This window comes from Spirosoma aureum, assembly GCF_011604685.1.
Taxonomy (GTDB): Bacteria; Bacteroidota; Bacteroidia; order Cytophagales; family Spirosomataceae; genus Spirosoma; species Spirosoma aureum.
The window spans coordinates 4,564,164-4,679,506 of record NZ_CP050063.1 but is presented as its reverse complement, the minus strand read 5'-3'; the positions used below and the strand labels follow the sequence as shown (position 1 = coordinate 4,679,506).

At 46.8% G+C, this 115,343-nt stretch carries 96 protein-coding genes and 1 tRNA gene (2 of these 97 cut by a window edge); 49 read left to right on the top strand and 48 right to left on the bottom strand.

Annotated elements, in window-relative coordinates; all coding sequences use genetic code 11:
- The 3 genes from G8759_RS18435 to G8759_RS18425 form a co-directional block, all read right to left on the bottom strand.
- Positions 1 to 981, bottom strand: partial view of an outer membrane beta-barrel family protein gene (locus G8759_RS18435; RefSeq protein WP_167210544.1) — the 5' end (the start) only. It extends 1,425 nt beyond the left edge of the window; 981 of the gene's 2,406 nt are visible here — the first part of the coding sequence; it begins with the start codon at positions 979 to 981; the stop codon falls past the left edge of the window.
- A gap of 301 nt (positions 982 to 1,282) precedes the next feature.
- Positions 1,283 to 2,629 (bottom strand): trigger factor, encoded by a 1,347-nt coding sequence (gene tig, locus G8759_RS18430; protein WP_167210541.1) that lies wholly within the window; start codon positions 2,627 to 2,629, stop codon positions 1,283 to 1,285.
- Between the two features lie 114 nt (positions 2,630 to 2,743).
- A tRNA-Leu gene (locus G8759_RS18425) sits at positions 2,744 to 2,825 on the bottom strand.
- 250 nt (positions 2,826 to 3,075) lie between these two features.
- Here G8759_RS18425 and G8759_RS18420 point away from each other — a divergent pair.
- From G8759_RS18420 to G8759_RS36315, 12 genes are all read left to right on the top strand, one after another.
- On the top strand, positions 3,076 to 5,328 hold the full coding sequence (locus tag G8759_RS18420) for a RelA/SpoT family protein (RefSeq protein ID WP_167219084.1): 2,253 nt from the start codon (positions 3,076 to 3,078) through the stop codon (positions 5,326 to 5,328).
- A gap of 107 nt (positions 5,329 to 5,435) precedes the next feature.
- Complete coding sequence (locus G8759_RS18415) at positions 5,436 to 5,945, top strand: Fur family transcriptional regulator (RefSeq protein ID WP_167210537.1); 510 nt, start codon at positions 5,436 to 5,438, stop codon at positions 5,943 to 5,945.
- Positions 5,946 to 6,033: 88 nt separating this feature from the next.
- Positions 6,034 to 6,510, top strand: coding sequence for a DUF3291 domain-containing protein (locus G8759_RS18410; RefSeq protein WP_167210534.1), 477 nt, complete (start codon positions 6,034 to 6,036; stop codon positions 6,508 to 6,510).
- 27 nt (positions 6,511 to 6,537) lie between these two features.
- On the top strand, positions 6,538 to 7,827 hold the full coding sequence (locus G8759_RS18405) for an adenylosuccinate synthase (protein WP_167210531.1): 1,290 nt from the start codon (positions 6,538 to 6,540) through the stop codon (positions 7,825 to 7,827).
- A gap of 101 nt (positions 7,828 to 7,928) precedes the next feature.
- Positions 7,929 to 9,170, top strand: coding sequence for a sulfite oxidase (locus tag G8759_RS18400; RefSeq protein WP_167210528.1), 1,242 nt, complete (start codon positions 7,929 to 7,931; stop codon positions 9,168 to 9,170).
- A 13-nt stretch (positions 9,171 to 9,183) separates the two neighbouring features.
- The gene (locus G8759_RS18395) at positions 9,184 to 9,612 is read left to right on the top strand and encodes a hypothetical protein (protein ID WP_167210525.1); all 429 of its coding nucleotides are present in this window, start codon (positions 9,184 to 9,186) and stop codon (positions 9,610 to 9,612) included.
- A gap of 10 nt (positions 9,613 to 9,622) precedes the next feature.
- Complete coding sequence (locus G8759_RS18390; protein ID WP_167210522.1) at positions 9,623 to 10,387, top strand: hypothetical protein; 765 nt, start codon at positions 9,623 to 9,625, stop codon at positions 10,385 to 10,387.
- A 307-nt stretch (positions 10,388 to 10,694) separates the two neighbouring features.
- Positions 10,695 to 11,768: a hypothetical protein gene (locus G8759_RS18385; RefSeq protein WP_167210519.1), complete on the top strand. Its 1,074-nt coding sequence runs from the start codon at positions 10,695 to 10,697 to the stop codon at positions 11,766 to 11,768.
- A 99-nt stretch (positions 11,769 to 11,867) separates the two neighbouring features.
- Positions 11,868 to 13,253: a hypothetical protein gene (locus tag G8759_RS18380; protein WP_167210516.1), complete on the top strand. Its 1,386-nt coding sequence runs from the start codon at positions 11,868 to 11,870 to the stop codon at positions 13,251 to 13,253.
- Between the two features lie 270 nt (positions 13,254 to 13,523).
- Positions 13,524 to 13,682 (top strand): ArsR/SmtB family transcription factor, encoded by a 159-nt coding sequence (locus tag G8759_RS36430; RefSeq protein ID WP_167219082.1) that lies wholly within the window; start codon positions 13,524 to 13,526, stop codon positions 13,680 to 13,682.
- Positions 13,683 to 13,724: 42 nt separating this feature from the next.
- Complete coding sequence (locus G8759_RS18370) at positions 13,725 to 14,642, top strand: PhzF family phenazine biosynthesis protein (RefSeq protein WP_167210513.1); 918 nt, start codon at positions 13,725 to 13,727, stop codon at positions 14,640 to 14,642.
- Positions 14,643 to 15,360: 718 nt separating this feature from the next.
- Positions 15,361 to 18,162 (top strand): PQQ-dependent sugar dehydrogenase, encoded by a 2,802-nt coding sequence (locus G8759_RS36315; RefSeq protein ID WP_167210510.1) that lies wholly within the window; start codon positions 15,361 to 15,363, stop codon positions 18,160 to 18,162.
- 35 nt (positions 18,163 to 18,197) lie between these two features.
- Here the strand turns inward: G8759_RS36315 and chrA are convergent, their stop codons facing one another.
- The 6 genes from chrA to G8759_RS18335 form a co-directional block, all read right to left on the bottom strand.
- Complete coding sequence (chrA, locus tag G8759_RS18360; protein ID WP_167210506.1) at positions 18,198 to 19,400, bottom strand: chromate efflux transporter; 1,203 nt, start codon at positions 19,398 to 19,400, stop codon at positions 18,198 to 18,200.
- A 152-nt stretch (positions 19,401 to 19,552) separates the two neighbouring features.
- Entirely contained in the window at positions 19,553 to 20,512 is a 960-nt protein-coding gene (locus G8759_RS18355; RefSeq protein WP_167210503.1) for an isopenicillin N synthase family dioxygenase, read from the bottom strand.
- Positions 20,513 to 20,813: 301 nt separating this feature from the next.
- On the bottom strand, positions 20,814 to 21,524 hold the full coding sequence (locus G8759_RS18350) for a superoxide dismutase (protein ID WP_232073861.1): 711 nt from the start codon (positions 21,522 to 21,524) through the stop codon (positions 20,814 to 20,816).
- A 124-nt stretch (positions 21,525 to 21,648) separates the two neighbouring features.
- Positions 21,649 to 22,059 (bottom strand): WapI family immunity protein, encoded by a 411-nt coding sequence (locus tag G8759_RS18345; RefSeq protein WP_167210500.1) that lies wholly within the window; start codon positions 22,057 to 22,059, stop codon positions 21,649 to 21,651.
- Positions 22,060 to 22,194: 135 nt separating this feature from the next.
- Complete coding sequence (gene recR / locus G8759_RS18340) at positions 22,195 to 22,806, bottom strand: recombination mediator RecR (RefSeq protein ID WP_167210498.1); 612 nt, start codon at positions 22,804 to 22,806, stop codon at positions 22,195 to 22,197.
- Between the two features lie 83 nt (positions 22,807 to 22,889).
- Complete coding sequence (locus G8759_RS18335; protein WP_162384159.1) at positions 22,890 to 23,168, bottom strand: ATP-dependent Clp protease adaptor ClpS; 279 nt, start codon at positions 23,166 to 23,168, stop codon at positions 22,890 to 22,892.
- Between the two features lie 113 nt (positions 23,169 to 23,281).
- Between G8759_RS18335 and G8759_RS18330 the strand changes: the two genes are divergently transcribed.
- From G8759_RS18330 to G8759_RS18315, 4 genes are all read left to right on the top strand, one after another.
- On the top strand, positions 23,282 to 24,745 hold the full coding sequence (locus tag G8759_RS18330; protein WP_167210495.1) for a sodium:solute symporter: 1,464 nt from the start codon (positions 23,282 to 23,284) through the stop codon (positions 24,743 to 24,745).
- Positions 24,746 to 24,770: 25 nt separating this feature from the next.
- On the top strand, positions 24,771 to 26,666 hold the full coding sequence (locus tag G8759_RS18325) for a TlpA family protein disulfide reductase (RefSeq protein WP_167210492.1): 1,896 nt from the start codon (positions 24,771 to 24,773) through the stop codon (positions 26,664 to 26,666).
- Between the two features lie 58 nt (positions 26,667 to 26,724).
- The gene (locus G8759_RS18320) at positions 26,725 to 27,084 is read left to right on the top strand and encodes a cupin domain-containing protein (RefSeq protein WP_167210489.1); all 360 of its coding nucleotides are present in this window, start codon (positions 26,725 to 26,727) and stop codon (positions 27,082 to 27,084) included.
- A gap of 185 nt (positions 27,085 to 27,269) precedes the next feature.
- Positions 27,270 to 27,770 (top strand): GNAT family N-acetyltransferase, encoded by a 501-nt coding sequence (locus G8759_RS18315; protein WP_167210486.1) that lies wholly within the window; start codon positions 27,270 to 27,272, stop codon positions 27,768 to 27,770.
- A 35-nt stretch (positions 27,771 to 27,805) separates the two neighbouring features.
- Here the strand turns inward: G8759_RS18315 and G8759_RS18310 are convergent, their stop codons facing one another.
- Complete coding sequence (locus G8759_RS18310; RefSeq protein WP_232073860.1) at positions 27,806 to 28,714, bottom strand: SDR family oxidoreductase; 909 nt, start codon at positions 28,712 to 28,714, stop codon at positions 27,806 to 27,808.
- Between the two features lie 134 nt (positions 28,715 to 28,848).
- Positions 28,849 to 29,688, bottom strand: a complete 840-nt coding sequence (locus tag G8759_RS18305) for a crotonase/enoyl-CoA hydratase family protein (RefSeq protein ID WP_167210483.1) — start codon at positions 29,686 to 29,688, stop codon at positions 28,849 to 28,851.
- Positions 29,689 to 29,898: 210 nt separating this feature from the next.
- On the opposite strand from G8759_RS18305, the gene G8759_RS18300 reads away from it, so the two are divergent.
- Complete coding sequence (locus G8759_RS18300) at positions 29,899 to 30,234, top strand: PadR family transcriptional regulator (RefSeq protein ID WP_167210480.1); 336 nt, start codon at positions 29,899 to 29,901, stop codon at positions 30,232 to 30,234.
- Positions 30,231 to 32,879 (top strand): ABC transporter permease, encoded by a 2,649-nt coding sequence (locus tag G8759_RS18295; protein ID WP_232073859.1) that lies wholly within the window; start codon positions 30,231 to 30,233, stop codon positions 32,877 to 32,879. The genes G8759_RS18300 and G8759_RS18295 overlap by 4 nt, the downstream gene beginning before the upstream one ends.
- 15 nt (positions 32,880 to 32,894) lie before the next feature.
- On the opposite strand, the gene G8759_RS18290 is transcribed toward G8759_RS18295, so the two are convergent.
- Both G8759_RS18290 and G8759_RS18285 read right to left on the bottom strand, forming a co-directional pair.
- Entirely contained in the window at positions 32,895 to 34,403 is a 1,509-nt protein-coding gene (locus G8759_RS18290) for a DUF1501 domain-containing protein (protein WP_167210477.1), read from the bottom strand.
- 41 nt (positions 34,404 to 34,444) lie between these two features.
- Positions 34,445 to 36,088, bottom strand: coding sequence for a DUF1800 domain-containing protein (locus tag G8759_RS18285; RefSeq protein WP_167210474.1), 1,644 nt, complete (start codon positions 36,086 to 36,088; stop codon positions 34,445 to 34,447).
- A 341-nt stretch (positions 36,089 to 36,429) separates the two neighbouring features.
- Here G8759_RS18285 and G8759_RS18280 point away from each other — a divergent pair, with 341 nt between their 5' ends.
- Entirely contained in the window at positions 36,430 to 37,557 is a 1,128-nt protein-coding gene (locus G8759_RS18280) for a trans-sulfuration enzyme family protein (RefSeq protein ID WP_167219074.1), read from the top strand.
- A gap of 245 nt (positions 37,558 to 37,802) precedes the next feature.
- Here G8759_RS18280 and G8759_RS18275 read toward each other — a convergent pair whose 3' ends face one another.
- The 4 genes from G8759_RS18275 to G8759_RS18260 all read right to left on the bottom strand — a co-directional run bounded on the left by G8759_RS18275 (position 37,803) and on the right by G8759_RS18260 (position 44,110).
- Complete coding sequence (locus G8759_RS18275) at positions 37,803 to 38,729, bottom strand: retropepsin-like aspartic protease (RefSeq protein WP_167210471.1); 927 nt, start codon at positions 38,727 to 38,729, stop codon at positions 37,803 to 37,805.
- Positions 38,730 to 38,917: 188 nt separating this feature from the next.
- Entirely contained in the window at positions 38,918 to 40,372 is a 1,455-nt protein-coding gene (gene gnd / locus G8759_RS18270; RefSeq protein ID WP_167210468.1) for a decarboxylating NADP(+)-dependent phosphogluconate dehydrogenase, read from the bottom strand.
- A gap of 422 nt (positions 40,373 to 40,794) precedes the next feature.
- Complete coding sequence (locus tag G8759_RS18265) at positions 40,795 to 41,700, bottom strand: alpha/beta hydrolase (RefSeq protein WP_167210465.1); 906 nt, start codon at positions 41,698 to 41,700, stop codon at positions 40,795 to 40,797.
- A gap of 220 nt (positions 41,701 to 41,920) precedes the next feature.
- The gene (locus G8759_RS18260) at positions 41,921 to 44,110 is read right to left on the bottom strand and encodes a sensor histidine kinase (protein WP_167210462.1); all 2,190 of its coding nucleotides are present in this window, start codon (positions 44,108 to 44,110) and stop codon (positions 41,921 to 41,923) included.
- Between the two features lie 437 nt (positions 44,111 to 44,547).
- Between G8759_RS18260 and G8759_RS18255 the strand changes: the two genes are divergently transcribed.
- On the top strand, positions 44,548 to 45,141 hold the full coding sequence (locus tag G8759_RS18255) for an NAD(P)H-dependent oxidoreductase (protein WP_167210459.1): 594 nt from the start codon (positions 44,548 to 44,550) through the stop codon (positions 45,139 to 45,141).
- Between the two features lie 77 nt (positions 45,142 to 45,218).
- Here G8759_RS18255 and G8759_RS18250 read toward each other — a convergent pair whose 3' ends face one another.
- Positions 45,219 to 46,397, bottom strand: a complete 1,179-nt coding sequence (locus G8759_RS18250; protein WP_167210456.1) for a cysteine desulfurase family protein — start codon at positions 46,395 to 46,397, stop codon at positions 45,219 to 45,221.
- Between the two features lie 114 nt (positions 46,398 to 46,511).
- Between G8759_RS18250 and G8759_RS18245 the strand changes: the two genes are divergently transcribed.
- Positions 46,512 to 47,387, top strand: coding sequence for a mechanosensitive ion channel family protein (locus G8759_RS18245; protein WP_167210453.1), 876 nt, complete (start codon positions 46,512 to 46,514; stop codon positions 47,385 to 47,387).
- 9 nt (positions 47,388 to 47,396) lie between these two features.
- Here G8759_RS18245 and G8759_RS18240 read toward each other — a convergent pair whose 3' ends face one another.
- From G8759_RS18240 to G8759_RS18225, 4 genes are all read right to left on the bottom strand, one after another.
- Complete coding sequence (locus tag G8759_RS18240; protein ID WP_167210450.1) at positions 47,397 to 48,656, bottom strand: BamA/TamA family outer membrane protein; 1,260 nt, start codon at positions 48,654 to 48,656, stop codon at positions 47,397 to 47,399.
- Between the two features lie 155 nt (positions 48,657 to 48,811).
- Positions 48,812 to 49,540: a TlpA family protein disulfide reductase gene (locus G8759_RS18235; RefSeq protein ID WP_167210447.1), complete on the bottom strand. Its 729-nt coding sequence runs from the start codon at positions 49,538 to 49,540 to the stop codon at positions 48,812 to 48,814.
- Between the two features lie 148 nt (positions 49,541 to 49,688).
- Complete coding sequence (locus G8759_RS18230) at positions 49,689 to 51,089, bottom strand: tetratricopeptide repeat protein (RefSeq protein ID WP_167210444.1); 1,401 nt, start codon at positions 51,087 to 51,089, stop codon at positions 49,689 to 49,691.
- Positions 51,090 to 51,248: 159 nt separating this feature from the next.
- Complete coding sequence (locus G8759_RS18225; protein ID WP_167210441.1) at positions 51,249 to 52,274, bottom strand: NAD-dependent epimerase/dehydratase family protein; 1,026 nt, start codon at positions 52,272 to 52,274, stop codon at positions 51,249 to 51,251.
- A gap of 472 nt (positions 52,275 to 52,746) precedes the next feature.
- On the opposite strand from G8759_RS18225, the gene metG reads away from it, so the two are divergent.
- The gene (metG, locus tag G8759_RS18220; protein WP_167210437.1) at positions 52,747 to 54,798 is read left to right on the top strand and encodes a methionine--tRNA ligase; all 2,052 of its coding nucleotides are present in this window, start codon (positions 52,747 to 52,749) and stop codon (positions 54,796 to 54,798) included.
- Positions 54,799 to 54,855: 57 nt separating this feature from the next.
- Here metG and G8759_RS18215 read toward each other — a convergent pair whose 3' ends face one another.
- Positions 54,856 to 56,115, bottom strand: coding sequence for a DUF2264 domain-containing protein (locus tag G8759_RS18215; protein WP_167210434.1), 1,260 nt, complete (start codon positions 56,113 to 56,115; stop codon positions 54,856 to 54,858).
- Between the two features lie 215 nt (positions 56,116 to 56,330).
- Here G8759_RS18215 and G8759_RS18210 point away from each other — a divergent pair, with 215 nt between their 5' ends.
- Both G8759_RS18210 and G8759_RS18205 read left to right on the top strand, forming a co-directional pair.
- A complete protein-coding gene (locus G8759_RS18210) occupies positions 56,331 to 58,106 on the top strand; it encodes an ABC transporter ATP-binding protein (RefSeq protein ID WP_167210431.1) in 1,776 nt (591 codons plus the stop codon).
- Positions 58,107 to 58,133: 27 nt separating this feature from the next.
- Positions 58,134 to 58,688, top strand: coding sequence for a hypothetical protein (locus G8759_RS18205; protein WP_167210428.1), 555 nt, complete (start codon positions 58,134 to 58,136; stop codon positions 58,686 to 58,688).
- A 79-nt stretch (positions 58,689 to 58,767) separates the two neighbouring features.
- Here the strand turns inward: G8759_RS18205 and G8759_RS18200 are convergent, their stop codons facing one another.
- Positions 58,768 to 59,097: a hypothetical protein gene (locus G8759_RS18200; protein WP_167210425.1), complete on the bottom strand. Its 330-nt coding sequence runs from the start codon at positions 59,095 to 59,097 to the stop codon at positions 58,768 to 58,770.
- Between the two features lie 64 nt (positions 59,098 to 59,161).
- Positions 59,162 to 60,451: a hemolysin family protein gene (locus G8759_RS18195; RefSeq protein ID WP_167210423.1), complete on the bottom strand. Its 1,290-nt coding sequence runs from the start codon at positions 60,449 to 60,451 to the stop codon at positions 59,162 to 59,164.
- A 118-nt stretch (positions 60,452 to 60,569) separates the two neighbouring features.
- Here G8759_RS18195 and G8759_RS18190 point away from each other — a divergent pair, with 118 nt between their 5' ends.
- Both G8759_RS18190 and G8759_RS18185 read left to right on the top strand, forming a co-directional pair.
- Positions 60,570 to 61,283 (top strand): NUDIX hydrolase, encoded by a 714-nt coding sequence (locus tag G8759_RS18190; RefSeq protein WP_167210421.1) that lies wholly within the window; start codon positions 60,570 to 60,572, stop codon positions 61,281 to 61,283.
- A gap of 222 nt (positions 61,284 to 61,505) precedes the next feature.
- Positions 61,506 to 62,831, top strand: coding sequence for a PQQ-dependent sugar dehydrogenase (locus G8759_RS18185; protein WP_167210419.1), 1,326 nt, complete (start codon positions 61,506 to 61,508; stop codon positions 62,829 to 62,831).
- A 112-nt stretch (positions 62,832 to 62,943) separates the two neighbouring features.
- Here the strand turns inward: G8759_RS18185 and G8759_RS18180 are convergent, their stop codons facing one another.
- The 3 genes from G8759_RS18180 to G8759_RS18170 all read right to left on the bottom strand — a co-directional run bounded on the left by G8759_RS18180 (position 62,944) and on the right by G8759_RS18170 (position 65,576).
- Positions 62,944 to 63,393 carry a YybH family protein gene (locus G8759_RS18180; RefSeq protein ID WP_167210417.1) on the bottom strand — a complete coding sequence of 150 codons (450 nt, stop codon included), beginning with the start codon at positions 63,391 to 63,393 and terminating at the stop codon, positions 62,944 to 62,946.
- A 116-nt stretch (positions 63,394 to 63,509) separates the two neighbouring features.
- Positions 63,510 to 64,208, bottom strand: a complete 699-nt coding sequence (locus G8759_RS18175; protein ID WP_167210415.1) for a YMGG-like glycine zipper-containing protein — start codon at positions 64,206 to 64,208, stop codon at positions 63,510 to 63,512.
- A gap of 225 nt (positions 64,209 to 64,433) precedes the next feature.
- On the bottom strand, positions 64,434 to 65,576 hold the full coding sequence (locus G8759_RS18170; RefSeq protein ID WP_167210413.1) for a DEAD/DEAH box helicase: 1,143 nt from the start codon (positions 65,574 to 65,576) through the stop codon (positions 64,434 to 64,436).
- A 419-nt stretch (positions 65,577 to 65,995) separates the two neighbouring features.
- On the opposite strand from G8759_RS18170, the gene G8759_RS18165 reads away from it, so the two are divergent.
- Positions 65,996 to 66,712, top strand: a complete 717-nt coding sequence (locus G8759_RS18165) for a hypothetical protein (protein ID WP_167210411.1) — start codon at positions 65,996 to 65,998, stop codon at positions 66,710 to 66,712.
- A 22-nt stretch (positions 66,713 to 66,734) separates the two neighbouring features.
- On the opposite strand, the gene G8759_RS18160 is transcribed toward G8759_RS18165, so the two are convergent.
- Positions 66,735 to 68,069, bottom strand: a complete 1,335-nt coding sequence (locus tag G8759_RS18160) for a DEAD/DEAH box helicase (RefSeq protein ID WP_167210409.1) — start codon at positions 68,067 to 68,069, stop codon at positions 66,735 to 66,737.
- Between the two features lie 76 nt (positions 68,070 to 68,145).
- Here G8759_RS18160 and G8759_RS18155 point away from each other — a divergent pair, with 76 nt between their 5' ends.
- From G8759_RS18155 to G8759_RS18145, 3 genes are all read left to right on the top strand, one after another.
- Positions 68,146 to 69,483, top strand: a complete 1,338-nt coding sequence (locus tag G8759_RS18155) for a DEAD/DEAH box helicase (RefSeq protein WP_167210407.1) — start codon at positions 68,146 to 68,148, stop codon at positions 69,481 to 69,483.
- An 88-nt stretch (positions 69,484 to 69,571) separates the two neighbouring features.
- Complete coding sequence (locus tag G8759_RS18150; RefSeq protein WP_167210404.1) at positions 69,572 to 70,684, top strand: family 20 glycosylhydrolase; 1,113 nt, start codon at positions 69,572 to 69,574, stop codon at positions 70,682 to 70,684.
- Between the two features lie 10 nt (positions 70,685 to 70,694).
- Positions 70,695 to 71,921, top strand: coding sequence for a DUF5009 domain-containing protein (locus G8759_RS18145; RefSeq protein WP_167210402.1), 1,227 nt, complete (start codon positions 70,695 to 70,697; stop codon positions 71,919 to 71,921).
- Between the two features lie 119 nt (positions 71,922 to 72,040).
- On the opposite strand, the gene G8759_RS18140 is transcribed toward G8759_RS18145, so the two are convergent.
- From G8759_RS18140 to G8759_RS18125, 4 genes are all read right to left on the bottom strand, one after another.
- Positions 72,041 to 72,385 carry a YciI family protein gene (locus G8759_RS18140; protein ID WP_167210400.1) on the bottom strand — a complete coding sequence of 115 codons (345 nt, stop codon included), beginning with the start codon at positions 72,383 to 72,385 and terminating at the stop codon, positions 72,041 to 72,043.
- 27 nt (positions 72,386 to 72,412) lie between these two features.
- A complete protein-coding gene (locus tag G8759_RS18135; protein WP_167210398.1) occupies positions 72,413 to 73,135 on the bottom strand; it encodes an SDR family oxidoreductase in 723 nt (240 codons plus the stop codon).
- A gap of 10 nt (positions 73,136 to 73,145) precedes the next feature.
- On the bottom strand, positions 73,146 to 73,565 hold the full coding sequence (locus G8759_RS18130; RefSeq protein WP_167210396.1) for an ester cyclase: 420 nt from the start codon (positions 73,563 to 73,565) through the stop codon (positions 73,146 to 73,148).
- A gap of 71 nt (positions 73,566 to 73,636) precedes the next feature.
- Complete coding sequence (locus tag G8759_RS18125; protein ID WP_232073858.1) at positions 73,637 to 74,533, bottom strand: AraC family transcriptional regulator; 897 nt, start codon at positions 74,531 to 74,533, stop codon at positions 73,637 to 73,639.
- A gap of 123 nt (positions 74,534 to 74,656) precedes the next feature.
- On the opposite strand from G8759_RS18125, the gene G8759_RS18120 reads away from it, so the two are divergent.
- From G8759_RS18120 to G8759_RS18105, 4 genes are all read left to right on the top strand, one after another.
- Complete coding sequence (locus tag G8759_RS18120; protein ID WP_167210394.1) at positions 74,657 to 75,148, top strand: lipocalin/fatty acid-binding family protein; 492 nt, start codon at positions 74,657 to 74,659, stop codon at positions 75,146 to 75,148.
- Positions 75,149 to 75,245: 97 nt separating this feature from the next.
- The gene (locus G8759_RS18115) at positions 75,246 to 76,358 is read left to right on the top strand and encodes a pyridoxal phosphate-dependent aminotransferase (protein ID WP_167210392.1); all 1,113 of its coding nucleotides are present in this window, start codon (positions 75,246 to 75,248) and stop codon (positions 76,356 to 76,358) included.
- Between the two features lie 137 nt (positions 76,359 to 76,495).
- Complete coding sequence (locus G8759_RS18110; protein WP_167210390.1) at positions 76,496 to 77,677, top strand: cystathionine gamma-synthase family protein; 1,182 nt, start codon at positions 76,496 to 76,498, stop codon at positions 77,675 to 77,677.
- A 62-nt stretch (positions 77,678 to 77,739) separates the two neighbouring features.
- Positions 77,740 to 79,038: an amidohydrolase gene (locus G8759_RS18105; protein WP_167210388.1), complete on the top strand. Its 1,299-nt coding sequence runs from the start codon at positions 77,740 to 77,742 to the stop codon at positions 79,036 to 79,038.
- Positions 79,039 to 79,074: 36 nt separating this feature from the next.
- Here G8759_RS18105 and G8759_RS18100 read toward each other — a convergent pair whose 3' ends face one another.
- Positions 79,075 to 80,502: an MFS transporter gene (locus G8759_RS18100; RefSeq protein ID WP_167210386.1), complete on the bottom strand. Its 1,428-nt coding sequence runs from the start codon at positions 80,500 to 80,502 to the stop codon at positions 79,075 to 79,077.
- Between the two features lie 73 nt (positions 80,503 to 80,575).
- Positions 80,576 to 81,133, bottom strand: coding sequence for a TetR/AcrR family transcriptional regulator (locus G8759_RS18095; protein ID WP_167210384.1), 558 nt, complete (start codon positions 81,131 to 81,133; stop codon positions 80,576 to 80,578).
- 214 nt (positions 81,134 to 81,347) lie between these two features.
- On the opposite strand from G8759_RS18095, the gene G8759_RS18090 reads away from it, so the two are divergent.
- The 6 genes from G8759_RS18090 (at position 81,348) to G8759_RS18065 (ending at position 88,242) form a co-directional block, all read left to right on the top strand.
- Positions 81,348 to 81,866: an RNA polymerase sigma factor gene (locus G8759_RS18090; RefSeq protein WP_167219070.1), complete on the top strand. Its 519-nt coding sequence runs from the start codon at positions 81,348 to 81,350 to the stop codon at positions 81,864 to 81,866.
- Entirely contained in the window at positions 81,850 to 82,644 is a 795-nt protein-coding gene (locus G8759_RS18085; RefSeq protein WP_167210382.1) for a HEAT repeat domain-containing protein, read from the top strand. The genes G8759_RS18090 and G8759_RS18085 overlap by 17 nt, the downstream gene beginning before the upstream one ends.
- 149 nt (positions 82,645 to 82,793) lie before the next feature.
- Positions 82,794 to 83,573, top strand: coding sequence for a DUF4097 family beta strand repeat-containing protein (locus G8759_RS18080; protein ID WP_167210380.1), 780 nt, complete (start codon positions 82,794 to 82,796; stop codon positions 83,571 to 83,573).
- Between the two features lie 24 nt (positions 83,574 to 83,597).
- Positions 83,598 to 84,296 (top strand): DUF4097 domain-containing protein, encoded by a 699-nt coding sequence (locus tag G8759_RS18075; RefSeq protein WP_167210378.1) that lies wholly within the window; start codon positions 83,598 to 83,600, stop codon positions 84,294 to 84,296.
- Positions 84,297 to 84,622: 326 nt separating this feature from the next.
- Complete coding sequence (locus G8759_RS18070) at positions 84,623 to 87,523, top strand: T9SS type B sorting domain-containing protein (RefSeq protein WP_167210376.1); 2,901 nt, start codon at positions 84,623 to 84,625, stop codon at positions 87,521 to 87,523.
- 80 nt (positions 87,524 to 87,603) lie between these two features.
- On the top strand, positions 87,604 to 88,242 hold the full coding sequence (locus tag G8759_RS18065) for a YciE/YciF ferroxidase family protein (protein ID WP_167210373.1): 639 nt from the start codon (positions 87,604 to 87,606) through the stop codon (positions 88,240 to 88,242).
- A gap of 165 nt (positions 88,243 to 88,407) precedes the next feature.
- On the opposite strand, the gene G8759_RS18060 is transcribed toward G8759_RS18065, so the two are convergent.
- Complete coding sequence (locus tag G8759_RS18060; protein ID WP_167210371.1) at positions 88,408 to 89,562, bottom strand: epoxide hydrolase family protein; 1,155 nt, start codon at positions 89,560 to 89,562, stop codon at positions 88,408 to 88,410.
- 229 nt (positions 89,563 to 89,791) lie between these two features.
- On the opposite strand from G8759_RS18060, the gene G8759_RS18055 reads away from it, so the two are divergent.
- The gene (locus G8759_RS18055; RefSeq protein ID WP_167210369.1) at positions 89,792 to 91,669 is read left to right on the top strand and encodes a M1 family metallopeptidase; all 1,878 of its coding nucleotides are present in this window, start codon (positions 89,792 to 89,794) and stop codon (positions 91,667 to 91,669) included.
- 86 nt (positions 91,670 to 91,755) lie between these two features.
- Here the strand turns inward: G8759_RS18055 and G8759_RS18050 are convergent, their stop codons facing one another.
- From G8759_RS18050 to G8759_RS18035, 4 genes are all read right to left on the bottom strand, one after another.
- Positions 91,756 to 92,907 carry a serine hydrolase domain-containing protein gene (locus G8759_RS18050; protein WP_167210367.1) on the bottom strand — a complete coding sequence of 384 codons (1,152 nt, stop codon included), beginning with the start codon at positions 92,905 to 92,907 and terminating at the stop codon, positions 91,756 to 91,758.
- A gap of 47 nt (positions 92,908 to 92,954) precedes the next feature.
- On the bottom strand, positions 92,955 to 93,545 hold the full coding sequence (locus G8759_RS18045) for a hypothetical protein (protein ID WP_167210365.1): 591 nt from the start codon (positions 93,543 to 93,545) through the stop codon (positions 92,955 to 92,957).
- 146 nt (positions 93,546 to 93,691) lie between these two features.
- Entirely contained in the window at positions 93,692 to 94,558 is an 867-nt protein-coding gene (locus G8759_RS18040; RefSeq protein ID WP_167210364.1) for a LytR/AlgR family response regulator transcription factor, read from the bottom strand.
- Positions 94,559 to 94,614: 56 nt separating this feature from the next.
- Complete coding sequence (locus tag G8759_RS18035; RefSeq protein ID WP_167210362.1) at positions 94,615 to 95,391, bottom strand: arylamine N-acetyltransferase family protein; 777 nt, start codon at positions 95,389 to 95,391, stop codon at positions 94,615 to 94,617.
- A gap of 216 nt (positions 95,392 to 95,607) precedes the next feature.
- Between G8759_RS18035 and G8759_RS18030 the strand changes: the two genes are divergently transcribed.
- Both G8759_RS18030 and G8759_RS18025 read left to right on the top strand, forming a co-directional pair.
- Positions 95,608 to 96,840: a multidrug effflux MFS transporter gene (locus tag G8759_RS18030; protein ID WP_167210360.1), complete on the top strand. Its 1,233-nt coding sequence runs from the start codon at positions 95,608 to 95,610 to the stop codon at positions 96,838 to 96,840.
- A gap of 62 nt (positions 96,841 to 96,902) precedes the next feature.
- Positions 96,903 to 100,286 (top strand): DEAD/DEAH box helicase, encoded by a 3,384-nt coding sequence (locus tag G8759_RS18025; protein WP_167210358.1) that lies wholly within the window; start codon positions 96,903 to 96,905, stop codon positions 100,284 to 100,286.
- Between the two features lie 183 nt (positions 100,287 to 100,469).
- Here the strand turns inward: G8759_RS18025 and G8759_RS18020 are convergent, their stop codons facing one another.
- The 5 genes from G8759_RS18020 to G8759_RS18000 form a co-directional block, all read right to left on the bottom strand.
- On the bottom strand, positions 100,470 to 101,084 hold the full coding sequence (locus G8759_RS18020) for a DUF3137 domain-containing protein (RefSeq protein ID WP_167210356.1): 615 nt from the start codon (positions 101,082 to 101,084) through the stop codon (positions 100,470 to 100,472).
- Between the two features lie 208 nt (positions 101,085 to 101,292).
- Positions 101,293 to 102,609 (bottom strand): MFS transporter, encoded by a 1,317-nt coding sequence (locus tag G8759_RS18015; protein WP_167210354.1) that lies wholly within the window; start codon positions 102,607 to 102,609, stop codon positions 101,293 to 101,295.
- A 299-nt stretch (positions 102,610 to 102,908) separates the two neighbouring features.
- The gene (locus G8759_RS18010) at positions 102,909 to 103,343 is read right to left on the bottom strand and encodes a VOC family protein (protein ID WP_167210352.1); all 435 of its coding nucleotides are present in this window, start codon (positions 103,341 to 103,343) and stop codon (positions 102,909 to 102,911) included.
- 171 nt (positions 103,344 to 103,514) lie between these two features.
- The gene (locus tag G8759_RS18005) at positions 103,515 to 104,159 is read right to left on the bottom strand and encodes an FISUMP domain-containing protein (RefSeq protein ID WP_167210350.1); all 645 of its coding nucleotides are present in this window, start codon (positions 104,157 to 104,159) and stop codon (positions 103,515 to 103,517) included.
- A gap of 181 nt (positions 104,160 to 104,340) precedes the next feature.
- Positions 104,341 to 105,513 (bottom strand): beta-xylosidase family glycoside hydrolase, encoded by a 1,173-nt coding sequence (locus tag G8759_RS18000; protein ID WP_167210348.1) that lies wholly within the window; start codon positions 105,511 to 105,513, stop codon positions 104,341 to 104,343.
- A gap of 192 nt (positions 105,514 to 105,705) precedes the next feature.
- Between G8759_RS18000 and G8759_RS17995 the strand changes: the two genes are divergently transcribed.
- Positions 105,706 to 106,422: a DUF5020 family protein gene (locus tag G8759_RS17995; protein WP_167210346.1), complete on the top strand. Its 717-nt coding sequence runs from the start codon at positions 105,706 to 105,708 to the stop codon at positions 106,420 to 106,422.
- A 44-nt stretch (positions 106,423 to 106,466) separates the two neighbouring features.
- On the opposite strand, the gene G8759_RS17990 is transcribed toward G8759_RS17995, so the two are convergent.
- From G8759_RS17990 to pdxR, 3 genes are all read right to left on the bottom strand, one after another.
- Positions 106,467 to 106,844 carry a hypothetical protein gene (locus G8759_RS17990; protein ID WP_167210344.1) on the bottom strand — a complete coding sequence of 126 codons (378 nt, stop codon included), beginning with the start codon at positions 106,842 to 106,844 and terminating at the stop codon, positions 106,467 to 106,469.
- A 4-nt stretch (positions 106,845 to 106,848) separates the two neighbouring features.
- Complete coding sequence (locus G8759_RS17985) at positions 106,849 to 107,298, bottom strand: DUF3592 domain-containing protein (RefSeq protein WP_167210342.1); 450 nt, start codon at positions 107,296 to 107,298, stop codon at positions 106,849 to 106,851.
- A gap of 154 nt (positions 107,299 to 107,452) precedes the next feature.
- Complete coding sequence (pdxR, locus tag G8759_RS17980; RefSeq protein WP_167210340.1) at positions 107,453 to 108,919, bottom strand: MocR-like pyridoxine biosynthesis transcription factor PdxR; 1,467 nt, start codon at positions 108,917 to 108,919, stop codon at positions 107,453 to 107,455.
- Between the two features lie 136 nt (positions 108,920 to 109,055).
- On the opposite strand from pdxR, the gene G8759_RS17975 reads away from it, so the two are divergent.
- The 5 genes from G8759_RS17975 to G8759_RS17955 form a co-directional block, all read left to right on the top strand.
- Entirely contained in the window at positions 109,056 to 109,499 is a 444-nt protein-coding gene (locus G8759_RS17975; RefSeq protein WP_167210338.1) for a carboxymuconolactone decarboxylase family protein, read from the top strand.
- Between the two features lie 54 nt (positions 109,500 to 109,553).
- The gene (locus G8759_RS17970) at positions 109,554 to 109,982 is read left to right on the top strand and encodes a cupin domain-containing protein (RefSeq protein WP_167210336.1); all 429 of its coding nucleotides are present in this window, start codon (positions 109,554 to 109,556) and stop codon (positions 109,980 to 109,982) included.
- A gap of 90 nt (positions 109,983 to 110,072) precedes the next feature.
- Complete coding sequence (locus G8759_RS17965; RefSeq protein WP_167210334.1) at positions 110,073 to 110,960, top strand: DMT family transporter; 888 nt, start codon at positions 110,073 to 110,075, stop codon at positions 110,958 to 110,960.
- A 252-nt stretch (positions 110,961 to 111,212) separates the two neighbouring features.
- Positions 111,213 to 113,777, top strand: coding sequence for a glycoside hydrolase family 9 protein (locus G8759_RS17960; RefSeq protein WP_167210332.1), 2,565 nt, complete (start codon positions 111,213 to 111,215; stop codon positions 113,775 to 113,777).
- Positions 113,778 to 114,134: 357 nt separating this feature from the next.
- Positions 114,135 to 115,343 carry the 5' end (the start) of a sensor histidine kinase gene (locus G8759_RS17955; RefSeq protein WP_167210330.1) on the top strand. Its footprint extends 1,779 nt past the window's final position, so the window shows 1,209 of its 2,988 coding nt (coding positions 1–1,209); it begins with the start codon at positions 114,135 to 114,137; its stop codon lies beyond the right edge, outside the window.

Genomic DNA, 115,343 nt, shown 5'->3' with positions numbered 1-115,343 from the left:
ATACGAAGCAGTCAGGACATTTTTAGAATCGAAAAAATAGTCGAGGCCAGCACGGGCGCTATTGTTTAATCCTTTCAGGCGATTGGTCGAATTCTGCTGGGTGATGAAGGTCGTGTCATTGCGATATAATTCCTGATACAAGGAACTGCGGCCGGGCGTATTCCGGTACGAAGCGGTATAATTAACAAAGAAATTGAGATTCTTCCGGCGGTAGTTTACGTTGGCGGCTACCCCAAAATTACTCGGGTATCCTGTTATCAGATCGAACGAACCGTTGATTCCTTCTTTATGCTCTTTTTTTAAAACAATGTTTATGATACCTCCCATACCCTCAGCCTCGTAGCGGGCGGAGGGATTTGTGATCACTTCAACGCGTTCAATGCTACTGCCCTGTAACTGTTGTAAGCCGCTGCCACCTTTTAGACTTACCAGACCCGATGGCTTTCCATCAATCAGAATACGAACGCTGTTACTCCCTCTAAGACTAACATTGCCCTCGGCATCAACCGCAACAGATGGCACGTTGCTCAAAATATCAACTGCTGTTCCTCCGGCATTCGCCAGATCTTTACCAACGTTGAAAATACGTTTATCCAGCGACAATTCCATCTGGCTTCGTTCACCTTTTACAATTACCTCGTCCAATCGTTTGGTTGTGGCTTTGAGAATCAATTTTCCTAAATCGATCGTTTTATCGACTACCTGAATGGCTGGAATCCGCCGGTCCTGATAGGAAACGACCGTAACTTTCAGCCAGAAAGAGCCGGGTTTACTTCGTAGTTCAAATTTCCCGGCTTCATCGGATATTGAGCCTGTTACCATAACCGAATCCGATTTCTGGTGGAGGGTGACGGTTCCAAATGGAATGGGTTTGCTTTGCTCGTCAATCAGAACACCTTTTATCGTTACCTGATGATCCGTTTTATTTTGTGCTAACGTCAACAGCGGTAATAGAAATAGAATCAGTAAACTTGTTTTCATACGCATGAAAAGCGACTTCCTTAATCGTTTAAACAAATGGGTAAATGCTTATAGCTTGAAGTAAAACCCAGAACAGTTGGTATTACAAATAGCTGTATTCTGAAAAATATACTGTTTACTACGGCTGATTTCTTGAAACTCTATCATTCGTAGATCGACAAAGGCATTTGCCCTGGCTTTAAAAAACGGTTAACCTTCCCCTTATAAGTCGGCAATTCGTTCAGGTTTGTGATTTGTTCGTCCTTAAATACAGAAGGCCCAGTCATTGACCGGGCCTTCTGTATTTGCCTTTTAAAATCTATTAACGATTTTCAACCAATACCTTAAACTCATCAACCGTCACATCCTGCGACACGATGGTTAGTTGCGTTTTTGCATAGTCAATGACTTTATCGTCATAAACCCGATTGAAGGTGCTCGTATAATTCTGACCGTTGTTCTTTTCATCCAGCAGGTAATTCCGGGCAATACGGTCGATGGTTTGATTCATCTCCTCGTTCTCGCCACCAGCAAAGCCGAACTGCTCGCGAACCATCTGACGCGTAACGTCAAGCACTTCATCGAACTCAACTTTAATGTCAGCTTTATCGGCGATTTTGTTCTTGATGAGTTGCAGTTTTACCGACTTTGTAAAGTCGTCATATTGCTCATCAATCTGCTCAGGGGTAAACTTACCTTCGTTCACTTCCAGCAGCCAGTTTTTCAGAAACTCGTCGGGCAACAGTATCGGCGTATTGTCAAGCAGGTTCTTTTCGATATCCAACCGCAGCAATTGAGTCGATTCGCGACTGTAGTTACCCCGAATAATCTCAGCAACTTTTACGCGGAACTGCTCTTCATTTTCAACCGCTCCAGCGCCCAGCACTTTATCAAAAAACTCCTGATTTAATTCGGCTGGCTCATGGCGCGTAATGTCGTCAACCTCAAAGGTGAATTCACCGGTCAGTTCACCAACTTCTTCTTTGCTTGCTCCAGTAGCTGTGGCACGAGTTTTCTCGTCTGGGAAGGCGTTCTCTAATACGAACGTCACTACGTCACCTTTTTTCTTACCGACAAACTGACCTTTGGCCTCTTCAGCCATTTGGTTCATCGGGAAGGCTGTTTTGGCGGTAAACTCACCATTTACCTGCTTCAGTTCGCCGTAGATGGTATCACCGTCGCCAACCTCTTCCCCATGTGCGTGGGTATGAAAACGTTGTTGCAGATCAGCGATGGTCGAATTTATTTCTGACTCACCAGCCTGTATTTCGTACTGAGTAACGCTGGGTAGGTCGCTGAAATCGATATCAAACTCCGAAGCCAGACCCAGTGTATAGCTGAATGCGAAATCAGATTGGTTATCCCAGTCGATTGCATCCGCTTCGTCGCGATTTGGAACCGGATCGCCAACAACCTGTAGTTTGTTTTCGCGAATATACTGGCTAACTGTTTTGCTCAGCATCGAGTTAATTTCATCCACAAGAATGCTTTTGCCATACATCTTCTGGACGAGCGAAGCTGGCACGTGACCCGGACGGAACCCTTTCAATTGAACCTTACGACCGTAGTCTTTCAGTTTCTTATCTACTTCTGGTTTATAATCGGCCGGAGTCAGGACGATTTTCAGCGAAGCATTTGTGTCGCTGGCTTTTTCTAGGGTAATATCCACGTTTATATCGGTTTTAAATAATTAAAGAGCGAAAGAGCGAATGAGTGAAAGAGCGCCTGTCCGTAAACATATCACTCTTTCACTCTTTATCTCTTTCACTCTTTTAGCTATTTGTACGGGCGGAGGGACTCGAACCCCCATGCCTTGCGGCACCAGATCCTAAGTCTGGCACGTCTACCAATTTCGCCACGCCCGCGGCTCTGACGGTTGAAATTTTTTAGAGCTAGCTGTTCGTTACAGTCTCCGTTAACGATCAGTTTATTCGACTCGAAAACCCGTCAACTCGTGTTTTGGAGGTGCAAAAGTACGAAAGAATTTGAATTCACCAAGCAAATTCGAGAAGGTTTTATTTTTAGTAAGTCTGTCATCATTTTTAGATTATTATTTTGTTATCTTGGTAGTACGAGTACAACCTATAGGCAATTACCTGCAAAGACGCCACCATGATGAATGCCACTGCCGAACCTGCCATTGATTTAGAGTTGGAGCGTCAGGAAATCCTGAAACGCTACCGACGCTTGCTGCGGGCGGCTAAGCCAATGTTGAAGGGCGATGACGCCAAACTGATTAAAAAAGCGTTTAACACGTCTGCCGAAGCGCACAAGAACATGCGTAGGCGGTCGGGTGAACCGTATATCTACCACCCGCTCGCGGTTGCCCAGATTGCGGTTGAAGAAATTGGGTTGGGAACAACCAGTATCGTGGCGGCACTGCTCCACGACGTTGTGGAAGATACCGATACGACCATTGCTGATATCGAACGGGCGTTTGGTCTCAAAGTAGCCCGCATCATTGATGGCCTGACCAAAATCTCAGGAATCTTTGAATACGGCACCTCGCAACAGGCCGAGAATTTCCGTAAGATGTTGCTGACCCTGTCAGATGACGTTCGGGTAATTCTGGTCAAACTGGCAGACCGGCTCCATAATATGCGGACGCTGGATTCGATGCCCCGCGATAAGCAGTTAAAAATTGCCTCCGAAACGATCTATATCTATGCTCCCCTGGCGCATCGGCTGGGTTTGTACGCGATCAAATCCGAACTGGAGGACCTGTATCTGAAACACGTTGAACCGGAAGCCTACAAGGACATCGCTAAAAAACTGCGCGAAACCAGGGTTGCCCGCGATCGGTTTATTGGTCGATTTATCGAACCCATTGAAAAAGATCTGGCAGAAACGAAGATCAAATACGTGATAAAAGGTCGGCCAAAGTCCATTTATTCGATCTGGACCAAGCTGAACAAGTCACAGAAACCGTTTGAGGAAATCTACGATCTATTCGCCGTTCGGATTATTCTGAATGTACCACCCGAAGAAGAAAAAGCCGCCTGTTGGCGTGCCTATTCAATCGTTACCGACCATTATAAGCCGAACCCCGATCGCCTTAAAGACTGGATCAGTACCCCGCGCACGAATGGCTACGAATCGCTTCATACAACCGTTATGAGCCGGTCGGGTCAATGGGTCGAAGTGCAGATCCGGACCGAACGGATGAACGAAATTGCGGAGAAAGGCTACGCAGCTCACTGGAAATACAAAGGAAACGACACACAGACTGGTGCAGGGATTGAAGCCTGGATCAGTCAGGTGCGCGACATGATTGAGTCGGCAGGGAGTGGCGATAAAAAAGCCGCAATCGAATTTGTCGATGATTTCCGAAGCAATCTCTACAGTGAAGAAGTTTTTGTATTCACGCCGAAAGGCGACCTGAAAGTATTGCAGCGGGGGGCTACTGCGCTTGACTTTGCGTTCGACATTCACACCCAGATCGGGGCTCGCTGTATGGCGGCCAAAGTCAATAACACGCTTGTTCCGCTTAGTCACGTTCTGCAAAATGGTGATCAGGTAGAAGTTATCACCTCCAATCGCCAGAAACCCAGCGAAGACTGGCTGCGTTTCGTGGTAACTTCCAAGGCCAAGACCAAGATCAAGGATTTAATCAAGGAAGATAACAAACGGTTCGTTACTGATGGCCGTGATCTTGTTCAGAAGAAACTGCGTGTGTTGCGGATGGACATGACGAATGAGACCATCAATCAACTCCGGGCTTACTTCGGCTCTAAAACTACCGATGATTTTTTCTATCGGGTGGGCAAAGGCCATATTGATGTACAGGAACTAAAGAAATTCAAATCCGACAAGGAAGCGAAGGAAAACCGCCTGAACAAACTCAATACAGATACGATCCAGGACGGCAAGTCGTTTACGAAAGAGCTTAAGAAAATTCACGGTGAACGGGCCGATGCCGATATGCTGCTTATTGGCGAGGATATGGATCGGATCGATTATACGCTCTCCAAGTGCTGTAACCCAATTTCGGGCGACGATGTATTCGGATTTGTGACCATTAATGATGGCATTAAGATTCACCGGGTTACCTGTCCAAACGCCGTCGAACTGATGTCGAACCACGGAAACCGAATTATCAAGGCGAAGTGGACGTCTCAGAAAGAACTGGCATTCCTGGCGGGTCTGCGAATCACAGGTACGGATCGGGTAGGCTTAGTGAACGATGTAACGCGGGTCATCAGCAATGAGCTACATATCAATATGCGCTCGGTCACGATTGACTCAACAGATGGAATTTTTGAGGGTAATATTCGGCTCTATGTTCACGATACCGGCCACCTCGAAACCCTGATGCGTAAGCTGGAACGTGTCCAGGGTGTATTTGAAGTCGTTCGATTCGACTCGTAACCATCAAAATGATGAATAATAATGCATGAATCTTCCCATAGATCTTTCATAAGTTATCAATCATCATTCCTTTCACTATTTTTGCACTCTCAATAATCGGAACGGATATGGCTGCGCCGAAACAAACCAATTTAGAATCTGCCCGGACAATTTTCACGGCTTACCTGGAAAACAAGGGGCTACGGAAAACGCCGGAACGATTCGCTATTCTGGAAGAGATTTATAACCGACAGGACCACTTCGATGTGGATGAGTTGTATATCTCCATGAAGAATAAGAACTACCGCGTTAGCCGGGCCACAGTATACAATACGCTCGATGTGCTGGTAGACTGCGATTTAGTGACCAAACACCAGTTTGGCCGGAATCTGGCGCAATACGAGAAATCGTATGGCTACCGTCAGCACGACCACCTGATCTGCACTGACTGCCACAAGGTGATGGAGTTCTGCGATCCGCGCGTTCAGAACATTCAGAACATGGTTGGCGATATGCTGAAATTTAACGTGATGCACCATTCGCTGATCTTTTATGGTGCATGCGCCCGTGATTTCTGCGAAAACAGGCAACAAACGGCTAAAGACATTCAAGGTGTTCAAGTGCCTGTTGAAGGTTAACCGTCACTGAAGAGTTATGCATGATGATGAAGGGTAGTCAGCTGCTCATCGTTTTTCGTTCATTCATAACTCTTCACTTTTACTTTATATGCATCACCTCGCCCAGCTTAACATTGCCCGAATGCTCGTGTCTGACATCGATCACCCGATCATGGCCGACTTTGTGGCACAACTCGACCCGATCAACCAATTGGCCGAAGAAAGTGAGGGATTTGTCTGGCGCTTAAAAGGGGATGGCAACGATGCAACTGAGTTTCGACCATTCGACGATGAGCGAATCATTGTAAACATGTCGGTTTGGGAGTCACCGGAGCAGTTACAGGCGTTTGTGTTCAAGAGCAGGCACACAGACGTGATGAAAGAACGCCGGAAATGGTTTGAAAAACCAGATCAGCTGATGACGGTTTTGTGGTGGATTCCGGCTGGCCATATTCCCACAATTACGGAAGCCAAACATCGACTTGAGCGCCTTAATAAAGTTGGGTCGGGTGCGCAGGCTTTTACATTCCGCGACATTCAACCAAAGCCGAATGAAGGAACAAGAGAAATTAGTGAATCTGTATAATCACAGTCGTATTAGCGGCTAATCAAAATGGTAGATGTTTTATTAGGCCTCCAGTGGGGCGATGAAGGAAAAGGTAAAATCGTGGACGTGCTGGCGCCACAGTATCAGGTTGTGGCCCGTTTTCAGGGTGGACCTAATGCCGGTCATACGCTCGAATTCAACGGATTCAAGCATGTTTTACACCAGATTCCATCCGGCGTTTTCCGGGATGATATCCTGAATATTATTGGCAACGGTGTCGTGCTCGATCCCATCGTTTTCAGAAAGGAAATTGATGGGCTGGCTAAGTTCAATCTGGCACTGGCGAAAAACCTCCAGATTTCGAAAAAAGCGTCAATCATTATTCCAACCCATCGTCTGCTGGATGCTGCCTATGAACAAGCTAAAGGAGAGTCGAAAATTGGATCGACGCTCCGGGGTATAGGGCCAACCTATCAGGATAAAGTGGCCCGTCAGGGTTTACGCGTCGGCGATATTCTGTCCCCTAATTTTCAGGAGAAATATGGTAAACTGGTAGCCATTCATAAAGTGATACTGGAGCAGAATAATTTCGATTATGCTTCGGTACTTCCTCAGGCTGAAACTGATTTCTTTGCAGCGGTGGAGTTTATGAAGCAATTCCAGTTGACCGACAGCGAATATGAAGTCAATCAGGCATTGAGTGATGGGCGTAAGGTGCTGGCCGAGGGTGCTCAGGGATCACTGCTCGACATTGATTTTGGCTCTTATCCGTTCGTAACCTCGTCCAACACGATGACCGCTGGTGCCTGCACCGGGCTGGGTGTAGCTCCCCGTCAAATCGGTGAGGTCTTTGGCATTTTTAAAGCCTATTGCACCCGGGTTGGCAGTGGCCCCTTCCCTACCGAACTCTCCGACGAAACCGGTGAACGTATCCGCCAGGAAGGCCGCGAATTTGGTGCTACAACGGGTCGTCCCCGCCGATGTGGATGGCTCGATCTGCCCGCTCTGAAATACGCCATTATGATCAATGGTGTTACCCAGTTGGTTATGATGAAAGTAGATGTACTGAATATCTTCGATGAAATTCAGATTTGTACTCATTATCAGCTTCCCGATGGTACAACAACCGAGCATTTACCCTATGATCTTTGTGATACAGCGGTAATTCCGGTCTATAAAACATTCAAAGGCTGGCAGACCGATTTGGCGAATATTCATTCGTTCGATGAAATGCCGGCCGAACTGACAACCTACGTCAACTTCCTCGAAGAAACACTTGGGTTACCGATTAGTTTTATCTCGACCAGCCCCGATCGCGAAGCCATCATCTACCGTCAGGCAGTAGGCATACATTGATCTGTCTGTTATGGAGTATACCTTGCCAGCCTCACTGGATAAACAGAGGCTGGCATTTTTTATGTAATTTTGAACCATCAATTCGGTACTTTCCTACCTACATGGCTTTCCTGAACCCAACTCATAATCATTTCGACCGCCGGGGTTTTCTCAAAAAAAGCTCACTGGCAACGCTTGCTACCCTGATTGGGACTGACATTGTCTTTGCCAATCGATTACCTAAACATTACCTACCGCTGGCCATTGACGTTGATCCAATGGCCACAAAAAATAAAGGATTGGTCGTTTTGAACGATAAACCCTGGAATGTTGAAACGCCCGCCCACTTACTTGATGATCCCATTACTCCGGCCGACAAACTCTTTATTCGGAATAATGGCCTGATTCCGGAAAAGATTGATCCGGCAACCTGGACACTAACGATCAATGGTGAGTCGGTTAAACAAGCCAGAACCTACAAACTTGACGACTTAAAGAAACGCTTCAAGCCCTATACGTACCAATTGGTGCTGGAGTGTGCAGGCAACGGGCGATCAGGTTATTTTCCGAAAACAGCAGGCAATCAATGGACCGACGGGGGTGTCGGTTGTGCAGAATGGACTGGAGTTCGGTTAAAAGATGTTCTGGCCGACGTTGGGCTGAAAGATGATGCAGTGTATATTGGCTATTACGGAAAAGATCTGCACATTAGCCTCGACCCGAAAAAAGAAGTGATCTCACGGGGCGTACCAATGCGGAAAGCGCTGGAAGATGAAACGCTACTGGCCTGGGCCATGAATGGGCAGGATATTCCGCTTGTTCACGGCGCTCCGTTGAGGCTGGTCGTGGGTGGATGGCCTGCGTCTACATCCGGGAAATGGCTGCATACGATAGCCGTACGCAACAAAGTTCATGATGGGGCCAAGATGACGGGCAAAAGCTATAAAGTGCCGATCAACCCTGTTGAACCCGGTGTTGATCCACCCGAAGACCAGTTTCGGATTATTGAATCGATGCCCGTCAAATCGATTATCACGTTTCCGCAAACGGGTGCTATGCTCACGAAAGGGCAAGCGCTTATTCTTCGTGGACACGCCTGGGCGGGCGATCGATCGGTACGTGAGGTAGCGGTTTCGGTTGATTTTGGCGCAACCTGGCAAAAAGCCGAACTGAAACCACCTAAAAACCGGCTGGCCTGGCAACACTGGACAACAGAAATAAAGCTTCCCCAATCGGGCTATTACGAAATCTGGGCACGGGCAACCGACAGTGCCGGTGTAGCACAGCCGATGGTCATGCCCCAATGGAATCCGGAGGGATATTGTAACAATGCCTGCCATCGAATTGCGGTTAAAATGGGGTAACGAAAGCAACGGGATGAAAGGAAGAAACAAATTAGTTGTACTCGTCGTCATACTGGCAGGACTACTGTCGGCTACAGCACGCACAGGCTTATTGGCAAAATACGCTGAACGCCAAACAGTCGTTCCGCGTACACAACTCGACTCCGTAAAAACCGATCCTGAGACCGGCCTTGCCGTCGATGATCAGCTCATGCTTGTAAAAGCACAATGTACGGCTTGTCATTCGAGCAAATTGATCCTGCAAAGTCATTTTTCGCGGGACAAATGGATCGAACGCATCCGATGGATGCAGCGAACGCAGAAACTTTGGGATCTCGGCGAATCAGAACCTGTTATTCTTGCCTATCTTGTTAAGCATTATGGGCCGGTTGAACGCCCGTTCGATGGTCGGCGCGAACCCTTGAAGAACGTTAAGTGGCATAAACTGGAAACCGGACGTTAACCATCAGCGAATGTCAGCAAAGAATTTTTATCAGACGCTTTACCAGAATGACCAGTTGTTCCGGGTATCCAACGACTCCTGGAATTTGGGGAACGGGCAATCCACACCCACATTGATTGCCGACGAAGTTATAAGCCTTTCGGAGGAAACCACTGATATACCTCTTATACAGGATACAACTGACTTGCTGGCTGAGCTGGATGCGTTGGCGGCTGCCCCTATAACCACTCCGGCAGCGGCTACAACACCGGATAGCATACCAATAGTAGTTAGTGAGACTGCAATTGCTCCGGAGGTTATTATTGAAAATGAACCTGTTTCAATAATTGCCACGCCTGAACCACTCCCTCAGGCCATTCCACGCCCAACGACTCCATCGATTACACCCCCTATTCAACAAGTCCGGATGCCACAACTCAACCACAAAGTTTTGTTATTGGCCGATGAAGAACTTGATCCCAGTAATCTGCTCTTTCTGGAGAAAATTCTGAAAGCCGTTAATCTTAATATCGATGGGGTAGATTTACTGAACCTGCACGGCGCTCGTGACCTCGACTTTGCAGAGCTGGTTCAGGATAAAAAGATTCATCATTTTATAACGTTCGGCGTTCCCTTCAATCGTATTCATCTGGATATAGCGATGGATCGGTATCAGCCCATTCGTTTTTTTGGCATAACGTTCCTCATGGCCGACTCGCTTCCTACCATCGAAGCCGACCAGAATCTTAAGAAGCGACTCTGGGGTGCTCTACAGCGAATATTTTTACAACGCTAACTGGCCATTACCTATACCCGGCATCCGTTAGAGAGTAGTCTACGATAACGTGAAGCAAAACAGTTTATGTGAATAGTTGCCAGTTATTCAGATTCGTATTCTAGTAAATTACCAAGGAGGGCGTTTATCGTTCGATCTTAAAGTGAACCCAAGAATAGGCGTCAACAGGCGATTTAACGGCATTCCGCTCATCATTCTTCAGCGTGCATAATTGACGGATAGTTGTATTATTGGGGCACTATTCACGTATTTACCACCGTTTCACTAGTACCAATTTTACCCACCAACCCATTTTTGGGTTTGACTAATGACGTTTATCAAACGCCTTCGCTCGCTTTTCGTATCCATTCCAGCACCTGCCAGTCCGGTTGTTGCTCCTGTTATCAGAAATCCTATTATATCTGAATTTCTGAGCCAACCTGAAATTCAGGCAGCTCTTCATAAAATACCTCCCTTATCTGTATCTAATGAGCCATTACCCGATTGGCTTACCAATGAAGAATCATTGCGTGATGAAGGGGTGTTATTTGGGTTGGCCGATGCTCAGCCTACAGAGAAAGTCGCCGAAATTCGGGCGCATTTCGAGCATCAGGCTATTCCGTTGGATAAACAACGCAGCCAATACATCGAAAAAATTGGCGAATTAAATTTGCTGATTGGTCAGCGTGAGAATCGTATCCTGGTATTGCAAGACCAGCTAAAAAGTGTTAAAGACCGTAATCCAGCACCCAACGGCCTGCTTCGAACGACGATAAGCCTTTTGCTGTCAATCGGTATGAGCGTTGGTACGTTTTACCTGATTGACGAAACCCTCGAGCCAGCTTACCCAAATCACTGGATTTCTATTGGCGTGTTTCTGGCAGGCATGTTCAATTTATTCGGTCGCACGTCGTTTTTTTATGAGGAAAGTACACGCCTGACCAGTCGACGGGTGATTGAAGAAATAGGATTACCACTGGCAACGTCGGTATTTGTGCTGTCTCAAGCGCTGAAAGCACAGACAGTATGGCAGGCGGGAGCCCTATTTATTTTTGTATTTTTCCTATTTCTACTAGCGGGAAAACTGTTTTTAAGCACAGTAAGCCTTCTACAAAATGGAATCAGTATTAGTCAGTCAAATCGCCAGTTACTAGTTGATAAACAACAGAAATTGCCCATTTGGGAAGCGGAGATCGAACGGCTTGATCAGGAGATTGATAGCATCCGAACGCAAAAATGGCCCGTTGTTACAGCACTAACCAGTTTAGATACTGACCTGGCCAGATTGAACACCAGGCGCGATCAGCTTGTTAATCTATTTATGAGCGAGTATGAGCTCGCTCGCAGTATCCGAAATAGGCTCACAGAGCAACAGCGGGAATCAATGTTTAACGAATTATGAATGATAAATAATGACTTATGATACTTAAATTCTATTCAATACTTAACTCATACCTAGTGCGCTAAAATCATCATTCATAGTTTATTCTCTTACTTAGTTATGGAACCAACTAACAATCCCGACTTTCAGCATGGCTACACAAGCGGTGTTGAAGGTGTTAACCGGGAAACATACGAAGGGTATCTATCCAGTCAGGTCAATACAGACTGGCTTCAGGATCGAATTCAGGAAAAGCGAACGGAAGTAACCGATTCCGACCGTCAGTTAACGGAAGCAATCGAAGCACGTCGTACCGCTTATGCCGAATTGCAAAACCACGCCCTTCAGGTTGAACGCCTGGACAAGCAGGTCAAACAACGCGAAGCAGACCGTCAGGCGCTGGAAGCAGACCGCGACAACCTGCGCGAACGCCGAACGAAAGCGGCTCCCGACTATTCGCTTTTAGCCGGACTCTTGTTTCTGGTTGCCGGTATCTCCTTTTTGGCGGGCGATCTGATTATCTCGCACGAGATTGTGGCCTACGCGCTAAACATCCGCAATACCAACGAAGCCTGGGCATTTGCAGTTGGTCTGGCCATGGTATCGATTCTACTGAAACCAGCTTATGACCGACTGATCGAAAAGCCATACCAGGAAAATCCAGAGAAAAATCGGGGTAAATATGAACGTTTCAAAATTGCACTGGCTCTCTTTTCAGTACTGACGCTAGCCGTATTGGGCTGGTTCCGGTATGAAGCCTATCGCACGGACCAGCTCAAAGCAGCCATAAACAAATCGGTTCGTCAATTACAGCTTAATACCGATCCCACAGCCGCCACGCAGACGCTCAGTCCGTCGACACTGAGTAAAATTGAGCAGCAATTGAGTGAATCGAGTGAATTGAATCTGGCGCTTGTCAATAGCCCCTGGGCGTTGTTATCATTTGTGTTAAGCGGAATTCTGTTTGCACTGGCCGGTGCAGTTTGCCTGGGTATCGCGTTGCCTGTCCTATCTGCCTTCTGGTTCCGATGGCTACAGGCTGATATTAAGCTATGGAAACTACGTCGACGAATCAAACGACTAAATCAGGAAATAGCGCCACTAGATGCACAACTGGCCGAACAACGTACGCAACAGAACGTGCTACAACACAATCTGGATCTGCTGCCTGTTCTTGACGAATTAAAAGAAAAACGACAGGCGGCCACTGACGAACTGAATGAGCTATTGGCTGAATTGAAACTAGCCCAGACTGATAGCCGAATCAGCAACTTTAATGATGGGTATGGACAAGGCGAAGCAACCCGTACGGGTCTGAGTGATGAAGAACAGCGGCAACTTCGCAAGGAGATGCTTTCACTTCAGAATGGCAACCGGATTAATGGTAGTAATCGACCCGTTGAACCACGCCCTAATGGAGCCACTCCTGATAAAAATACCAACGGCAAAACGCAGGGCTTGCGTCCCTACCAAACAATTCGGAAGTTTCTGTCTGATGACATGTAGCCATACATGAAAGCTTAAAAACGCTCGCTTACTTCACATTGTAAGCGAGCGTTTTTGCTTTATTACTCACCAATAGCGTTAAAATAGGATTCAAATTTCGAAATTCTCGATATGAAGTTATATAGTTAACGTATGGCTATTATGAACGTAAATGCAGCCCTTTCTAAAAATGTCAGACTAGGAATTATGAAGTGGCTCAAAGAACTAGCGGCTAATTTTCTTCCTCATGTTGAGGTATAGGGTTTCGATGATGGAGTCTGTTTAAAAAATATACAGCAAAAAACAGGGCTATCACAGTCTACCATTTCGTATTATTTATCGATGTTGCAGGAGGCTGGTCTTGTCATTCCAACAAGGCACGGCAAGTGGACCTATTATCGAAGAGATGAAAAAAATATTAAATCTTATCTTACTCAAATAGCTTTATAATTATAATTTTTCAACACTTTTGTACTAATAATTTCATCATAAATGGAACAAATCAATTTCTACATAGTCGATGTTTTTGCTTCCAATAAATACGAAGGAAATCAGTTAGCCGTTTTTCTGGACCTGGAAAATAGATTATCTGAAAAACAAATGCAACAAATTGCCAGAGAGATAAATTTTGCAGAAACAACATTTATAAAAGATAATAAAGTTGATAATCGATTTGTTGTCAGGATATTTACGCCTGAACATGAAGTTCCGTTTGCTGGCCATCCTTCATTAGGAACAAGTTATGTTATTTCTAAATTTCTACTAGCAAACAGAACGCCAAAACTTACGCTAGAATTAGCCCATAGTGATATAGAAATTACAATTCCTGAATCTAAAAATCTGGACGAAAGTATCTTCTATATGCGCCAACCCCAACCCGAATTCAGAAATATATATTCTCATCAAGAGATTGCAGAAGGGCTTGGTATCCAGCATTCTAGCTTAAATGTTTTACTTCCTATACAGGAAATAAGTACGGGTTTACCCTACATTTTAATTCCACTAAAAAACCTGGCCGCCATGGAAAGTCTAGATCTAAATTATCAGGCCTTTAAAGATTTCCTGATTTCAAAAAATAAATACAGAACAAATAGCGCTACTGGACATTCAACGTCATTATTTTTCTTTACGAAAGAAGCGTATGAAACAGGCAATTCATATAATACAAGAATGCTCTTAATTGAAAATAACAAATTATCTGAAGATGCTGCAACGGGTAGTGCAAACGGGTGTTTTTTAGCTTATCTTTTATCTTATGTGGATACAGAAATTAATGTAACTGTAGAACAGGGTTTTCAAATGGGCAGGAAATCCTATTTATATCTTAATGGAAAAGTGCAGGATGATCAATTCGAAATTAATGTTGGTGGAAAAAATAAATTGATTTCAGAAGGAGTCTGGTATTTTTAGGGCTGTTTAGTTGATCTAATTAAACTTGTAATGTATTGGTCGCAGCATCTGATAAAACTGTCGGGGTTTCGTTTTGTACAAAGCGCTGGAAGGAAAATTACCTCATAAACGATTTGTAAGAATCTACAGTAAAATACCAATATACGTATATTGGGAACTAGATAGTTGCCATATACTAAAAATACGCTCCTCTTACTTATTCAATTTCATTTGTTTTTTATATTTTTTTAACTTACTTCAAAAAATAGTTGCTTTATCCCTTAATTTTCGCAAAAATGGAAAAACTCTTTACTGGCTCTTTCACCAAGCGCTTTCTGCTAAACAGTATGGTAGCAAGTCTCGCCAAGCAAATAAGACCCGGTTTGACAATTTAGGTAGGGCAACTTTCAAACAGTGGCCGGGCTACTAACACTACGTCTCATCCTGCATCAAAATAACAAATTTCCTTCTACCAGCACGGTAGATGGCATAATAATAGTATGTGCTTATACATATCCTGCTGTCCATACGCAGGATATAAGCCTCACCCATAGCTATTCCACAATTTTATATGCTACATTCATTTGGCTATCACCGTTTTATATGTAAACTTTCTACTTCTTCATGGCTTTTAACCTTGATTATTGGTTTGTCATTAAGCAGTACCGGCCTTTTTGCACAGCTCCCAACCGGGTTTTCTAAAAATGTAGTTCAGGAGGACTATACAACCCCGATCGGCATGAGTTTTAGCCGTACTGGCAATCAATTCTTTGTTTGGGAAAAAAAGGGCCTTCTTTGGGTATCAACCTGGAATGGCTCCTCCTATGTCCGTCAGGCCACGCCAGTTTTGGATATACAGGAAGAAGTTGGCGATTGGAATGATTTCGGTTTGCATAGTATTTGTTTTGATCCAAATTATGAAACCAATGGCTTGATTTACCTATTCTATCAAGTTGATCTGCATTACTTATTGTACTATGGTACTCCACAATACAGCAGCACAGCTAATCTATACAGACACGCAACCATTAGCCGTGTAACACGGTATCACCTTCAGAGTTCGGGGGGTAATCTCACAACTGATTACAACAGTCGGCAAGTTCTCCTGGGCGAATCACTAACAACTGGTGTTCCTGTCACCTACGAATCGCACGCTGGCGGCACACTGTTATTCGGTCGCGATGGCACCTTGCTGCTGGCTACGGGCGATGGTGGTCATCATGAGGGTGTTGATGTGGGGAACCGTAGTGATACCTTCTTTCAGGAATCGCTGGATTACGGCATGATGAGAGCTAACGAGAATGTTGGCGCCATGCGTTCGCAAATGGTCAATTCGATGTGCGGTAAAATTCTACGCCTTGATCCTGCTACTGGAAACGGCGTAGCAAGTAACCCTTTCTACGATTCGGCAAATCCCCGTTCTCCACAATCGCGGGTATGGACACTTGGTTTACGCAATCCCTACCGAATGGTTTTGCAGGATAGTACGGGCAGCACCATTGCCAGCGATGGCAATCCGGGCACCTTGTTGATAGCCGATGTGGGCTGGTATAAAATTGAAGATTTCCATATAGTTGATAAGGCCGGGTTAAATTGCGGCTGGCCGGTCTATGAAGGGCTGGAACCAACGATATCATACAACGGGACCAATGTTCCAAATCTCGATGAACCTGGCCAACCCACGTTCGAAAGTCTTTGTGTACAACCAACGTCATTTATCGATGATTCGAATCCTGCCCTTCGTCGTTTTACTCATTCCCGCCCGGCCCTGGATTACAGCCATGGTCCTAATGCCATAACCCGGGTACCTGCGTTTAATGGAACGACACCCATTACGCGGATAATCGGAACAACCGGCGCCCCAGCCGGGACATCGTTTTATGGGTATTGTGCGATTGGAGGTGTGTATTATACAGGCAACCAATTTCCAGCTAACTATAAAAATACGTACTTCCTGACTGACCATAGCATGGGTTGGATCAAAAATCTGGAATTACATGAAGAAGGCGACCATAAAATTCATGAAGTGCGAGATTTCGCGCCCTATAGTTTCGAAACGGGTATAGTAGATATGAAGATGAACCCACGCGATGGTTCAATTTATTACGTCCAGATACTGGGAACAATATCGCGAATAAGTTATGGAGGGAATCAACCACCTGTGGCTACTGCAACCTCAAATGTAACTTACGGTCCCTCTCCCCTAAACGTTCAGTTCACGGGGTCGAACTCCGTTGATCCTGAAGGATTACCGCTAACGTATTTGTGGAATTTTGGTGATGGAACAACCTCAACAGTTGCCAACCCCACACATGTCTTTTCAAATACAGCAGTTCAGAAGTTCACTGTCAGCCTGACGGTTACCGATAATCAGGGACAACAGTCCATTCCCAAAGTGATCATTATTTCGGTAAATAATACCCCCCCGGCCGTTCAGATCACTAACCCTGCCCCTGGCACGTTGTACACGATGAGCCAACCCACCTCCTACACGGTTCAGGCGAATGTTACTGATATGGATCTTAGCGGCTTAACGTATGAATGGCAGGTGAAGCTCCAGCATAATAACCACACGCATCCAGAACCTATTCTTACTGGCTCAAGCCCAGTTATAACAATTTCGCCGGTCGGGTGTAGCCCCAACGAAACCTATTCTTACCTGCTTTCGGTGAAAGTAACCGATAATGGCGGGTTAACTGCCACTCACTCGATTACGCTGTATCCCGACTGCAATTCAGCCAGTTCATTGGTAACTCATGTAACGGCAACTCGTCAGCTTAGTGCCGTTCAGGTAAGCTGGATTAACCCGGAGCTTTTATTTGATGAGATACTGGTTGCCGCAAAAGAAGGAACAGGGTTTACCGACCTACCAAATGGAACATCCTATACAGCGGTTGCCAGTTTTACGGGCAACGGTTCACCAATTGAAGGAGGAAAAGTAGTTTATCGTGGCACAGGAACCAGCGTAACGGTAACCAATTTGAACCCGTTAGTTCAATACTATTTCCGGGTCTACACACGCGTGGGGAATACCTGGAATGGTGGAGTTGAGGTCAGTGCTATTCCAAACTTATCACCCACTGCTCCTGGACAGATTGTTCAGACAATCCAGCCGAATCAGCCTTTTAGTTATACAGTAGCTGCTTTTACAGACCCCGAAAGTCAAACGCTGGCCTATAGTGCCATCAACCTGCCAGCGTGGCTAACGTTCAATGAAACAACACGTGTCTTAAGCGGTACTGCAACAGCGGCAAACACTTATGTGTTCACTATTGTGGCAACTGACCCCGGCAGTTTAACGGCGTCTACTACCGTGACCATTAACACCGGTGTCTGTACCATGTTCACCCTAAAGACTGGTAACTGGAACGACCCTACGGTCTGGTCATGCAACCGTATTCCAAACAGCACGGATGCTGTACAACTAAACCACATTGTTAGTATTCCGAACCAGTTTACGGCATCTGCCTCAAAAGTAACCTTTAGTGGCGGAATTAAACTGCTTGTTGGTACCAACGCGAAATTGAAGCTTAGCCAATGACAGTTGTCAGGTACCGATTGCTTTGCTGCAATGTGTTATAAAATTATTCCAGCCATCAATCCACCAACAACGACGATAAAGGGGGGAATTCGGGTATAGAGCAATATGCCCATTGTTATCAGCACCACAACGACAGATGGCCAGTGGGGTGCCATGGGTTGAAAAAGTACGATAGCCGCTGCCGCTGTTAAACCCGTGCTGGCGGCATTGACGCCATCCAGCGAAGCCCTGACCACTCGGTAGCGTTTCAGCTGCTCCCAGAAGCGGTAAACGAAGAATATTAGAAATGTTCCGGGAAGGAAAATTCCGGCTGTCGACACGCAGCTCCCCCAGAACTGGCCGCTAAATCCGGCATCGCGCATGGATAATGCACCAATGTAGGAAGCAAACGAAAACACAGGACCCGGTAATGCCTGAACCAACCCTAATCCAGATAGAAACTCTTCGCGCGTAAGGTAGTGCTTGAAGGCAACAAACTCATTGTAAAGCATCGGTGTCAAAACTTGCCCACCGCCAAAGACCAGGCTACCGTTCCGGTAAAAATTTTCGAACAAACGAACGGGCAGCGATTGCGTAACTGCTCCAAGACCAGCTGCACCGATCAGTACACCCAGCCACAGAAAAAAATTAGCCCACTGTACTTTAAGGGGCTTTTTTTCCATTCGCTCCTGCTTTTCATAGGTCAGTGCGGTTACCAGACCACCCGCAACAATGACAATTGGTGTCATAACCGGCGACCGGAAAACATAAGCAACCAGTGCGGCTGTAATGGCCAGGGCCAGACTGACCTTATCTTTGATTACTTTCTGGCCAATACGATACCCCGCTACGATCAGAAACCCAACAGCCATTGGCTGGATATAGCGGGCAAATCGTAACGAAAGGTGGTGTTGTTCGAGGTAGTTTATACCCATGCCAACGGCTGTCATAATACTAACAGCGGGCAATATCCAGATCAGCAGGGTAACATAAGCTAGATTGGGGCCACCAATTTTAAACCCAACAGCCGTAATGGTTTGTGTAGAGGTTGGCCCTGGAAGTATCTGACAGAGGGCATTCAGCTCCATAAGTTCCGTTTCGGTCAGATACCGGCGTTTCTGCACGAAGCGCTCATACAACATCGCCAGATGCACCTGCGGCCCGCCGAAGGTAGTAAGAGACAAAATCAGCACATCTTTCAGGAAGATAAGGAAGCGGATTCGTCGTACGGGCTTGACAGGTGTCAGATAGGGAAGCATAGTAAACGGGGAAGCGGGCGGGGCGGTTTAACTCGTTGCCGGGCGCGGAACCAATCAATTTTTATAGCCCGGCAACGAATATAAACTTCAGTAGTAGCACTGACTCAAAATCGTCAGTTTTGGCAAATGACAGCTTAGAGAGTACAGCGTTCTTACGCTTTTTTCAATCCCAGTTCCATCAACCGTTCGTTCAGAAATTCACCAGCCGTCATATCCACATAGAGTTTAGGATGCTCCGTATCGATGCAACTCTCCAGGCTCTTCAAATCCATATCGGCACGTGGGTGCATAAAAAATGGAATTGAATACCGGGACTGGTTCATTTTTTCGCGTGGTGGATTCACCACCTGGTGAATCGTCGACTTGAGTTTATGGTTTGTCAGCCGGTCGAGCATATCGCCAACGTTTACAACAACCTGATCGGGAAGGGCCGTAATTCCAATCCATTTGCCATCGCGTCGGAGAACTTCCAGTCCATCTGCCGAGGCTCCCATCAGTAACGTAATGAGGTTAATATCACCATGAGCAGCCGCACGCACCGCTCCATCAGGCGTTTTTTCGGGATCAAGCGGAAAATAGTGCAGAGCCCTCAGGATACTGTCTCCATTTTTCACTTTATCATCGAAATACGTTTCCGGCAATTCCAGATAAAGCGCTATTGCCCGAAGTAACTGCTTGCCCGCATTTTCGAGTGTTTGGTAAGCCGTTAACGTCGCTTCACCAAATTCAGGATATTCTTCCGGAAACACATTGGCTGGCATTTCCCCAACCGGCTCAGGCTGACCAATATGATAGAACTCTTTGAGATCTGCTACTTTGAACCCTTTGGCCGTTTCTTTCCCTTTTCCAATATAACCCCGTTGTCCACTTAATTCGGGGTGTTCATATTTCCTCTTAATATCATCTGGAGCCGAAAAAAACGCTTTAGCTGACTCATAAAGCCGCTGTGTAAGGTCATCGGTCAACCCGTGATTCCGAATGGCTACGAAGCCAATCTGATTAAACGCCCGACCTAAATCCTGCACAAAGCGAGCTTTGCGTTCCGGATCGCCCGATGTGAAATCAGCCAGATCCAACGACGGGATTTCATCGTACAATTCTTGTGATGACATAGACTAATCTGTTTTCGCAAAAATACAAAAGTTTACTCAATCTGTCCCTGAATCCCTGAAACACAAAGAACCGTTTAGTTTAGTTAACAGCCCATAGAATAAATTTCGGGAATGATGTTACTGGGCAGATTCGATAACCCCTTCACTACCATGCTTTGCTCTACAAATAGTATAAACCGGCACCTGCCTGCTGCTTTTTTAGCTGTAAATACAAATGGCATTCAGCTTACAGAATACTCCGTTTGAAAACGTGCAACGGACCTCTATTAACTGAATGCCATTTCCTTAGCTTTTTGAGCTTTTATCCAGCAAAGTTTTTACCGATTTTGTTCCAGTCGAATACATTCCAGGCTGCTGTAACGTATTCAGGACGACGGTTTTGGTATTTCAGATAGTAGGCATGTTCCCAAACATCAAGGCCCATGATGGGTGTTCCTTTTTTCTCGGCCAACGCCATCAGCGGATTGTCCTGGTTAGGCGTCGATACGATTTCAACATCGCTACCACTCTTGATGAGCCATACCCAACCCGAGCCAAAACGACCCGTGGCGGCCTTTGCCCATTCCGTTTTGAAGTTATCGAACGAGCTAAACTTCTTGTTAATCGCATCAGCCAATGCACCTTTGGGCGCACCGCCTGCGTTGGGTCCAAGAATACTCCAGAAGAATGTGTGATTCCAGTGGCCACCGGCATTGTTGCGAACCGCTGCGGGCGTACTGCTGCTGATGCTTTTAACCAAAGCCTCAATATCCATCTTAGCCATATCGGTTCCGGCTACGGCCTTGTTCAGGTTGTCCACATAAGCTTTATGGTGCTTGTCGTGGTGGATCTCCATAGTGGTTTTATCGATGTGCGGTTCCAGCGCACCCGCGTCAAATGGCAGTGGAGCCAGCTTGAACGGACCTTCAGCCTGGTTCAGACCGAAGCTGGACACAGCCCGACCGAAAGAGCTGAAAGCAACTAAACCGGCCGAAGCACCAAAGGCCAATTTTAAAAACTCGGAGCGATTCATGCGAATGTTGGTTTGTAGAGAAATTTATAACGTTTTGCGAATACAACCCGTCACACTGACAGATGTTCAGCGAACCTAAAGCTATAAATGCAAAGAACGAAATATTTCCGCGAAATTATGGATTCTAGGCCTGTGTGGGGAAATTGTGGTGCAACTGACGAAGTGATTGTGCTGTTTCGAGCATCTCCTTGTAGGTCAGCCAAAAAACCATCGTTAACGGTTCGGCATAATAGCTTGTCCAGACCGGCGATGCTTCTGCTTCCATTCGTACCGTAAGCCTGAACTTATCGAGGATTTGCTGGTGACAATCAAAAAATAAACACGGCTCCTGCAGGACAACGGGTTTAGCTGGCTTTCCGATAGCCACCTGTTCAAACCAATGAGCCAGAGCCGACAACTCATGCGTTGAAATGACCGGAGCCGTTACGATGGAGGATTTACCTTCATGTTGTAGCTCGATACTTGTCAATAGCGTATTGCGGTCAATACGATTTTTAGCCGTTCCATCTTCATAATCTAAGATACTGATGGCCAATCTATTTTGACTGTTTTCCAGCACCATAATTCCAGGATCTGTTTCAGATTTGGGGATTAGTATGCTGGAAACCAGAAGTTTCAGGATAAGGTTATAGAATTAATTAAAAAAGCACCTGGATCGGTGCTTTTTTACTTAGTCATAAGCAATACGGCTTAAAATACTTCGCCCCAGCGTAACCTCATCGGCATATTCGAGGTCTCCCCCGATCGGAACTCCCCGAGCAATCGTCGAGATTTTCAGGTTAAACGGCTTGAGTTTCTTTTGCAGATAAAATGCCGTTGTATCCCCTTCCATTGTCGGGCTTATGGCCAGAATAATTTCGCGTACCTGCTCGCTCTCCGGGCCACGTAATCGCGAGATAAGCGAGTCGATCTGTAGATCACTGGGGCCAATTCCTTCTACGGGCGATATGATCCCTCCGAGTACATGATAAAGACCCTTATATTGAGCGGTGTTCTCAATGGCCAGCACATCGCGCGTATCTTCAACAACACAGATCAAGGATTGATCACGCTTGTTGCTGGCGCAGATCGTACAGAGATCATGGTCTGAGAGGTTATGGCATTTGCGGCAGTATTTAACCTGTGTACGCATAGCCGTCAGGCTTTGAGCCAACGTTTCGGTTTGCTCTTCGTCGCGTTTAAGCAAGTGCAGAACTAACCGGAGGGCGGTTTTCTTCCCAATTCCCGGTAGTTTTGATACCTCGTTTACCGCAGCTTCTATAAGTTTGGATGGATACTCCAAGAGTCTGTTGTTTAATGACTATTGAACAATGAGTACAGCCTGATGAGCTCAATCATATTCATTGTTCATCAGGCTGTACTCATTTATTTCAGTACTTCGGCCGAGATGCCCCGGCGGCAGATCTCGTTGCGCATTGGCACAAGTTCTTCCCACGAGCCATTCTTAACGGCGCATTTTCCCTTATAGTGGATCAAAAGTGTACACTGCTCTGCCTGCTCTGGCGTATGATGGCATACGTCAATCAACGTTTCGATTACGTGATCGAACGTGTTCACATCGTCATTGAAGACTACGAGGCTATGAACGTCGGTTGCAATGACTTCATCGAGCACGTCCACATCGGTTTCTTCAAAAGGTTGCATGGGAGATAAAATGGTATTTATTTAGCAAATTTACAGGAAAATAGCCGCTTTTAAAAGCCGTTACCTTGCTTTAAGAGAACCTGATTTTACGCCAAAAAGTTGCCTTATACTGCATGAATACCACCGTTGCGTTAGTGATCCTGATTGCCTATTTCGGAATGTTGATTGCCGTCTCTTTTTACACCGCCAGAGGAGCCGACACCAACACGTTTTTTACCGCTAACCGGCAATCTCCCTGGTGGTTAGTTGCTTTTGGTATGATCGGGACGTCGTTATCGGGGGTAACCTTTATTTCGGTGCCCGGCGCTGTTGGTAAGATTGGATTTTCGTATTTTCAGGTGGTATTGGGGTATATTATTGGCTATCTCGTCATTGGTTCCGTGTTGATGCCGCTCTACTATCGGCTTAACCTGATTTCTATATATGGCTACCTCGAAAAACGCTTTGGTTTCTGGTCCTACAAGACGGGAGCGGGCTTTTTTCTTCTCTCGCGAACCGTCGGTTCTGCCGTTCGGCTCTATGTGGCTGCCGGTGTGTTGCAAATCGCCCTGTTTACCCCACTGGGTATACCATTCGAGATTTCCGTACTGATTACGATTGGGCTGATCTGGATTTATACTTTTAAAGGTGGCGTCAAAACCATCATCGTAACCGACACGCTTCAGACCGTATTTTTAGTAACAGCCGTTATCCTGACTATTTTTCTGATCTCGAAAGAGCTAAATCTATCATTTGGCGGGCTGGTGAAAACAGTAAGCGACAGCCCGATGTCCCAGATTTTTTACTGGGATGGTAACGACCCCAAGAATTTCTTCAAGCAATTCATTTCCGGGACGTTCATTGCCATTGTTATGACCGGTCTGGACCAGGATCTGATGCAAAAAAACCTGACCTGCAAAAATATTGGTGAGGCTCAGAAAAATATGTTCTGGTTTACCTGTACGCTGGTTGTCGTCAATTTCCTGTTTCTGAGCCTGGGCGTACTGCTATATCAGTATGCACAGCAGGAAGGTATCAGCATTCCGGCCCGTACCGATGATCTCTATCCGTTGCTTGCTTTGAATCACCTTGGTTTAGTCGTCGCCATTACCTTCCTGCTCGGTATCACAGCCGCGACCTACGCCAGTGCTGACTCGGCATTGACTGCCCTGACAACCTCGTTCTGTGTCGATTTTATGAATGTCGAAAGCCGCCCGGAAGCGGAACGGTCGCGCATTAAGCACATTGTACACATTGGCTTTTCGCTGCTTTTCTATGTTGTTATTATTGTCTTTCGTCAACTGAACAGCAAAGAAGTGATTACCGCTGTATTCGACATTGCTGGCTATACATATGGACCACTGCTCGGTTTATATGCGTTCGGAATCTTTAGTAAACGGCCCGTTATTGATCGCCTGGTGCCGTTTATTTGCCTGGCGTCACCCGTATTGACGTATGTTGTCAATGAAAATTCAGTAGCCTGGTTTGGCGGTTATCAGTTCGGATTCGAGCGTTTGCTTCTAAATGGCCTGTTTACGTTCGTCGGCTTATTAGCCGTTTCAAAACCGATAAGAAAAGAGGAACCAGTGGCGGTATAAACCAGACTATTTATCTTTTTACGTTATGAGAATCAATCTTTTTGCATTGCTGCTTCCCCTGGTTATTCATAGCACAGTGCTCGCCCAGTTGCGCTATTCCCCCGAAAAGCCACAGGTTGGACAAACCGTTTCATTTACCTACTCGCCACAGTCCACCCCCTTAGCAACCGACAGCACGGTTGAAGGACGATTTGTGTTCTATGGTTTACCGAGTACCATGCACCTGAGTCGTCCCACTACGACTACCCTCGTTCGCCAGGGTGACGTTTTTATCGGGCAGATCTACATCCCGTTAAAAAATGTTGCCGGTATGATGCTTGCTTTCCGAAATAGCAAACAACCCAAGCGTGTCGATCTTAATAAAGGACAGTTGTATGCCGTCCCGCTCTTCGATACGAACGGTCAACAAGTACCGCATGCTCTTGCCGGACAGGCATCGGTGTTTACGCGTAGCCATTTCCTGTATGAACTTGGTGGCCGTCCCGACCAGAATCGGGTTGTTTCGCTCTATTCGCAGGAGTTTCAGCAAAATCCTGATTTTTATCCTATCTATTGGTCAGATTATCTGACCGCGCAGATCAACCAGAAGAAGCCGGGATATGGACCAAAAGTAAAAACAAGTATTGAGACTTATCTGGCTTCCCGCCCAACCCCAACAGCTACGGAACTCACAGCAGCAGCTCAGTTATACGAAAGCATGGGGGATTTCCCCAAATCAAAGGCCCTTCGCGAGCGCATGAAAACCCTCGATCCTGCTGGTTCACTCATGCAAAAAGATCGAGCTACAGTGGTTCGGAACGAAACTGACTGGAATCGTAAAAAGTTAGCATATCAGGCCTATCAAAAAGAGTTTCCCAACTCATCTTTCCTGCCTGCACTGACGGTTATGATGACGGATGGGTATTTTAAAAACAATGACATTCGGGGTTTAGTAACGTTTGTCGATCAGCAACCTGTATCGCATACCGATGTGCTGATGCTGAATACGATGGCCTTTCAGTTAGCCGATGAACGGCGGTCGCTACCCGAAGCCGAGCAGTTGATCAAGCGTGCTATGGAGGTTCTGAAGACCCAGCCTAAACCGGCTACGATATCCGGGAACTGGGAGACCGAGAAACAAACCCGCCAACGACAATTAATGAACAGCTACGCCCGCGTTCTTGAGCAGCAGGCCAGGTATGGGGAAGCGTATACTGCTTATCAGGACGTTATGTTGCCGGATGATGTCGAAAACAGCGACCCACGAACCAACGAACGGTATTTCCTGTGTGCCCTTCAGGCCAATCATGCTACTGATGCTCAACCAATGGCAGAAGCGGCTATACAGGTTGGGAAAGCCACTCCCCGACTAAAAACGGCTCTCCGCGACTGGTATGCCAAACAAACGGGTAATACTGTTGCGAAAGCGGATGCCTATCTAACCGAACTCGAAGCCGACCTTCGGGCCGATCAACGCGATGAACTTCGGCAGATTCTCATCAACGAACCAGCACCTGCTTTCTCGATGACCGATTTGCAGGGACGTACCATTTCTTCGGCTTCGTTGCGCGGGAAAGTGGTGGTTCTGGATTTCTGGGCAACCTGGTGTGGGCCATGCATCGCTTCGTTTCCGGCGATGCTGCAAGCGCAGACACGCTTTCAGAATGACCCTAATGTCCGTTTTTTATTCGTCAATACCCGCGAGGGTGGGCCCATACAGCGGGTGCACAACTTCATGGCCAAACATCCGTACGGATTCACGGTACCCGTCGATGCCAGTCAACGCGTATCGAGAGCCTATAAGGTTCTGGGTATTCCGACGAAGGTGGTCATTGATACAAACGGACGTGTTCGCTACCGCCAGATAGGTTATTCCGGCGATCCCGAGACGACTGTTAATGAGCTGACCCTTGTCGTCGAAATGCTTAAAGAAGGGAAATAAGTGCACTTTAGGAGAAATCATATAGCTTCCTTTCGTTGATATCCCGGTGTTTTATCCGATGAGAAAGAAGTCTGTTAAAACGGTTAGCGTCAACAATGCCGAGCATTACGTCTGGGGTGATAATTGCGATGGCTGGCATTTAGTGAAATCGGATTCACTGAGCATTATTCAGGAACGGATGCCACCCGGCACATCGGAAGTGAAGCATTTTCACCGGAAAGCCCGTCAGTTTTTTTTCATTCTTTCGGGAGAAGCAACCATGGAAATCGGGAATGAAACAACTCGTTTGAAAGCCCATGAAGGCGTTGAAATACTTCCCTTGGTGGCGCATCAGATGCGTAACGATTCATCAAATGACCTTGTCTTTACCGTAACGTCAATGCCCAAAAGCCACGGAGACCGGGTTATTGTCGAATAAGCGGAACCAGAGTCTACCAATGTGTCAGCAATGCTAAATCAAAGGTAAAGCTGCGAAGAACTCGTCATCTGTCATCACCTCCAGCTTCTTCAATATAACCGGCAATTCCAGTTCCATAACAGTGCTTACCCTGGTTAATTATAGGCAAAATGCCGTATTTGCGTTTATTTAGCAAGTGAATACCGATGATGATTCGCCCCGCCACCACTGACGACCTTTCAGCTCTACTAAAACTCCTCAAGTGTATTGTGCCGCTGATGCGCGAAGCAGGAAATTTCCAGTGGGATGACCACTACCCAAATAAAGCCGTGTTTAGTCAGGACATAGCTAAAAATCAGCTGTGGGTAGCCGATATAGACGGCCAGCTTGCCGGGGTAGCTGCTCTGACCGAAGATCAGGAACCTGAATACGCACAGGTCGGTTTCGACCTCAGCCAGCGGGCCATTGTAACCCATCGGCTCGCCGTCGATCCTGCTTTCCGCGGTCAGGGTGTAGCGGCTGCCTTGCTCGCGCAGGCTGAAACGATAGCCCTTGAGCGTAACATTGCTTATCTACGAATCGATACAAATTCAGAAAACCAGATCACGCAACGATTATTCCCAAAACTGGGATATACCTATGCGGGTGAAATCACACTGGGTTTTCGGCCGGGTCTACGATTTCTCGCTTATGAAAAGAAACTGTAGACCCGATATTTCTAAGAAAAGGTTTAGGCGCTCCCTTACCCCTGCCCTTCTTTCTTACTGGCACGATTAGCCTGTTTGATGGTTTGCTCGATCATGTCCCACTGTTCAGAGGACACCTGCTCCAGGTGTGAGAACTCACCAGCAGCCAGTACTTCTCCTCCATCGATGGTTATGGTTTCGCCCGTGATATAACCGGAATAATCGGACAGCAGGTAAGCTGCCAGGTTCGCTAATTCGCCATGTTCACCCACACGCTTGAGCGGAATGCGGCTGGTGGGGTCCATCATGCTGGCCAGTGGTTCGGGAAACAATCGATCCCATGCGCCTTTTGTTGGGAATGGACCCGGCGCAATGGCATTGAGCCGGATGCCATATTTTCCCCATTCGGCGGCCAGCGATTTCGTCATGATCAGCGCACCACCTTTGGCAACTGCCGAGGGCACAACATAGCCCGAACCAGTTGTTGCATAGGTCGTTGATATGTTGAGCACAGTGCCGGGAATCTTATTCTCGATCCAGTATTTACCTACCGCCAGCGTGAAATAATAAGTGCCTCGTAAAACAATGTCCACGATGGTATCAAACGCTTTATACGACAACCGTTCGGTGGGACTGATGAAGTTACCAGCCGAATTATTGAGCAATCCATCAATTCGACCAAATTTCTCAATCGTCTGACTGATCACATGTTCGATCTCTGCCGGATTGCGAACATCGCAGGCAATGGCCAGCACCTGCCCGGCACCAACGGGTCGTCCGGGTTCGTTCATTAGCTCGTGCGCGGTCTCGTCGATAACTGCCTGCCGACGGCTGCAAATCGTGACATTAGCCCCCAGTTGCACTAAATACCGGCTTATTGATTTTCCGAGACCGGTTCCGCCACCCGTAACAATTATCGTTTTACCCTGCATAGCTCCATCACGGAGCATTCCTGTCGTGTTCATTGGTAAGGGAGAATGAGTGAAAGGCGAATGAGTGAATGAGTGAAAGGCGAATGAGCAACCGAAAGGGTGATGTAAAACTGATTAGCTAGTCGCCCTTTCACCATTTACTCTTTCACTCATTTATTCTTCAATCATTAATAACCTCGATTTGTCTTCTTATTAAATTCTGCTTTGCGTTTTTCCATTGTGGCCTGAATGGCTTCGCTGAAATCATCGGACTGAAGTTGCGATGAGTTCCAGACAGCCACGTACTGCAATCCGTCTTCAATGGATTTATTCAGACTGTAGTTCAGTACCCGTTTGGCCCCCTGTACGGCCGTTGCGGGGTTATCGGCAATCTGGCGGGCGAGTGTAGCCGCAGCGTCAAAAAGTTGGTCTGGCGTGTCATATACGTGATTAACCAAACCGATTCGTTCGGCAAAAGCGGCATCATAGTCAGCACCCGTAAAGGCCATTTCGCGCGTAAAACCCTGGCCGATTATGGTTGGTAAAAACTGCAAACCGCCAATATCAGGCGTAATGGCCAATTTGGCTTCACGAAGACTGAACTTCGCATCGCGGGAGCAGAGACGAATATCAGCAGCCGCAATCATGTTGACGCCACCACCAATACACCAGCCATGCACCGCTGCAATAACGGGCTTCGGCGTCTCATGCATTTTCTGAAATCCAGACTGCATTTGTCGAATCTGTGCCATTAAATCGGTGCGCTGGTGCGCTACAATTGTACCGGTTGTCATCGTAGCCAGTCTGGGCATCATTTGCGGCAGATTCAGGCCGTAGCTATAATGTTCGCCACTACCCCGAAAAACTATACACCGGATGTCGTGCCTACGATTGATTTCGTCCATTGCTTTGGGAAGCTCCTCCCAAAACTCCGGGCCCATAGCATTTCCTTTACCTGGTCCCAGTAAAGTGACCGTCATTACTCCGCCAGCATCAGTAAGTGATAAGGCTTTATAAGTAGATTCCATAGCAATAGTATGCTTGCATACAGTTTTCGTAAAGGTAGTAGAATTACCAATTGCAACGCAAACATCAGCGTGTATATCTGACCAAACTGCCCGTGGTTTACTCTATTTATTGAGCCAAAAAATATTTTACATACAAATATTGAGTTAATAAAACTATTTTACATACATTTAAAGAGTTAATCAATTTTGTACAACCAATCGAACGGGTCAATGAAAGGTACCAACCTGGGAGAATTTGAAGAATTAGTCCTGTTGACAATAGCTGCCCTGATTTCTGACGCTTACAGTGTGGCTATCTGCGACGAATTAGAAAAACATACAGGCAGAGCAGCGAAGCTAGGTGTTGTACACGCGGTATTGAACCGGCTTGAAGAAAAAGGATTGGTTAAAAGTAAATTAGGCGAATCTACCAGCGAGCGGGGCGGTAAGCGCAAACGCTATTATGAGGTGACTCACACGGGTAAAGTCGCCCTGATCAAGGCCAAAGATGTTCGTGAATCGCTCTGGCGTATCATTCCTGGATTTAATCTGGAAGGCTCAATATGAAAGCTCCGATCCACCGAAACAATGAATCTCCTCTCCCGCCCCGCTGGGCCCAGCGTCTGCTAATCTGGTACTGCCGGGCCGACCTGCTCGAAGATTTGCAGGGCGATCTGAATGAGTACTTCGAGCGAAATCTGAAAACCAAAGGCTTAAAACGAGCCCGGTTGATTTACGTGATCGATGTCCTAAAATTCTTCCGATTATATACAGTTCGTAAACCTGAATTCCTCAACCTTTTAGTCCATTGGCTTATGATTGGCAGCTACCTCAAAACTTCCCGGCGCAGTCTGGTACGCAACAAATTATTTTCGGCCATCAACATTATTGGACTGGCGGTCAGCATGTCGGTCGGCTTGCTGGTGATCGCCTTCTTGACCGACTTGCTTTCCTACGATGATTTCCATGAAAAAAAGGACCGGATGTACCGCATTCTTACAAAAAATGAAATTATCGATCAGCCCGAAATGAATTTCGCGTCCACATCGATTAAAGCCGGAAACCGAATTCGGGAAACAATACCCGGCATTGAAGCGATGACCCTACTCCGAAAGGAGTTTCAGGGAGATGCCCGGATCGATGAGAAAACCATCATACCGATTGCCGCTACCTGGGCAGACCAATCGTTTTTCAAAGTTTTCACATTCCCGATTATAAAGGGCGATCCTTCCACTGCATTACGCGACCCATATTCATTGGTATTGACTGAAAAAACCGCAAAAAAGTTGTTTGGAGAAGCCGACGCACTGGGTAAAACCGTACGGTTCGATACCCTTAATTATACGGTCACGGGTGTAGTAAAAGACATTCCCAAACTATCGCACATCCAGTTTGAAGCCCTGGTTTCCTTCGCGTCTATACTCGGGCAAAAAGCCGATGCAGATGGCGACCTGCTGAGTTGGAAAAGTATTTACTCCAACTATGTTTACCTGGTTCTTCCCGAAAATGCGAATCAGCAAGCCATCCAGGCGAATCTGGATAAACTCAGTGCAGCCGAAAACGCAGGTATTCAAAACCGTAAAATTACCCTGTCACTCCAGCCGTTAGGCGAAATCGCTTTAGGCGCACATTATGTCAATGAGATCGGTGCCAGCGTACCCATACCAGTAGTCTGGATTCTGGCAGGGCTTGCCTTTGTGGTAATTCTATCAGCCTGTTTCAATTACACCAACCTGTCGATTGCCCGTTCAATGAGACGCTCGCGCGAAGTTGGCATTCGCAAAATCGTTGGTGCCCTGAAAGGTCATGTGCTGGGTCAGTTTGTTGCCGAGTCGGTGATCATTTCGCTACTTGCACTGTTATTTTCGCTGGGCATTTTTCTTGTGCTGCGAACCCAGTTCCTTGCCCTTGCCCCACAATTAGATAACCTTGTTTCTCTCGATCTTTCACCCCAAATTATTCTTTATTTTCTGGCCCTTGCCGTTGTGGTTGGAATAGCAGCCGGGTTTGTACCCGCTTTGTTTTTCTCACGAATTCAGGCCATTCAGGTCCTGAAAGATGCGTCATCGCTCAAAATGTTTCGGCACATCAGCCTGCGTAAAGCGTTGATTGTGATTCAATATACCTTCTCGCTCATTTTTATTACAGCAACACTAATCGGCTACAGTCAATACCGGGGGTTTATCTCGTTCGATTTAGGCTTTACTACCGAAAATATTCTGAACATCCGGATGCAGGGTAACAAAAGTGAGTTACTGAGAAAGGAACTAGCTGAAATACCGGAGGTCAGCGATATTTCCCAATCAATGATGATTACCAGCCTGGGGAGCCTGAACGGATCGTCGATGAAGTACAAAAATCCACAGGATTCGGCCGGTGTCTGGCTCAATATGGTCGATGCCCGGCATCTGCCGTTGCATCGACATAAGTTCATCGCTGGAACAAATTTCAGAACCCGACCCGTCAATGGCACGGAAACAGAAGTTATTGTGAATGAACAGGTATTAAAACGATTCAACATTGCAAATCGTAATCCGACGAAAGCGCTGGGCGAAATGGTGACGATGGATGGCAAGAAATTGACAATCGTTGGCGTACTAAAAGATTTCCATTACGGAACCATGGAAAACAAGATTGAACCTATGGTATTCCGCTATTATACCGGAGACAACGGTGGGTATCTGAATGTCAAAATAAAATCGACAAACTTGCCAACAACCGTGGCCAGTATTGACAATGCGTGGCGGAAAATCGATAAGATTCATCCCCTGGACGCTAAATTCTACGACGACCAGATTGAGGAAGCCTACAAACAGTTTGAAGTTATGGTCAAAGTAATTGGATTCATCACCTTCCTTGCTATCTGCATTGCATCGATGGGGTTGTTCGGGATGGTCGTGTTCACAACTGAAACCAAACTCAAGGAAATCAGCATTCGTAAAGTACTGGGAGCCAGCGAAGGCAGGCTGATTTTTCTGTTGAGCAAAGGTTTTTTGCTCCTGCTCGTAATTGCAACGCTTATCGCCCTCCCCACTACATATCTCTTCTTCGATAAGGTTGTTCTGGCCAAATTCGCTTACCATCAACCAATTGGTCTGGCCGAACTGGTGACTAGTGTACTGGTGGTCATGGTCATTGCTTTTTTACTGATTGGCTCACAAACGTTAAAAGCCGCCCGGAGCAATCCGGCAACTGTATTGAAGAGCGAATAGACCAGATTCTGGTCCCTACCCGGTCATACGAATCGTGTAGGGTCCGGTAAAGTTGATTTTTCCATTTAGCCGAAGTTGTTTGACGGTTATAGTTTGGTTGACCGTCATGGTGTGCCCGGCATTCACTTTAACGTACTCGTTGGCGAAAGGCACACGGCCAACAGTCCATTTAGACTGATCCATCCAATTGCCGGATGCTAGCGTTTCGACCGTATCAGAAAACAAGGACACGGTCGGAAATTCGCGGAATAACAGGTTGTTGGTCGTTGATTGAGCCGTACCAAACCAATCATTCAGGATATCGGTGTAAACGCGCCGAAAATCGATCTGCATGTTAATGTCTTTACTGCCCGTCTGGCCCGGCAGGTTAGCCAGATCTGGATTTTGACCAATGGTTCGGTGCTTGAGACTATTACCAAAAACGAACATGGGAGCCGCCACGCCATGATCGGTCCCTTGGGAATTATTGGAATTAGCCCGTCGGCCAAACTCGGAGAATGTCATGCCAACTACCCGATCTTCGAGTCCCTGTAGTTTCAGATCCTGCTGAAACGTTGCTATAGCCGTCGATAGTTTTCCCAGTAGGCTGGCATGTTCGCCTTTGGTCACATCAGTATTGTCTACCTGGGTCGAATGGGTATCGAACCCGCCCAGCGACACAAAATATATCTTCGTTTTTAACCCACCGTGGATGAGTCGGGCCACAATCTTTAGTTGATCAGCCAGTGAATTTTTGGCCGTATCGTCAGGATAGGTAGCCAGATTTCTGCCTGCATCGGCTGCCCGTTTGATCTCGGCGGCATATCCGACCGACAACGACTGCTGCTTCCGAATAAAGGCAATCAGATCACCGGCATCGCAGCAGGGTAGGTCGCCCGGTGACGTTGCATCGCCCGACCCGACCAGCTGGTAAAAACTGTTCGGATCATTAAGCGCAATGCCCATCGACTGCTGGCTACCGAGCAGCGCCGTTGATGTCAGGTAACCGATCTGAATAGCCAGCGGGTCTTCCATTTGCGTGTTAGGGTAACCCGCCGGATATCCTGGATATTGATTCTCAAGATAGCGGCCAGCCCAGCCTGAAGTTGACGTTTGGCTGGCGTCGACGGCCGTCATCCAGATGTCGGTTGAGCGATAATGAGACTGATCAGGATTCGGATAGGATACCGAATGAACAATGGACAATTTACCATTGTTGTAGAGGTCGCGCATGCCGGTCATGGCCGGATGTAGCCCTGTAGCCGCATTTCCATCCAGCGTCAGAATCTTGTTTTGTGGAATCGCAATATTAGCCCGCAACCCATTATAGGCACTTAGCTGATCGATGGGAATAACAGTATTCAACCCGTCGTTGCCCCCATTCAGGTAAACAATTACCAAAACCCGGTCGCTATTGAGCGCGGTTGTCGCCAATAAGGATTGTACTAAGGCCGACTGGCGAGCCATGGCCTTTACCCCAAATCCATCCAACAACACAGGCAGCACACTAGCCGAAGCCGCCGTTAAAAAATCTCTGCGTTTCATCGTAAGAACAGGTTGGCAATTGGGTTTAAGTCATGAAACGCTCAGGAAATATGGTATTCTGCCATGCGTAGCATATACTTCATCAGGTTTTGTAGCCTCCACGTTACACCATTCCTTTTATTGATATCATTTGGGGCGTTGCGATAGGCATTCCATTCAAACGTCCACGATGTTCGCGGAATCCCCTGCATCATAATGGCATCGATCAAAAAGTCTTTCTGGGTTTGAAGCAACTCAATGGCAAAGAGGTTTTTAGAAAAAGCGGCCTGCACATCCGCGCAGGAAATGGCTGGTGTTCCGGCTACATTGGAGAAATTTGTCTGTAACGATGTTGCCCAGGCCAGCAGATCGATGCCCATTTTATAGCCTGGTTTTACCTCAAGCCATCGCCAGATAAACGCGTCGGTATAGTCGCTACGAAGAGCAATCGTCGTTGTGTTCATCCAGATTTTCGAATAACCAGTCTGGTAATAAGGTTCATAACCAAATACCGATGGCTGATCGATCAGAGCCATCTGTAAATCACGCATGCGCCAGAAAACAAAGCTGAAATAGGTATTAAAAGCCGAGTAGTCGGTTGTCATATCCGGAACGGGCTGGTTGAAGAAGCGTAGCGATCCAACAGCCATGTCGGCGGGTGATTTTACAATGGCTCCCCGGTTGGAATCATCAAAAAAAATCTGACTTGTCAACAGCTTCACGATAACCGGCTGAATCGCATAGTTATTCCCCGAACTCGCAAAAAACTGTGCCAGTGGCACAATTACGTTGTCTTCAATGGTCTGGGTGACATTGGGATTAACGTACCAGCGGTATAGTTTTCGACAAATAAACCGGGACGTTTGGGGGTGATTCAGCAACATGGTCACCAGATCGTCCAGCTCGGCGTCACCTGCTGTAACGGTGGGCGAAAGCGCGGTTGCGCGACCAACAATGACGGTATTGTTGTAATGAGCTGAAAACGTTTTGTTGGTCGCATCGTGCTTGCTGTTGGTAAACGTTGTCCCAAAACTCGTCGACCCTACCACCCAGTAATTCGTGTATTTCCAGCCAGTAAGCACACGAGCAGCGGCTTTTACGTCATCTTCTGTATAATTTTTATTCCCGGCAAAGTCAACGGCCCCTACCGTAAAGAGTTCCTGAAGTTCACGGGCATAGTTTTCGTTTGGTTTACCTAATTCATTTTCATTCCCGTTCAGGTAGCGCAACATGGCAGGTTCCTTGCTGATTTTTGTAACAAGTGTCCGAAAGTTTCCCAGGGCGTTATTGCGTAGGAGTAACAGATACTGATTCACAAAGCGGTAATCGTCAACTACTTCGCGGGTCGTCACGAAATGATTCTGCCAGAAAAGCGTCAGTTTATCAAGTAAACTCGGAGGAGCAGTCTGGGAAGTCATTAGCCCCAGCCACCAGTAACGCAGATAATGTCCGAAGTCAAAATTACGGTCCCCATTAAACGGTTTGTCGAGATACGTTTGTCCAGCCGTGGCCTTCGTACTATCGATATCAACCGGGGGTGGAGGAGAATAATTGGCGTTACTAATCAATTGCTGCACCGCCTGCGAAGCCGTCATGCCCGTAAAATTTGTCAGTTCGGTTTGGGTTGGACCGAACGTTGCCCGTCTGAGCAGGTGTGCAGCTTTCTCAACTGTCAGAGGTGTCGTATACGGGTCCAGGTTTGGCATTCAGGCTGAATTTTTATTTTTAGTGGAGTTAAATAGATCTCCTGTTGCGATAAAATTAGACCATATAATTAACAAATTAGATCATAAACGTCTGATATACCAAATAGTAACTCGCTATTATCTTATAATTTTCAGTTATCGTTCACAATTACTCTATCCTTTGTAAATAGGACAATTAACCTGTCTTTCATACCCATTTTCAGAAGGATCGATCCCGTTACATTCTTAACGAACCGGGTTTTCAGGAATGATTGCGATCAAATAATGGTTCATTCGGTGCACTCTGCTTTCAGAGTCGTTCCTAATCTTGATGGATAGCTGACTCAATCCATACAACTATGATTCATTTTGATACCCTCGCCCTCCGCGCTACTCACCAGCCCGACGCAACCACTGGAGCCGTTATTCCGCCCATTTACCTATCAACCACATTTGCCCGCAATGAAGCGAATGAGTTATCAGCCAACTATGGTTATACTCGCCCCAATAATCCAACCCGCGAAGCCCTTGAAAAAGCCCTGGCCGCACTCGAAGGCGGAGCCGTTGGTATGGCATTCGCATCAGGCCAGGCTGCCACAATGACTTTGTTTCAGGCGTTACGTCCGGGCGATCATGTTGTGCTTTCTGCTGATGCTTATTATGGAACGCCAGCCCTGCTCGAACAGGTTTTTCACCCCTGGGGCTTAACCTACACGCGGGTTGATATGAGAGATCTTGATGCCGTGCAACAGTCCATTCATGAAAATACCCGAGTTGTCTGGTGCGAAACGCCATCGAATCCCATGCTGGCAATTACCGACTTGCTAACTATCAGCAGTATGGCACATGATGCGGGAGCCATCTGCATTTGTGACAATACCTGGGCAACTCCAGCTCTTCAGCGACCTTTCGATTTCAATTGTGATGTCGTCATGCATTCGACCACCAAGTATCTGAGTGGGCATAGTGATGTTTTAGGTGGGGCACTGATTTTTAAGCGCGATAATGAGTTTGCGCAACGTATCCGCACGTTGCAGGGGCTATCGGGTGCAGTACCTTCGCCCTTTGACTGCTGGTTGATCAGTCGTGGAATCAAGACGTTGGGTGTTCGGGTTCGGGCCCAAACCGCTACGGCTCAGGCTATCGCAGAGTTCCTGGATGGGCATCCGGCTGTTGAGACAATACACTATCCGGGTTTACCAAATCACCCAGACCGGGCCATTATACAACAGCAAATGAATGGGCCGGGAGCTATGTTGTCGATTCAGGTCAAAGGAGGAGCCGACGAAGCCCTCCAATTTATCGGAAAGCTTCATTTATTCACCAGGGCAACGAGCCTGGGGGGAGTAGAAAGTCTGATTGAGCACCGGGCCAGCGTTGAAGGACCAACTTCAGCAACACCTCATAACCTGTTGCGTGTATCGGTTGGGCTTGAGCATGCCGAAGACTTGATTGCCGATCTGGCGCAGGCCCTGGATGCACTCCGCTAGTTTCTGAGTCATTTCTGACAAAATAGTAAAGTTGACATTGAGTACAGCGAGTCCATAGTGTCCTAATGGTCTTGCACAGGAGAACATTTTTTTTCAGTCATCAATTATAGTTTAGTCTTGTGAATATGCCACAAAAGTTGATGACTGAAAAAAATCCACATTCCTTCTTTAGATTTTTTTATAAAGAGTGTTGAATTAATTTAGAGCAAATGCCCCACTAATTCTCAAAGGGCTCAGGTTGTAGCCTAACTATTGGCATACTCTACTTTAGCCAGGTTATTTCGTTTTAAATAAATTGATCCTGCCTGTGAATCAATTAGTAAAGTAAATCTTTTCAATAAATCTCCGCCAATTATACTCATCTTTTGCCGCCCAATTGCTCCTTTAAAGAATCCCACTGGTACGTTTGATAATTTCACACTACCGATCGAGAAGGATGGCAAAATTCCTCTTTTAGTTTTTAATAGATTTCCAAATGAATCCTTCAATTCTTTCTCAGCAATAATCTTTACTTTTTCATCAATTTTAGATTCATCAGTAAATTTATCATCCAATAAAATAGTCCCTGAATAACCAGAGTGTAGTAAGAATTTGTTTCTAAATAATTGACCACCTATTTCACAGCCTGCTACCAGAAATAGATTTCCATTTTCATTTGTTAGGTTGAGTTTTTCAAACGTAGCAGCTTTAGCTGGCAGACTGTTATAGAGTGTTAATAGTTTTTTTTCAAAGTCAATCTCAATGATTTTGTTGGCAAAAAGATCTATTCCAAATTTCCCATCTGTTTTTGGTCCTGAATTCTTATTTTCCCATATCGATACATCCTCCCATTTTAGCTCGCCAATTTGCAGCGTATTGCCATTACTGAATCTTGATGAATTGCCTCCTCCTCCCCAGCTTTTTACACTATCGGTTCCCGCAAATTTCAAGCTTTTTAATTTCTGTATGGCCTCTTCGGTCAATGTAACAGAATTAGCGGCCGTATGAACCATTAAATTTATCGTATCAATTTCATTCAATATGGCTTGTACAGAAAGATTATTCGACTCCGTTAATTGAAAAGGAAGCTCATAATTCCTCGCTGATTCAGTTCGTTGTTTTATTTCCTGCCCAAAAATTGACTGACACAAAACGGTGCAAAGGAAAAGCACATAAAGTTTTAACGTACACATATTCAGTTAAGAATTAAATAACGATTTAGCCAATTAATTTGGGGTAAACATGAGTTGTTTTAGCTGTTAATTAAGTGGGGTCAGGTTGAATAACCTGACCCCTACGGTTTATCAAATCGAAATACAACGATTGCCAGCGAGTACTGCTGTAATTGAACTCTAGCGATAACCCTTTATCAATCAATCGTTTAGCTATTGTAAGCCGTCGAAACTGTATCTCCACCTTCACCTGTCCAGTTTGTATGAAAAAACTGGCCACGTGGTTTGTCGATCCGCTCGTAGGTATGCGCTCCAAAATAATCACGTTGCGCCTGTAACAGATTTGCGGGTAGCCACTCACTCCGGAAACCATCCAGATAACAAAGCGCCGATGTAAGCGCAGGAGCCGGAATACCATTGATTAAAGCGGCAGCACACACACGTCTCCACCCGTCCTGCGCTCCTTCAACTTTTTGTTTGAAGAAACCGTCAAGTAATAGATGGGGAAGTTCTGGATTGGTATCAAATGCTTTTTTGATATCGCCGAGAAACGCAGAGCGAATAATGCAACCACCCCGCCACATCAGGGCAATATCGCCGTAATTCAGTTTCCAGTCGTACTCTTTGGCAGCAGCCATAAACAGGTTATACCCTTGTGCATACGAAATGATTTTAGCACCGTAAAGTGCCATTTTCAAATCGTCCAGCAATTGTACCTTGTCACCAGTAAACGTGGGTTTGGGGCCGCTGATCACTTTTGAGGCTTCTACCCGCATGTCTTTTTGCGCTGATAGAAAACGAGCGAAGACCGATTCTCCAATCAGGGTTAATGGAATACCAAGATCAAGAGCGGCAGTTCCAGTCCATTTACCTGTCCCTTTTTGGCCGGCGGTATCCAGAATTTTATCCACCATCGGTTTGCCATCCTCATCTTTGTAGGCCATGATGTCAGCTGTAATTTCGATCAGGTACGAATCCAGCTCTTCAGTATTCCACTTTTTGAATACTTCATGCATCTCATCGGCACTCATACCCAACAGATCTCTCATGACCTGATAAGCTTCGCCAATAATCTGCATATCGCCATACTCGATTCCGTTGTGCACCATTTTTACAAAGTGGCCGGCACCGTCACTCCCTACCCAATCGCAGCAGGGGGTACCATCGTCAACTTTTGCCGCAATCGACTGAAAAATATTTTTCACTGCTGGCCAGGCTTCAACACTGCCACCCGGCATCATGGAAGGGCCATGCAATGCACCAATTTCACCGCCAGAAACACCCGTTCCGATGTAAAGAAAACCTTTGCTTTCTACATATTTGGCACGGCGAATAGTATCTACGAAGTATGAATTACCACCATCAATGATAATGTCACCCGGTTCCAGATGCGGGATGATCTGTTCAATAAAATCATCCACGGCTTGTCCAGCTTTTACCAGTAGCATCACCTTACGGGGACGTTCTAGAGAAGCGACCAATTCTTCAATGGAATGGGCGCCAATGAAGTTTTTCCCAGCTCCTCTTCCGTGAATAAATTTATCCACCTTCTCAACTGTTCGATTGTAAACAGCTACGGTAAACCCCTTGCTCTCCATGTTAAGCACAAGGTTTTCACCCATTACGGCTAGACCGATTAAGCCGATATCTGCAGATTTTGTCATTATGATTTACTTTATTGAATTAGACTTTTAAAAATACCTGTTGATAGTAAAACCTGCTTACCAGTTCTCCTACTCATGTACCCGACACCCTCAGCTTCTGCTCAGCCAGCAATGAATAGTATTCCCTCAATAATGATCGTTCAAATAGATTTGACCCGAAATGTCTTGCTTAAGCTATAGCTGCCCGGCAAAGTTATGAACATCCTGTTCGCAAATGTATGGCAAAACTGGTTGATTAATCGAACCGGATACAAATGCATGTTTAGCCCGTCGGGGTCGAAGATTCCCCATAAAGTACGTAATAGACTTGTGCTGCAGCCTTTTTTGGCTTATACAAGAGCAGGATTCTGTTACTGTTTAAACGTCATGTGATCGTAGGCAATGGCCAACAGTCTTGCGTCAGGATTGTAACAGTTCCAAATTCAGGGCTGTGGCGTTATCTCCATTTGCCAAAGCCAATGCAGGCAACGCCCAAACCACTCGTCAAAAGCGGGGGTTTTCAAATACCCATGACCTCCTTTGGTGTACAGATGCAAGTCAGCTGGAATACCCTGACGTTGTAAGGCTTCATAAAAGACAAGACTATTCGCAACCGGTACAACTTTATCATCACCCGCATGGGTCAGGAACGTTGGTGGAGTAGACGTTTCTACGTGTGTTTCGTTGGAATACTGGCTGATCTGTTCAGGACTGGGGGTGATTCCCAATAGATTTGTTCGGGTACCCGAATGTCCCATTTTTTCAGACAGACTGATAACTGGATAAACAAGTATCATAAAATCGGGCCGAAGGCTGACGTTCCCTGGATTGTCGATCAATGATTTTGAAAAATGCGTTCCGGCCGTTGCGGCCAGATGCCCACCAGCCGAAAAACCCATTATACCCAGCTTTTTCGGGTCAATTTTCCATTCAGCAGCCCGTTGCCGTATCATTTTTATAGCCTGCTGAGCATCCTGCAACGGACCGATGGATTTGTCGGACATGGTTTTATCGCTTGGCAACCGATATTTCAACACAAAAGCGGTAATGCCCATTTTCGTAAACGCTTCAGCTACATCATAACCTTCGCGTTTAATCACCAAAACACCATAACCACCACCAGGACAAATAATAACGGCCGTCCCATTAGCTTTCCCATTGGGAGGAAGAAAGACGGAAAGTGTAGGACGGGACACCTGAGAAACCACATGATCGGCTCGCCTGATTTCTTCGTCTGGGGTTTCTCTGGCATTCGGGATGGAGCCAGGATATAACGGGATTTCCTGTTGTGCCAAACAGGTAGTACCCCACATCAAGGTGATGGCGAATAAATAAATAGTCCTGATCATTCGGCGAAAATAAGCTGGGATTTGTGGCCATTAAGTAGCGTCATGTAAAGCTTACAGGAGCCGAATGCTACTGAAAATTCTAGTTGAAATCATGTTTCAGGCCTTTCGTTTCGAGCTATACCACGGTTACTAATTACCCGAATAAACCGTTGCACGGCTTGCAACGAAAGGTCTGGAATGAATGCATATCTTTATGATCTAATACGTTATTACCGGCTTATCAAGCAGCATTTAGCGCTTCTCCACAGAGCGGCAGTAGAATTGTTACCTCGGTGTAGTGATCCTCCACCGACTCAATCTGCATCTGGCCATTCAGATACTCAACCACATCTTTGCTCATGAACAAACCCAGACCTGTTCCTTTGGCCGTAGGCTTTGTCGTGAAGAATGGATTAAATAACTGACTGGCCTCTCTGGCCGGAATTCCCCGCCCGTTGTCACGAACCTGAAGCTGCACCTGCTCATTGACGACCTGCGTTCTAACCTCCAGCCGTGCTTCAAATTCTTTTTCCCGATGACTCTTTTCGGCCAGTGTGTAACAGGTATTATCGACCAGGCTGGCCAGTATTTCACTAAACTCAACCGGCAGCAAATGCACTGGAGTCGCTTGCGGACTGAGCTGGAGGTCAAGCTGAACCGATAACGAAGGATATTTAGCCTTCGCCTTCTGCAACGCCGTGTCGATATGCTGCGTCACATAAGGATTTAAGTCCGTGACCACCAAAGTTGACGAACGCTCTTTGAGTAATTTCCGCATATCCTGTAATATACGGGCGGTGCTGTTGCCATGCTCATGGATCTTGGTCAGATTCTGGGCCAGCATCGTTGCCGTATCGTTCAGATCGTCCTGTTCTTCGGCGGGAATCGTTGCCAGGTATTTCTGATTCGCTGTCTGCATCTCCTGGAGCAGTTCCTGAGCGTTGAGGGAGAAATTGTTGATGTAGTTGAGTGGGTTAAGAATGCGGTCGACAATGCCTTTGGTAAGCTTGCCCAGCGTGGCCATTTTTTCGGCCTGAATCAACTGATGCTGCGTGCTGCGCAATTCCCCCAGCGACTCTTCCAGGGCAGCCGTGCGCTGGTGCACCAGTCGTTCGAGGGTTTGGTTCTGCTCGGCCAGCAAGTACTGCTTCTCCTGCTCCTGGGCCAGGGTCTGCCGCGAAAGCTGTTCCACTTGCTGCAAATTCTGGCGCAGAGCCTGGTGGGTTTGTGTGTAGTCACTGACCAGGGAGAGTGAAAACCCGAGCGGAATACTCAGGAATGCCACCGCCACCAGGAGCAGGGTCACATACACAAACACATCGAGGTTTTCGCTCTGGCCCATCACGATTAATAGAATCAGGACAAGAGGACTTCCCAGTAAGGCATAGAAGGCCACCTTGAGGGATTTCCAGGGAAGCTGGGCGTCGGCTGTTGCCTGCTTTTTACCCAGCCAGCTAACCCGAACATAGTCGAATAGTAGTGTGCATAGTACCACCGACATCAGAATGCTGGATGGGTTATCAATCCATAGACTGTAGATGAAGATAACGACCAGACTCCCAATAAGCACCCGAAAAAGCCAGCCAACAGGTTGATTTAAATACTGATACACTGCCCTCAGGAGGAAGCCACACCCTAAATAGCAGGTCAGTTCGCAGACCAGACTTATCAGGGAATATGTCGTTAAATTTACCGGAAAATCACCCAGAGCATCCAGTAACGTACCCAATCCCAGGCAAAGCATCGCCAGGCCCTGCCATTTATTGACCACCTGACTGGGATTCGCCTTGTAAAACAGCAGGTGAAGCACACTCAGCAGCGCAAATACGCTCAGTAAGCAGAATGTCAAGCCTGTGATCAGGCGATGCCAGTTCACCATCGACTGGCTCGCTTGACTGGCTATATACGCCGTTATCTCGAAGGGTTCCTGGCCAGTAGCCGCATAGTAGACGGGTTCGGGCTGGAAACTGTAATGGACCGCCAGCAGGTGCTGATTGGTATCGGCCAGTTGAAACGAAAGGGTTTGCAGCGTTCGCTGGGATGCCGCCCAACCCTTAACTGATGGTTTGAGCGTCGCTATCTTACGACCATCCAGGTACCACTCGGACGTGCCAAACTGGTTGATGTTAAGCTGCAACTCGAGGCCAACCAGCGGCTTTTCGATCCGGAACGGCAACCGAAACCATCCTTGTCCAGTCTGCCAAAGTGGTTGATTCTGAAGTAATAGGGATGTGGGCGAGCTGTTTATCCATTGCCGATCATTGAATGAAGGGCTGGCCCAGGCTGGGTTGTTTCCCGCTTTAAATCGCCAGTATTCATCGGGCAGTATTTCATCTAACGGCAGGGTAAGCACATCGGCCGTTGGTTGAGCCTGCAGGGCGGGCAGGGTGAATAAGCCAAAAAGTAGATATAGCCCAAAAATTAAACGCATAGTAGCTGGTAGTCGATAGCCTGACAATAGTAAGGATGCCCTAAAATTGGTCAGACTTAACGCTTCGCTCAAGCTAAGGTTGTATGAATTGATCAGGTGAGGCTTTCAACCGGAAGTTTAGCGACATCAACCGTAAGCACCTTTTTACCCGGCAAATCAATTGGCAACTCCTTCACGTTGAGCACACTGCGCTGTATGTATTAATGATTTAAGCCACTGGGCTGATTATGTAGACCAATCTCGTAAAGTGCGACACGTCGGTCGTTGGTAACCGGGCAAATCCTGAAATAAATTGAACGCAGGGATAATTGCATTTACTAAGACAATTTACCCAATAGTCCCACATTCGGCCATAACGATTGCAAAAGGAGTGCAGAGCCCTCAAGAAACTAAACCCTTATCACTGTGGTTTCTCAGGCATAGAAGCAACCTGACAAATGAAAATTGCCTTAATTTCTACCTCGTCGCGCAAAAACAGCAATTCACTGCGCTTCGTCAACTACATCCGGCACCTGCTGGCTGAAGTTGGGCAACATGAGGTTTCAATAGTTAATTTCGAGAATTACGATATTCCCTATGTAGGTCAGGGTTCGGTTAAAAAAGATACACTGACCCCTTTTCAGGAAGAATTGATTCATGCCTGGGAAGCGGCAGATCTGGTACTTTTCGCTATGCCTGAATATAACTGGACTGCCCCACCGCAAGCCACTAATGTGGTTCATCAACTGGGTGTTCCTACATTTAAGCACCTGTTCGACAATAAAGTTTTTGTGATGGTTGGCATTTCCAATGGTCGGGGTGGCCGCCAGCCCGCTTTAGACATGACGACAGTTGTTAATAAGACTATTAGTTTTACCAACAGCTATTCCATTGTTTCGCCAAAACTGTATGAATCACACGAAACCGATAAGAATCTGGATGAAAGCGGACATTTTGTTGGCCACGAAGTCTATGAGCGAACCGCAAGGGCGTTTCTTCACTACACCCTAAATGTGGCTCATCGCTGGATCATCAGTGAACCAGTGGAATAGATTTAGGATAGTCTAAAAACCAGAAGCGGGGAATGCTATCGTTTAGATACTTTCCCCGCTTCTGGTTTTTACGTTGGTTATTTCACCAATTCTTTCTGATAAAGGCCGACCAGCGTATCGACGGCATAATCAATTTCTTCCGGCGTATTGTATTTACCGAATGAGAATCGGACATAGCCACGGTCGGGATCAAGTCCTGGCAGCGCCGACAGTACGTGTGAACCAACGTTCGAACCACTCGAACAGGCAGAACCACCCGATGCCGAAATCCGGGCAATATCCAGACTGAATAGGAGCATATCGCTCATGTCGGAGGCAGGCAGGCTAACGTTCAGAACGGTATATAAACTAGCTTCCACATCGGCTGAATCGCCATTAAATCGCACATCCGGCATCTTTTCGCGAAGCTGCTCAATCATCCGACGTTTCAGTGACGTTATGTATTGGCGATGCGTATCCATATCGCGGTAAGCAATTTCCAGCGCTTTGGCCAGTCCAACAATTCCGTACACGTTTTCGGTACCTCCGCGCATGTTACGCTCCTGCGCTCCCCCATGAACAAAGGGATGAATTTTTGCGCGTTCAGCATTGACGTAGAGAAAGCCGACCCCTTTCGGGCCGTGAAATTTATGAGCAGCACCAACGATAAAATCGACCGGTAGTTGTTGCAGATCGTGCCGGAAATGGCCCATTGTCTGCACCGTATCGGAATGAAAAATAGCCTCATAAGCCCGGCAAATTTCTCCGGCCCGAGTCAGGTTCAGGATATTACCGATCTCGTTATTTCCGTGCATCAGCGATACCAGTGAACGGGTCTGGCCAGCGTTGCGGTTGTTCTGCAACAATGTTTCCAGATGTGCCAGATCAATATGACCTTTTTCGTCGATATTTACCAGGCTTAATTGAATGGTTCCCCGCTTCGCTAAATGTTCGAGCGTATGCAGCACAGCATGGTGTTCCAATGGCGACGTGATGGCGTGAGTCAGTCCGTAAGTTTCAATACTACTCCGAATGGCGGTATTGTCGGCTTCGGTACCACCCGATGTAAAGAAAATTTCGGCCGGTGATGTATTCAGTAATCCGGCAACCGTTTTGCGTGCTTTTTCAATAGCTGTACGGACGGTTCGACCGTGACTATGAATAGACGAAGGATTGCCAAACTGCTCAGTCATCAGGGGCAACATAGCGTCTAAAACTTCAGGATCGAGCCGGGTGGTAGCAGCATTATCCAGGTATACAGCAGCGGTAGGAGTCATTGTTTGTTGATTATAGAGGCAACTATCAATACCACAAAGGTACAGTTAACCGCCGTAATGACGAAACACAATCCGAACCTCTGACGTTCTCCTTTCACCACCACGATACATTCTATGGATTTTTCACTTGCCGCCGGACTGATTTATGCTGAACTGTCAAACTGGATTCGCACTGCGATTCGCTTTACCCCCAAAATAGCAGTAGCTATTTTACTGTTGGTTGTGTTTACGTTTCTATCACGCTGGCTAAGTCGCTGGGTGGTGCGGGGACTGGATAAGGTCAGTAATAACATTTCACTCATCAACCTTACCGGAGCCGTTACCCGCGTTTTTGTAATGGCCGTAGGTTTTTTTGTAGCGCTGGGTGTATTGGGACTCGATAAGACCGTAACTTCACTTCTGGCAGGAGCAGGCGTTATTGCCCTGGCAATTGGCTTTGCGTTTCAGGATCTGACGACCAATTTTATTTCGGGTGCCATGATTGCCTTCGCCCGGCCAATTCAGGTTGGCGATGTGGTCGAAACGAATGGTTATACGGGGAAAGTGCTGGACATTAAACTCCGTTCGATTGTGATTGACAATGGGCAGGGGCAAACGGTAGAAATTCCCAGCAAAGACGTATTCCAGAAGCCTATTACCAACTTTTCCCGTATTGGCCAGCGACGGGTTGAACTGGCAGCAGGCGTCTCCTATTTAGATGACTTGCCCAAGGCGCAGCAAGTAGCTAAAGCAGCCATCAGCCGTCTTCCCTTTGTGTTGAGGGATCGCCCGGTCGAATTACATTATCGGAATTTTGCCGACGCCAATGTTCAGTTTGTACTCTGGTTCTGGATCAACAATTCCACAAGTCCTCAGGCGGCACTCAGTGAAGCGATGATGGCGGTAAAACGAACATTTGACGAAAACCAGATTCTGATAGTTTTTGCGGGTCAAACCTTCGATTTGAAACACAAACTGACTCCTCCCCAGCCAGAGCAATCGGATAAATAGCTGATTTACTTAAAAAACTTCACCCAAATTAAGAAATAACCCCTGCGATCCACCAATGCCGAAACCGTAGTCGAAGGAAAAATTCAGATTGGAGTGCTTATTAACTTTGATACGAAGGCCAGCTCCTCCACCCGGTAAGAGCCGGTCGAATACATTGCTCGGCCAATCGCTATACGCCTGGACATTGGCAAATACAACAGCTCCCACCAAGCCATTCGTGAGCAGTGGGAAACGGTATTCGGTTTCCAGATACACTAAATTTCGGCCGCGAAACCGACCCTGCGTATAACCACGGCCCAGATTTGAATACGTATCCCAACCCGTGCTGGGCAAATCCAGATAAGGAGCCTGCCCGCCAAAACTTAACCAGTTCATGCTCCAGAATGCCAGGATATTACGCGTGTTTCCAGGAAACGAAACATACTTTCGAAAGTCGGCGACAACAGCCTGCCAGTTCTGATCACTACCTAGAAAACGCATATTTGGCCGCACCATCACATTTCCGAAAAATCCCCCCTCTGGATTGTTGGGATTCCTGCGGGTTGTGTATTGAACACTAAACATGAGTCCCGACGAAACAGAACGTTCTGTGGCATTATAGTTGTGAAAGTCATCATTCACTTGTGGCGTATTATTCTGGTCGCGGATGCGCCAGTGATAATCGAGGGCATACCCAATGCCGACTGAGAAATTAGGCACTAGCTGCCGCATAACCGATTGGTGCAATCGCAGATAGGAGTATATAAGTCGGTCATCGGCTTCAGCGGGTGCAAATCCACCCAGCCCGAAATTGTCGGCCGAATAATCATAATACCGCCAGTCGCTAAGGATATTGTAGCGATTCCCTTTCGTCCAGAGATTCGTCACGACAGGGATTATAACCTGATGGAACTGTGTGTATTGCGGAGTTGTCGTTATGATCGAGATATTCTGCTTAGGATCAGCACTTGTAAAGGCCAGATTCGCATTCAACCCCACGGCAAAACCGGTTTGCAACGCATACGCTAATTCCGGAAAAATCGATGGATGGAATCCGGGTTGTTCGCGTTCGGCTGGCCGGTGACCTTTCCTATTGATGAATCGGTAATATACGTCCCAGATATCGGCAGACGTATCTGGCCGTGATGTAGTAAATTGCTCATTCGATAATTCCACTGAATCAACCTGTGCGTAGATCGACGCAGTTGCCTGTAGACTCAATAAAAAACTAACCAGCAGAAACCGGCTCAATATCCTTTGCCTCAAAATGCCGAAAACCGGCTTATACATATTTTCTCGAGTTGGTCGTCCTAATTACGGCCAACCGAATCGCTTAACATTCCGTTCATTTAGCCCTTAAACAGAACCCGTTCAGCGAACTAGCTTTGTCGTGGACAGTTCGCATGGACGGGCTTGCCACCAGCAAGTTTTTTTTGGCCGACTCGCTACTTTGTTACAGTAGCCAACACTTCTTTGAGTTTGTCATATACGCCTGGCCCTTGCAGATTAGCAGCAACTTTCCCGGTTTTATCGATTACCACAAACGTAGGAATACTTGTTATATGGTATTTTCCATGAAAGCCATACGCATTTGGTATGGGCATAAATGGCAACGAATTCAGGGGCACTCCCGAAGGTTCACTATTTAAAATACCTAACACCACCGGAGCTTCCTGAGCCTGGGTGGGCTTTAACGCATCCTTAAATTGAGTTGCTTCCTTGTCGCCCCAAAAGGGTTTATCAAGACTGATCCAGAAACTTAAAATAACTACTTTCCCGAGTAAATCTGCTGATCGGTAGATTTTGCCATCTAGGCCAGTCATTGAGAAAGGAGTGATTATCTGCCCGGCCTTGGGCTGTTTTGCCGGATTTCGATCCCGAAACTGGTGCGTTTCATGCTCCTCAGCCGTAGCAGTTCTGAGAACGTACGAGCCCGGCTGGCCAAATTCGTTGTAATCAGGCACTAAATGATAGGCATGCGGATCGGCTTTACTAAGCTGGCTATATTCTTCCAGTGTTACCCGCTGACCCGTTGACTGGTTAATAATCGGAGTTGTATCGGCAATCCGTCGGTTGACATGGATGCTTCTTTTCTGCACACCAACCTGCGCCTGGCAGACTGCTCCGTATGTAGCGATTAAGGTAGTTAGGATCGCTCGTTTATAGAATGTCATAAGAATGATCTGATGGCTGATGAGCCATCGTTATTTTCTGGTCCTTTATGTTTATTAGTAAAGTATCAAAATTCACGCCAATGTAGCATTTATAACAAAAATGCCCCTTCTGTTGGAAGGGGCATTTTTGTTTCAATCGAGTTATGGACTATTTTTTGTATTGCTGGATTATCTTGTACAGCGCTTTTTGTTTTTCAAGTTCCGGAAAGAACTCAAAGAGTTGAACGTGAGCGTCATAATCAAGGGAGAGGGCAGCTTCCAGTTGAATCAACGATTCCCGATAATACCCTGCGTGTATCAGATAAACCGCCGAACGGTAGTATAAATCCGCTTCTTTGGGCATATCGTCAATACCAGCCTGAATAATCTCGTTCGCCTTCAGAAAATCACCCTGATCGAAAGGAACCAGTGACCAGGTCAGATACACATCCGGATTTTCGGCATCTACCTCAGCAGCTTTCTCGAAGGCCTCAATGCTGGACAGAACATTCCCAATCTTATATTCTGTTTCGGCCAGTGCGAGGTAATATTCTCCATTCTGATCGTTCAGCTTAACCGCTTTTTGCAGGAATGGAAGTGCCTCATACCACTTACCCGATTCGCTCAGACACACGCCGATACCATACCAGGCTTCGTCCCACAAGCTATCTAATTTAATGGCTTCCCTATATTCTTTTACGGCTTCGGGTATCCGATCCTGCTTCTCTAGACTGGCACCGAGATGGCAGTATGTATCGGCAGTGGCTTCTTCATACTTCAGGGTTTCCCGATAACAGACTTCGGCTTTCTCGAACAGCCCAAGATTCATGTAGGTATTTCCCAGATTAAAATGAGCCGACGCAAAATCCTCTTTGATAATAACGGCGTAATCATAGGCTTCGGCAGCTTCGGCATAACGGGCCAGCTTGCTGTAGGCAATACCGATGTTGTACCAGGCATTATACGAATATGGGTCTTTATCAATTAACTGCTGGTAATACGTCAGACTATTTTCCAGTTCGCCCGTGACATCCAGACAAAATGCCAGTTCATACAACGCATTTTCGTTGTTGATATTCAGCGCGATGGATTTTTTATACTGGGTAATTGCTTCATCATACTTGCCCCAGTTCTGGTAACTCTGCCCTAACTGGAACAGGATATCTTCTTTTTCTTCAGCACGGTCGAGTAGTTCTTCCAGCACCTGGATTGACTCTTCGTATCGGCCAGCCATATTCAGGACAGAGCCCTGCATGAACGGTACGTCCAGATCACCGGGGTTAAAAAGTGAAGCCCGTTCCAGCAGTTCCAGCGACTCATCGAACCGTTGGAAGTTAGCCAGAATCTGGGCTTTGTCGAGCATAAGTTCCAGCGCATAAGGGAAGTTTTCCAGACCGGATTCGGCGGCTTTCAACGCCTTGTCTAAATCACCGTGGTTGAGGTAATGTTCAACCATCTGTTCATAGACGTCCAGGTCGAAAAACTGGCTTTGCTGCTGATCCAGCATTTGCTCAAAACGCCGGATTGATTCTTTAATATCGCCTTCTCGTTCTTCGAACTCTTGCTCCATGCTATTGCCTTCAAAAATGTTGGGCGGATAGGGGCCGCACCAATGGTGCGATTTATCCTTTGGCAGTGAAATATAAATTCAAAAAAGCAAAACTCCAACCCAAATCCCGAAAAATTGCAAACCATTCAAGTTACCGTGAACTGAACTTATCTCCCATTTTCAGGTCTTCAGAAACGCATCTGCCACAAGTTGCAGAGTATCGCTTAGCGGTCGGTACTGAAAACCAAGCACCTGCTCAATTTTATGTCCATCATAGGCATACATCGAGCTCGACGAACGGGCCGTTTCCCGAGTAATTAGCGGAGCCCTTCCTAGAATTCTCGCTCGCACAGCCTCTAGTGGCCAGAGCAAACGGGTCAGAGTTGGCGACACCCGCCTTCTCGGTGGACGTTTCCCCAGCACGACCGCTATCTGTTCTAACAAGGAACGATACGGAATGGTGCCCCCGTTCAGGATGAACCGCTGGGCAGTTATGTCAGACTTCATTAGCTTGACAAGAGTATCGGTGACGTCGAGTACATCGACATAGTTCACCAGCCCGGACGGGTAGAATGGCCTTTCATCAGCTACATACTTGATCAGTTGCAGGCTGCTTCGATTCCAGTCGCCAGCGCCGAGCACAACCGAAGGATTCACCATTACCACATTGAGTCCTTCGGCTACTCCCCGCCATGCTTCCAGTTCAGCCCGGTATTTGGTTTTGGCATAGATCGAGTTATTAGGTGATTCCTCCCATTTCTGGGCTTCATTAACGACAATGGGTTCGCCGGTCTCCCCTCCTTTCGGCACAGGTCGTCCGATAGCCGCTACTGAACTGATCAAACCCAACTTACGTATACCGACTTTTAAACAGACGTTGACAACATTCGACGTTCCTTCAACATTGATACGTTCCATTCTGTCACGGTCTTTCGGCACGAATGAAACGATGGCCGCGGCATGAACGACATCGACCGGTGCGCCGGACCGCCCAGATTTTATGGCTGTTTCAAGTGACGGAATATCCAGCACATCACCCTCAAACCAGGTAATTTGCCCGGCTACGTCGGCTAGGAGGCCATAGCTACTGTTAGGGCGTTTCAGGGCAGATACAGCATGCCCATCTGCCAAATATCGGCGGGCAATGTGTGATCCAATAAAGCCGGTTGCCCCGGTAATGAAGACCGGATTAGGTAATGATGACATTCAAAATTTGTTCAAGTATGAGGAAGCCCGGAAACTGATGGGTGTGGCGATTTATGAATAGTGATGATCGTCCGGAGACATTTCGACCAACTTAGGCTTCAACTAAGTTCTCGATTAATTGACATCAGATTTAAAACTATAGTTCAGCTAGTTTTCCTAACTCCTTCAGTAGTATAGAAAAAGCCTATGTCTCTCATCTTTGCTACTGTCTACGCTCAGACAACATTAAATGAAAGCGTTTGCGGGTCTTTTATTGACTTGAAGTTTTTGATTTCGACCCAGTTGAGGAAATTATTCGTATTCGGCGTGTTGTTATCCATAGCAGTCCGGCTTGTACTCGTTACGTAAACATAACAACGTTCGGGTCTGAATTGCTAATTTTGCGGCCAAATATGGTTTTCAGTGTACGGTTTACGGTGGCCCAAACCTTTGTTAAACCGAAAACCAGCAATCGAAAACCGATAATCAACTTATGTCCCTCGAAAACCCACAACGCTATACCGTTACGGCGGCTCTGATTTACGCCAACGGACCGATTCATATCGGCCACATTGCTGGTTGTTACCTGCCCGCCGATATTTACGTACGCTACCTGCGCTCAACAGGGAAGGATGTCGCTTTCATCAGCGGCACCGATGAGCACGGTGTTCCGATTACGATCAAAGCCAAAAAAGAAGGAATTACCCCCCAGGAAGTCGTCGACAAGTATTACGGCCAGATCAAACAGGCATTCAGCGACTTCGGCATCTCGTTCGACATCTATTCGAGGACTTCGAATCAGATACATCACGAAACCTCGCAGGAGTTTTTTACGAAGCTATACAACAACGGCGATTTCGATGAGGAGGTAACCGAACAATATTACGATGAGGTGGCTGGCAGTTTTCTGGCCGACCGATATATCGTCGGAACCTGCCCGGTCTGCGGTAATCCAAATGCCTATGGTGATCAGTGCGAACGATGCGGTACAGCCCTCAGTCCTACCGAACTCATCGAGCCTCACTCGACTCTTTCGGGTTCGAAACCCGTTATGCGGGCAACAAAAAACTGGTTTCTTCCACTCGACCGGATGCAGCCCAGAATCGAAGAGTACGTAAATAGTCACACGGAGTGGAAAACAAACGTATTCGGGCAATGCCAGTCGTGGTTGAAAGAAGGTCTTCGCCCACGTGCCATGACCCGCGACCTCGACTGGGGGATAAAGGTTCCTTTGCCCAACGCCGATGGAAAAGTTCTCTATGTCTGGTTCGATGCGCCGATTGGCTACATTTCGATGACCAAAGAATGGGCTGAACAGCAAGGCCGTGACTGGGAATTATACTGGCGTGATAAGGATACCAAACTGGTTCACTTTATTGGCAAAGACAATATCGTTTTCCACTGTATTATTTTCCCGGCTATGCTGATGGCTGAGGGTAGTTTCATTTTGGCTGACAATGTTCCAGCCAACGAATTCATGAACCTCGAAGGAGATAAAATCAGTACATCCCGCAACTGGGCGGTATGGCTGCATGAATATCTGGACGAATTGCCCGGCAAACAGGATGTGCTGCGGTACGTACTGGCGGCTAACGCGCCTGAAACGAAAGACAGCGAATTTACCTGGAAAGATTTTCAGGCTCGTAACAACAACGAGTTGGTAGCCGTATTTGGCAATTTCATCAACCGGGCAATTGTGCTTACCCAGAAATTCTGCGATGGCCACGTTCCACCGGTAAGTAGCTTAACGGATTATGATCAACAGGTTCTGGACGAATTGGCGCAGTTTCCGGATCGAATCGGGCAGGCAATCGCCAACTATAAATTCCGTGAAGCACTGGGCCACCTGATGGATCTGGCTCGATTGGGTAATAAATACCTGGCTGAAACGGAACCGTGGAAAGTTGTTAAAACCGATCAGCTACGCACAAATACCATTCTGAATATCGCCCTGCAAATTTCGGCAAATCTGAGTATTGTCTGCGAACCTTTTTTACCATTTACAACGGAGAAATTGCGTAGCCAGCTCAATATTACCGAGCATTTCAACTGGACCAATGCTGGCCGCGCTGATCTGCTTACCGAAGGGCATGAACTTGGTAAAGGAGACTTATTATTCGCTAAAATCGAAGACGAAGAGATTAATAAACAGATTCAGAAGCTACTGAATGCCAAACGCATGAATGAATTAGAGACAAAAACAGTACCGGCTCTCCGGAATGAAATTACATACGATGATTTTGCCAAGATGGATATTCGGATTGGCACGATCACCGAAGCGGAGCGGGTGCCCAAAAGCGATAAACTCCTGAAACTGAAAGTTGATGATGGCCTCGGTGGACGCCAGATTCTGAGTGGAATTGCCAAGCATTTCTCGCCCGAAGATGTAATCGGTAAGCAGGTAACCTTCCTGGCCAATCTGGCCCCCCGCAAGATGATGGGTCTGGAATCGCAGGGAATGATTCTAATGGCAGAAGACCGCGACGGCAAACTAGCCCTCATTGCTCCACCGGATTCTGTCTGGAACGGCGGAACCGTTTCGTAGTTGATTGTAAATAGACAAGACTAAAAAGCCGGGTACAGTCATAGTGCCCGGCTTTTTTTATCCTTTTATCGCATGATCGGTTTTCACATCCTGCCCCGACCATATTTTTTTCGCGGTCCAATCGGCTGCCGGATCGGTCCAGAACGGGTCAGTGGCTGGTAAACCGAGCGCCAAAAATGCGACAGAACACAAGTACAAACTCCCTGTCGAAATATAGGTTTCGCCAATAGAAGGCTGATGGCCACACAAGCCAATCTGTAGCCAGCCTTTGGGATCGAACGTGCCGGTAGCATCCATCGTCCGACGCATTACGGCAGTCAATGCGGATCGTACCTGACCTGCCGGCAGTTCGGCTGGAAGATTTTTTTGCAAACTGACCTGCGACAGTAGCTGGAATGCACCACAACGATAAGCCAGCGATCGTCCGAAAGCGGCAAATGAACCATCGGGCCCAATCACTCGCTCCTGAATTTGGGCATATCGCTGGGCACGGGCCAACAACGATTCATATAAGGATTTATCAGTCTTCCCGGCCTCTACCAATGTTTTGACAACATCCAGTAACATTGGCTGAATGACATAGCTGTTATAATAATCCCAGTGAAAGTCGGGCCCATCGCCATAGGCCCCATCGCCTTTATACCACGCCTGATGCTGCCGAATCGCATAATCCATGCGGAGTTCATCACCCGATCCCGTAAACTTCAATAAAGCGGCTTCAACCATAGCACTGAACAACAGCCAGTTATTATAACCGGGCTTAATTGACCTGCTGGCTTGTAGGGCTTTAACCAGATTGGCCTGTTCAGTCGTATTTAAAGCAGACCATAGTTTAGGGGCACGTAGTAGCCCATGCGCTAAAAAAGCCGCATCGACTAAGGGTTGCCCTCCTTTCGTAAAGTTCAGATAATCGGCTGCTTCTGGGTTAACAGCGTTGGCAATTCCTTTCCAGGTTAGGTCAAAATAACGCTGCCTCGATCTCCCTTCCGGCGAGTCGTCACTATCCAGTTGAAGCCAGGGAGCGATTCCTGCCAATGTTCGGCCCAGGGCTTCCAGATGTGACACAGCGATGCGTCCAGCCTGTTGGCCCGGCGCCGATTCGACTGGCATCTCGGCTTTTAATCGATTCTGTGCCAGGGCTGTCAATACTGGATCAGCAACTTTCAAGAGGGTTCGCAGCCAATATGCCCGATCATCGTCATTGGCTACTATTGTCTTGGGTATCACATCAGAACCCGTATAAACTTGGTTTTCTTTTTCTACATGTAGACTTACTGGCAGTGTAGCAACCAGTCGGGCAAACGTCCGCCGTTTCATAGTTATATCCGATAATTGTCTTCCCGTTTACCTAACCTGACCTAAAAGATAGATCGATAGTTTATAAAATGCGCGATAAAGAATTATTCAGTAAAGTAGCTGACGATTAATTTTACTGTTTCTATTCCGTCGCGCCCAAGAATCAAATCCATTTTTGGCTGAAACGTTCGGCAGCGAAACACTGTTACCCCATAAAACTCGCCATTTAATTTCCCGTGAACGAAGAACAGAAAAGTGCCGGATCGTCGGCCGGTCGAATCTTCGACTTGGCCATTCTACGACGGCTATACTCGTTTGTAAAGCCTTACCAAGCTCGCTTTTATCTCCTTATAGGTGTCATTTTACTATCGGCCTGTCTGGCTCCGCTTGCTCCTCTGCTAATTCGTTATACTATCGATAACGTTATTTCAGCGGGTGATTATCAGCAATTAACGCTGATGCTGGCCATTATGATTGGTGTATTAGTGGCACAGGCTATTGTGCAATTTTCGAATACATACCTGTCGGGCTGGCTTGGGCAATACATCATACGCGACATCCGGGTGCAACTCTATCGTAAGATTCTTCAATTGCGGTTGAAATTTTTCGATAACACCCCTATTGGTCGACTGGTAACACGTTCCATTTCAGATGTTGAAACGCTGGCTGATGTTTTCAGTGAGGGCATGGCTGCCATTGCGGGAGATATTCTGCAATTGGTATTGATCATTGGGGTGATGTTTTACACCGACTGGCGTTTGGCAGCAATCAGCCTGTCTACAATTCCATTAATGCTGTTCAGTACGTACGTCTTCAAGGAAAAAATCAAAAAATCGTTCAATGAAGTCCGGACCGCCGTTGCCAATCTGAACTCGTTTGTTCAGGAGCACATTACCGGCATGAACATCGTCCAGATTTTTGGGAGCGAAAAAATCGAAGCGGAGAAATTCCGCGCCATTAATGCTGAACACCGGGCTGCCAATATTCGCTCAATCTGGTATTATTCCGTTTATTACCCCGTTGCCGATATTATTTCGGCAGTTGCGGTTGGTCTGGTTGTCTGGTACGGAGCTAAACAAATCATAAACGCCGACATCACGTTCGGGACTGTTACGGCCTTTGTGATGTTTATCAACCTGTTTTTCCGTCCGATCCGAATGCTGGCCGACCGTTTCAATACATTACAGATGGGCATTGTCAGTACCGACCGGATTATTAAACTTCTGGATAGTGATGAGTTCACGGTCAATAATGGCAATTATGCTCCCACAACCATTCGCGGAGAGGTTGAATTTAATAACGTCTGGTTTGCCTATAACAATGAGGATTGGGTTTTACGAGATATCTCATTCCGGGTCAATGCTGGCGAAACCGTAGCCTTTGTTGGCGCAACAGGAGCTGGGAAATCGTCTATCATTAACCTGCTGAGTCGATTCTACGACATCAATAAAGGGGAAATTAATGTAGATGGCGTAGACCTTCATGATTATGAACTCGGTCATTTACGCCGAAACATCGGTGTTGTTTTGCAGGACGTTTTCCTGTTTTCTGACACGATCGAGAATAACATTACACTGGGTGATAAACGAATAAGCCGCGAAAAAATGGTGGAGGCTGCTAAACTGGTTGGTGTTCACGACTTTATTGAACGTCTGCCGGGTGGCTATGCCTATAATGTTATGGAAAGGGGCTCTACGCTATCAGTCGGGCAGCGGCAGTTGATTTCATTCGTTCGGGCCATGGTTCAGGACCCCAAAATTATAGTTCTCGACGAAGCGACCTCCTCTGTTGATACCGAGACTGAAGAAATGATCCAAAATGCCATTGACAAACTTATGAAAGGCCGTACTGCAATCGTTATTGCCCACCGGTTGTCAACGATTCAAAAAGCGCATAACATAATTGTTGTAGACAAAGGACGCATTGTAGAACAGGGAAATCATGAAGAACTTCTTCAACGTGAAGGGTTCTACGCGAATTTATACAGGATGCAATACAAGGAAGTAGTTTAAAATAAATATTTCGTTACATTTGCTTCCATGACACCGGAAAGACGCCTTAACCAACTCGAACCAATAGTTGCGGATATTGCTCAGAAACAAGATCGAATGATCGGACAGATGGGCGCCATAGCCAATGAGATTGCTATTATCAAAACAGACATAGCAGAAGTTAAAATCGATGTACTTCGAATAGAACGTAAAACAGACAAAACAGCTTCTGCCTTGGCTAATCTGACAGTTGAAGTACGCAAGGGCTTCGAACAGGTCAATAGTCGGCTTACTTCAACCGAAGGGGATATCTCAGTTTTAAAGAGCGATGTATCAGCCTTAAAAAGTGATGTATCAATATTAAAGAGCGATGTATCAGCCTTAAAAAATGATGTATCAATCTTAAAGAGCGACGTCTTAACTTTAAAAAGTGATGTATCAATCTTAAAGAGTGATGTATCTATTTTAAAAAGTGACGTATCTACTTTAAAGGTTGATGTCTCTGTTTTAAAAAGTGACGTATCAGCTCTGAAAAGCGACGTATCAGAAATAAAACTGACTCAGCATGTCATTTTAAAATTATTACAGGAGCGACTAGGTTAGTTCGTTTCGTTTAATGCAAAAGCGAATGCCAAACTGTTAGGTCATTCCCTTTTGCATTAATAAGCATGCACTTCTATAACTAGGCTCGTAATGCTTCCTCTTCTTCATCTAATCCGGCGCCGGTTACTCCCTCTGTAATAGGTTTATGCCCCGAAACATTGGGTTTTTCGCCAGTTGGGCCAGGGCCGCTTCCATCAAGTGCATATGCAATTGAGTCAGCAAGATCGTCGGGAGCAATTTTTGCGGGCTCAGGAGTTTGTTCTACGGCTTTGGGATAATGCGCCGATGGATCGCCTGCCCCTTGATCAATTACTTCTTCATCTGCTTTAGGGTCGTTGTCCATACCTGACGGAACCTTGCTTGAGCTGCTGCCAGTAGAATCAATAGAATCTGGGATGAAATATCGCATGGCTATTGATGAAGTTGGTTCTCATCTATAACCAGTAAAATGGGTTTGCTGTTTAACAATATCCTTATTCTTCAGCCAGTTTACGGACAAGTATCTTATCAATACGACTCTTATCCATATCAACAATTTCGAATCGAAATGCCTGCCAGACAAAGGATTCACCTGTTTGAGGGATGTCTTTTAGAATATGCAGTGCAAACCCGCCCAACGTATCAAATCCGGTAAGATCACGCCGGGCCTGAGCGGTAATATTGATCGAAAAGTATGAAACAAAATCCTCAAACGGCAACTGAGCATCAATTAAATAGCTCCCATCATCGCGGGTTCGGATTTCGTAGTCCGAATGCGAATCGTCATTGATATCGCCTACCAAAACATCCAGAATATCATTCAGCGTTACGACCCCTAAAACGCCACCATATTCATCGACAATCATGCCGACATACTGCTTTCGCTCCCGGAAACGCTCGAGTACCTGATAGGCCCGGTTATTCTCAGGCACAAACAACGCTTCCCGTTTAATATCATCCAGCTTTGTCAGTTCAACGTCCAGATCTTTACCAAGAAAATCTTTTGTGTAAATCAGGCCGACCACTTCGTCTACACTGCCGTTACAAAGCGGATAGACAGAATGCTTATAATCCAGAATTTTAGCTTTGTTTTCGGCGGGTTCATCTTCCAGATCAAGGTAAATAATCTCCTGACGGTTCGTCATCAACGACGTAATTTTGCGGTCACCGAGTTGAAAAACATTCTGAACGATTTCCTGCTCAATTTCTTCAATGGCTCCTCCTGACGTCCCTTCCTGAATTAAGCTTTTGATTTCTTCCTCCGTCACGGCACTTTCATTCGGTTTGATATTCAGGATTTTTAGCAGAACATCACTCGAAACCGTCAACAGAGCAATGAAGGGTGAAGTCAATCGCGACAATAAAATCATTGGTGCAGCCATTGTTTTCGCAATGCCTTCAGGATTTGACAACCCAATGCGCTTAGGAACCAGCTCACCAAATACCAGCGACAGGTATGTTAGTAATAATAGCACCAACACAACGGCAACTGAATGAGCGTAAGGCCGAATGATCTCAATTTGGGCAACAAAATTCTGAACATCATCGGTCAGCTTATCGCCCGAAAAAATACCAAGCAAAATCCCGATCAGCGTAATGCCAATCTGAACCGTTGACAGGAATCGATTGGGAGAATTCGACAGGTCGAGGGCTACCTGCGCTCTACGATCTCCATTTTTAGCAGCCGTTTCCAGCTTGGATTTACGGGAAGAAACAAGGGCGATCTCTGACATGGAAAATACCCCATTCAGAATCGTCAACAATAAAATTATAAGGATTTCCACAAATGGGAATGGTTGGCTTGACGCAAAAATAGTAAACGGAAACTGTTTATAATGGTTTAATGGTGCAAGAGACCGTTGGTTTTTGCTATTTTTACCCTTCGAACCGCATAATTCCCCAATGATTGTTTTCATTAACGACCGCCCAATCCGGCTCGTTGGCCCAAAAGCCACATCGCAACTCACCAGCTCGTTGAAACAGGAAGCTTTCGGCGATTATGATCGTATCGTTGACGCTCGCCTGGATGTGCTGAAAGTGGATGTGTTACAGGGTCATCTTCTGGTGCTTAATACAACCCCAGCCACGGTTGAGAAAATTCTTGCATTGCTACAGAAAGCAAAGTCGGACCATCTTTTGTCAATAACACTTGGATGCCTTGACAAAAGCGCCTGTGAAGATGCGATAAAAAAGCCCTTTAGGATCATTAAAGCCGCTGGTGGCGTTGTTTTTAAAGGCGATAAAATGCTGTTGATGTTTCGGCGGGGTGTCTGGGATTTGCCGAAAGGCAAATTAGATGATGGCGAATCATCGCGTCAGGGTGCAGCCCGTGAGGTTGAAGAAGAAACGGGGGTTCGCGTATCATTGGGTGAACGGATCTGTACCACCTGGCATACCTATGCCTTAAATGGAAACCGGATATTGAAACGCACTAAATGGTACCGAATGGCCGTAGTTGACGATAAACGAATGGCTCCGCAGGAAGATGAGGGAATTGAAAAGCTAGCCTGGCTCGATCAGCGACAGACGAAGTTAGCACTTACGAATTCATTCAGTTCTATTCGTTTTGTAATCGATACTGTTAACCAGTCGGTTGATCAATCAATGGATAATTAAGTAAACTGGATAGCATGGGGACTAAACAATGATCTACTCAAAGTAGCAGAATTTGGATGTAATTATCCTCATAAACTACCCAATTGACTCCCTATAAACATCCTCTGAAATTTAAATTTCAGAGGATGTTTTTTTATATGAACAGGTAGAATAGTATTTTTTGACAGCAGCGTACTTACTGTTCTAGTCAATCCTATTTTCCGTTCTGGTTCACATTCTTTTATGAATAACCTTTTTTTTACGGTTGCCTGCCTATTAACCGCGCTGGCTGCTCATGGCAGTACTGGCGCTGCGCCGACCGATGCTCCTCCCTCTCGTTCAACTCGTAGTTCGTCAAAAGCAATTGTTGCCTCTGACCTGAAGCTCCCGGTCGGCTTTTCAGCAACTATCATGGCCGAGGGGTTAGGATCAACGCGACACCTGGTCATTACGAAAACGGGAACTATATACGTGAAGTTATCCAAATTAAAGGATGGCAAAGGTATTTATCGATTACGCGACACCGATAAAGATGGCGTCATCGACGAACAGGTTGGTTTTGGCGATTATCCGGGCACTGGTATTTACCTGAAAAATGGCTACCTCTACACCTCATCGAACACGAGTATTTTTCGGTACAAGCTCAATGATAAGGATGAAGTTATCAATCCTGATCAACCCGAAAAGCTTGTGTCGGGTCTGATGGCACACACCAGGGATCTGTCAAAATCAATTGTCGTTGACAATCAGGACAATGTATATGTAAATGTGGCTTCTGATAACGATGCCTGCCGTGACGCAGGAACAGGCAAAGGTTTAATGCCCTGCCCCCTGCTCGATTCAGCAGCGGCCATCTGGCAGTTCAAGGCGAGCCGGACCAATCAAACCTATGCCGATGGTGTTCGCTACGCTACCGGACTTAAAAACGTAGTTGGCCTTGACTGGAATCAGAAAACCAACTCTTTATTTGTTATGCAACACGGGCGGGGCCAGTTCCACGACTTTTATCCGCAATATTATACGCCCAAGCAAAGTGCTGAGTTGCCCGCCGAAACGATGTATGAGGTCCATCGGGGTGATGATGCTGGCTGGCCTTACATCTATTACGATCATATTCAGAAAAAGAAAATTCTGGCTCCCGAATATGGCGGTGACGGCAAAAAAACGGGCGGTGAAAAAACAATTAATCCGTTGATGGCTTTCCCGGCACACCTTGGCCCTAATGGTTTGTTGTTTTATACCGGAACAGCTTTTCCTGAAAAATACCGCAATGGTGCCTTTATTGCCTTTCATGCCCAATCGGCGGAGTTGCATAAAGGATATATGGTCGCCTTTGTACCCTTCAGGAATGGAAAACCTTCTGGAAACTGGGAGATCTTCGCCGATAATTTTGCGGGAACCGACCTGGTTAAACCAACCGGCCCCGTTCAACATCGTCCATGTGGGCTGGCACAAAGCGCTGATGGCTCATTGTATGTAACAGATGATTTAAACGGAACGCTGTTTCGCATTGCTTATAAAGGGGACGCAAACAGCGCAAAAAAGCCTTCCTCACGAACAAGGGAATAAACAACTTATAAACAGACTCCTAAAACCAGAAGCGTGTTTTGTCAGTATTACTCCTGTATCGCTTACAGGTCAATCACTGACAAAACACGCTTCTGGTTTAATAATGGTTAATCTAATTTTTAGCCTGCACGGGCATGTCTTCCAGTTGCGCGTAGCTTAACTTCCAGGTTCCATCATCCCCCTTTTTCCAGAGAAGGATAAAATTCCCTTCACCGATACCATGCGGCAGATCCGGACTGGCAGGTAATACATCAACCGAAAATGTCCCGGCTTCATAAGCAGTTTTCTTATCGATACCCGAACTTACTACATTTGTTTTCAAATCAGAAAGCGTTGGCAGTGTTTCCTGAACCCACTTTTTCGAGACTTCCGATTTACCCTTAAAATGCGTATTACCCTGTACGAAGTCCACATCTTCGGCCAGATAGCCAGCTATTTTGTCCGCATTTTTCGTGTTCCAGGCATCGATAAATTGGCGATTAAGGTCCTGAATATTTACGGCATCACTTGTACAGGCCGTAAAAAATAGAGAACCGATTATAATCAAAAGGAATGATTTCATGACTGTTAAAATTTATGGCACGTTCCCACCTGGTCGTGTCGTGCCCTTATTTAGGGCACGACACGACCAGCGAGAAAGTCCTGTTAAAGGAATGGTGTTTTTATGTGAACAGCTGACTACCAGCTTTTTCGTCTGTATTCCGAATCGCCGTAGGCCGTCGACTCGTCACCGAAGGATTCATTAGGCAGATAGCCCTGTCTCAAAATATAGGAGGATGGTGATCCCTTAGGGCTATATAGTGCCGTTGGCTGGACAACTGGTGCCGCCTGAGTGGTGCCATTCGTGCGATTTGTTGCCACGTAAGGCTTCAAGTCCGTACTGGCAGGATCAGAAACACGGGCAGCGGCTTCTCGTTCGGCTTCGGCGCGGGCAATTGCCTCTCGTTCGGCAGCGGCTCTGGCAGCAGCTTCTCTCTTGTTCTTATTATCTATAACTTTACCAACTCCATAACCAGCAGCACCACCGACAACACCACCAATTACGCCACCAACTACCCGGTTACGCTTGTTGATAATGGCTCCCGCGGCTCCACCAACACCGGCACCAATGGCTGTACCTTTTGCCTGTGGACTCCAGCGTTTTTTCTTTTGTTTACCCACCGCGTATCCGGTAGCTCCTCCAATTACGCCACCAACTACCCCACCAACAGCAGGGTTACGCTTGTTGATAACAGCACCAGCCACCGCTCCAACTCCTGCGCCTACTACAGCACCCGTTGTTTGTGGAGCCCAACCCAATCGGGTCTGTGCATGGATCGAATGGCCCAGAATAGTGGCCAGTAAAATCAAGGTTAGTTTATTATGAATCGTTTTCATATCCGTGAATTTTAGTGAGATGTTAGCAGATTGATCTGTCCTGACAATCAACTCGCCATTCTCCTTACTTGTTTACTCTTAGAATAACGTAGAGCGGGTTGGTTTAATGTATGAGTCAATAAGAAGCCTGATTTTTAGCCATTTGAACCGATGAGTCAATATTCGGTGCAGAGTACTGGCGAGCACTACCCAAAAATCAAAAGTCTTGTAATCAGCAGATTATCGTCAATATCCCAGCAAATCCAATTCTGTGGTTTCAAGAATCTCGACCCGTTTGCCCATCTTTTTCTGAATGATTTTAAAGTGATGTTCGTCGTCAGGGCAGATCAGCGAAATCGCTTCTCCTTCCGATTCAGCGCGACCCGTTCGGCCAATTCGGTGAATGTAATCTTTGGGCGATCGGGGTAATTCAAAATTGATCACATGGGGCAATAACTGTATATCAATACCTCTGGAAATAAGGTCGGTAGCGACTAGTACAGTCAAGCGACCCGCCTTGAATTTTGTTAGGGCATCTGTTCGGGCACCCTGGGTTTTTCCGCTATGGATAGCAGCCGCCTGAATGCCATTTTTGTTTAGCTTGGTAACCACGTTGTCTGCCGTTCGGGTAGAGGAAACAAAGACCAGCACCTGCTTCATAGCTCCCGATTTAATCAAATACCGCAACAACGGCCCTTTCCGTTCGGGATCGACACGATAGGCGATTTGCTTAATCAAATCCAGATTTTCAGCTTCTTCTACAACCTCAATTTTAACTGGATTTCGCAACACGTTTTTATTGATCGTTTCTATAGCATCGCCCAATGTGGCCGAAAAAAGTATCGTTTGCCGCCGGGTTGGCAACAGTTCAAATACCTGGTTCATTTCGTCGGCGAAACCTAGATCAAGCATTTTATCAGCTTCGTCGAGTACAAGAACCTCAACTGCCGACAACTGGACAGCATTTGATGCGATCAGATCCAGCAACCGACCGGGAGTTGCCACAACGATTTCGGCATCCCGTATCGCTATCATCTGTGGATTAATGGATACGCCCCCATAAACGGCCAACGTTTTAACCTGCCGGGGAATTTTCTCACTAAATGCCTGGAATACATCAGCGACCTGAATAGCCAGTTCGCGGGTAGGCACCAGAACAAGAACTTTAACAAGGTTATTTTTGGCCAGTTGCCGGCGTAGAAACAGCTCCAGGATTGGCAGCACGAAACTTGCCGTCTTACCCGAACCCGTTTTAGCGATTCCTAGAATATCTTTCCCATGCAGAATAGCGGGTATGGCATCCTGCTGAATCGGATAGGGTTTGGTGTAATTCTGGGTTGCTACTGCTTTCAGGAGTGGCTTCGACAAGCCGAGTGACGAAAAAGGCATATGAATTTTACTTGGTGAATGAATGATTGGTGAGCCGTTTCCAGCCTTTATTTTACCTCAATGCCTTTTCTGATGCATTAGCATTGAGGTAGTCCGTTGTTGACTGACTGTTGCTGTCCAGATGCGTACGTGGATTGTCCACAAACGGACAGCAACTTTATATTTACCAGCAAAAAATGGCTTTTCTGAACAGATTTAGCCATTTTTCTTCTTTGGCAAGCGCTTTGCACTACTAAATGAAATGAACTCAGCCAGTTTGCTGAACCTATCTTAACCTTAGACTAATGCGATAAAACGACCCGGGCGAATTTGTGGCATTAATTCCATTACTCGATACGGTCGATACCCTTTCCAGAGGTAAACAAAGCATTATGAAATACAGAATCTGTGTTTTATTCTAAGAACAGTAAACAGCAACTATGATGGTTTCTTCGCATGCAAATTGCCGATACTGGCTGCTACTTGCCGTTAGTATGCTGGTTGGTTCAATGCCGGTTCTGGCGCAATCCAACTCCAATTTCTCAACAACAGACACCAGCCCAATTGACTCCTCAGGAGCTTACTGGAAACTTCGAACCGATTACAAAACCCGGACCACCCATATTCAATTCTTTAACACAGCGCACCAGGTCATATACGAGGAGAAACTACCCGGACGATATGTCAAATTAACCCGGCGCAATGTCCGTCTGTTCGATGAACTATTAGATCGACTTACCAACCGTCATCTGCTTGATTACCAGATTGAATCTCATGACTTACTCGCGAGTAATTCCGCCCAGTTTTCGCGCTCTGCCGGACATTCGACCCCTACTACTGTTCTGGAAGCTTCCTCGTTACAGAAAGCAGACCTTACATTTTCGGCAAATTCGGTCGTAACTGACTTAGGCAAGCTGGTGCTGTACTGCACCAATCCCGAACATATCCCAATCTATATTACCCTAACCGATGATGCGCAACAGATGGAATATTACCGAGAACACAACAAATCCCTCGAATACACGCGCTATTTTGATATCAACCAGCTACCGGTTGGAAACTACCGGCTTCAGATCAAACATCCCGATCAACTGACAGTCTTTCAATTAACGGTGAAACGGAAAGGAGATCGGTATAGTCTGAATAAAGTTGAGTAAGCACCCTTCACCTGCTGACGGGCTATTTATTTTTCTTGCCACTCCGCTTGATGGGTCTTCCGTACTTTAACATCTTTTCGGCGGCATGATCGCGCCGAACATTTACCTTCTTGTTTTTCGCAATTTTCTCATGAAAAGCTGGTCCCACATCTTCACGTTTGGGTTCCTTAACCTCAATCGTTTTCATGTACACTTTAGGCTTCTCATCGTCCGTCAGTTCGTCCGAAATTGTGAGTTTTTCGGGCAGCGGCAACCGCGGAACCTGGTAATTCATGAGCGCTTCAATAGCCGCAAGTTTCTCTTTTTCGGCTTCGGTAATGAACGTAATGGCGATACCTTTTTTGTCGGCACGTCCGGTTCGTCCAATGCGGTGAATGTAGCTCTCTGGCACGTCCGGCGTGTCGAAGTTGATGACATGCGATACGTTGGCTACATCGATGCCGCGCGCAATGATATCCGTGGCAATCAGAAGGCGATACGTACCTGACTTAAATTGCTCGACGGCATTGAAACGGGCATTCTGCGATTTATTGGAGTGAATAACCCCCAGTCGTTCCGAATAATCGGATTCTAACTGCTCATACAATTGATCGGCCAGTTGTTTGGTCGCCGTAAAAACCAGGACTTTATTCATGGTCGAATCCTGCTCTACCAGCAATCGCAACAGATTAACCTTCGTATAAAAATTCGGCACTTCGTAGCCCGTCTGTTCAATATTTTCCAGCGGAGTGCCAACCGGAGCCGCTTCTACCCGAACAGGCTTATTAAAGTAGGCATTGACCAGTTGGTCTACATCGTCGGTAAGGGTAGCCGAGAACAACAGGTTCTGCCGCTTATGGGGCAACAAGTCCAGAATAATTTTTAGCTGGGTACGAAATCCAAGATTCAGCATTTCGTCGAACTCGTCGATCACGAGTTTCTTGATAGCTTTCGTTTTTACGGCCCCATTCAATAGTAAGTCGGCCAGGCGTCCGGGCGTGGCTACTAACACATCGATCCCCTGTCGAACCTCCGCGAGTTGGGTCTTCATATTGACGCCACCGTATACACCAACCACGACCAGATTCATGTATGTTGTCAGTTTTTCTACCGCTTCAACAACCTGAACGACCAGTTCGCGCGTTGGAACGATAATCAATAACTGGGGGAGTTTTTCCTTCGAAAATTGAAATTGCCGAAGACAGGGCAACAGATAAGCAAATGTTTTTCCCGTTCCCGTCTGGGCAATTGCGCACACATCCTGACCCGACATAACGACCGAAAATACCTTTTCCTGGATCGTTGTAGGTGTTGTATACCCGAGATCGCTTAATGCATTCAGGAGGGGTTTATTCAGATTCAGTTCGTCGAAATTCATAGTCATACTGGTCAAATAGACTACGAAGGTAGGGCTAATCTTTAGTAGCCCCCGCATTTTGGGCTACTTTTACAGTATGATAACCCCTCAGCAACAAGCACAGATCCTGACAAACCTGGGTATTTCGGCTTTAAACCCCATGCAGGAAGCCGCCCAAAAAGCGATCCGGCAAGATAACGATACGTTTTTAATCGCCCCCACCGGTTCAGGAAAAACCGTCGGCTTTCTGTTACCTATTCTTCAGCTACTCAGGCCTGAGCAGAAAACTGTACAATGCCTCATTCTGGCTCCTTCCCGCGAGTTGGCCTTGCAGATTGAGCAGGTCTGGAAAAAAATGGCAACGGGTTATAAAGTAAATGTTTGTTACGGTGGTCACCCTGTAGAAACTGAAATCAGGAACCTGAGCAATCCGCCAGCCCTTCTGATTGGCACGCCGGGCCGAATCGCGGACCACATTACCCGCCGGTCGTTTTCGCTGGAAGGCATTCATACACTTGTTCTCGACGAGTTCGACAAGTCGTTGGCGCTCGGGTTTCATGACGAAATGGACTTTATAATCGGTGGGTTACGCAACCTCCGGAAACGCGTGCTGGTTTCGGCAACGTCGGGCATCACTATACCTGATTTTATCCGGCTCAAGTCACCAACCAAACTGACATTCACGGCTGAGAACGACGAGTCATCAGGCTTAACCATACAAGTTGTCTATTCAGAATCGAAAGATAAACTGGACACCTTATTTGAGCTGCTTTGTTCCCTCAATTCAGAAGCGGCATTGATTTTCTGTAACCATCGGGATGCCGCCGAACGCACCAGCGAATTACTGGCCGAGCGGGGTATTCATTCGCTCGTATATCATGGCGGTATGGAGCAGATCGACCGCGAACGGGCATTGATTCAATTCAGAAACGGAAGCACCAGGTATCTGGTAACGACTGATTTAGCGGCTCGTGGGCTCGACATTCCGGAAATGAAGTATGTGATCCATTATCACTTACCCTTGCAGGAACACGAGTTTACGCATCGTAACGGGCGAACGGCACGTATGCACGCATCAGGAACAGCCTATGTGATTTTGTTTCGCGATGAACCTCGCCCAACATACCTGGATGCATCGCTTGACGAGTTTAGATTATCAACCGAAAAACAACCTGGAGAACCAACTCTTCCCAGGCCACCCGACTTTGCAACGCTTTATATCAGTGGCGGCAAGAAAAACAAACTCAACAAAATTGATATCGTGGGTTTTTTCTCCCAAAAAGGGCATCTGGACAAAGGCGATTTAGGACTCATTGAAGTCAAAGATTTTATTTCATTTGCCGCCGTTAAACAGGAGAAAGTTCAGGCGTTATTAGCATTGATTAGTCAGGAGAAAATGAAGGGCAAAAAGTATAAAATTGAGGTAGCGCGGTAAAAAACTAGGTACTCAGTTGAATAGAATAGAACGGGTTTGGTCTTTCGATACTGTTCCTGACGTTGATAAACGCTCACATTCATCGCAAATGACCAAGCTTTTCGTAATTATCGCTATTGCCTATATTTTCGTTACCCAAATCGCTTTCGCCCAATCGAAACTAGATAGTCTTTTACCCGTCCGTGGATTTTGCATTGCGGCTCCACAGCCTAAACAACTGGATACATTCATCAAGTTTATCGACGAAGAATTGGCTCCCCGGCAAGTCAATACATTGATTTTGAGAGTTGATTTTAATTATCAATTTGATAGCCACCCCGAGCTTCGAGACAGTATTGCCTTGTCGAAGCGAGAGGTAAAAAAACTGGTGAAGGTTTGTCAGAAAAACCATATCCGTCTGATTCCCCAGATTAATTTACTTGGCCACCAGTCCTGGGCCAGCACAACGCATAACCTGCTTCGCGTATACCCTGAATTTGACGAAACACCCCACGTCAAAATGCCTGACAAATACGTCTGGCCAAATGCTGATGGGCTCTATTGCAAGAGTTACTGTCCCTTGCATCCGGGCGTTCATAAGGTTGTTTTTGAGCTGGTTGACGAAATCTGTGACGTATTCGAGGCCGATGCGTTTCATGCGGGTATGGACGAGGTGTTTTTTATAGGCGACGATAAATGTCCGCGCTGTTCGGGTCGTGACAAAGCCGAATTATTCGCTGGCGAGGTTACGGAAATCAGGAATCATCTGGCAAAAACGAACCGTAAACTCTGGATTTGGGGCGACCGATTGATCGACGGAAAAACTACCGGCATCGGCATGTGGGAAGGTAGTTTTAACAATACGTACCGAGCAATCGATTTGATCCCAAAAGACGTGATGATCTGCGACTGGCACTATGAACGCCCTGACCTAACGGCTGTTTACTTCGCCACGAAAGGACTCAGCGTGATTACCTGCCCCTGGCGAAAGCCAGATTTTGCCGTCACGCAGACGCAGGATATGGTCAAATTCCGAAAGTCGGTCACACCCTTAATGAAGGAACGGTTTCAGGGCATGATGCAAACGGTCTGGTCGGGTGCTGGTCCGTTTCTGGATGAATTTTACGGTGTAAAAGTGAATACGGATGCAGGCAACAATACGCAGGCAAATTGCTTCAAAGCGCTGTACAATGAGATAAAAAGACTAAACGAGGCTCAATAACTTCCACAACATGGTATCTGCTCAACCTCAATCCACGACAGTAGATCTACTGCTAAAACGAGTGTTTTCCATTGATGTTTTTCGGGCGTTAACCATGTTGACGATGATTTTTGTAAATGATCTGGGAACATTATCGGGCATACCAGTCTGGCTTGAACACGCTCATGCGGATCAGGACTTTCTGGGTTTTGCTGACACTGTTTTTCCCTGCTTTCTGTTCATTCTGGGCATGGCGATTCCTTTTTCCATCCGCCAGCGTCTCAGCAAAGGGGACTCGCGTGCGGCAATCATTCAGCACATTATCATTCGGTCGTTTGCCTTGCTGGTGATGGGTGTCTTTACGGTCAATGTGCCTGATCTGAATGCCAATGCGACCGGCATGAGCTCGGATTGGTTTCAGATTCTGATGGTTACCGGATTTTTTCTCATCTGGAATCAATATCCGAATCGGGAAGGTATCCAGAAAATCGTTTTCATCGGCCTGCAATTGCTGGGCGTTTGTCTGTTGATAGTCCTGGCCGTTATTTTCAAAGGCGGCCCCGATACGAATCTGGCCCGGATGGTACCACAATGGTGGGGCATTTTGGGCCTTATCGGCTGGACCTATTTAACCTGCTCGATCCTTTATTTATTTCTTTACAAACAGCCGCCTTTACTGATTGTTTCCTGGTTTTTCTTCACCCTTTTAAGCATAGCGGGCCATGCGGGATGGCTGCACACGGTGTGGCCTGATGGTCCGCGCACCTGGATTCCGGACAATGGCGCATTCAATTCATTTGCCTTTGCCGGTATTCTGGCCACACTTCTTTTGATACGTTCACAGCAAACAGATAAAACACAGCAGTTACCTATACTTTATACCGGAATTGGTATCTTATTCCTCGGAGCAGGCTTCTTGGCCCGAAATTTCTTTATCATCTCAAAAATACATGCTACTCCTACCTGGATTTTTCTTTGCTGCGGTATCGCATTTATAGTCTACGCGATAACCTATTGGCTGGTTGATCTGAATGGAAAAGCACAATGGTTTGATGTGATAAAACCCGCCGGAACCAGCACGCTAACCTGCTACCTGATCCCTTATCTGTTTTATAGTTTCGTCAGTCTGGCCGACATTTCGCTACCTGAATCATTAAAAACCGGCCTAGTTGGGCTACTAAAATCACTTTTGTTTGCTTTCCTGACTATAGGTATTACAGCCGTTTTAGGTAAAATGAGAATAAAATTAAAGTTGTAAATATGCCTTATGATTAATTTCTTACCCGTTTCCCTCTCCTGATTCAGGTGAGGGAAATAGTTTCTCATTTTTTACAAACCTGATTTTAAGAACCGACAAACTCATTATTTACTTTAACTTCACATCGTCTCCCGGATTTCAACAAATCCATCCGCATCAAAAACGGGGCAGGTTTTTATCAAGCCAATCACTTCGTCAAAATCAGTAGCTTTTAGAAGTAAATAACCACCGACGATTTCCTGTCCGTTTACCTGATATAGTCCTTCAGAAACCTGAGGCCCTATATGAGTTGGGCGCATCACTTTGCCTGACAGCGTTAATGATGCTCCGCCTTTCCAGTGGTCTTTTTCCAATAAATTGCCGATCCAGGCTTTCCAGTCAAGCTGGTGCTGACGCGTTTCCTCTGCCGAGGGAATTGTTGACCGACCGTCTGGTTCACGAATCAAGATAAGATACGTTTTCATTGGATTAAAATCGTTTATGAAATAAGTTTACCAGGGTGTTTCTCCGGTTTCGCTAAAAAATCGCCCGGTGGGTCCGTCGGCATCCAGTGCTGCAAAACTGGCTACAAAACGACCTGCCTGATCGACTGGTTTATAGCCAGTATGGTGATTGAAATCCGTAGCTGTATAGCCCGGATTGACACTATTGACCTTAAACGGTGTGTCTCTCAACTCCTTCGCCAGCATGACGGTATACGCGTTAAGGGCTGATTTTGACGGTGTATAAGCAGCTGGACTCAAGCCATAAAATTCATAATCCGGATTCGAATGGTTGCCCAATGACCCCAGATCACTGCTTACGTTCACGATTCGGGGCGCATCCGATTGTCGGAGCAAGGGTAGAAACGCCTGCGTTACCTGAATTACGCCAAAGACATTTGTGTCAAAAACAGTCCGAATGATCTCAATGGGTGTTGTCGACGCAGCCTGCGGAAACGCTCCTGAAATACCGGCATTGTTGATCAATCCATCCAGCGATGAGCTTTTTTCGGCAACCTGTTCAGCCGCTTTTTTGATGGATTCGGGTTTGGTCACATCCAGCTCAATAAGTGCCAGATTGGTTAAACCCCGTTTCTGGAGTTCTTTTATGGCTTCCTGGCCCAGTGTCAGATTTCGGCAGCCCAGATAAACAAAATACCCTAAACGGACTAATTCGGCTGCAGCTTCCAGCCCGATGCCTTTATTGGCACCGGTAATCAATACAGTTTTCATGAAAGTTGGTTTAAGGTTGCGAGAGTTGTTGAAGAACAGCGTGGGTATCTCGGATACTCCAGTGCTCGATGTATTTCCCTTGTTGCAATCGGATAATGTCAATCACTGGGAAAACAATGGCTTTACCTGTAGCCGGAATGCCCATAAACATGCCGAGATGGGTGCCATGAAACGCTTTCCGGGTAACGACTTTATCCTCTTCGGCAACCTGGTCGTAAATTTCGACGCGCAAATCCGGGAACGCCGGGCGCAATACGTCGATAATGAATCGAATGACACCATCTTTTCCCGACGGCATCCCAGCGGGAGCAGTGTGATTGATAAACGTAGTGTCGATTAGTTCCTCGAATACGGCAAGGCGACCTTCTTCAATCGCTTCCTTGTTGAAACGGGTAACAATGGCCTTGTTTTGCTCAGATTCTAAGCTCATACTATTTCGTGCTTGTTGAGGTCACAAAACTACAGGCTCGATCAGGCGCGGTTATTGACCGGATGACGGTTTCAATGGTACATTTCGCGGATCGTTGTCCGGAAGGTAGTCGGAGTCTCGCCCGTCAGGCGTTTGAAGAACCGGTGGAAGTAGGCTCCATCTTCGAAACCCAGTTGCCAGGCGATTTCTTTGGCCGACAGGTCGGTATGTAACAACCGGCGTTTAGCTTCCAGCACCAGTCTTTCGTGAATATGCTCAATAGCCGTTTTTCCGCTTTGTTGTTTTATTCGATCGTTGAGGTGGCCGGGTGTTAAGTTTAGCAGATTCGCATAGTCGGCAACTTGATGAAGTGTATCGAAATGGCTGTCGATACTGGACCAGAATCGCTTCAATAAACTACGATCAGGTGAGCTATGATCGGCCTGAAACTGCTCCGTATATAAACGACTCAGGTAAATCAACAGCACATTGACATACGAGTGCAGCATGTTATTTCGCCAATTCCGCTCGGTATTGAACTCTACCAGCATTTTACCGAATAAATCGTCCAGAAATTGCAGGTTCTCCGGCGTCAGTTTCATTTCGTGTGCATTGTCGGGATTCTGAATAATCGGGAGCTGTCGGAGCGACCGATTTTCTTCCATCTGAATGTATTCCTCCGTGAACGAAAGAATTATTCCATCCATCGGTTCGACTTTTTCCTTAACCTGTACTTGTTGTGGAACCGAAAAATAGATTGTATTGGACTGGAGCGTATACGGCACAAAATCAACCCAGTGGCGGCTCGTGCCCTTCCGGACCAGACACAAAAAATAATAGCCCTTACGATGCGGCACCAGAAAATTTGACCGGTGCCGACGAATTTCGTTGTTGGATTCTACGATCTCAAATACTGTATTGCCAAAACTGCTACTTTGCTGTAGTGAATAGGTAGGGATCGCTACATCTTTTTCCTGGGCAACAATCATTCGTTTAGCTGATCAAGGGTAGTTGGAATCAGGCAAGAACACAGGGCTTTTGCTTTACTCGAAAACCTACCTCGTCTCTGAACAGTTTCTTAAAACAGACCATTCTCTACTAAATTATCGCCAATGCTTTCTCCTTTTTATTTAACACCTATCGTCCAGACACTACTTGGAACCTGGTTTATTTGCAGTACAAACTTCCCAATGTGGCTGAAAGGCGACAAAACCAACCCTACCTTCACGTATTCAGTCAGCGACATAAAAGCCGAAACGACTGTTTTGCTGGATGAAGTCAAGTACCAGAAAAAGGGAGAAACCAAAACACTCACAGGCTTCGATTATCAGTCAAAAAACGATTCGTCAACCTATACATGGCGTGGCAAAGGGGTTTTAGGTTTACTACGCAGCAAGTGGCAGATTGTTCTGCAGGATCCCAATGGGCAATGGGCAGTTATCTGGTTTTCAAGAACTCTTTTTACGTCGGAAGGGGTCGATATTATTAGTCGGACACCTCAACAACTTCCCGAAAAAACGCTCAATCATATCAAATCGTTGATGGCCGATAATCCGCTGCTGGCCAAACACCTGATCACTATGCGCGAGCTATCCAATAAGTGACTGAAAATTTGACTGATAACTGGGCAAAATCAAAGACACTTCTCACACGTAGCCAGCACCGAATCGTGACTTTATTTTCACTAACACCGCTACCCGAATGAAGTACACAAGGATGCCAATTGAAATCGAATCGCCGGAAGAAATAGGCTATTCAGCCATCCACTACAACCTGGCCGAAAGCTCTGTTCGGGATATTCAACTAAGTGATCTGAACCTCCGGCTGGATGATTTGCTGTTGTGTTATGGCCATCACCGGGGGCATCCTGAACTACTCGATTGTATTGCCAGCGAGAGCCCACTTCTTCAATCAGACGATGTGCTGGTTTGCAGCGGTGCCGCTACGGCTTTGTTTATTATTGCCACCACGCTACTCAGCGAAAAAGACCATTTAATAGTCGTTCGTCCCAATTACGGAACCAATCTCGAAACACCCAGGGCTATCAACTGCGCGATGAGTATTGTCGAACTGACGTTTGACGAGCGCTTTGCCCTGAATGTGGATCATATCCGACGCGCTATTCAGCCTAATACCCGACTCATCAGTATTACCAATCCGCATAACCCAACGGGTACCGTTGTTCCAGAAAATATTCTGAATGAACTGATTAACCTGGCAGAAGCGCATAACTGTTATCTTCTTGTTGACGAAACTTACCGCTATCTGAATTTCCAGACCCCGCTTCTCCCCTATCTGGCCGAAAAAAGCAGAAACGTCATTTCGGTCAGTTCACTCTCGAAGGCGTTTGGCGTGCCGGGCATTCGCATTGGCTGGATCATTTGCCGCGATGCTGCATTAATGCACCAGTTTCTGGCAGCAAAAGAGCAGATCTTGATCACTAATTCGGTTGTAGATGAACAAATTGCGCTGAATATTTTACAAAATCAGGCCAATCGGCTCAGAGAAACGCATCAGCGCATCCGTACCAATTTTAACATTACACGCCAATTCTTCTCCGAAACACCTTATCTTGAGTGGGTAGAGCCAACAGCCGGTGTCGTTTGCTTTCCGCGTTTAAAAGCAGGCTACTCAATCAATACGAACGACTTTTACCAGTCGCTGTATACTCATTATCAAACCCTTGTAGGACCAGGCCATTGGTTCGAACAGGATATGATCTACATGCGCATCGGGTTTGGCTATCCCACTGCCCATGAACTGCGAACTGGCTTACATAACGTTGACCGTTGTCTGGCTGAGCATCTAAAATGATCGGGTAATCCCTTATCGACCCGTTGACAGGCTATGTCCGGCGGGCTTTTTTACGTATTATTAAGGAGAATTGCGAAATATTTTCAGATGGTATTCTGCAACTCTCCTTAATAACAACCTGAAAACTAGCGCTTAGGATGGATTTTTCGAAGTACAAAAAAAGTACAGCATCAGTATGGGCCGGTGAGACCGATCCGTTTACCAATGGAGCCGTTACAACGCCAATTATCAATAGTGTTGCTTTTGCGTATGATGACCTGGACGAGTGGCATAAGGTAGCAACCGGTAAGGCCGATGGCTATATCTATAGCCGAAATACGAACCCTACCGTACATGTACTCGAAGAAAAAATCCGAATTCTGGAAAAAGCCGAAGCAGCTACGTCTTTTGCAACCGGTATGGGTGCCATTAGTAACACATTATTTGCTTTGTTGGCTCCCGGCAAACGAGTGGTTTCCATCAAGGACACGTACGGTGGGGCCAGCCGACTCTTTCTTGACTTTCTTCCCCGATATCAAATACAGGCTACGCTTTGTGGGACAACTGACTTCGACGAACTAGAAGCCGAAATTGCCAAAGGTTGTGATGTACTTTATCTGGAAACACCGACAAATCCCACACTCAAGGTTGTCGATATAAAACGGCTGTCGGCCGCGGCCAAAAAAGTAGGTGCCATTACCGTTGTCGATAACACATTTGCGACCCCGATCAACCAAAATCCTTTGGCATTGGGTGCTGATCTGGTCATTCATAGCGCCACAAAATTTCTTGGTGGCCACTCCGATGCGATGGGTGGTATCTTGTGCGGCACCAAAGCACTAGTCGAGAAAGTCTTCCAGTTTCGGGAAATTAATGGGGCCAGCCTGCAAGCCGATCCGGCCTATATGATTGCCCGTGGCATGAAAACCCTGGAGTTACGAATTGAGCGCCAGAACACATCAGCACTGACTATAGCTCGCTATCTGAAGGCACATCCGAAAGTCAGTGATGTGTTTTACCCCGGCCTCGAATCACATCCCGGTCATGACATTGCCAAAGCGCAGATGTCGGGGTTTGGTGGCATACTCAGTTTCTCGCTGGTTGGCGGGTATGAGAATGTCAGGAAATTTTTACCACAGCTCCAGTTTGTGCATCTGGCAGCCAGTCTGGGCTCAGTCAGTACATTAGCGGGCCCTCCGAGAACCACGAGTCATGTTGAACTCACGGAAGAGCAGCGCTTGTTGCTGGGCATTCCTGAAAGTCTGATCCGGTATTCGGTCGGTATCGAAAACGTAGAAGATCTGATCGGTGATTTAGACAATGCCTTGGCCTCTCTATAACCAACTATGCACCCATGTATCATTTCTATCGATCTTTGGTGGGATGCCTGTTAGCAGTACTTATGCTATCCGTTATCAGTTCGGCACAAGTCATTCAGCCTCCTCGCAATCCGAACACTGCCGCTTTACTGGCCCGAATGGATAAAGCAGCCGAAGCGCTGACGGCAAAGGTAATTGACTGGCGACGAGACATTCATCAGCATCCCGAGTTAGGCAACCGTGAGGTGCAAACGGCAGCTAAAGTAGCCGCACATTTGAAGTCACTCGGCATTGAGGTGCAAACCGGCGTTGGAAAAACAGGTGTCGTTGGCCTGCTCAGAGGGAATGCGACAGGACCTGTTGTTGCCTTACGGGCTGATATGGATGCACTTCCGATCACCGAACGAAATGATCTATCCTTTAAATCGACGGTTACAACAGATTATAATGGGAAAACTACGGGTGTCATGCATGCCTGCGGTCACGACTCCCACGTTGCCATGCTGATGGGTGCAGCCGAAGTACTGTCATCCGTACGAAGTGAATTGCACGGCACGGTCAAGTTTATCTTTCAACCCTGCGAAGAAGGCCCTCCATCCGGCGAAGAAGGAGGAGCCAAGTTAATGGTGAAGGAAGGAGTGCTTGAGAATCCGAAAGTAGACGTCATTTTCGGACAGCACATTTCATCCGGAACTGAGCTCGGTTCCTTCACCTACCGCCCTGGCAGCGTCAGCGCCGAAAATGACATCTTCCGAATAACGGTACGTGGCAAACAAAGCCACGGCGCAGCTCCCTGGACCGGCGTCGATCCGATCGTTACGGGTGCCCAAATTGTGATGGGTTTACAAACGATCGTAAGCCGAAATTTAATGCTCACCGAACATGCAGCCGTACTCACAATCGGTGCCTTTCATGCCGGAAATCGGGAAAATATTATTCCCGAAGAAGCAACCATGATTGGCACTCTTCGCACCCTCGACACTACCATGCGAAATACCATGTATCGACGGATCAGGGAAGTTGTAACAAATATTGCCGAAAGTGCGGGCGCTACTGCCGAAGTTAGCATTAGTATGGAGGATGCCATGCTGGTTAACAATAAAGAACTGACGGCAGCGATGGTTCCGACGTTACAGGCATTGGCCGGTACATCCAACGTGGTGCTGGTTCCGTCGGGTATGGGTTCAGAGGACTTTGCTTATTTTGCGCAGAAGATTCCGGGTTTCTTTTTTAGTACCGGTGCCCGGCCCAAAGGTGTTAAATCAAATCAGGTAGCTCACCACTCTCCCAATTTTCAGATTGACGAAACTAGCTTCGATCTGGGCGTAAAAGCCCTTTGCCACCTAACTGTGGATTATATGGAGCAAAAAGTTAAAAAATAATGCAATTAGGACTTTCAGGTAATCCTCAACCTGCACTTACTCGGCAGGGAGGATCACGGCCTTAGACTGCCTTGTTGCATCTGGTAATCTGTAAAGCAAGTAGCTGACCAAAAGCAGACAGACAATATCAGCAACAATCCCCGTCTGAAAAGCATACAGGTAGCCATGACCACCGCCATGGTTTGACTGTAATGTCGTAAAAAACAGGCCGCCTATTAAACTCACCCCAAGAGCCGAAGCCGTTTGCTGAACGGTAGAATAGACTCCGGATGCGGCTCCGGCAAACTGGATTGGGATACTTTTAAGTGCCATATTTAACAGGGATGGCAATACAAAACCGCTCCCAAATCCATAGGGAATCAATAGCAGAAGAAGGGTCCAGCGAGGTAAATTCAGGGTAAACAGGTTTAGTTGCAGAAACAGCATGATCAGCATCAGGAACACACCCATTTGTAAAACGACCTTCCCGCACCGCACGACTAGTCTGATCGATAGCAGAGAAGAAATCATGAACCCCAGACCCCATAACACGAAGTTCAGCCCAGCCTGATAGGGTGGAATACCCATTCCGTTCTGAAAGTACAATGTACTAATCAGTAAATGAGAAGTATGCACCATGAAAAAGAACAAGGTAGTGAACAGCGCTATGTTAAAATCCCGAAACTGAAAGAGGTCCATGTTGATGAGTGGTGCCTGATCTTTTTTTAGTTTGCTCCGCTGATGCTGAATGAAATAGTAAAAAATACCCCCGGAAGCAATCAGCTGACAGATTGTCCACCAGGGCCAGCCCATTTCGCGACCCTGAATGAGTGGATAAATCAAACAAACAAGCGCAATAGTCAGTATACCGGTGCCAGCATAATCAAACGACTGAGTACGATTACTCGCGGTTTCGGGCAGATAGATCGTTGCGGCCAGTAGCGCAAGCAGGCCAATGGGTAAGTTGATAAAAAAGATCAATCGCCAGCCAGCAATGGCAAAGTGACTTTCGGAGAAGTAACCCCCTAAAAACTGGCCCGTAATCGAAGCGATACCGAGTGTAAGACCGAAAAGACCAACGGCTTTGGTTCGCTCCGTAGGCTGGGCAAAAAGTACCTGAATATAAGAGATGGTTTGTGGAACCATGAAGGCTGCACTAATTCCCTGGGAAAACCGGGCCAGGTTGAGCTGAAGGGGCGACTGGGCCAGTCCGCACAAACAGGATGTGAGTGTAAATAGGGCCATTCCCCACATAAATACTTTTTTGCGGCCAAACAGGTCGCCCGCTCTTCCACCCGTAATCAGAAATGAAGCATAACCAAGCAGATAACCTGCAATGACCAATTGCACCTGTGCATCCGTTGCCCGAACGCCAGCTTTAACGGCTGGAATGGCCACATTCACAATAAACACATCGATGACAGAAAGCAATGGCGCTAATAAAACCACCGCAAGCGCGATCCATTTTGACTTTTGTTTTTCCATATTGAATAGACCGTTCTGTCTATATTTGATAAAAAAATAGGACACTTCTACAGCGTTCGATTGACCCGACTAATTAAAGGAATTTTTCTACAATAGCTCTTCCACTAACCAGACCTGAAGAGTTTTTCGTAATGGCACCAGTTGTAGCGCCACCTTCCAGCAACAAAAATACCATATCTGTAAGCTGCTCATCAGTTAGCAGATGTTCATGATTTATCTGCTTCACAAGGTGGCTAATATAGTCCTTCAGGCGTTCCTTCTGAGCTTTAACTACTTCAAGTACACTGGTTTCTGTCCGACTCACTTCGGCACTGATCTTGATAAACTGGCACCCGCCAAAGCCCGACTTTTGCTGTCGCCCGATACGATGATCGAATAAGCCCAGTAATTTCTCTTTCGGATCAGCGATCGGTTCTAAAAATGCGTCAAGCTGGGCAAACCAGATTCGTTCAGCTTTCTCAAGATATGCCAGTAGCAATGCCGTTTTGGAGTCAAAATGATTGTAAAGCGACGCTCTGGCAATTTCCGCTTCATCAATAATTTGATTGATCCCCGTGAGGTTATACCCCTGCTCATAAAAAAGCCTGGAGGCTACGTCAATTATCCGGTCTTTTACCACTGACTCTTTCATGACACAAATGTATTCCATTATTTTAAATAGACAAGTCTGTCTATTTTTTTCTTTAATTCTAAAATAGCATAGATCCTATAGCAGCACAATACGAGGAAATTGCGCTGCTGTATCTCTACGAATGGGTATCCTCAACAATTAATTTGTGGTACTTCGAAAAAAAAATCACTAATCACTGTAATGTTTGTCCGCTTCGCTCGTCTTTGTCATTGAAATGGACTTACAAGCCTTTAAGCAACGGATACTGCCTGTACAGGGTCGCCTTTTTCGGCTGGCGAGTATGTTTCTGCGCAATCGTGAAGAAGCAGAGGACGCCATGCAGGACGTTTTGCTACGGCTCTGGACAAACCGGCAACAGTTAGATGCCTACCATAGTGTTGAAGCATTGGCTGTGCAGATGACTAAAAACTTATGTCTGGATCGGTTAAAATCGCCCGCCAGACAGAAAATGACCGACGACTCCAGTTTGCAGACTGTTCAGGCAGAGACTGTTTCTCCCTACCGACAGACTGAACTGGCTGATAGCGCAGTACTGATTAAACGTCTGATGAATGAGTTACCTGAGCAGCAGAAGTTCATTCTTCATTTACGGGACGTAGAGGAATATTCATTTGAGGAGATCGAACAACTGACTGGTCTTAGCGTCAACAATATTCGTGTAATTCTGTCACGGGCCCGCCAACGTCTGCGCGACAGTTACCTAAAAGCCAATGATTATGAAGCTGGACATTGAAACACTGCTCGAAAAATACTACGAAGGCGAAACTACGCTTGCTGAAGAAAAACAATTAAAACAGTTTTTTCAGCAGGATACGATTCCGGCACACCTGCTAAGCCACGCGGCTCAGTTTCGTTATTTTGCCGATGCCCGGACACAGCATCCATCGGCCGCCTTTACCAGCAAACTGGCAGCTAAGCTGAGTGCACCCGAACCGGGTCGTATTCGTAGCCTGACGTCCTGGTTCGTACGATTAGCCGCCAGTATCGCTTTACTCATCGTTGGCTTCGTTGGTGGCCGGTTCTACAATCAGTGGCATTCGGGCCAGGCAGATACGGAAGCGGTTGCATCAGCCAATGGTGACCAGACGCCAGCCAGCGAGATGAAGAAAGTGCTGGCTTTTGGCGAAATGCCCAAAACATCGGCCAGCGAACGGATTCAGGCGGTTAATCAAAGCTACGAACTGACACAGGTTGATCGCGACATTACTCAACTGCTCATAAACACGCTGAATTTCGACGCCAATGTGAATGTAAGGCTGGCGGCCTGCCAGGCACTGACTCGCTTTGAAAACGAGCCGGGGGTACGGGAAGCGCTGATCCAATCGCTTAAGATCCAGACAGATCCGAATGTTCAACTGACCCTAATCGACGTACTCGTTTCGATCAAAGAAAAACGAGCGGTGGACGAAATTCAGCGACTGGTTCAGAACCAGGATGTACTGGACATTGTGCGAACCCGAGCAGAAGAAGGAATAACTAGATTGAATCAAACCGGCCGATCGGCTTCCTGAGTAAATAGTGGATAGTATTCAGTTGGCAGCTTGCAGTGGGCAGTCGACAATACATACCGATCACTTCTAAGTGGCTACCGCTAACTGGCTACTGAAGACTGCCTACTGCCAATTGAAGATTAATAAATAAAACCCGTTCAAATCTCATTATGAAAAAGTTGCTCCTGCTGAGCGCCAGTATTGTCTGGTGCATGACTACTGTACACGCTCAGGAATACAAAACGAAACTCGCCAATGCGAAAGATCGAAAGGTTACGATCGAAATGTCGGCTGGCGATATCAAAATAGAAGGCCATAACAGTGATGAAGTCATTATACAGGCCACTTCTGGCTTTGAAGCTCCACCCGAGCGAGCCAAGGGTTTAAAACCACTGTATTATAGCGCAGTCGACAACTCTGGTATTGGCCTGGCCGTTACGCCAGAAAGTGGGGGACTGCGCATTGAGAAAGCGACCCGTAAGGCGGTTAAATATACCGTTCGACTACCCCGAAAAGTGGCTATTCTCTTTGAACAGACAAACTGGCAGGGAGCTGGCATCACGATCAGTAATATGGATGGCGATCTTGAAGTGCGGACCAACAACGCTCAGATTGACCTCCTGAATGTAACAGGTCCTGTGGTTGCCAATACAACGAGCGGAGAAATAAAGGTCGTTTTTTCGGCGCTGAGCCAGGAAAAACCCACCGCCATTTCAACCATCAGCGGTCCGATCGATATCACGTTGCCCGCCAGTTCTAAAGCTAATATGCAGCTTCGGTCAATCAGTGGCGAAATGTATACCGACTTCGATCTGGGCACTAAAAGTACGAAAGATGGTATGTCGAAAGTAGGCGGTGGCCAGAACATCGAAGGAACGACCAATGGTGGTGGTGTTGAGATGCAACTCAAAACGATCAGCAGTAATATCTACATCCGTAAGCAAAAGTGATTGACTCCTACTCCCCTCTTCGCCATGAAAAAAATTGTGTATCTACTCTTACTATGTCTGTTCGTCAGTCCTGTTTTTGCCCAGAAAATCATTGAAAAAACGCTGCCGGTTGTGCCGAATCAATTGGTAAACCTGAACTTAAAGTTTGCCGATAGCATACAGATCCGGTATTGGGACAAAGCGCAGGTATCTGTGCGTATAGCCGTTACCGTTAATGGCGGTAAGCTCAACGATGCGTTGCTGGTCACCACCGGCTCTACGGATCAGGAAGTCAGCGTCAAAACCGACTTCGACAATGAACTACTGAAACAGGGTAAATCTGAAGATTGCCCCGGCACAAAATCTGTCTGGCGTACTGAACGCAACGGCAAAGATTACTACGTATGCAGCGATATAAATTACGTTGTTTATCTGCCTCAGAAAGCCCAACTCAAAGTTGAATCCATCAATGGCAACATTGATATTCGGGGGGCAACATCAGCTGTATCTGCTAAAACCATCAGTGGTTATGTCGATATGAGCTGGCCCAAAGAAAAGGGAGCTAATCTGGCCGTAAAAACCATAACTGGAGAGGTTTATTCAGATCTGGATATTGATTTCAAGAACAAGAAGCAGAAAGACCCCATTGTGGGTTATATGCTGGAAGGCACTACAAACGGCGGTGGACCCAATGTTCGATTAGAGTCAATCAGCAACAATATTTACCTGCGGAAGAAAGACTAATCAGTTGCTCCAGGTGAGCCAGTAAATAGAATCTTTACGGAAAAGTTGGCTATTGGAATAGACATGCTTTTCCGTAAAGATTCTATTTGTTGTGTAAGCGGTCTGTAAATTCTAAAAAGTCTGAAGCGAAAAATTCTCATCTCTAGCCCGAAAGAACGCTATACACTAATTATCAACATGTTATGTCGCAATTATATTAGTTTATAAATCGCCGTAACTGGTGATTAGTCCCGCTCTTACATTCTTGATTTAACCTTGTAGATTCAAGTCGAAAAAAGATACATGTTTTATAGCTCGATGCGTTGTATGGGAAATGCGATAACTCTATGCGTCTCGTTTACATCATTGGGCTATTTGCACTGTGCCTGGGGGCACTTTTGCGGCCAACTGTTAGTCAGGCAACCCACGTTCGGGCGGGCGAAATCACCACCCGACGCCTTCCTGGTTCATCCTTAACCTACCTGATCACGCTGACAGCCTATTACGACGAAAGTTCGAAAGGGAAAGGTGCGGCCGATCAGGCAACTGAAGCGCCTTTTTGTTTTGGTGATGGTACTGTTCAATCTGTAGCACGGTCGGGCAGAGTCTATATCAATGGAAATACATCATCCGTCAATTCATACACGGTCATTCACACTTACTCCGGACCAGGAGCCTATGTGATTGGCACAGTGCTTGTCAATCGCAACGAAGGGACCTTGAATTTACCGCCTGCCGCCGATTCTGAAAACCTTTCGTTTTACGTGTCTACGACGATCCTGATCAATGCGGCACTTGAAGTTAATTCAACACCCGTTATGCTGAATCCGCCGTTGGACTCTGCTCGCGTTGGTCAGAAATTCTGCCATAACCCGGCTGCGTTCGATGTTGACGGGGACAGTTTAGCGTACCGGTTGTATAAACCGCAGGAAGGCATTTCCAATAGTTGCCGTAGCCGAATTATTCCTGCATATCTGGACCCTACCCAATTCAGTACCGCGCGGGAAAACGGAGGAGCGCCCCCAACGTTTACGATCGACCCGGTAACGGGTGATCTCTGCTGGGATTCGCCGGGTCAGATTGGACAGTTTAATTTTGCCTTTATCATTGAAGAATGGCGCAATGGCGTACTGATTGGCGAGATTATCCGCGATATGCAAGTCACGGTTGTCGATCAGCCAAACAAACGACCACTTATTGTTGGTGCCGAGATTTGCGTGGAAGCCGGAACGTTAATCCGGCAATCCATTACGGCTACTGACCCCGACGGTCAGCGGGTTATTATCAGAGCCTATGGCGGCCCTTTCAACATCAATAGCGATGGACTGCCCTTACCGGCCGACCTGCGGATTCCACCCGACTATGCTACACTAATTAATGGGAATATTCCTTTACCTCAGCCCGCTACGGCTACCTTTTCCTGGCAAACCAACTGCAATCAGGCACGGGAGGAGCCCTACGACATTACCCTCAAAGTCAATGATGTGCCACCCGGAAGAGGAACCGCTTCTTTGGTGTCATTTGCTACATTACGAATAAGACTCTATGCACCATCGGTCAAAAACCTGACGGCCCGCCCCACGGCCACCATTGCAGGACGAGCCATTCAACTCAACTGGACAGCCTATAGCTGCGGCCGAATTGCTTCGTCTGGAGGATCAAGTGATACAACTAAACTGATCATTTATCGAAAAGAAGGCTGTACGCCTATTCCTCCACAAGCTTGCATTACAGGTCTGGCTGCCAGTTTCGGTTACCAGGAGATTGCCCGTATTCCTTATACGGCGACCAGCTATATCGATACCAGTTCACTCAAACGGGGCGTCAGCTATTCGTACCGGATTGTAGCCATCAATCCCGGCATTGGCAATAATGGCGGGCTTAGTGTGGTCTCTACCGAAGCCTGTCTCGAATTACCGCTGCTGGCTCCCGTGATAACCCAGGTCACTGTTGATAGCACGAATACACAACGGGGTCGGATTACGGTTCGATGGACGCGGCCTATTGGCTTATCCCCTGGTGATTTGGGCGCTCCCTATCAGTATCGGCTCCAGCGAGCTACTGGACTGGCCGGCACTGTGTTTACCAATGTAGCATCGATCAATACGAACATACAGCCTGGCATTGCGGATACCGTTTACGTAGATAGAGGGCTCAATACTACCGATAGTGCCTACCGCTACCGGGTTGAGTTTTACTACACAGGCACCAATGGCCAGCTCACCCGACTGGATGTGACCGACCCCGCTTCCAGTGTCCGCCTGGCTGTTACTCCCGCCCAGCGACAGGTCGCTCTGAGCTGGCAGGCCAACACGCCCTGGACCAACGATAACCAGACCCACGACGTCTATCGAAGCCGCTCCGGCCCCAACGGCCCCTTTAACAAAATCGCCGAAGTGCGGGTGCAGGGTGCCCAGACCTATGTCTTTACCGATACGGGCAACGATACCTTTGTGGCTGATGGGAATACCAGTCGTCAGCTCACAGCGGATAGCAGCTACTGTTATCGGGTGATGACCCGAGGTCAGTATGCTGATCCCAAACTGGCGGGACTGAAACCGATCGAAAATTACAGCCAGATCATCTGTGCCACGCCGAGCGATACCACTAAGCCCTGTTCGCCAAACCTGGGACTGGATAGTCTGAACTGTGCTAGTCTCAGCAATGAGAGCCTGTGCGGTCAAACCAGTTTTACCAACAAGCTTCACTGGACCCTTACCAGCGGGCCCACCTGCGATCCCAATGTGGTGGGCTATAAGCTGTATTATGGACGCTATCAGCAGGATAAACCAGCCGAACTAGCCAGTATCCCCGCTCCTTCGACAAGTTTTGATCACCCGAATCTGACCACGGTGGCAGGTTGTTATTATGTGACGGCTGTCAGCAAGTCGGGAGTGGAGAGTTTACCATCCAACACAGTGTGTAATGATGCCTGTCCGGCCTTTGTTCTGCCGAACGTGTTCACACCCAATGGGGATGGGAAGAATGATTTTTTTCAGCCATTAAAGTGTCCTCGGTTTGTAGAGAGTGTAGCGTTGGTGGTGTACAACCGGTATGGCAGCAAAGTCTACGAAGGCACGAGTTCGACGCTGGCCTGGGATGGCAAAACAACCAGTGGAGCCGATCTGCCGAGTGGGTTGTATTACTATCAGGTGACGGTACAGTATGCCATGCTGGATCGTGAGGCACCGGCGCATGTGCTCAAAGGCTGGGTGCAGATTCTGCGTGAAGGCGTCACTATGCGATAATAGTACCTTTTAGATGAAAACAATTCGAATCAGGCGTTGTTAAATTAATCAACTCATTAGTTCTAATACAACCAAAAATCATGGCATCGTTGGCAGATAAAATAGGAAGTTTTTTCAGTGGTAATGACTCTTCGGCCGACGAAGGGTTACGCGATCTGTTTATCAGCGAACTCAAGCGTGTTTATTATTCAGAAAAGCGTTCGCTCCACGCCCTTGGCGATCAGGCTGACGCCAGTACGACCAATGAGGTACGTTCGGCTTTTCTGCAACATCAGGAAGAAAGCCGTAATCAGGTGGAACGTCTGGAAGAGATATTCAAAATAATTGGCATAAAGACCGAGGATCATATATCACATGCTATTGACGGGCTGATTAGTGATGCCCATCAGGTCGTTTCGGAAACGGAACAGGGCTCTTTGACGCGCGATGCGGCTCTGATCATTGCCGCGCAGAAAATCGAGCATTACGAAATTGCCATTTATGGATCGCTCCTGACACTGGCCAATGTGCTTGATTTTACTCAGTCGGCGGAACTACTGGCCCAAACACTCGAAGAAGAGAAAGCAACCGATCATAAATTAACGACCCTGGCCGAATCATTCGTGAACACCCGTTCCAGAGAGGAAGAAGAAAAACATCCGGGTAGCCATCATGCCAGCCGTCATCCGATTCATGGCACAGATGCAGACGTAACGCTGGGTGGACCCTTGGGGGTTTAATTCCTTTTCTTATTGCAAAAACAGAACATCCCGAAAGTTTTGCACTTTCGGGATGTTCTGTTTTGATTGATACGTAGAAGCTTACAGCTGGGATGACTACTATTTTGGAAGCGGCAAATTGATCCAGCCAACGTTAACCAACGCCTTTCAAAATGCAATAGTAGTTTAGGCAGATGCCCGAAGTGGTCGAAAAAAACTCTGAATATCTTTAGCCAGCAATTCGGGTTCTTCCAGCGCAGCAAAATGGCCGCCTTTGGGCATCATCGTCCAGCGCTGTACGTTAAAAAATCGATCAGCAAAGGCTCTCGGGGGCGGAATCAGGTCTTTAGGAAAAAGGGCAACACCGGTTGGCACCTCCGTTCGTTCGGTTGTCGAGTAAGGGGGTTGATGCTGGGCTTCATAGTAGAGTCGAATCGATGAATTGATCGTTTCTGTCACCCAATAGATCGTTGCATTTGTCAGTAATTCCTCTTTCGTGAACTTGCGTTCTAACACACCATCCGAATCACTCCACCGCTGAAACTTTTCAATAATCCACGCCAGCAGTCCAGCGGGCGAATCATTCAGTCCATAGGCAAGTGTCTGCGGCTTTGTCGACTGAATGAGCGCATAAGCCCCCTCACTCATTTGCCAGGTCTGACCGGCTTTCAGGTACTCCTGTTCTTCAGGTGTCAATTCATCAGGCTTTACAGTAAATAGATGATGGTAAGGAATATCCGTCAGGTGAATACCGATCAGGGAATCCGGATGAGCAAAGGCAAGCTGCTCTGTAATGCTGCTGCCCCAGTCGCCACCATGAGCGCCAAATCGGCTATAAGCGAGACTGTCGGTCATCAACCGCGTAAACAGTTCGGCTACCCGCCCCGATGTGAACCCTTTTTCGCGGGGCCGATCCGAAAACCCATACCCAGGAATCGAAGGTACCACAACATCAAAGGAATCTTCGGCTCGCCCACCGTATTTTTCCGGATCGGTCAGCAACGGAATGAGTTTATACATCCGAAGAAACGAATCCGGCCAGCCATGGGTCAGCAGAATAGGGATGGGGTTCGGGCCTTTTCCCCGTTCATGAATGAAATGAATCCCAAAACCTTCGATCGTTGTCTTAAACTGGTGAAACTGGTTTAGCATAGCTTCCTGCTCACGCCAGTCGAAAACATCATGCCAGTAGTGTACCAGTTCCTGAAGATAAGCCCGATTAGTACCATAATCCCAGTTGGAATCGTCAACTTCGTCGGGCCAGCGTGTCCGGATCAGACGTTCACGCAGATCGTCCAGCGTTAGCTGTGGAATATTGATCGTGAAAGGCTGTAGTTCCATATGTCAAGTGTTGAGTCTATACTGTAAACCCCCTCCTTTCAGGATTGTTGTCTGGCAACAGGCTGAACGACTGTGCGGGAATTCGCCAATCCACGCAATTACCGTTTGTGTAAAGCTTTCATTCAGCGTTCTGCTTTTTCAATAGTTTAGCCCAATATATCACTACAGGTGTTTCGCCGGGAGCCGTTCCACCACAACGCCGGCGGCATTTGACATAAGAAGTCTTTCTATGAAAAAAATCGTACTTATTTGCTGTCTTACCTTGTTTTCAGTGGTTAACAGTCAGGCTCAGCGCTTATACATGCCGCGTAACATGAAGCAGGCGTATCAGAAAGGAACGCGATCGATGGATGGAAAACCCGGCAAAAATTACTGGCAGAATTCCGCCCGCTATGCCATCACCGTTACGGCTAGTCCTCCCAATCGAACCATTCGGGGTACCGAAGAAATTACGTACATCAACAACAGCCCGGACACATTGCGTCAGCTCGTTTTCAAACTATTTCTGAATAGCCATAAACCAGGTGCTGTCCGACAATCACCCGCTTCTGCCGATTACATGACCTCGGGCATCCATATAGATAAGTTCGCTGAAAACAACACCACCAAAACCTGGCAGGATGCGGGTACCACTACCACAAAGCGTCTTGTGCTGACAAAACCGCTTATGCCACGTGATTCGGTTAAGCTAGCGCTGGATTGGCATTACGATATTTCGGTTGAAAGCAATCGCGAAGGATCGCTTGATTCGACAACTTACTTTCTGGCATACTTTTACCCCCGTGTGGCAGTTTATGACGACTATTACGGCTGGGATCGTACGGAGTTTACAGAAGCGCAGGAGTTCTATAACGACTTCAATGAGTATACATTTACGGTGAACGTACCTAAAAATTACCTGGTCTGGGCCACCGGCGATTTACTCAATGCCGACGAGGTCTTACAACCTACTTTTGCCAAACGTCTGAGTGAATCGATGAGCACCGATTCCATAATTCATGTGGCTACGCTTGCCGACGTAACATCGGGCAATGTTACCAAACAGCAGGAGGTGAATTCCTGGAAATGGAAAGCGAATTATGTGCCCGATATTGCCTTATGCATCAGCAATCATTACGTCTGGGATGCATCGAGTGTTGTGGTCGATAAAACAACGAATCGGCGTTCCAGTGTTCAGGCTGCTTTTCTGGATACGGCCAAAGACTTTCACCAGATGGTTGGCTTCGGTCGGCATTCGCTCGACTGGTTTTCGACTAACTGGCCCGGCATTCCGTATCCCTATCCAAAAACAACCATTGTTCAGGGTTTTGCCGACATGGAATACCCCATGATGGTGAATGATGCTACCACATCAGACCTCAACTTTTCGCGCTTTGTGGCCGAGCATGAAATCGCTCATACCTGGTTTCCTTTTTACATGGGCATCAACGAAACCCGCTACGGGTTTATGGACGAAGGCTGGGTTACGGCCCTGGAATTTCTAATTAGCCAGGCTGACCTGGGTACCGAAAAAGCGACCAGCAATTTCCAGCAGTTTCGGGTTGCCTTCTGGAGCAAAGATCCTTCAGCCGAAGAAGACCTGCCGATTATTACGCCCGCTAATATTCTGAGTGGTGCAGCGCTGGGCAATAATGAATACGGGAAAGCTGCCATTGGCTATCTGGCCCTGAAAGAGTTGCTGGGCGATGCGGCATTCAAAAAATCACTGCACGAATTTATGAATCGCTGGCATGGCAAACACCCTACTCCGTGGGATATGTTTTTTAGTTTTAATAATACGTCTGGGCAGGACCTGAGCTGGTTCTGGAATAATTGGTTTTTCAGTAACCATTACATTGATTTCGCGATTCAGAAAGTTGTAACATCACCAACAAAATGTACTGTTACGCTGGAAAATATCGGTGGTTATGTGGCACCAGTTGACGTTATCGTAACCTTCGCGGATGGCAAAACTGAAACATTTCACCAAACACCAAACCTGTGGAAATCCAACCAGAAGCTGGCTACGATCAATCTCCCGGTACAAAAGAAAGTTCAGTCGATAAAACTGGAAGGTGGTATTTTTATGGACGCTGACACCAGCAACAACATCTGGAAAACGAAGTAATTAACCGTAAAGCAGGGATCAAAGATGAAAGCCAGGCAGGTCACTTACCTGCTCTTTTTTCATCTCTGATCCCTGCTTTTTTTGCTTTACTCCCTGCTCAACAAATCGTGCACGAACGATTTATCGGCTCCTCCCCCATTGTTCGCCAGAATGATGTAAGTCGCTTGTTTATCGGGGAAATAGAACCAGTTTGCATCCACCCCAAGCAGTGTTCCATTGTGACCCCAGGCGGTTCCGATGGGCGATTCATACGAATCCAGGCCAAGACCATATTCTGTTGTTCCCTGCCGAACCGGCGGCACAGTCATCATTTCTTTTACAGAAGTCAGGCTGATCAGCTTTCCACTGAACAGGGCATTGCTGAAGGCAAACAGGTCTCCAGCGGTCGAAATAAGTCCGCCATTGGCCTGACCGTCGCTATCAGCGCGATCAAATGTGGTGACGTCCATAAGCTTTCCATTGGCATAAAAGTTATTATACCCTCGAACCACGTTTCGGTCGTCGCGCCGGTCAATGTATGTATTTTTCAGGCCAATCGGTTTGACAATAAATTGCTCAAGTGCCTGCTGCAAGGATTGCCCGGTTTGCTTTTCGATCAGTTTTCCGATTAGCCAGTAGTTGGTATTGCTGTAGCTGTACCGGTCGCCGGGCTTAAAATCGAGTGGACGCCCATAGACGTATTCGGCAAGCACCTCATCGGTTGACATAGCCGTTCGACGAGCTGGGTTATTGAGCAAAGCGAGCTGATATTGACCATCATCGTTGGTCGGGTCGAAAATACCGCTCGTATGCGAGAGCATGTGCCGAAGGGTTATCCGTTCAGCATTGGGAATTTTACCCATCACCTCCGGCAGTAGCGTTGCCAGTTTGTCGTCCAGTTGAAGTTTACCCTGCTCCCGCAACTTCATAACGACCGTTGCTACAAATGTTTTGGTTATACTCCCCATTCGAAACTGGTCGCTAATCCGAAGATCGGTCTGGTATTCGAGATTTGCTTTTCCAACTGCATCTGCCCAAACCGATTCGTTGGCCCGTTTAAGCAACATAATTGATCCGGGGCAATTCCATTTCTGGCTGAATGTTTGCAGTGCGGCCTGGTAGTCGGCCTGTCGGGGATGATTGTGGTAGTTATCAGATGAACCCGACTCGGCGACTGGTTGTGGTATTTGGTCTGTCGTGCAGGCTAGTAGCATAAGCCACGCACCTCCCAGTACAGGGAGTGTCTTTTTCCTTTTCATTTCAAGTTGTAATTATGGATTAATCAGTTCGTTACTGCATCGCCTGCTTATTGGCGGATAAAAAACCGGGTACCGATGCTTAGAGCCTGATGCGGCAACACGACGTTGTGGATTGGCATCTCGCCAAATAGCTCATAATGGGCAAAAATCATGGCTCGATTTGGGAATCGATAGCCAATTCCCGTTTGCACAGAAGGCATAAATTTGAGCTGTGTGGCCGATGCCTTACGATACGCTCCCGTGCTTTCGTTGCGCTCATACGAAGGAGCCATGGGGCGTAACAACAGCGCACCTCCTCCCAAAAACGCATCGGCAAAGAAACTACCGATGAACGTACGATACCCAAATTCGGAATTAATGAACAGCCCATTTTGAACCTGTGGGTGGTGGTAGTAGCCAATCGTCAGGGTTTGTATCAACTGGGAGCCGGGTCGATTTCGGTAATAGAACTCGGTACCAACTTTGATACCGATACCGCCTTTCTTAATCCGTTTGATCGTGGGCAAGCTGATGGATTCAGCGAATAAACTAATGGTTATTGGCAGACTTTTTTGGACTGGTACTACCTGTACCTGTGCCCGAGCCGTTCCGATACACACCAGACTCCCTAAAAGAACGAATTGCAACGTTTTCATCATGCGTCATTAGCGTTGTTTGAACGCTGCAAAGGTGATCGCAAAAACGGTGCAGAATAGCTCAATAACTACCCACCGGATGGTTGTGTGGGTTGAGTGGCAGGAATGAAAAACTGAATGGTAACCAGCGTAAATTGATTAGAAGGCCCTTATTGCTCCATCCATCGCCGAAACTCAGCTACCCGCCGACGGCTAACGGCTACTTCGTCGGCATGAGTAGGTTGTAGATGCAGTAACAACCGCCCAGCGCCATCATTCTCGACCCGACGAATTGCCTGACGATTGACAACAAACTGGCGGTTGAGCCGGAAAAAACTGGTTTCGGGTAATCGTTCGCTGAGTTGTTCAAGCGTAGCGTCTACAGTAAATGATTTGTTGTCGGCGGTTTTAACAATACTGATTTCGTTGGTTATGAACACGTACGCTACCTGTTCCGTAGCAACCGGCACAAAGGCTTTGCCGTGATTGACCAGCAGGGTTTTTAGTGCCTGACTCCGACTTTCGGACTGTTCAACTGGGTTTGTCTGGCTATGCTCCAATGCAACAATACGATTCTGCAAAGCGGCTACCGTCAGTCGATGGTAGCTGACCATCCAATACATGGTGTAAGCCATGTGTAGCAAAACGATAAACAGGCAACCAATCGGCACATCGTTGGATATGGTAATCGATAGGTTAAACGGAGCGGGACGTTGCAGAATCAAATTATTATAAACCAGGCTAAAAACCGTAATGATCAGTATTGTTCCCGACAGGCTAATGCCCCCCTGTATCAGCAACCGCTGTAGAGGCTGGGTTGCCCATGAATAGCGCCTGTCCATTTCCCGGATAAGCCAGCGGTTCAATGCCCAGAGTAATCCGGTAACGAGCGTTACAACAGCGACATCCTGGTAAAAAATTGGCGATTGTACTAAGTCGCCGAGCGATGCCGGATCACCAATGAGCCGAAATAAAACAGCCCAGATGGGTATGCCGATGAGTCGGGCGATTTTGTCAGGGTATTGAATGGATGTCATACGTAAATTCAGGTATACGAACGTTGGCAGAACAGAGCGGTAATTTATGTCGGCCATTAATGAAGCGCGGGCCGGGTCATTTTAATCCCAAAACAGTCGAGCAAAAAATCCTCAAATTCCAGCTGATCAGCAATAACGTGGTCAACAACCTGCCCGTTCTCCGTAATTTTCAGTGTATGATCCGTTAACGTAATTCGCCCACGTGGAGTCACGATTGTACAAAGCTTATTCCGGGTGAAAAAAGACTCCTTTGACGTTTGGTGAAAGTGGCACATCTCCGCAAAGTCAGTCAGATCTCTTGGGATACAGGTAAAACTATAGCCCGGTATCCAGTCTCCCTGTTCATTCTGTTGCTTAATGACCAGATTGTCAGCATCGAGTTCCGTAATCTGGTATCTTCCGGTTCGGTCTTCCTGAATCTGATTTCGTGTCAATAACAGCGGATACACCGGAAAGTGTCGGCCAAAGGCAACATCAACGAGCCAGTCAATACCATCGACATGGGCAATGATCGAGAGGTGGTCAAATTCTGGATGAAATCCATTTACATCGTCGTGAACCCGCCCTGATACGCGCTTGACCTGAAAACCGATTGCCTGTAGCAGTTCGAAAAAAAGCCCATTTAGTTCGTAGCAAAACCCGCCCCGTTTTCGTGTTATAATCTTATCAAATAAGGACTCCGGATCAAGAATAATTTCCTGCCCATAATGAATTGATAAATTCTCAATTGGTATGCTTAACTGATGTTGGCAATGAAGTTTGCGCAACGTAGTCAGCGTCGTATTTACTTCGTCGGTGTAGTGAATTCGTTTTAAATAAGCATCGATATCCATGTTTATTGGGCTGAAATTGGTCTAATTAATGGTCCGAAGTTGGCGTAATTCACGCAAGGCACCCACTACTTCTCTTCTGAAATGAGCTGATCGACTACTCAACCGTTTAATAAGACGCATGAGCTGGCCTGGTTACTATTCAGTAAAAACCTTCCGGTATAGGAACAATACCTTATCGTAGAACGTCTTTATAAGAAAGTACCTTTCCAGGAGTTTATGACTCGCAAACAATATTTTATTATCATCCTGATCTTAGGGACACTTACTACGATCAGTCCATTCTCTATTGACATGTATTTGCCGGGCTTTCCGGCCATTGCCAAAGACCTCCACACGTCCATTGCTCAGGTACAATTGTCCTTAACGGCTTACCTGATTGGTATTGCAGTCGGGCAGCTTATTTACGGTCCCTTGCTGGATCGTTTTGGCCGAAAACTTCCACTGTATGGGGGCTTAGCGCTCTACCTGCTAGCATCAATTGGCTGTGCGCTAACGACTTCCATCGAGACCCTGATTCTGATGAGGCTCCTTCAGGCACTGGGTGGGTGCGTTGGCATTGTGGCCGCTCAGGCGCTGGTTCGCGATTTGTTTCCGGTAACCGAAATTGCTCAGGTTCTTTCATTGCTCACGCTGGTGCTGGCCATTTCACCAATGATCGCGCCAACTGTGGGTGGCTACGCTACCGTGGCTCTGGGCTGGCATTCGATTTTTCTGATTCTGGCGGTTATCACAACCCTCATTCTGATCGGCATTTACTACGCCCTGCCGGATGGGAAAGCTCCCGACACGACTTTATCGCTTCGGCCAATGGCTGTTTTAGGCAGCTTTTTTACGGTTTTGAAACAGCCCCAGTTCCTGACCTATGCGCTGGTAAGCGGTATCGCTACCTCGGCTCCATTTGCGTACATTTCAGGCTCGCCCGACGTATTCATGAACCTGTATAAAGTGAGCGAGCAGGAATATGGTTGGATCTTTTCGTTTCTTGCCATTGCCCTGATCGGGCCCACCCAATTGAACCGGTTTCTGCTGAAACGATTCTCCAGCGAACAGATTATTTACACAACTTTAATCTATCAGACGGTGGTGGGCCTGCTGATGGTATTTGGCACCTGGGCAGGCTGGTTTGGTCTGTATGGATTGATTGGAATGCTCTTTTTATTCCTCTGCGGTCAGGGTTTAACCGGTCCAAACTCGGCGGCCTTGTCGCTGGCCCCCTTCGTCCGCCATGCGGGTAGTGCAGCAGCTTTAATGGGCAGTTTTCGCATGGGATTTGGCGCACTGGTGTCCGCGTCTGTTAGCGTACTTCATAATCACACCGCCATGCCCATGGTCAGTGTTATGACGGTCTGCCTGATCTTTGGATTGCTCATTTTATTGATTGGACAACGGGTTATTCACCACAAAAATCAACCGGCAGAACTGGATTCAGTTTCCGAAGTTGCCTTGTAAACAGTCAGAATACACTCCTGTAATCCGGCATTTTTCCTGAAAAATACACCCTGACGAAGTCGATGCGGAACCAGTCCGGCAGTAGCGATAAGCCCAGTTCAGACTATGATTACGAGCTGGAAACGATTACAATTCCGACGCTGACCGATAGCGTGTTGACCAGCCACAGTTCCGGTCTGCTTTTAGCAACGAATGAGTTGATCGATATTCAGCCGCAGGTCATTGCCCTGAATTATGGTTCGTTTACCAGCACATCACGAATTACGTATTACCCGAATGTTGTTGTTAGTCAAACAGAGGAATCGTTGCGGGTTTCCTGCAATTGCCCTGCTCCCAAAGATGCCCTGTGTGTTCATCAGGTACACGTTTTAACTAGCATTGGCAGACGACGTGAGTTTCGTATTTTTTTTGATCAGGAACTGCGATATGAAGCCATCAGACAGGTTGCCAAAGACTACGGTCTGGAACAGGAAAGCCGGTTAGATGAGTTTTTTCAGGTGGTTTATGAACACAAAACGATCAGTATACGGCCAGCCCTTAAAGAGCTGATTCTCACCAACCAGACTGGCAAGGAATCCCTTGAAGCCCAGCTACTTCCGAGATCAGGTCGACAGTTACCGGCCGTTGGCGAGCACGCTTCAACGCTCAAAAAACTGGTCGTTTTTACGAAGCACCGCTACTACGATAATTTTTGTCTGGAACTATACGAAGCCGCAACGGCCCGAGACGGAAAGCCAAAGAACCCCTTAACGCCCATTCAACCGCTGGATCTGATTGCAAAGACAGACAATCTGAGTGAGCTAAAATTCTATTCGGCAATCGCCAAATTCCAGAATCATCACCGTACCAAACAGGAAGAAACTGACCTGGCTGGCTTACTGCTCATTACCGCAAACCCAGCACGACTGTCCTTCTATTATCACTCAGGCAGCGTTTCCGAGAATATCACCGCTTATTCGCTGGTTCCGGTGAAGGTTGACATTCGACCAGTTAATATCACCTTGTCGGTTCGGCAAAGTGGTAACTTTTATGAAATTTGCGGATCGCTGAATCTCGACGGAGCTACGTATGAGTTTCATAAACTGACCATTAAGTACGACTATTTTATCTTGCTTGATGATGCCTTGTATTTAATCAACAATCCTGATTATCTGCGGGTTATTCAGTTTTTCGGTACCAGAGAGAATAGAATCATTATTCACCAGTCGAAGTATGACGAATTTCAGCAATCGATTCTGTTTAAACTCGAAAACCGAATTAAAATTAATTATGCTTACCTGAAACCGGCAACCGCAGGGCAACTAGCCGAGAATGGCTTCGATCAGGAGCGGGAGCGTATTATTTACCTGACCGATTCTGAGCATTACGTGTTGATTTCGCCGGTGATGAAGTACGGAAACGTTGAGGTGCCTGTGTTATCGAAACGACAGATCTATTCCGTCGACAGGAAAGGCAAACCTTTTACAGTAGCCAGAGACGATGAGGCTGAAATTCATTTCACAATGGCCATCCTCAGTCAGCATCCGGATTTTCAGGATCAACTCGACCAGCCTCAGTTCTATCTACATAAAAAGCATTTTCTGGACGAGGAGTGGTTTTTGGCTGCTTTCGATGCCTGGCACAGCCAGAACATTCGCATTCTGGGTTTCAATACGCTAAAGAATAATAAGCTAAACCCACACAAGGCAAAAATCTCCGTTATTGTCAGCAGTGGCCTCGATTGGTTCGAAACAGCGCTGGGCGTATCGTATGGTAAACAACAGGTTAGCTTAAAACACCTGCACCGGGCAGTCAAAAACAGGAGCCGGTTTGTTACGCTCGATGATGGTACACAGGGGGTCTTACCGACCGAATGGCTCGACCGGTTCTCGGCTTATTTTCAGTCGGGCGACGTGGTTGACGAGCGCATCCGAACGCCCAAAGTCAACTTTTCGACTGTACGCAACCTGTATGCCGATGATGAATTGACCAATCAGGTAAAGGAGCAGTTAACATTGTTCACGACAAAACTCACTGACTTCCAATCCATTCAGCCCGTTACCGTACCGAAAGAGCTACAGGCATCACTTCGGGATTACCAGAAAGAGGGGTTGAACTGGCTAAACTTTCTGGATGATCTGGGTTTCGGCGGTTGTCTGGCCGACGACATGGGACTGGGGAAAACGCTCCAGATCATTGCGTTTATTCTCTATCAGCGCACTAAACATGGCCCAAATACCAACCTGATCGTTGTGCCAACGTCACTGTTGTTCAACTGGCAGGCCGAAGTGACGAAGTTTGCACCCAGTCTGACCATTCATACGTTCTACGGGGCTAATCGTAAACTTAGAAAAACGGAGTTCGCGCAGTTCGATATAATTCTGACCTCCTATGGAACGCTCGTATCTGATATGCGTTTTTTAAAGGATTACCCCTTCAATTACATTTTTCTGGATGAATCACAGGCTATAAAAAATCCGGAATCGCAACGTTATCAGGCGGTTCGGCTGTTGACCTCGCGCAATAAAATCGTCCTGACCGGGACTCCGATCGAAAATAATACGTTCGATCTGTATGGACAGTTTTCATTTGCCTGTCCGGGCCTGTTGGGTAGTTATAACCACTTTAAGGCACACTACTCCACACCGATCGACAAATTTGATGACTGGCAGCGCGCCCGCGACCTACACAAGAAAATCAGCCCGTTTATTCTGCGCCGGACCAAAGCGCAGGTGGCCACCGAGTTACCAGACAAGACGGAGATGATTATCCACTGCGACATGGGGCCAGAGCAGCGAAAAGTCTATGACGCTTACGAACAGGAGTTTCGCAATTTCCTGCTGACAACCAAAGAAGGCGACATTCCAAGGGTTCGTTTACATGTGTTGCAGGGGCTCACCAAGCTACGACAGATTTGTAACTCACCCGTTCTAATCAACGATGAAGAATTCTACGGTGACTCATCGTCGAAGATCGATATGCTGATCGACCAGATCGAGAATAAATCTCCACAGCATAAAATCCTGATTTTCTCTCAGTTCGTTTCCATGCTCGACCTGATCCGGAACGAGCTGGAAGCCCGGCAGATTGACTTCGAATACCTCACCGGACAGACCAGTAACCGGGCCGCCAGCGTGAATCGGTTTCAGTCAGACGATGGCGTTCGTGTTTTTTTGATCAGCCTAAAAGCAGGTGGTACGGGTCTAAACCTGACGAAGGCTGATTATGTGTATATCGTAGATCCCTGGTGGAACCCCGCCGTCGAAAATCAGGCTATCGATCGGAGTTACCGCATTGGTCAGAAGAAAAATGTAGTGGCCGTTCGATTGATATGCCCCAATACAATTGAGGAGAAAATCCTGGAACTTCAGGAGTCCAAAAAAGAGCTAGCCAACAATCTGATAAAAACAGATGCTTCGTTCGTTAAATCACTCACCAAGAGCGACTTACTACGTTTATTGAACTAATTATACAACGCTGATTTTTACGATGATTAAGATGAGCTATGATTTCCTTTTGATTACGAACCTATACGGTTTTGAAACCTTATCGGTTTAAATCGGTCGAACACTAGCATTAACTCATTCTCTCGCTGATGTACAGAATCAATCCGATAAAAATGCTGTACATAAAGCAGCTTCTCCCCTCGCTCAGCGTAACACGACATTGGGGTCGTCTTCGTAGGCTGACCCTATAAGGCAAAGGTGATTAAGGATTTCGGCAAAGAGCTCGTAAAGTTGCTTTAACCGCTCAATGTCTTTGATTACCCCGACAACTTTAAACGACAACTGATCGACTCCCTCTGGAAATGTTGTTGACAACCAGCCATCATCGTCTCTTACTTCCAGACTAATCCCGGCCTGTGCATCTATCAATTGCCGGATGCGGGTATTTTTAAACAGGAGTTGTAGTTTGTGCTCGTCGTTCCCCTGAATAATGAACTGATCATCAAAGTCAGGGAAGCCCACGTCAACATCCTGCATACCTAATTTTTTACCTAATTCGCTGAAAAACCCACTCCTATATATAGTAAAGCGAAAACCGTCCCTATTTACATATGGGGCTCTCATTCGGGTAAATGTAATGCTGGTTTTCCCATTCGATACGGTATAAGTGTCGAGTGTAATGGTCCATTCCTTTACGGTAGCCTGTACCTTACTTCCTTTCCAGAAACCGCCATCTATAAAATCGGCCTTTATTTCATGGGCCAGTTGCCCCCAGACTTCATCTTTATAAGGACCAAATAGTTTTCTCAGCAGGCTCATCTAGTGTGCTTTTTGTGACGATTTAGTCCAGGCTATAACCTGATCAACGAATGCCGGAAAGGTAGTCGAATTTCCGACACACCTGACACCTAAATTGCCGCTACTGCCCAAACTTTTGGGTTAAAACCATTCACAACGGATATTACCTTTGACCATATCACTGATTTACATATAGTTACATTAATTTATCTAGTCTCAGCGAATTGGCTTATTGATCAACTAACTCCTCGGCTGTTTGCTTTTGGTAATTCTCCGAAAGCGTTTTATAGGCATTAGACTTCATAGCAATAACCGTCACAATGAGCCCGATAAGGCCGGTAACAGTGAATAGAAGGGCAAGTCCCCGATCTTTTCCAGTGCCAAACCAGTTGCCGATCAGGTCTACACCGGCCCCAGTCGTCATAAACGGAATGAAAATGTATTCAGCGATAGGGCCAATCATAAAAGCTGTCAGCGGGGAGGCCGCCTGTTCGATGCTTTGAGCAAAGCCAAATACACGTCCCTGCCGTTCGGGCGGAATCAATTTCTGCATGATGGTTTGTTCAGCCGCTTCAACCACCGGAATCAGGCATAAGTAAAGGAATAAGCCAACCGTTAACAACACGATGGATTCATGAATCGTGAAGAAAATGCATAATACCCACATGGTTATGTTCGAGAGGAAAAGCGTCCGGAGGGGTTGGCTCCCAAGACCTTTTTTGGCTACAACCAAACCACCGATAATAAAGCCCAAACTCAGAAAACCCCACAAAACACCCCAAGTCTGCACCGACACAAGCGACAGGCCATAGGCGTCCATCAATGACATGAAGACGCCACCCAGGAAATTATTGAAGGTGTTAAAGAAAATCAGTGCAAAGAGGCCCGGCATCGCATTCAGCGCCTGAATGGTGCCCCGAATATCAATTCGTCTGGTATGGTCTTCGGTATGTACTACCCCCTTTTCTGGAATGGATACAGACCACAAATGAACCAGAACCAGCAGGGTCAGGCCGAGCGCAGAAACCAGCATCCAGAACATACCCAGAAAGCCAATAATCAGTCCGCTAAAGATCGAAGCAACAAGAAAGGATACCCCGTTTGTGGTGCCTACGAGTCCGTTCGCCTTATCCCTGCCGTCTTCCGGAATCAGAAAGGTAACAAGGGTCGAAAGGGCAATTGATCGTATGTTTCCGGCAATTGCCCCCAGGAGCGACAGGATGATAAATGCCCACAGAATTGGACTCGACGGGTCTGTAAATACCTGCCGGGGTGTCGCTATATAAATGAAAAAGGACAGCACATACAAACCTAAAGAACCAACACTAGACACGATCATTGCCGTTTTCTTCTTGTACCGATCGACTAAAGACCCGAGAAAAAAACCGGTTATGGCGATTGTACCCGTATAGACACCCGCCATAATCGACGTGGCTACCACCGATTTCGTTTCCAGATAGACCCAGAACGTAACCGCAAACCAGACAAGATTATTCGTGAGAGAAGCTGCCAGTGAGTTGGCCAGAATGGCATAAAACGTTTTCATCGTTTCTGGTTTTGTCGAGTCCTATCCTGCTTTTTACAAGTGCGACCGACTATATAAAGAAAGTCCAATGGGCGACTTGAATGAGCCACTGGTATAGTAGATTCTGAGCAGTTCAGAACTATATCTGGCTCATACATAGCAAAGTACATACACCATTTGCAACAAATGGAGGGCAGTAAGGTTTTCCAGAAAACTGGGTAATGAATTGGCGTGAATACACGATAAGACAGCGCTGGCGAGTGATTAGTACTCGCCAGCGCTGTCTTATCGCTTACCGAAAGAAGCGCTGTTTCGTTCTTTTAAGCGGCACTGGCCTCAGCCGCCGGTTGCTCCTGATTGATAGCCGCTGGGTCCATATACATGATCTCCCAATGATGACCGTCCAGATCCTGGAAGCTACGGCCATACATAAAGCCCTGATCCATAGGCTCATTTGGTGTTGTAGCACCAGCCGCAATGGCTTTATCAACCAGTACGTCCACGGCTTCCCGGCTATCGGCAGAGAGGCAGATAAGCGCTTCCGTTACTTTGGTGGCATCGGCAATGTCGGTTTTTATAAACGTTTTGAAGAAGGGCTCTACGAGCAGCATAGCATAAATATCTTCACTGATAATCATGCTGGTTGCGTTCTCGTCCGTAAACTGTGGGTTAAAGGAATACCCAAGTTTAGCGAAAAAATCGATCGATTTGTTGAGGTCTTTAACGGGCAGGTTTACAAAAATTTTGGTTGCCATGAGTATTTGTTTTTTGATGTTTACATGACAAAAATACGACCGAACTGGAACAGAAATGGGGGGTAAATGCGACAAGATACAGGGCGATTACGGCAACTTTTCAATCGTATAAAAACCCTTCTCCACTGGCGTCGAACCAGGACTTAAAATCCTTTTCTGGCCCCAAAATCCTTATTGTGCATTCTTGACAAACCGCAGATTAAAGCGATAATCAGGGCTGTTCGTCGTATAAAAGATGATCGAATGTGCTTTGCCGGAAGCAGCCTCCTGAATACTGATGGTGTTACCATCTGCTAACCAGAATTCACTGATGTCACCATCCAGAGGTGCACTGTTCTGGAAGCTGTATCCAGCTGGATGCGCGTTGAAACCCGATGTATTCGTGCCGTGAATAGTTCGCCAGTTGGTTGTTGAGGTCAGCTTTTTTATTGCCTCCTGTCCAGTTGCCCGATGATCGGTAAAAACTACTCCCTGACTTTCCGCCAGTGTCACGTAATCCTGCAATGTTGGGAGCCGCCATCCACTGGGAATTGGCACGGCCCTGGCTTCATCGAAGGTGTAATACCGTCCATATTCAGGCTTTTCAGTGCCGGATTTATACAGCAATCCATCTGGACCATCGTAATTGGTTATCGTCCAGACCTGACTGCCTATGGTCGTAGCCGGGTATTCTTTTCCACTAATGAGGACGGTGGTAACCTGGGGAGTGGGCTGGCTTTCCTGATCCTTTTTACAGGAAGTAAATGCCAGCGTGAACAGGGTTATTAAAAAAATAGGTAGTGTAACTGGATGCTGTTTTTTAGCTGTACGTGCCATCTTCAGAGCGAATAGGTGAGTAATGTCTAGCTGCCTACTCTTATTCTGCTCAGTTTAGTCAGTTTAATGCATAGGCATTGCCGTACAAAGCAAATCAGTATCAATACCCTTTAAAAGCATCGGTATACAAGCTGTCGAAACAGCTGAATGAATTGTCTAAAATAGCGTCTGAAAAGAAAACTTACTTACACCGCTCCACGTCCAGCCGAAAGAATCGCACAGAAACGGGCATCACAATCGTTGAATCGACAAACCCTTTCAGGGCAAAAATGCCGACGTATTTTGGTGTAATCCCAAACTCGTACGTGGTCACTTCCTTAAATGAGAAATCGTCTACAGGACTGGCTGAGTACAGAAACCGGAACTTCCGGCCTTGTTTTTCCATTCGGAAAGCGAAGTTTTTCAGGTTATTCACAGCAAGCCGCCGGTCGCTGGAATTTCCCAACGTAAACAAAGGCTGGTGGGCAATCTCTTCCAGGTTCGTGTATCCTTTACCATACGAAGCGACCGCCTGAATCAGTATTTCGCCGGGTTTGATATAACCGCCAAAGAAGTCGTTATAAGACAGCGAGATACGGATACTTTTCCCGGCAAACGATGTATCTTCCAGCAGTACCAAACCCGCCTGCTGCCAGTTGGCGTTGGGCACAAAGTCCTTAAAGTGTACTTCGGTACGGAAACAGTCATCCTGAATTTTTCGCAGCAATAAATTCTGAATTTGCGGGGCCTCACCCGTTTTGTGCCAGTTATCGCCTTTGAGCGTGAAGAGGGTTAAATAGCCCGGTTTCTCCCCTCTCCGATTCCAGTAAGTTGCATTTCGGGAATGAATAAACCAGCCTTTCTGAGCAAGAGTAGATTCGTCAGTTTTACGAAAATCGTCGATTACCTGCTCAGGTTCAGGCTCATGAACAAACCATAACAAGCCAATTACGCCCAAAATTAGCGGTATCACCAGCCAGCCAGACAAACGGTTCCTGTTCGGTATAGGGTCGATCTGTTCGGTTCGATTTGGCTGATTAAGTTGTTCGCGATACCGGAACCAGTACGGAAAGTGCTCTTCGTTCTTTTTCCGCTCTGCTTCCGTCGTAACCGGAGCGCGAAAGATGTAGCGTGCCAGCGTATCGAGGGTAGCGACTGAGGGATTTTCCTGTTTATCCGGGGTGGGATTAACCAGAAAAGCTGCATAGTTTTTGATACTTCTCCATCCGACAACCAGTCCTGTGCGTTCTTCGATCTCGTTACTAAGGTGCCTGCTCTCTGATTCAGAAAGCAGATTTCGTAATGGTTGACCAAAACACATTTCGACTACGGCCCTAAAAAGAGCGGCAAACGCCCGCCGGTCAAATTCATCCATATAACAAATGGCATCTATCAATCCCTAAATTAACAAGCTTCACAACACAGCATTCTGTCCTGGGGTTTAACGATGAGGCATATTGCCCAACGGAAACGAGATTTCCGCAACGTTTCCGGTCAAATTCCCGCCATTTCGAGCCACAAAGCGAAGTTTTGTCAAAAAAACAATTCGCTTCGATAGCCCGATCGTATGAAAACAGCCCTGGTGATTCTTGCACTCTTTTCTGCCCTGACTGGCGTAGCCCAGCAACTCCAGTTTCATTATGATTTCAGGCATTCGATCGACCCTGATCTGAACAAACGGAATTTCGCATCACTCACGTTCGAATACTTCAAGGCAAATGATTCGACCGGATCCTTTCTCTTAAAAACACAAACCGACTTTAGTGGCGAAAATAACAATATCGGACAGCTATTTTTGCAAGTCTCCAAAAATCTACGCTATTGGCGTCCTAAGGTCTATCTGACGTTCACCTACAGTGGTGGGCTAGGTGTGGCTCCACCCGCTTATGGGTATTACCTGACCAATTCGTTCGGCTTAGGTATTGCCTATCCATTTCAGTGGAAAGGGGCCTGGTTTAGCGCCAGTGCTGTTTATCGCTACAATGCGTTTCCGCAGCCAAGTCATGATCCACAGGTTACGTTTTATTTCGGAAAAGGATTTTTTCAGTACAAACTCATGGTGGCGGGGAGCCTGGTTGGATGGAGTGAGAACCGAAACCAGGGCACTGATTTTACGGCCAGTCAATCTGGCAAAAAAATCGCTTTTTTCGGTGATCCACAGATCTGGCTTAAGGTGTCGAAAACACTTTCCGTCGGATCAAGAATCAATCTTTTCTATCATACACTAACGATCGAAAACCAGGTGCAGGTTTACCCGACGCTGGCACTGAAAAACCAGTTTTAACAAACGCTCTGCCATGAACCGCAACCGTAACTGGCCATGAACGACTACGCGTAAAACACTTTTACAACCACGCTCCCAACAAGCAACACGAAAAATTGAAACATCATACCGGCAATGTAAACGGTGCCGATGCCGGGGCTCTGTTCGCTGTGAGCACTCAATGCTTTGTCCAGGGCAAAATGGGCACCGATAATTGCCGCAATCCAGATACGCAGTAGCAGCCAGTCTCGATTAACTCCGGGAATAAACCATAGCGAAAAGGTCAGGATTCCGGCGCAGGAAATCCACAAATGAAGATTCTCAATTATATTCTCGACGGATTTTGACGGAGGAACATTGGCCTGTGCCAGTAGCAAAGCCGCACCTACAACAAGGCACCAGAATAATTCCGGACCGATGAGCAATTGGATAAATCGGGGCATCGGATTATCCCTTAAATGCTTTAAGTACTGAACTGATCAATGCTGGATAACCAATTAGCGAAAAAACAACGCCAAACAAGCCAAATACGCCGGGCAAAAGCCAGCCATCTACTCCTTCAAGTGTTATGTTCTCCTGCGGATTATCGGGCATATACCAAAGCGTTACAGTATCGCCCACATTAAAGCTGGCAGGTGTGGTATACGTCTGTGAATAATACGTGATCGGCTTTCCTGCTGATGTTACAAACTGCACGACCGGAGCTTGGGCGGTCGTTGTCCGGCCTTTTTTATCACGGCTGTAACGCGTGTCAATCACATAGCCCTTGGTTTCGATACCGGTTTGAACGATCCGCTGCGTCGACCGCCAGTTTATGAAGGCCGCAATGGCAAAAACAGTACCTACCAGAGCAAACAACCCAAAAAAAATCAGGCTGCCATCGATTTTAAATTTCATTTAACAGTTTTCTATAGTCGTGTAGTGACAGTGGCTCAATTACCCTATAGCCCGCTGATTAGCAGACCAATATAAATTATTTAAAGCGCACCAAACCTACAATTTTTTTGAGAATCGAAGTATAGAGTTTTGTGTATACGGTAAGCCGAACGCATCAAAGACACTTGACTATAATGTCTATGGCTCTCTCCTGTTCAGCCAGATTCAGGGAAGCAAAGCCTAAACGGGCTGAGTTGTAGTTTATCGTTCCGGTATTATACCGCTGGCCGTCGCTCATAATCAGGCCTTTCTGAAAGGCTTTGGCAGATACAGTCCGTAAATCGCTATAGTTGAATCGTGTCCAGACTGACATGCCGCCATCTGGTATGCGAAACGAAACCCGCTGGCCCAGGTTTTCCGTCAATAATGCACTGAAATGATCCCGGCGCTCGCGGTAAATATTGACCACTTTCCGAATGTGTCGCCCAATGGTTCCATTACGATACAGCTCTGCAATGGCAACTTCCATCATGCTGTCGCCCTGCCGGTCAATACCCATTCGAAGGTTCGCAACGGCCTTTATAAAGTTTTCAGGCGCTACGATAAAGCCAATCCGTATGGCCGGAACAAGGGTTTTACTTAATGTTCCAATGTAGATCACGCTGCCGTGGTGGTCGAGGCTAGCCATTGGCAGTACTGGATTACTTGTGTAATGAAAATCGTAGTCGTAATCGTCTTCAATAAGGGCGAATTTGTAGGTTGCCGCCAGTTCTAGCAGCCGAATGCGTCGTTCGGGCGAAAGCGTCACCGTTGTTGGATGGTGGTGGTGCGGAATTACATACAACAGTCGTATCTTTTTCGTCTGGCAAAGCCGCTCAACGGCATCAATAGCAAGGCCACTTTCATCTACAGGCACCCGATTAATGCTGGCTCCAGCCTGCTGAAATGTAAGCGTTGCGGCAAAATAGCTGGGCTCGCCCACAATCACCTGATCACCCGGTTTAAGCAGCAGGCTGGCAGCCATATAGATGCCCATTTGCGCCCCTCGGGTTATCATAACGTTGGCTGCCGAAATCGGCAATCCACGGGTTTCACGCAAAAAACTGGCCAGTGTATCGCGTAAGTAATCTGTTCCTTCTGCCCGGCCATACATGTTGTATTTTTTAAAAGCAGGCTGCTTACCCATACTCCTCAACTCCCTCAAAAATAACTCATTAGGAAGCAAACGCATATCCGGAAACCCATCATTGATAATCAATTTTTTTGTATCCGGAAACCCTAAGGCCGGAAACTGGACGAATCGTTTTTCATCAATGGAAAAGATTGTCTTTTCGGGATAAGCAACTGACGTCTCCGCCTGTTTAAGCTTTCTGGGCTTTATTTCGGGCAGGTCCTGTACGACAAACGTGCCCTTTCTGGGAATCATTTCCAGCCAGCCCTGCGCCAGCAGCTCCTCATAAGCCGCTACTGTCGTTTTGCGATGAACATTCAGGGCGTTCGCCAGTTCGCGTGAGCCTGGCAACTTCGATCGGCTTCGCAAACGCCCTCTGCGAATAGCCTGAATAATAGCATTGGCAATCTGCAAATAGACAGCCGTATCGGCTGCTTTATCGATGGTAACAAGGTCGTTCAGGAACATCATCTGGTCTACTTAGTTTCTTAAATCTGGACTATTCAAGTAGTCCAATAAAGGTAGATATTTGTAGAAACAAAACACAACGATAAACAGTAGGAACAGGGGTTAAACAGGCTGCTCCTACGCAATAACACTCAGTACCATGAAAGCAAGAATGCATATTAAGTCGGTTGAACCACGGGTTTATAAAGCTATGCTGGAAGCCGAAAAACAGATGGCGACGTTTAATATCGATCCAAAACTCAATGAACTGATTAAGCTAAGAGTCTCACAGTTAAATGGTTGTGGCTATTGTCTCAACATGCACGCCAGAGATGCCCGGAAACTGGGAGAAACCGAACAGCGGCTTTATACGCTGAGTGCGTGGTGGGAAACGCCGTTCTTTACCGAAACCGAACAGGCCGTTCTGCGACTTGCCGAAGAGCTGACACAACTCACCAATCGGGGCATTTCTGACGAAGTTTATGCGAAAGCATTAAGTCTGTTGGGAGAGCAAACCTTGGCGCAGGTAATTTTTGCGATCATCACGATCAATAGCTGGAACCGCATTGCCATTTCAACCCATTTAGTGGCCGATCAGGATTAAGCAATCATACGTAGCCTGACCGGAAATCGGTCAGGCTTAAAACTAAATGCCACCATGAAATCAATTCTTCTCTTAAGCATTGCTCTGATCATTTCCATAACCAGTAGGCTTTCAGCACAACACACGCATACAGCCAGCGCCGGAAATTCGGAGGTAAGTTTTGCGATTATCCGTCAACAGGTTCTGGCGGATAAAGGGCTTGAAAATCGGGAAGTTAAGCTATTGATTGTCGATTTCCCGCCCAATAGTACTTCAACAGCCCATCGGCATCCCTGCCCAACTTTCGGCTATGTGCTCGAAGGCGAAATTGAATCCGTTTTTGAGGGGAAAACCTATTTGTACAAAAAAGGCGATTCGTTTTATGAAGAAACGAATGGTTTGCACAGTTCAGCCCGCAATAATCATCCAATTGCTCCTGCTAAACTGCTGGTATTCTTCCTTGCCGAAAAAGGCAAACCGACCTCCGTGCCCGAAAAAAAGTAAGATTACAAACGGTCTTCAATTCATTCAATCATTGTAAAATGGGCTAGCCAGACTCGTTCAATTGGCAACGGTTGCACCACTTTTTTCACCATGTTCACACAATCGCCAGCCAGAAAATGGGCATATTTTCTGGCCCTCTCTATCATTTGGGGTAGTAGCTACATCCTGCTTAAAAAAGGATTGGAAAGTTTCAGTTATCTAGCCGCAGCAACAATTCGCTTAGTGTCAGCGGGGTTGGTATTTCTTCCGTTTGGCTTAGCTTACTTCCGAAAGATTCCTTCCGGCAAATGGCCCCTGGTCGTATTGTCCGGTTTGCTCAGTTCGCTGATTCCCTCCTATCTATTCAGTCTATCGCAGGAACATATACAGAGTTCAACGGCGGGTATTCTGCTGGCGATAACGCCTTCCTTTACCTTTCTAAGCGCTCTTTTTTTCGTCAGAAAAACATACTCATCCCTTCAGATTCTGGGGCTATTCCTGGGTCTATTCTGTTCGATCACCTTAAGTCTATTGTCCTCAACCGGCCTAAATCTATCGATCAATGGATACGTGTTTCTGGTAGTCATTGCCACCTTATGTTATGGGATCAATATTAATCTTGTCAAACAGTATTTAGCCGATGTTCCACCCCTGCATTTAAGCACAGTGAGCGTAACCCTCAATGGCCTGATCGCTTTCCTGTTTGTTTATCTGCCCAATCAGCAACTATTTCAGTTTACGCCAGACACAATAAATGCCTGTCTGGCTTTAGTAACGCTGGGCGTTGTTGGAACGGCTTTGGCTCAGGTGCTTCACGTAAAATTGATTTATAGTTCGTCGCCATTATTTGCCAGCGCAATTACGTATCTGATACCCGTTGTAGCGATTTTCTGGGGTATTCTGGACAATGAATCCTTTACAATAATTCATTTTATGGCCTGTCTGGGCATATTAGCATCGGTATACCTGATTCGTCAGGAGGCTAACCAGATTGCCTAATTTCACTAACTTATATTCTCAGGCCTTTCACTTCGAGCCGTGCTACAGTTGATTGGATCACACAGACAACCGTAGCACGACTCGAAGCAAAAGGCTTGAGAATATCAACCACGAACAAGTCTGACAGACTGGCACCTGGTGATTGAGTTCGGTGGTATTCGACAACACAATTCTACTCAATCACTATTCTATCCCGAAAATACGTTTATTTTGCCCGGATAGAACAGGCCCCTTAATGCCTGTTGGTTCGGTATGATGAGTCGTTTGCTTCTTTTTCTGTGTCTATCGGTCGCTCTGTCTGCGTTTGTTTTGCGCGCCAATGAATCAGCGGTTATCCGGGTTAATTTATTGGGTTATCGACCTTCCAGCCTTAAAACAGCCGTGTGGGGAAGCCTGACGGAGAAGAAAACGGCCCGATTTCAGATCGTCAATGCCGAGACCGATCAGGTTGTCTGGCAACGTGAGGTCGGACAGGCTTTCGGCGCGTACGGTCCATTCCAGCAGACGTACCGGCTCAACTTTTCGGCATTCCGGCAACCGGGTCGTTTTTACCTTCGCACCGATGAAGGCACACGGTCACCTACATTCCGCATTGACGAGAACGTATACGATGGGGCGGCTGATTTCTGCCTGCGTTACATGCGTCAGCAACGCAGTGGCTATAACCCCTTTCTGAAAGACTCCTGCCACACGCACGATGGCTATACGATGTATGGCCCTATGCCCGATAGTACCCACATCGATGCGTCCGGAGGCTGGCACGATGCGTCAGACTATCTTCAATATGTGACAACGTCCGCCAATGCAACTTATCATCTGCTGGCCGCCCTCCGCGACTTTCCGGAGGCCTTTTCCGATCAACACCAGACAAACGGCCTGGCGGGAGCGAACGGGCAACCCGATGTGCTCGACGAAGCGCGCTGGGGGCTCGACTGGCTCCTTAAAATGCACCCAACCGACGATTGGCTGTTCAATCAGTTGGGCGATGATCGTGATCATGCAGGGTTACGTATTCCGAAAGAAGACAATTTTTACGGCAAGGGCTTTGAACGCCCCGTTTATTTTGCGACGGGTGAGCCACAGGGTCTGTTTAAATACAAAAATCGGGCAACGGGTGTCGCGTCTACAGCCGGAAAAGTTAGCAGTGCACTGGCTCTGGGCTACCAACTGATGCGTAAACTTCCAGCGGATTATGCTGATCGGAGCTATATTGACCGGCTTCGGCAGCGGGCGCAATCGGCTTATAAACTCGGGGAACAAAAACCCGGAAACGCACAAACGGCTCCCGGACGGGCACCTTATTTTTACGAAGAAGATAATTACGTGGATGATATGGAGCTGGCAGCCGTTGAGCAATTAAATCTGTCGGGGGCTACCAGCAAACAGGCTGGGCAATGGCGCAACACCGCGCTGAAGTTTGCCCGACAGGAACCCGTTACACCCTGGATCGAGAATGATACGGCACGCCATTATCAATGGTATCCGTTCGTCAATATCGGTCATGCTGAGTTAGCCAAAAGGTTCCCCGCCAGTCAGCGAAAAACGGTTACTGATTTCTATAAACGAGGTATCGAAACGGTTTGGCAACGGGCCAAACAAAATGCATTTTATCGGGGAGTCCCTTTCATCTGGTGCAGCAACAACCTGACAACCTCCTTCGCAACTCAATGCCTCTGGTATCGGCAGCTTACCAACGATCAGCAATATGCTGCCTTCGAACAGGCCAATTTCGACTGGCTGTTTGGCTGCAATCCGTGGGGAACGAGTTTTGTGTATGGCCTGCCCGCCAATGCCGATACACCAGCCGATCCGCATTCGGCATTTACTCATTTGAAACAATACCCCATTGACGGTGGCCTCGTTGACGGCCCAGTACGAGGTAGTATTTACAAAAACCTGATCGGTATTACGCTCCATGAGCCCGACGAGTTTGCTGCTTTTCAAAGTGATCTGGCAGTCTACCACGATGACTTTGGTGACTACAGCACCAATGAACCCACGATGGACGGTACGGCATCGCTGGTTTACCTACTGGCCGCTAAACAGTCCGAAAAACGACCGAAACCAACCGCAAGCACCCAATCATTGGCTGCGGGAAATCAGCAGGCAAATGTGGATTCAAAGTCTACTTACTTCAAGGGCGCTAAAATTCGGGGCGATACGAGCGTCCGGCAACTTGCCCTGGTTTTTACAGGCGACGAATTCGGCGATGGTGGTACTACGATTGCCCGTGTTCTGCGAAAACATAACGTACGAGCGTCGTTCTTTCTGACTGGACGCTTTTTACGTAATCGGGCCAACGCTTCCTTAGTGCAGCAGCTTCGTCGCGATGGGCATTATATTGGTCCTCACTCAGATCAGCACCTACTCTATTGCGACTGGACCAAGCGCGATAGTTTACTGGTAACCCATGAGCAATTTAGTAAAGATCTACGGGCAAATTACGCAGCTCTGGGCCGGTTTGGCATCCAGCGAAGTAAAGCAAAATTGTTTTTACCGCCCTACGAATGGTATAATGACAGCATCTCGGTTTGGACAGAACGTGCAGGCTTACAACTCATTAACTACACACCCGGCACCTTAAGTCATGCCGATTACACCACACCTGAGGAAAGTAATTACCGAGACAGCGAGACAATCCTTCAGTCCATTCAGACGTACAAGCAACGGACAGGCACGGGCCTGAATGGGTTTATTTTACTGATGCACATCGGGACGGACCCTGCTCGTACAGATAAACTTTACAATCATCTGGATGACTTGTTGACAGAGCTTCAAACCAGCTCTTACCAACTGGTAAAGGTCAATCAGTTATAAGTGAACGTTGTCATGATCACTTTCGCGAATCGATAAAATGGGACATTATCCATGCTGATTATAAAGCCGATCTCTAGTTAAGAATGTAAAAAAAATACAGGGAATGAAAATTCCCTGAGACCATCAGATCTTCCTTTAGACGGTTAAGAATTTAAGCTGTCCGCCCATTCAAATAGCGATTAAAACAGCAACCCAGGCCCATCATAACTAAATAGGGTTACATACGTTGTTTTCTAGATTAAAAAAGTCTTTTTTTGTCGACTTACCTACAAGCAGGTATGTGTATCGAGCGGAAACCCAAAATGAATTACTTAGGCACGCTCGGTATTCAACCAAAATAATCGTTCATCAACGAACATGATCTTTGAGTACCAGCCTGACCTACCAAGCACAAGAGGCTGTAAGGTATTGCAAATTCTGCTACTGATTTACGCAGCGTCAATTGCTGTTTTGAGCGCTAACGCCCAACCATTTATGTGTCGGCAATTTTCGGCCAACGATGGGCTACCCTCATCTTATTGTTTTGCTTCACTTCAGGATCGCGATGGCTATTTATGGGTTGGTACGTATGGTGGAGTAGGGCGATTCGATGGGGCAACTTTCAAAAATTTCACTGTTAACAACGGATTAGTTAACAACCAGGCACTTAGCTTATTCCAGGATAAAGACCAAAATATCTGGATTGGCACCTTCAACGGCATTAGCATCTGGAAACAGGGCCGCTTCCAAAATATTACCTCAGCAGGCAACGTACCGATTGAACGGGTTTTCGGAATCACTCAGGATCGGGACGGACGTATTTGGGCTACCAGTGCTCAGGGCCTGCTTTGCTTCGATAACCCCGGCGCAACGCCGAAGCTTTTTCAACGCGATGTACAGAATCAACCTGTCAGTCATCTTTGGGGGGTTAGCCAATTGCCTTCCGGACAGTTACTGGTCAGTAATACCTACCACCTTTTTTTATTCGATAAAAATCGATTTACCGAAGTAAAATACCCCAACGGTAAACCCATTGAAGCACGCTGTCTGGTACGTATCGGCAACCGGATGCTGATTGGCACCTACGAACAGGGTATACTCGAATACAAATCAGGAACGGCTACTCCGCTGTATTCGGCGATACTTCCCTCTAAACTGCGCGTGTTCGACATTTTGACCGATAAGCGTCAGCGATTGTGGCTGGCAACCAACCAGGGCGCGATTTGCATTGACAAGGGCAAAGTCACCCAACTTAACACGCAAAACAGTCTACCCAGCGATAAATGTCTGGGCATAAGTAAGGATACCGAAGGAAACATATGGCTCACCTCGCCGGAGGGGTTAATTCAGTGCAGAGAGCGGTTTATTGATGTTTTCACCAAAGCCAACGGGTTGCTGAATGACGAAGTCTATTCGCTTGGCAAAGACAAAAATGGCATCATTTATTTTGGCGGCTGCAATGGAGCCTTTACGGCTTACCAGCGTGGCCGGCTTTTTCAGCCATTCCCGTCTTTTACCGGAACAAAACCCAGCGGCCTCCCTATTCATTTTACCAGGTTCGACCATAAGGGTAATTTATGGCTTTCC

Excerpts from the sequence above, each read along its gene's own strand:
- G8759_RS18350 (WP_232073861.1), bottom strand. The coding sequence starts at position 21,524 with ATGAATCGCTCCGAGTTTTTAAAATTGGCCTTTGGTGCTTCGGCCGGT.
- G8759_RS18265 (WP_167210465.1), bottom strand. The coding sequence starts at position 41,700 with ATGATCAGGACTATTTATTTATTCGCCATCACCTTGATGTGGGGTACT.
- G8759_RS18385 (WP_167210519.1), top strand. The coding sequence starts at position 10,695 with ATGACGTTTATCAAACGCCTTCGCTCGCTTTTCGTATCCATTCCAGCA.
- G8759_RS18110 (WP_167210390.1), top strand. The coding sequence starts at position 76,496 with ATGGATTTTTCGAAGTACAAAAAAAGTACAGCATCAGTATGGGCCGGT.
- G8759_RS18215 (WP_167210434.1), bottom strand. The coding sequence starts at position 56,115 with ATGAAACGGCGGACGTTTGCCCGACTGGTTGCTACACTGCCAGTAAGT.
- G8759_RS18225 (WP_167210441.1), bottom strand. The coding sequence starts at position 52,274 with ATGTCATCATTACCTAATCCGGTCTTCATTACCGGGGCAACCGGCTTT.
- G8759_RS18145 (WP_167210402.1), top strand. The coding sequence starts at position 70,695 with ATGGTATCTGCTCAACCTCAATCCACGACAGTAGATCTACTGCTAAAA.
- G8759_RS18160 (WP_167210409.1), bottom strand. The coding sequence starts at position 68,069 with ATGAATTTCGACGAACTGAATCTGAATAAACCCCTCCTGAATGCATTA.
- G8759_RS18240 (WP_167210450.1), bottom strand. The coding sequence starts at position 48,656 with ATGTATAAGCCGGTTTTCGGCATTTTGAGGCAAAGGATATTGAGCCGG.
- G8759_RS18180 (WP_167210417.1), bottom strand. The coding sequence starts at position 63,393 with ATGAAATCATTCCTTTTGATTATAATCGGTTCTCTATTTTTTACGGCC.
- G8759_RS18125 (WP_232073858.1), bottom strand. The coding sequence starts at position 74,533 with ATGATTGTTGCCCAGGAAAAAGATGTAGCGATCCCTACCTATTCACTA.
- G8759_RS18025 (WP_167210358.1), top strand. The coding sequence starts at position 96,903 with ATGCGGAACCAGTCCGGCAGTAGCGATAAGCCCAGTTCAGACTATGAT.
- G8759_RS18320 (WP_167210489.1), top strand. The coding sequence starts at position 26,725 with ATGAGAAAGAAGTCTGTTAAAACGGTTAGCGTCAACAATGCCGAGCAT.
- G8759_RS18390 (WP_167210522.1), top strand. The coding sequence starts at position 9,623 with ATGTCAGCAAAGAATTTTTATCAGACGCTTTACCAGAATGACCAGTTG.
- G8759_RS18275 (WP_167210471.1), bottom strand. The coding sequence starts at position 38,729 with ATGTGTACGTTAAAACTTTATGTGCTTTTCCTTTGCACCGTTTTGTGT.
- G8759_RS18295 (WP_232073859.1), top strand. The coding sequence starts at position 30,231 with ATGAAAGCTCCGATCCACCGAAACAATGAATCTCCTCTCCCGCCCCGC.
- G8759_RS18405 (WP_167210531.1), top strand. The coding sequence starts at position 6,538 with ATGGTAGATGTTTTATTAGGCCTCCAGTGGGGCGATGAAGGAAAAGGT.
- G8759_RS18205 (WP_167210428.1), top strand. The coding sequence starts at position 58,134 with ATGACACCGGAAAGACGCCTTAACCAACTCGAACCAATAGTTGCGGAT.
- G8759_RS18020 (WP_167210356.1), bottom strand. The coding sequence starts at position 101,084 with ATGAGCCTGCTGAGAAAACTATTTGGTCCTTATAAAGATGAAGTCTGG.
- G8759_RS18080 (WP_167210380.1), top strand. The coding sequence starts at position 82,794 with ATGAAAAAGTTGCTCCTGCTGAGCGCCAGTATTGTCTGGTGCATGACT.
- G8759_RS18010 (WP_167210352.1), bottom strand. The coding sequence starts at position 103,343 with ATGGCAACCAAAATTTTTGTAAACCTGCCCGTTAAAGACCTCAACAAA.
- G8759_RS17965 (WP_167210334.1), top strand. The coding sequence starts at position 110,073 with ATGTTCACACAATCGCCAGCCAGAAAATGGGCATATTTTCTGGCCCTC.
- G8759_RS18095 (WP_167210384.1), bottom strand. The coding sequence starts at position 81,133 with ATGAAAGAGTCAGTGGTAAAAGACCGGATAATTGACGTAGCCTCCAGG.
- G8759_RS36315 (WP_167210510.1), top strand. The coding sequence starts at position 15,361 with ATGAGTTTTAGCCGTACTGGCAATCAATTCTTTGTTTGGGAAAAAAAG.
- G8759_RS18065 (WP_167210373.1), top strand. The coding sequence starts at position 87,604 with ATGGCATCGTTGGCAGATAAAATAGGAAGTTTTTTCAGTGGTAATGAC.
- G8759_RS18170 (WP_167210413.1), bottom strand. The coding sequence starts at position 65,576 with ATGCCTTTTTCGTCACTCGGCTTGTCGAAGCCACTCCTGAAAGCAGTA.
- G8759_RS18005 (WP_167210350.1), bottom strand. The coding sequence starts at position 104,159 with ATGGCACGTACAGCTAAAAAACAGCATCCAGTTACACTACCTATTTTT.
- G8759_RS18255 (WP_167210459.1), top strand. The coding sequence starts at position 44,548 with ATGAAAATTGCCTTAATTTCTACCTCGTCGCGCAAAAACAGCAATTCA.
- G8759_RS17970 (WP_167210336.1), top strand. The coding sequence starts at position 109,554 with ATGAAATCAATTCTTCTCTTAAGCATTGCTCTGATCATTTCCATAACC.
- G8759_RS18115 (WP_167210392.1), top strand. The coding sequence starts at position 75,246 with ATGAAGTACACAAGGATGCCAATTGAAATCGAATCGCCGGAAGAAATA.
- G8759_RS18100 (WP_167210386.1), bottom strand. The coding sequence starts at position 80,502 with ATGGAAAAACAAAAGTCAAAATGGATCGCGCTTGCGGTGGTTTTATTA.
- G8759_RS18105 (WP_167210388.1), top strand. The coding sequence starts at position 77,740 with ATGCTATCCGTTATCAGTTCGGCACAAGTCATTCAGCCTCCTCGCAAT.
- G8759_RS18415 (WP_167210537.1), top strand. The coding sequence starts at position 5,436 with ATGGCTGCGCCGAAACAAACCAATTTAGAATCTGCCCGGACAATTTTC.
- G8759_RS18000 (WP_167210348.1), bottom strand. The coding sequence starts at position 105,513 with ATGGATGAATTTGACCGGCGGGCGTTTGCCGCTCTTTTTAGGGCCGTA.
- G8759_RS18400 (WP_167210528.1), top strand. The coding sequence starts at position 7,929 with ATGGCTTTCCTGAACCCAACTCATAATCATTTCGACCGCCGGGGTTTT.
- G8759_RS17985 (WP_167210342.1), bottom strand. The coding sequence starts at position 107,298 with ATGAAATTTAAAATCGATGGCAGCCTGATTTTTTTTGGGTTGTTTGCT.
- G8759_RS18285 (WP_167210474.1), bottom strand. The coding sequence starts at position 36,088 with ATGCCAAACCTGGACCCGTATACGACACCTCTGACAGTTGAGAAAGCT.
- G8759_RS18410 (WP_167210534.1), top strand. The coding sequence starts at position 6,034 with ATGCATCACCTCGCCCAGCTTAACATTGCCCGAATGCTCGTGTCTGAC.
- G8759_RS18230 (WP_167210444.1), bottom strand. The coding sequence starts at position 51,089 with ATGGAGCAAGAGTTCGAAGAACGAGAAGGCGATATTAAAGAATCAATC.
- G8759_RS18070 (WP_167210376.1), top strand. The coding sequence starts at position 84,623 with ATGCGTCTCGTTTACATCATTGGGCTATTTGCACTGTGCCTGGGGGCA.
- G8759_RS18305 (WP_167210483.1), bottom strand. The coding sequence starts at position 29,688 with ATGGAATCTACTTATAAAGCCTTATCACTTACTGATGCTGGCGGAGTA.
- G8759_RS18135 (WP_167210398.1), bottom strand. The coding sequence starts at position 73,135 with ATGAAAACTGTATTGATTACCGGTGCCAATAAAGGCATCGGGCTGGAA.
- G8759_RS18150 (WP_167210404.1), top strand. The coding sequence starts at position 69,572 with ATGACCAAGCTTTTCGTAATTATCGCTATTGCCTATATTTTCGTTACC.
- G8759_RS18140 (WP_167210400.1), bottom strand. The coding sequence starts at position 72,385 with ATGAAAACGTATCTTATCTTGATTCGTGAACCAGACGGTCGGTCAACA.
- G8759_RS18380 (WP_167210516.1), top strand. The coding sequence starts at position 11,868 with ATGGAACCAACTAACAATCCCGACTTTCAGCATGGCTACACAAGCGGT.
- G8759_RS18370 (WP_167210513.1), top strand. The coding sequence starts at position 13,725 with ATGGAACAAATCAATTTCTACATAGTCGATGTTTTTGCTTCCAATAAA.
- G8759_RS18045 (WP_167210365.1), bottom strand. The coding sequence starts at position 93,545 with ATGATGAAAACGTTGCAATTCGTTCTTTTAGGGAGTCTGGTGTGTATC.
- G8759_RS18245 (WP_167210453.1), top strand. The coding sequence starts at position 46,512 with ATGGATTTTTCACTTGCCGCCGGACTGATTTATGCTGAACTGTCAAAC.
- G8759_RS18165 (WP_167210411.1), top strand. The coding sequence starts at position 65,996 with ATGATGGTTTCTTCGCATGCAAATTGCCGATACTGGCTGCTACTTGCC.
- G8759_RS18235 (WP_167210447.1), bottom strand. The coding sequence starts at position 49,540 with ATGACATTCTATAAACGAGCGATCCTAACTACCTTAATCGCTACATAC.
- G8759_RS17975 (WP_167210338.1), top strand. The coding sequence starts at position 109,056 with ATGAAAGCAAGAATGCATATTAAGTCGGTTGAACCACGGGTTTATAAA.
- G8759_RS18330 (WP_167210495.1), top strand. The coding sequence starts at position 23,282 with ATGAATACCACCGTTGCGTTAGTGATCCTGATTGCCTATTTCGGAATG.
- G8759_RS18310 (WP_232073860.1), bottom strand. The coding sequence starts at position 28,714 with ATGAACACGACAGGAATGCTCCGTGATGGAGCTATGCAGGGTAAAACG.
- G8759_RS17960 (WP_167210332.1), top strand. The coding sequence starts at position 111,213 with ATGATGAGTCGTTTGCTTCTTTTTCTGTGTCTATCGGTCGCTCTGTCT.
- G8759_RS18395 (WP_167210525.1), top strand. The coding sequence starts at position 9,184 with ATGAAAGGAAGAAACAAATTAGTTGTACTCGTCGTCATACTGGCAGGA.
- G8759_RS18050 (WP_167210367.1), bottom strand. The coding sequence starts at position 92,907 with ATGAAAAGGAAAAAGACACTCCCTGTACTGGGAGGTGCGTGGCTTATG.
- gnd (WP_167210468.1), bottom strand. The coding sequence starts at position 40,372 with ATGACAAAATCTGCAGATATCGGCTTAATCGGTCTAGCCGTAATGGGT.
- G8759_RS18335 (WP_162384159.1), bottom strand. The coding sequence starts at position 23,168 with ATGCAACCTTTTGAAGAAACCGATGTGGACGTGCTCGATGAAGTCATT.
- G8759_RS18130 (WP_167210396.1), bottom strand. The coding sequence starts at position 73,565 with ATGAGCTTAGAATCTGAGCAAAACAAGGCCATTGTTACCCGTTTCAAC.
- G8759_RS18155 (WP_167210407.1), top strand. The coding sequence starts at position 68,146 with ATGATAACCCCTCAGCAACAAGCACAGATCCTGACAAACCTGGGTATT.
- G8759_RS17995 (WP_167210346.1), top strand. The coding sequence starts at position 105,706 with ATGAAAACAGCCCTGGTGATTCTTGCACTCTTTTCTGCCCTGACTGGC.
- G8759_RS18260 (WP_167210462.1), bottom strand. The coding sequence starts at position 44,110 with ATGCGTTTAATTTTTGGGCTATATCTACTTTTTGGCTTATTCACCCTG.
- G8759_RS18075 (WP_167210378.1), top strand. The coding sequence starts at position 83,598 with ATGAAAAAAATTGTGTATCTACTCTTACTATGTCTGTTCGTCAGTCCT.
- G8759_RS18250 (WP_167210456.1), bottom strand. The coding sequence starts at position 46,397 with ATGACTCCTACCGCTGCTGTATACCTGGATAATGCTGCTACCACCCGG.
- G8759_RS18015 (WP_167210354.1), bottom strand. The coding sequence starts at position 102,609 with ATGAAAACGTTTTATGCCATTCTGGCCAACTCACTGGCAGCTTCTCTC.
- G8759_RS18040 (WP_167210364.1), bottom strand. The coding sequence starts at position 94,558 with ATGACATCCATTCAATACCCTGACAAAATCGCCCGACTCATCGGCATA.
- pdxR (WP_167210340.1), bottom strand. The coding sequence starts at position 108,919 with ATGATGTTCCTGAACGACCTTGTTACCATCGATAAAGCAGCCGATACG.
- G8759_RS18175 (WP_167210415.1), bottom strand. The coding sequence starts at position 64,208 with ATGAAAACGATTCATAATAAACTAACCTTGATTTTACTGGCCACTATT.
- G8759_RS18120 (WP_167210394.1), top strand. The coding sequence starts at position 74,657 with ATGCTTTCTCCTTTTTATTTAACACCTATCGTCCAGACACTACTTGGA.
- G8759_RS18355 (WP_167210503.1), bottom strand. The coding sequence starts at position 20,512 with ATGTCATCACAAGAATTGTACGATGAAATCCCGTCGTTGGATCTGGCT.
- metG (WP_167210437.1), top strand. The coding sequence starts at position 52,747 with ATGTCCCTCGAAAACCCACAACGCTATACCGTTACGGCGGCTCTGATT.
- G8759_RS18060 (WP_167210371.1), bottom strand. The coding sequence starts at position 89,562 with ATGGAACTACAGCCTTTCACGATCAATATTCCACAGCTAACGCTGGAC.
- G8759_RS17990 (WP_167210344.1), bottom strand. The coding sequence starts at position 106,844 with ATGCCCCGATTTATCCAATTGCTCATCGGTCCGGAATTATTCTGGTGC.
- G8759_RS18055 (WP_167210369.1), top strand. The coding sequence starts at position 89,792 with ATGAAAAAAATCGTACTTATTTGCTGTCTTACCTTGTTTTCAGTGGTT.
- G8759_RS18290 (WP_167210477.1), bottom strand. The coding sequence starts at position 34,403 with ATGAAACGCAGAGATTTTTTAACGGCGGCTTCGGCTAGTGTGCTGCCT.
- G8759_RS18190 (WP_167210421.1), top strand. The coding sequence starts at position 60,570 with ATGATTGTTTTCATTAACGACCGCCCAATCCGGCTCGTTGGCCCAAAA.
- G8759_RS18325 (WP_167210492.1), top strand. The coding sequence starts at position 24,771 with ATGAGAATCAATCTTTTTGCATTGCTGCTTCCCCTGGTTATTCATAGC.
- G8759_RS18035 (WP_167210362.1), bottom strand. The coding sequence starts at position 95,391 with ATGGATATCGATGCTTATTTAAAACGAATTCACTACACCGACGAAGTA.
- G8759_RS18185 (WP_167210419.1), top strand. The coding sequence starts at position 61,506 with ATGAATAACCTTTTTTTTACGGTTGCCTGCCTATTAACCGCGCTGGCT.
- G8759_RS18030 (WP_167210360.1), top strand. The coding sequence starts at position 95,608 with ATGACTCGCAAACAATATTTTATTATCATCCTGATCTTAGGGACACTT.
- G8759_RS18200 (WP_167210425.1), bottom strand. The coding sequence starts at position 59,097 with ATGCGATATTTCATCCCAGATTCTATTGATTCTACTGGCAGCAGCTCA.
- G8759_RS18315 (WP_167210486.1), top strand. The coding sequence starts at position 27,270 with ATGATGATTCGCCCCGCCACCACTGACGACCTTTCAGCTCTACTAAAA.
- G8759_RS18085 (WP_167210382.1), top strand. The coding sequence starts at position 81,850 with ATGAAGCTGGACATTGAAACACTGCTCGAAAAATACTACGAAGGCGAA.
- chrA (WP_167210506.1), bottom strand. The coding sequence starts at position 19,400 with ATGCTTCCCTATCTGACACCTGTCAAGCCCGTACGACGAATCCGCTTC.
- G8759_RS18090 (WP_167219070.1), top strand. The coding sequence starts at position 81,348 with ATGGACTTACAAGCCTTTAAGCAACGGATACTGCCTGTACAGGGTCGC.
- G8759_RS18420 (WP_167219084.1), top strand. The coding sequence starts at position 3,076 with ATGAATGCCACTGCCGAACCTGCCATTGATTTAGAGTTGGAGCGTCAG.
- G8759_RS18300 (WP_167210480.1), top strand. The coding sequence starts at position 29,899 with ATGAAAGGTACCAACCTGGGAGAATTTGAAGAATTAGTCCTGTTGACA.